This is a genomic window from Bovifimicola ammoniilytica, assembly GCF_025567085.1.
GTDB lineage: Bacteria > Bacillota > Clostridia > Lachnospirales > Lachnospiraceae > Bovifimicola > Bovifimicola ammoniilytica.
The window spans coordinates 288,358-369,310 of record NZ_JAOQJN010000001.1 but is presented as its reverse complement, the minus strand read 5'-3'; the positions used below and the strand labels follow the sequence as shown (position 1 = coordinate 369,310).

General features: G+C 33.7%; 65 protein-coding genes, 2 pseudogenes, 1 CRISPR repeat array and 1 riboswitch (1 of these 69 cut by a window edge). Of the genes and pseudogenes, 13 read left to right on the top strand and 54 right to left on the bottom strand.

Annotated features, from left to right (window positions below):
* The 3 genes from OCV48_RS01630 to OCV48_RS01620 all read left to right on the top strand — a co-directional run.
* Positions 1-1,263: ABC transporter permease (locus OCV48_RS01630; RefSeq protein WP_262558598.1), on the top strand; the 1,263-nt coding region annotated here is incomplete at its 5' end.
* A 10-nt stretch (positions 1,264-1,273) separates the two neighbouring features.
* On the top strand, positions 1,274-1,930 hold the full coding sequence (locus tag OCV48_RS01625; protein WP_147590956.1) for an ABC transporter ATP-binding protein: 657 nt from the start codon (positions 1,274-1,276) through the stop codon (positions 1,928-1,930).
* Complete coding sequence (locus OCV48_RS01620) at positions 1,930-3,306, top strand: ABC transporter permease (RefSeq protein ID WP_147590955.1); 1,377 nt, start codon at positions 1,930-1,932, stop codon at positions 3,304-3,306. The genes OCV48_RS01625 and OCV48_RS01620 overlap by 1 nt, the downstream gene beginning before the upstream one ends.
* Before the next feature lie 367 nt (positions 3,307-3,673).
* On the opposite strand, the gene OCV48_RS01615 is transcribed toward OCV48_RS01620, so the two are convergent.
* The 5 genes from OCV48_RS01615 to cas9 form a co-directional block, all read right to left on the bottom strand.
* Positions 3,674-4,003 (bottom strand): transposase, encoded by a 330-nt coding sequence (locus OCV48_RS01615; protein ID WP_262558627.1) that lies wholly within the window; start codon positions 4,001-4,003, stop codon positions 3,674-3,676.
* 13 nt (positions 4,004-4,016) lie between these two features.
* Positions 4,017-7,344: direct repeats of the CRISPR family, unit length 36 nt; unit sequence GTTTTACTCTTATCATAATTTACAAGGTTCTCAAAC.
* Positions 7,345-7,401: 57 nt separating this feature from the next.
* Positions 7,402-8,073 (bottom strand): type II-A CRISPR-associated protein Csn2, encoded by a 672-nt coding sequence (csn2, locus tag OCV48_RS01610; RefSeq protein ID WP_147590954.1) that lies wholly within the window; start codon positions 8,071-8,073, stop codon positions 7,402-7,404.
* Positions 8,070-8,375: a CRISPR-associated endonuclease Cas2 gene (gene cas2, locus OCV48_RS01605; protein ID WP_147590953.1), complete on the bottom strand. Its 306-nt coding sequence runs from the start codon at positions 8,373-8,375 to the stop codon at positions 8,070-8,072. Before cas2 ends, csn2 begins: the two co-directional genes overlap by 4 nt.
* A gap of 4 nt (positions 8,376-8,379) precedes the next feature.
* Positions 8,380-9,237 carry a type II CRISPR-associated endonuclease Cas1 gene (cas1, locus tag OCV48_RS01600; RefSeq protein ID WP_317246799.1) on the bottom strand — a complete coding sequence of 286 codons (858 nt, stop codon included), beginning with the start codon at positions 9,235-9,237 and terminating at the stop codon, positions 8,380-8,382.
* A 14-nt stretch (positions 9,238-9,251) separates the two neighbouring features.
* The gene (gene cas9, locus OCV48_RS01595; RefSeq protein WP_147590951.1) at positions 9,252-13,313 is read right to left on the bottom strand and encodes a type II CRISPR RNA-guided endonuclease Cas9; all 4,062 of its coding nucleotides are present in this window, start codon (positions 13,311-13,313) and stop codon (positions 9,252-9,254) included.
* A gap of 304 nt (positions 13,314-13,617) precedes the next feature.
* Between cas9 and OCV48_RS01590 the strand changes: the two genes are divergently transcribed.
* The gene (locus OCV48_RS01590; protein WP_147590950.1) at positions 13,618-14,229 is read left to right on the top strand and encodes a quinolinate synthase NadA; all 612 of its coding nucleotides are present in this window, start codon (positions 13,618-13,620) and stop codon (positions 14,227-14,229) included.
* 31 nt (positions 14,230-14,260) lie between these two features.
* Positions 14,261-14,551, top strand: coding sequence for a cysteine-rich small domain-containing protein (locus OCV48_RS01585; RefSeq protein ID WP_021983766.1), 291 nt, complete (start codon positions 14,261-14,263; stop codon positions 14,549-14,551).
* Between the two features lie 165 nt (positions 14,552-14,716).
* Here the strand turns inward: OCV48_RS01585 and OCV48_RS01580 are convergent, their stop codons facing one another.
* Positions 14,717-16,471 (bottom strand): 1-deoxy-D-xylulose-5-phosphate synthase, encoded by a 1,755-nt coding sequence (locus OCV48_RS01580; protein ID WP_147590949.1) that lies wholly within the window; start codon positions 16,469-16,471, stop codon positions 14,717-14,719.
* 149 nt (positions 16,472-16,620) lie between these two features.
* Between OCV48_RS01580 and OCV48_RS01575 the strand changes: the two genes are divergently transcribed.
* Positions 16,621-17,790 (top strand): FprA family A-type flavoprotein, encoded by a 1,170-nt coding sequence (locus tag OCV48_RS01575; protein WP_147590948.1) that lies wholly within the window; start codon positions 16,621-16,623, stop codon positions 17,788-17,790.
* A 71-nt stretch (positions 17,791-17,861) separates the two neighbouring features.
* Here OCV48_RS01575 and OCV48_RS01570 read toward each other — a convergent pair whose 3' ends face one another.
* The 4 genes from OCV48_RS01570 to OCV48_RS01555 form a co-directional block, all read right to left on the bottom strand.
* Positions 17,862-19,400: an HD domain-containing phosphohydrolase gene (locus tag OCV48_RS01570; RefSeq protein ID WP_262558590.1), complete on the bottom strand. Its 1,539-nt coding sequence runs from the start codon at positions 19,398-19,400 to the stop codon at positions 17,862-17,864.
* A 154-nt stretch (positions 19,401-19,554) separates the two neighbouring features.
* The gene (locus tag OCV48_RS01565; protein WP_147590946.1) at positions 19,555-21,465 is read right to left on the bottom strand and encodes a diguanylate cyclase domain-containing protein; all 1,911 of its coding nucleotides are present in this window, start codon (positions 21,463-21,465) and stop codon (positions 19,555-19,557) included.
* A gap of 147 nt (positions 21,466-21,612) precedes the next feature.
* Positions 21,613-22,941, bottom strand: coding sequence for an MATE family efflux transporter (locus tag OCV48_RS01560; protein ID WP_147590945.1), 1,329 nt, complete (start codon positions 22,939-22,941; stop codon positions 21,613-21,615).
* A gap of 90 nt (positions 22,942-23,031) precedes the next feature.
* Positions 23,032-23,550, bottom strand: coding sequence for a TetR/AcrR family transcriptional regulator (locus OCV48_RS01555; RefSeq protein WP_021983772.1), 519 nt, complete (start codon positions 23,548-23,550; stop codon positions 23,032-23,034).
* Positions 23,551-23,913: 363 nt separating this feature from the next.
* Here OCV48_RS01555 and OCV48_RS01550 point away from each other — a divergent pair, with 363 nt between their 5' ends.
* A complete protein-coding gene (locus OCV48_RS01550) occupies positions 23,914-24,777 on the top strand; it encodes a DegV family protein (RefSeq protein ID WP_021983773.1) in 864 nt (287 codons plus the stop codon).
* A 90-nt stretch (positions 24,778-24,867) separates the two neighbouring features.
* Here the strand turns inward: OCV48_RS01550 and OCV48_RS01545 are convergent, their stop codons facing one another.
* The 4 genes from OCV48_RS01545 to OCV48_RS01530 all read right to left on the bottom strand — a co-directional run bounded on the left by OCV48_RS01545 (position 24,868) and on the right by OCV48_RS01530 (position 28,331).
* The gene (locus OCV48_RS01545) at positions 24,868-25,440 is read right to left on the bottom strand and encodes a hypothetical protein (protein ID WP_021983774.1); all 573 of its coding nucleotides are present in this window, start codon (positions 25,438-25,440) and stop codon (positions 24,868-24,870) included.
* A gap of 57 nt (positions 25,441-25,497) precedes the next feature.
* Positions 25,498-26,652: a DNA/RNA non-specific endonuclease gene (locus tag OCV48_RS01540; RefSeq protein ID WP_147590943.1), complete on the bottom strand. Its 1,155-nt coding sequence runs from the start codon at positions 26,650-26,652 to the stop codon at positions 25,498-25,500.
* Positions 26,653-26,719: 67 nt separating this feature from the next.
* Positions 26,720-27,181, bottom strand: a complete 462-nt coding sequence (locus OCV48_RS01535; RefSeq protein ID WP_147590942.1) for a ribonuclease Z — start codon at positions 27,179-27,181, stop codon at positions 26,720-26,722.
* A gap of 136 nt (positions 27,182-27,317) precedes the next feature.
* Positions 27,318-28,331 carry a YecA/YgfB family protein gene (locus tag OCV48_RS01530; protein ID WP_262558586.1) on the bottom strand — a complete coding sequence of 338 codons (1,014 nt, stop codon included), beginning with the start codon at positions 28,329-28,331 and terminating at the stop codon, positions 27,318-27,320.
* A 448-nt stretch (positions 28,332-28,779) separates the two neighbouring features.
* Between OCV48_RS01530 and OCV48_RS01525 the strand changes: the two genes are divergently transcribed.
* Positions 28,780-30,132, top strand: coding sequence for an MATE family efflux transporter (locus OCV48_RS01525; protein ID WP_262558584.1), 1,353 nt, complete (start codon positions 28,780-28,782; stop codon positions 30,130-30,132).
* 66 nt (positions 30,133-30,198) lie between these two features.
* Here the strand turns inward: OCV48_RS01525 and OCV48_RS01520 are convergent, their stop codons facing one another.
* From OCV48_RS01520 to OCV48_RS01510, 3 genes are all read right to left on the bottom strand, one after another.
* Positions 30,199-30,432 carry a hypothetical protein gene (locus OCV48_RS01520; RefSeq protein WP_021983779.1) on the bottom strand — a complete coding sequence of 78 codons (234 nt, stop codon included), beginning with the start codon at positions 30,430-30,432 and terminating at the stop codon, positions 30,199-30,201.
* 486 nt (positions 30,433-30,918) lie between these two features.
* Positions 30,919-32,055 (bottom strand): SLC13 family permease, encoded by a 1,137-nt coding sequence (locus OCV48_RS01515; RefSeq protein WP_147590940.1) that lies wholly within the window; start codon positions 32,053-32,055, stop codon positions 30,919-30,921.
* A gap of 133 nt (positions 32,056-32,188) precedes the next feature.
* Positions 32,189-32,812, bottom strand: coding sequence for a methylated-DNA--[protein]-cysteine S-methyltransferase (locus OCV48_RS01510; protein WP_147590939.1), 624 nt, complete (start codon positions 32,810-32,812; stop codon positions 32,189-32,191).
* A 261-nt stretch (positions 32,813-33,073) separates the two neighbouring features.
* Positions 33,074-33,144: riboswitch (Fluoride riboswitch) on the top strand.
* A 133-nt stretch (positions 33,145-33,277) separates the two neighbouring features.
* Between OCV48_RS01510 and OCV48_RS01505 the strand changes: the two genes are divergently transcribed.
* Entirely contained in the window at positions 33,278-34,492 is a 1,215-nt protein-coding gene (locus OCV48_RS01505; protein ID WP_147590938.1) for a cation:proton antiporter, read from the top strand.
* Between the two features lie 273 nt (positions 34,493-34,765).
* On the opposite strand, the gene OCV48_RS01500 is transcribed toward OCV48_RS01505, so the two are convergent.
* The 10 genes from OCV48_RS01500 to OCV48_RS01455 form a co-directional block, all read right to left on the bottom strand.
* The gene (locus tag OCV48_RS01500) at positions 34,766-35,281 is read right to left on the bottom strand and encodes a DNA-deoxyinosine glycosylase (RefSeq protein WP_147590937.1); all 516 of its coding nucleotides are present in this window, start codon (positions 35,279-35,281) and stop codon (positions 34,766-34,768) included.
* 20 nt (positions 35,282-35,301) lie between these two features.
* Positions 35,302-35,580 carry a phosphorylase family protein gene (locus OCV48_RS01495; RefSeq protein ID WP_262558581.1) on the bottom strand — a complete coding sequence of 93 codons (279 nt, stop codon included), beginning with the start codon at positions 35,578-35,580 and terminating at the stop codon, positions 35,302-35,304.
* A 128-nt stretch (positions 35,581-35,708) separates the two neighbouring features.
* A complete protein-coding gene (locus OCV48_RS01490) occupies positions 35,709-37,202 on the bottom strand; it encodes a sodium:solute symporter family transporter (RefSeq protein WP_147590936.1) in 1,494 nt (497 codons plus the stop codon).
* Positions 37,203-37,559, bottom strand: a complete 357-nt coding sequence (locus tag OCV48_RS01485; protein WP_147590935.1) for a YhdT family protein — start codon at positions 37,557-37,559, stop codon at positions 37,203-37,205. It lies immediately after the preceding gene.
* Between the two features lie 26 nt (positions 37,560-37,585).
* Positions 37,586-38,575 (bottom strand): PLP-dependent cysteine synthase family protein, encoded by a 990-nt coding sequence (locus OCV48_RS01480; RefSeq protein WP_021983792.1) that lies wholly within the window; start codon positions 38,573-38,575, stop codon positions 37,586-37,588.
* A 12-nt stretch (positions 38,576-38,587) separates the two neighbouring features.
* Positions 38,588-39,991, bottom strand: coding sequence for a lanthionine synthetase LanC family protein (locus OCV48_RS01475; RefSeq protein ID WP_262558577.1), 1,404 nt, complete (start codon positions 39,989-39,991; stop codon positions 38,588-38,590).
* Positions 39,992-40,203: 212 nt separating this feature from the next.
* Positions 40,204-41,040, bottom strand: a complete 837-nt coding sequence (locus OCV48_RS01470; RefSeq protein ID WP_147590933.1) for an HAD family hydrolase — start codon at positions 41,038-41,040, stop codon at positions 40,204-40,206.
* A gap of 121 nt (positions 41,041-41,161) precedes the next feature.
* The gene (locus tag OCV48_RS01465; RefSeq protein WP_147590932.1) at positions 41,162-41,974 is read right to left on the bottom strand and encodes a Cof-type HAD-IIB family hydrolase; all 813 of its coding nucleotides are present in this window, start codon (positions 41,972-41,974) and stop codon (positions 41,162-41,164) included.
* 44 nt (positions 41,975-42,018) lie between these two features.
* Entirely contained in the window at positions 42,019-43,455 is a 1,437-nt protein-coding gene (locus OCV48_RS01460; protein ID WP_147590931.1) for a glycoside hydrolase family 1 protein, read from the bottom strand.
* Positions 43,456-43,585: 130 nt separating this feature from the next.
* The gene (locus OCV48_RS01455; protein WP_147590930.1) at positions 43,586-45,511 is read right to left on the bottom strand and encodes a beta-glucoside-specific PTS transporter subunit IIABC; all 1,926 of its coding nucleotides are present in this window, start codon (positions 45,509-45,511) and stop codon (positions 43,586-43,588) included.
* A gap of 418 nt (positions 45,512-45,929) precedes the next feature.
* Here OCV48_RS01455 and OCV48_RS01450 point away from each other — a divergent pair, with 418 nt between their 5' ends.
* The 3 genes and pseudogenes from OCV48_RS01450 to OCV48_RS14010 form a co-directional block, all read left to right on the top strand.
* The gene (locus OCV48_RS01450) at positions 45,930-46,652 is read left to right on the top strand and encodes a GntR family transcriptional regulator (RefSeq protein WP_262558576.1); all 723 of its coding nucleotides are present in this window, start codon (positions 45,930-45,932) and stop codon (positions 46,650-46,652) included.
* A 586-nt stretch (positions 46,653-47,238) separates the two neighbouring features.
* On the top strand, positions 47,239-48,159 hold the full coding sequence (locus OCV48_RS01445) for an aldo/keto reductase (protein ID WP_262558574.1): 921 nt from the start codon (positions 47,239-47,241) through the stop codon (positions 48,157-48,159).
* 143 nt (positions 48,160-48,302) lie between these two features.
* Positions 48,303-48,422, top strand: a pseudogene (locus OCV48_RS14010) (tyrosine-type recombinase/integrase); the annotation flags it as partial.
* A 689-nt stretch (positions 48,423-49,111) separates the two neighbouring features.
* On the opposite strand, the gene OCV48_RS01440 reads toward OCV48_RS14010, so the two are convergent.
* From OCV48_RS01440 to OCV48_RS01400, 9 genes are all read right to left on the bottom strand, one after another.
* Positions 49,112-49,696 (bottom strand): DUF6933 domain-containing protein, encoded by a 585-nt coding sequence (locus tag OCV48_RS01440; RefSeq protein WP_147590927.1) that lies wholly within the window; start codon positions 49,694-49,696, stop codon positions 49,112-49,114.
* A gap of 5 nt (positions 49,697-49,701) precedes the next feature.
* The gene (locus OCV48_RS01435) at positions 49,702-50,025 is read right to left on the bottom strand and encodes a hypothetical protein (protein ID WP_147590926.1); all 324 of its coding nucleotides are present in this window, start codon (positions 50,023-50,025) and stop codon (positions 49,702-49,704) included.
* A 233-nt stretch (positions 50,026-50,258) separates the two neighbouring features.
* Entirely contained in the window at positions 50,259-50,477 is a 219-nt protein-coding gene (locus tag OCV48_RS01430; protein WP_262558572.1) for a winged helix-turn-helix transcriptional regulator, read from the bottom strand.
* Positions 50,478-50,580: 103 nt separating this feature from the next.
* Positions 50,581-51,300 carry a hypothetical protein gene (locus tag OCV48_RS01425; protein WP_147590925.1) on the bottom strand — a complete coding sequence of 240 codons (720 nt, stop codon included), beginning with the start codon at positions 51,298-51,300 and terminating at the stop codon, positions 50,581-50,583.
* 12 nt (positions 51,301-51,312) lie between these two features.
* Complete coding sequence (locus tag OCV48_RS01420) at positions 51,313-51,801, bottom strand: hypothetical protein (RefSeq protein WP_147590924.1); 489 nt, start codon at positions 51,799-51,801, stop codon at positions 51,313-51,315.
* Positions 51,802-51,897: 96 nt separating this feature from the next.
* Entirely contained in the window at positions 51,898-53,121 is a 1,224-nt protein-coding gene (locus tag OCV48_RS01415; protein WP_147590923.1) for a hypothetical protein, read from the bottom strand.
* A gap of 120 nt (positions 53,122-53,241) precedes the next feature.
* Positions 53,242-53,631: a translation elongation factor EF1A family protein gene (locus tag OCV48_RS01410; protein WP_147590922.1), complete on the bottom strand. Its 390-nt coding sequence runs from the start codon at positions 53,629-53,631 to the stop codon at positions 53,242-53,244.
* 248 nt (positions 53,632-53,879) lie between these two features.
* Positions 53,880-56,312, bottom strand: a complete 2,433-nt coding sequence (locus tag OCV48_RS01405; protein WP_147590921.1) for an ABC transporter permease — start codon at positions 56,310-56,312, stop codon at positions 53,880-53,882.
* A 7-nt stretch (positions 56,313-56,319) separates the two neighbouring features.
* Positions 56,320-57,024 (bottom strand): ABC transporter ATP-binding protein, encoded by a 705-nt coding sequence (locus OCV48_RS01400; RefSeq protein ID WP_147590920.1) that lies wholly within the window; start codon positions 57,022-57,024, stop codon positions 56,320-56,322.
* A 232-nt stretch (positions 57,025-57,256) separates the two neighbouring features.
* Between OCV48_RS01400 and OCV48_RS01395 the strand changes: the two genes are divergently transcribed.
* Positions 57,257-57,802, top strand: a complete 546-nt coding sequence (locus OCV48_RS01395; protein ID WP_147590919.1) for a site-specific integrase — start codon at positions 57,257-57,259, stop codon at positions 57,800-57,802.
* 328 nt (positions 57,803-58,130) lie between these two features.
* On the opposite strand, the gene OCV48_RS01390 is transcribed toward OCV48_RS01395, so the two are convergent.
* The 18 genes and pseudogenes from OCV48_RS01390 to uvrB form a co-directional block, all read right to left on the bottom strand.
* A complete protein-coding gene (locus OCV48_RS01390; RefSeq protein WP_262558623.1) occupies positions 58,131-58,274 on the bottom strand; it encodes a cysteine-rich KTR domain-containing protein in 144 nt (47 codons plus the stop codon).
* Positions 58,275-58,432: 158 nt separating this feature from the next.
* Positions 58,433-59,788, bottom strand: coding sequence for an MATE family efflux transporter (locus OCV48_RS01385; protein WP_394803208.1), 1,356 nt, complete (start codon positions 59,786-59,788; stop codon positions 58,433-58,435).
* The gene (locus tag OCV48_RS01380; protein WP_147590917.1) at positions 59,781-60,230 is read right to left on the bottom strand and encodes a MarR family winged helix-turn-helix transcriptional regulator; all 450 of its coding nucleotides are present in this window, start codon (positions 60,228-60,230) and stop codon (positions 59,781-59,783) included. The genes OCV48_RS01385 and OCV48_RS01380 overlap by 8 nt, the downstream gene beginning before the upstream one ends.
* A 615-nt stretch (positions 60,231-60,845) precedes the next feature.
* Complete coding sequence (locus OCV48_RS01375) at positions 60,846-65,516, bottom strand: hypothetical protein (protein WP_147590916.1); 4,671 nt, start codon at positions 65,514-65,516, stop codon at positions 60,846-60,848.
* 76 nt (positions 65,517-65,592) lie between these two features.
* The gene (locus OCV48_RS01370; RefSeq protein WP_147590915.1) at positions 65,593-66,963 is read right to left on the bottom strand and encodes an ATP-binding protein; all 1,371 of its coding nucleotides are present in this window, start codon (positions 66,961-66,963) and stop codon (positions 65,593-65,595) included.
* Positions 66,964-66,996: 33 nt separating this feature from the next.
* A complete protein-coding gene (locus OCV48_RS01365; RefSeq protein WP_147590914.1) occupies positions 66,997-67,392 on the bottom strand; it encodes a hypothetical protein in 396 nt (131 codons plus the stop codon).
* Positions 67,393-67,926, bottom strand: coding sequence for an NUDIX hydrolase (locus OCV48_RS01360; RefSeq protein WP_394803214.1), 534 nt, complete (start codon positions 67,924-67,926; stop codon positions 67,393-67,395).
* Positions 67,909-68,109 (bottom strand): annotated as a pseudogene (locus OCV48_RS14005) (helix-turn-helix domain-containing protein); the annotation flags it as partial. The gene OCV48_RS01360 and the pseudogene OCV48_RS14005, both read right to left, overlap by 18 nt.
* A gap of 11 nt (positions 68,110-68,120) precedes the next feature.
* Positions 68,121-69,182: a S66 family peptidase gene (locus OCV48_RS01355; protein ID WP_147590912.1), complete on the bottom strand. Its 1,062-nt coding sequence runs from the start codon at positions 69,180-69,182 to the stop codon at positions 68,121-68,123.
* 38 nt (positions 69,183-69,220) lie between these two features.
* Positions 69,221-70,075: a hypothetical protein gene (locus OCV48_RS01350; protein ID WP_117841296.1), complete on the bottom strand. Its 855-nt coding sequence runs from the start codon at positions 70,073-70,075 to the stop codon at positions 69,221-69,223.
* Positions 70,076-70,142: 67 nt separating this feature from the next.
* Positions 70,143-71,261 (bottom strand): M24 family metallopeptidase, encoded by a 1,119-nt coding sequence (locus tag OCV48_RS01345; RefSeq protein ID WP_117841297.1) that lies wholly within the window; start codon positions 71,259-71,261, stop codon positions 70,143-70,145.
* A 1-nt stretch (position 71,262) separates the two neighbouring features.
* Positions 71,263-71,898, bottom strand: coding sequence for an HD domain-containing protein (locus OCV48_RS01340; protein ID WP_199535127.1), 636 nt, complete (start codon positions 71,896-71,898; stop codon positions 71,263-71,265).
* A gap of 105 nt (positions 71,899-72,003) precedes the next feature.
* Positions 72,004-72,546: a flavodoxin family protein gene (locus OCV48_RS01335; RefSeq protein WP_262558566.1), complete on the bottom strand. Its 543-nt coding sequence runs from the start codon at positions 72,544-72,546 to the stop codon at positions 72,004-72,006.
* 147 nt (positions 72,547-72,693) lie between these two features.
* On the bottom strand, positions 72,694-73,257 hold the full coding sequence (locus tag OCV48_RS01330) for a GNAT family N-acetyltransferase (RefSeq protein WP_262558565.1): 564 nt from the start codon (positions 73,255-73,257) through the stop codon (positions 72,694-72,696).
* 419 nt (positions 73,258-73,676) lie between these two features.
* Positions 73,677-75,239, bottom strand: coding sequence for a glutamine-hydrolyzing GMP synthase (guaA, locus tag OCV48_RS01325; RefSeq protein ID WP_394803213.1), 1,563 nt, complete (start codon positions 75,237-75,239; stop codon positions 73,677-73,679).
* A 227-nt stretch (positions 75,240-75,466) separates the two neighbouring features.
* The gene (locus tag OCV48_RS01320; protein ID WP_147590910.1) at positions 75,467-77,311 is read right to left on the bottom strand and encodes an alanine/glycine:cation symporter family protein; all 1,845 of its coding nucleotides are present in this window, start codon (positions 77,309-77,311) and stop codon (positions 75,467-75,469) included.
* 196 nt (positions 77,312-77,507) lie between these two features.
* Complete coding sequence (gene uvrA, locus OCV48_RS01315) at positions 77,508-80,366, bottom strand: excinuclease ABC subunit UvrA (protein ID WP_147590909.1); 2,859 nt, start codon at positions 80,364-80,366, stop codon at positions 77,508-77,510.
* Positions 80,367-80,380: 14 nt separating this feature from the next.
* A protein-coding gene (gene uvrB, locus OCV48_RS01310) for an excinuclease ABC subunit UvrB (RefSeq protein WP_147590908.1) crosses the window boundary here: on the bottom strand, positions 80,381-80,953 show its end. 1,413 nt of this gene lie beyond the right edge of the window; only the last 573 of its 1,986 coding nucleotides appear in the window; the start codon falls outside the window, past its right edge; it ends in the stop codon at positions 80,381-80,383.

Below are 80,953 nucleotides of genomic sequence, written 5' to 3'. Positions count from 1 at the left end.
ATAGCATATATTTTAAGAAAAAGAAATAGAACAGGTATAGTATTTATTATTTTAACATTAGTTCTCTCATGTTTGTATTCATGTTTGAACATATCAAAATCAACAAATAATTTAGGAAAAAACTTATACAAGATTTCAAATACATCATTATCAATAACTAAAAATAATGGTGATACTTTTGAAACTAATCAGTTTAAAGAATTAGATAATATTAAAGAAATAAAAGAAATTATCACTATGTATGATGGACTAGCTAGAACTACAAACATCAAAGTTGTAGATGGAACTCAATTAGTAGAACGAGATGATTTATCAGATGAGTTCAAAAATATGCTTTCAGTAGAAGCTACTAATAATAGTGAAAAGAATAATTTATTTAATAGTGGTATTTTCACTATTATAAAAGGCAGACATATTAATAATAATGATAGAGGAAAAATTCTTATTCATAAGGAACTTGCTGAAAAAAATAACCTAAAACTTAACGATAAAATCAAACTTCAATTAATTGATTTTAATAATAGTGAAAAGAAATTAGAATATGAGTTTGAGATAATTGGAATCTTTTCAGGTAAAAAACAAGAAAAATATACTGGTTTATCATCAGACTTTAGTGAAAATATGGTATTTATTGATTATGAATCAAGTCAAAAAGCATTAAATAAACCTGAAAATAACAAAATTGTTAATAAACTTGCAATATTTTCAGACAGTTCAGAAAATACAAAGGTAGCATTAAATAAAATTAAAAAAATTAAAATTGATTGGTCACAATTCAATGTTTCAAGTGATAACCATGTATTCGAAGAAACACTAGAGTCTATAGATGGAATAAAACATATTATTAAGATTATGACATATTCAATTATGATAGGTGGAATAACGGTATTGTCATTAATATTAATATTATGGTTAAGAGAAAGAATACATGAAATAGGAATATTGTTATCAATTGGTATAAGTAAAATAAAAATTGTAACTCAATTTATACTTGAATTATTATTTATATCACTACCCTCTTTGGTATTATCATTGTTTATAGGAAATGTAATATTAAATATTATAGTCGGTGGATTTATGAATTCTGATGATTCAACAATAATGGTTGATAGCTTACTTAAAAACAATAATTTAATTTCAAATCTCATAACATTTCTACAAAGTTACGGAATATTAATTGGAATTATTGTTCTATCAGTTATTATTTCAAGTTTAATGATATTAATTAAAAAACCAAAAGAAATATTATCAAAAATAAGTTAGGAGATTAAAAATGGATATATTAGAAATAAAAAATGTAACATATAATTATTCAAATTCAGGTGAGTTAGTATTATCTAATGTAAATCAAAAATTTGAAATCGGAAAATTCTATGCAATAATAGGAAAATCAGGGGCAGGAAAGTCAACATTACTTTCACTATTAGCAGGTTTAGATAAACCACAAAATGGTCAAATCTTATTTAAAGGAAATGATATAGAGAAAGACGGCTATAGTAATCATAGAAAAAATAACATATCATTAGTTTTTCAAAACTATAATTTAATTGATTATTTAACACCAATAGAAAATGTTAGATTAGTAAATAAAAATGCATCTGAAACAATCTTATTTGAATTAGGGCTTGATAAAAGTCAAATAAATAGAAATGTAATGAAGTTATCAGGAGGACAACAACAAAGAGTGGCAATTGCAAGAGCATTAGTTTCAGAAGCCCCAATAATTTTAGCAGATGAACCTACTGGAAATCTTGATGTTGATACTGCTGGTGAAATAATTGAAATACTTAAAAAGTTAGCAAAAGAAAGAAATAAGTGTGTAATCGTGGTAACACATAGCAAAGAAGTTGCAAATTCTGCTGACATTATTTTAGAATTAAGAGATAGAAAACTTAAAAAAATACACAAAATTACTCAGGAGGTCAAATAATGATTAAAAATGCATTTCATTATGTAACCAGAAAAAGTCTAAAATCAATAATTATATTGTTAGTTATAACAGCTATGTCAACACTTTGTCTTATTAGTTTATCAATTAAAGATGCTACGAACAGAGCATCAAAAGAAACTTTTGGAAATATAACAAATAGTTTCTCTATGGAAATAAACCGAAGAGTTAATTTTGGAACACCAAGAGGTGGTGGCAATATAAAAGGACAGGATATTAAAAAAATTGCTGAATCTAAAGATATTGATTCATACGTAAAAAGAATTAATAGTGTTGCCGATTTAGTAGATAATGATATAATAGAAACTCAAAAAACACTTTCAGGACAATCACCAGAAAGAGCAAAAAACTTTAAAAGAACTGTTATGTTAACGGGAGTTAATGATTCATCAAAAGAAAATAAGTTTATCTCAGGAGCTTACAAATTATCTAGTGGGGAACACTTAAATGAAAATGATAAAAACAAGATTTTAATGCATAAAGACTTAGCAGAAAAAAACAATTTAAAAATTGGAGATAAAATAAAAATAAAATCTAATTTATTTGATGCCGATAATGAAAAAGGAGCAAATGAAGAAGTTGAAGTTGAGATAAAAGGTCTTTTTGATGGTCATAATGAAGGTGGCGTTACTGCAGCTCAAGAACTTTACGAAAATACTTTGATAACTGATTTAGATACGGCTGCAAAAGTATATGGAAATACAGAGGATACTGCAGTATATCAAGATGCAACATTTTTTGTAAAAGGTGATAAAAATTTAGATAAAGTTATTAAAAATATTGAAAAACTCGATATAGATTGGCAACAATATAATTTGATTAAAAGTTCAAATAATTACCCAGCACTACAACAATCAATATCAGGTATATATAAAATAGCGAACAAATTATTTGCAGGTTCATTACTATTTGCAGGTGTTACAGTTTCATTACTATTGTTTTTATGGATGAATGCTAGAAAAAAAGAAATTGCAATTTTACTTTCATTAGGAATTTCAAAAGCCAAAATATTCGGACAATTTGTTATTGAACTAGTATTTGTATCAATCCCAGCATTTATAGGATCATACTTTCTGGCTGTTTATACAGCAGGTATGATTGGAAATAACATATTAAGTAAAGTCACTGGTACTATAGCAAAACAAATTGCTAAACAGTCAGCATCTAGCCAGCTTGGAGGTGGTGCTGAAGTAGATGGATTTAATAAAACACTAACAAGTTTAGAAATTAATATATCTCCAAAATTAATGATATATGTGATTTTATTTATGTCAATAGTTCTTATAATTTCTTTGCTAATATCTTCGTCAAGCAATTTAAAGAAAAGTCCAAAAGAATTATTAATTGATGCAAAATAGTAATAAATATTTATAATTTATTAAAAGTAAATCAGAGATGGTTTACTTTTTAAATAGTTAAAATTTAATTTTTGTATAGTGATCATATTTAAAACTTTGTAGAAAAAAGTTAAATGTTTCATAGCAAGTATCTAGTTTTATAAAAAAGGGGCTGTCGCACTAAGAATTAGTGCACAGCTTCTTTTTTTGCAATCAGTGGGGCTGTCGCTTTAACGAATGAAAATTCGTGAAGCGGCAGCTTCATTTATGCGGTTTTTATGATTATTTCTAAGTTGAAATTGCGATTTTTTCTGTCATTTCCTAAAAATGGTGCACTTTAACAAGCCGTCTTTATTGGCTTTGAAAATCTATTTGAAAAAGTTTAAAATCAGGCACTTTTCAGCGGAAATAAATGAGTTCCTGTCTTGCCTTTTTGAATCTTGTTATGTAGTTTATTTATATTCCTTGCCATTGCCAGCAATGTACTTTCTGCAAGAACATTTGTTGTTCCTTTGCTTAAGTATCTTCTAAACTGCATATCATGTTTTAAATCTCCAAAGGAACCTTCTGCCTGAATGCTTCGGTTTGTTCTGAAAAGAATTCCGTCATCTGAAAGTATTCGTTCCAAATCTTCCTGTCTGTATTTTAGAAATGTTTTGGCTACCTGAAGTGTTTTTGTTCTTTCTTTCAAAGGTGTTTTACAGTTATTGCCCTTGATATCAACAATATCTGTTTTACTCTTATCATAATTTACAAGGTTCTCAAACTAGAAGAAATCTCTGTCATATGAGAACGATGTTTTACTCTTATCATAATTTACAAGGTACTCAAACTGGGTTAATTTCGTATTTTGGCTTCTTAAAGTTTTACTCTTATCATAATTTACAAGGTACTCAAACAATTAGGTGCATCTAATGTTACTAAGATTTGTTTTACTCTTATCATAATTTACAAGGTACTCAAACTTATAGGTATCAAATGCGTTTCTGATTTCTGTTTTACTCTTATCATAATTTACAAGGTTCTCAAACTGACTTTGACATTCTCACGTGAAAAAGTCGTTTTACTCTTATCATAATTTACAAGGTTCTCAAACTGTATTAATGAAAATGCTAGCAAATATCCGTTTTACTCTTATCATAATTTACAAGGTTCTCAAACTAATCTGCTGAACACAGCAAATAATTATTGTTTTACTCTTATCATAATTTACAAGGTTCTCAAACCATATATTGCATCTTCGTACTCGTTATACAGTTTTACTCTTATCATAATTTACAAGGTTCTCAAACCGTCCTGCTATCGTATCAGGCACCAATGCCGTTTTACTCTTATCATAATTTACAAGGTTCTCAAACCATTCAATACAAATGCCCTGTGCAAAATCAGTTTTACTCTTATCATAATTTACAAGGTTCTCAAACACTTAGATAGATATGATATAGTTACTTGTGGTTTTACTCTTATCATAATTTACAAGGTTCTCAAACAAAAGGTTATGAAGTATTTAACTTGCCTCAGTTTTACTCTTATCATAATTTACAAGGTTCTCAAACCTGTATTATCTTCGTACAACTTTTTTAATGTTTTACTCTTATCATAATTTACAAGGTTCTCAAACTAGCCTTTATCTCACGTTGCTGTATTAATTGTTTTACTCTTATCATAATTTACAAGGTTCTCAAACATTTTCGCAGAGAACTGTATCTCCGAGAAAGTTTTACTCTTATCATAATTTACAAGGTTCTCAAACACCACCATCTGAATACTTACAACTGAAAAGGTTTTACTCTTATCATAATTTACAAGGTTCTCAAACTGTATTAATACAAATCAATTCTATTCAAAAGTTTTACTCTTATCATAATTTACAAGGTTCTCAAACTGTTGTTGCTGGTATTGTTTTGTTCGTGTTGTTTTACTCTTATCATAATTTACAAGGTTCTCAAACAATTACCACCACAATAACGCACCGATATATGTTTTACTCTTATCATAATTTACAAGGTTCTCAAACTAGACAGTTTAACAGTAGACCATTTTGGTGTTTTACTCTTATCATAATTTACAAGGTTCTCAAACTTTGTATATATTATCTTCGTATATATTTGTTTTACTCTTATCATAATTTACAAGGTTCTCAAACCTTATCCCTATCGCTATTATTAAATTAATCGTTTTACTCTTATCATAATTTACAAGGTTCTCAAACACTTATTTTATGGCAATTTGATAGAATGTAGTTTTACTCTTATCATAATTTACAAGGTTCTCAAACATTCATATCCATTTCTTGTTCAATTAATGAGTTTTACTCTTATCATAATTTACAAGGTTCTCAAACACTTTGGTGGTGGTACTTATGAGATATGTTGTTTTACTCTTATCATAATTTACAAGGTTCTCAAACCCCCTAAATCGATTATATTTTTTATTTCTTGTTTTACTCTTATCATAATTTACAAGGTTCTCAAACGCTATTGACAAGTATTTAAATGCAAAACAGGTTTTACTCTTATCATAATTTACAAGGTTCTCAAACTTAATCGATAAAGACTTTATACAGATTTAGTTTTACTCTTATCATAATTTACAAGGTTCTCAAACTATCACATTTACGCATAGACGTATTATTAAGTTTTACTCTTATCATAATTTACAAGGTTCTCAAACATATTAAAGTAACAAATTTTCTTTTTAAGTGTTTTACTCTTATCATAATTTACAAGGTTCTCAAACTATCATAATAATGCGGAGAAGTAGCAAGCGGTTTTACTCTTATCATAATTTACAAGGTTCTCAAACCAAATACGGCAATTCCAAGACCAAGGATAGGTTTTACTCTTATCATAATTTACAAGGTTCTCAAACATAACTATTACCGAACGTTTTATTATGAAGTTTTACTCTTATCATAATTTACAAGGTTCTCAAACTCAAATGTCCATATTAATGACGTTCCGTATAGTTTTACTCTTATCATAATTTACAAGGTTCTCAAACTAAGCATTTTCTATTGTTTCTCTGACTTCTGTTTTACTCTTATCATAATTTACAAGGTTCTCAAACAATATTGAATGTTCTAATTGTATTTTATTTGTTTTACTCTTATCATAATTTACAAGGTTCTCAAACAGACTTAATATTATCACAACCTTCAAGTAGGTTTTACTCTTATCATAATTTACAAGGTTCTCAAACAGACTTCCATATTTTTTTGTATTTACCTAAGTTTTACTCTTATCATAATTTACAAGGTTCTCAAACAAGTCTATATTAGTAAATGTTGCCGCCGAAGTTTTACTCTTATCATAATTTACAAGGTTCTCAAACTATGCGTTTCTGTTCGTCTGCTGGCGTGCTAGTTTTACTCTTATCATAATTTACAAGGTTCTCAAACTCTATCATACTTTCTTTTTGTTTCTTCATAGTTTTACTCTTATCATAATTTACAAGGTTCTCAAACAGTAAGGTTTAGTGATGTAGAGAGCAAATGGTTTTACTCTTATCATAATTTACAAGGTTCTCAAACATAATTTAGACGTACAGTCGGAAATTAACAGTTTTACTCTTATCATAATTTACAAGGTTCTCAAACCAAATGACTAGCCGATTCTTTACCATATTCGTTTTACTCTTATCATAATTTACAAGGTTCTCAAACAGTTAGTAAATTTCCAACTTGCGATATAGCGTTTTACTCTTATCATAATTTACAAGGTTCTCAAACATAAATACGTTGTTTTTCTTAATCGTGATAGTTTTACTCTTATCATAATTTACAAGGTTCTCAAACGACATCACAGAGCAGATATACACATCACAGTTTTACTCTTATCATAATTTACAAGGTTCTCAAACGGATTAGATATAATTTCGACGTTGTCAGAAGTTTTACTCTTATCATAATTTACAAGGTTCTCAAACAACCGCTGATGCATACCTACTGTTATTACAGTTTTACTCTTATCATAATTTACAAGGTTCTCAAACGACACAGGTGTTGCAATTGCTGTCACAACTGTTTTACTCTTATCATAATTTACAAGGTTCTCAAACCTCAAATGGTTATCTCCGAACCTATCCATCTGGTAAATGGTATAAATTATAATATATTCACTTTACTATTAAACACTGGTCTTTGTCAATAATATATTCCATTTCATCACCATTCCAATCTTTTTCTCTAGATTCAATAAGCAACAGTGATATCTTACAATAATTACTTATTTTGTATAATTCTTCTATTTCTTCATCTGATAAATACGTTTTTAAATTAACAAAAATAATTAACTTATATTTACATATAAATGAACAAATTTTTATATATTCAACTAATTTTTCAATAATCGTTTGATAATCAGAATCAATTTTTACACCATATAATTTAAACATATCTGTCCAATTAAAATCAAACTGATGTGTTATATTATTATATGGAACATTATCTGTTATTTTATCTATAACTAATTGTATATTTGTATTTAGGACCTCACTTTCTTCTATACAATCATTTGCAATGTCATTCATATATGAATAAAGACCATTAATAATATTTTTTCTATTCAAATCTAGCGAATATGGTTCTATAACCATATCCGCAATTTTATTTAATTTTAAAATTTTATCTTCTTCTGATAATACAAATTTTTCAATTAATCCACAATATTGATTATATAATTCTTGCATAAATTCTGCCATATTTTGTGGATTTTCTATTATTAATACACTGGGTTTACTCTCTGATAATTCAATTACTAAATTATATTTTGCATATGTTAGTTTCATAATATCACCAGCCTATCATCGTTATCTAAAACTTCATTTTTTCTTTCACCAACTATGTATTCTATTTTTCCAAATTGTTTTTCTGTTATTATCATTGATTGAACAAGGCCTGACATTGGTTTGTTATTTCTTATATTATTAACGATTAACTCCGCAGCTGAAGCATTTTGAGCTAATTTACAATATATACTTTCTTGCATCATTAAAAAACCATTTTTTATCAAATACTTATGAAACTTTGTATATTCCTTGCGATCCGCCGATGTTACAGTTGGCAAATCAAACATAATAATTACTCTCATAAATCTATAACTCATTTTCCACAAACCTTATTACTGATACATCTTTCTCATTTAATGCCTCAAATACGCTTTTACAATATATTTTTACAGCATTATTAAGAAATTCTATTTTGTTATTGATTCTTACTTCTTTATTAATTAATGAAATTATCTCATGTTTTTCATCTGTTTCAAATTTTTCTAATTTCATATCCATTATTTTCTTATCAACTAATGTTCTGAACGGTTCCATTAGATCTGAGCCTAAATTAAACTGATTGAACATATTATTATGAAATAGACCTATCTGTGTTATATATCCATTTGAAACTATTTCTCGATTAAATAATGATAAAATTATTGAATATCCATAATTAAGTCCAGCATTAATAGGACATTCCTTTGTTCTTGTAAAATCTTTTCCAAACAATGCATTAAAATACACTTTTGCTGCATGTCCTTCTCTATTAGTTACATCACCTAATTCTATTTCCATTATATATTCTTCAAGCATTTTAGATTCATTTATCTTACCATAATATTTCAAAACTATTGACTGCTGCTTTATCTTTTCCGAAACTATTTCTGTCCACACCATAGCTTTGTCAGAATCAGTCCACTCTATCTGCTTTCTTATTTTTATACTAGTATCATGACTTCCATAATATGCCAATAATTCAGAACTTGGATTTCTTTTCTCATCGCAGAAAATAACCTTTATTTTTCTCTTCATCAATTCACTTAGCAGGTATGTTGTAAGAGATACTGCTGTACTCTCTATAATCAACATACCTATTTCATTTAAATGAATTTTTGTAGTTTCCTTTCCTCTAACAACAAGAAAACCTATCTGATAATCTAATTTGGCATTTTGAGAAATCACAACTGTCCGCCAGCTCATACTCTTAACAGGTCTACTTTATTTTCGTATAGCCCTGTAATTGACTTATTAATAAGTTCAAATGACTCCTTATCTGTTATCTTTTTGCTAACTAAACTGACTCCTGTTTTCTTGCTAGCTCCAAGTTTTTCTAAATTAACACCACTATTTTGCTTTTGTCCCAATTGAATTAACTGTAGCAATACTTCTGTCTGATCTTTTATTGATAAATTTTGAAATGTATTTTTCCATTCTATCATTTTATTTCCCATAGAATTTGGTCTTTTCTTATATATTTCATTTGTATACTTCTTATTCAAAGTATCATATAACTTTTCATTTCTAAATTTATTAATACCTAAATTTTCTAATCTATTCTGATCAAATTCCTCTTGATTTATTTTTAACAAATCTTTTATATATTTTGCTTCATCATATGATAGGACGAGTTGTATTCCATTAGATACGATTAATTGATTACCAGTTCTTCCAGTTAAATACATTGGATATCCATTCACTTTAATTAATGAATACATTTTTATTTTTTCATACTTTACTACCGGACTATCATATTTCAAAATATTACAGCAATAATCTTCTATTTTTTCTTTGGTAGTTAATACCTTTGTCAAATAACAAGGCATAGGCTCTATTGTTCTAATTCTTACATTTTTTACGGTATGTTCTACAACAAAGAAATATGCACCTGACACCTTTGCATATCCACCATATTTCTCAGTATTGTTTAATCTGGAATCACTTGATTTAATAGGTAAATACCCTTTACCTTTTACTTTTTCAATATCCTTTGCCGAAATGATATTCTGGTCATACAAGCCGCCATGTTCCTCATAACTCATAAAAGTAACCAATGGTGTATTCTTCTTCAATGTACCTTTAACAACTTTCATGCTTTCGCCATTGCTTGCTGTCCAGGCAACTCTATCTCCACGCTGCACATTATAATCAAATAACTTATACATATGATATTCGTTCTTCTGAGGATTTTTTCTATATTCCTTTATAAAATTACGAGGATCACTTGTAAATTTAGTATCATATACATTACCAACCACTATGTTTAAATATGCATCATTTGCATGATGAAAATCGTTTATTTCACGACATTTTATGCATTCATATTTTTGTCTGAATAAGCTGACATTTCCTGCCTTAACATATACAATCTGAGTTTTATCAAATGATTTTTCTAATATATCTGTTATTACCTTTGTTCCCTGTCTTGTTTCTACAATCTGTCTCATAATGAAATTAGCTTTTTCTTCATCTGAAAATGGCTCTTTTCTTGTCAATCTTTGATATTTTACCTTAGTAATAAAGTTTTTCTCATACAACATTTTCCAAAATGCATATTGATTTTTTCTAATATCATCTTCAATCGGAAATGTATCGCTTTTATGTGCATTTTTTTCTTTTTTAACCAAAACAAGGTTATTTTCTATACTATCGTCCTTCACAAAATGTCTTGGATATATGTGATCAATGTCATATAAATTATCATTAGTCAAATCTAATGGATTTATTTGTTCGCCTGTATACATACATCTTCCCTTTTGAGTATAATACAAATACAATTTCTTTTTTCTAAATTCTGCTTCGCTTTTGTCGTCTATTTCTTTTATCCAGAAATCTCTCTCGTCTTTCTCACATTGTTTATATAAATCAAGAAACTTTTTCTTACGACTATCTGTTCTTTTCTTTTCAGTATTAACATCCTTTGCCATCTCGACAAATACTCTTGTTGGTTCGTAACCAATAACACTAACTAATTCCTTAATGATTAACAACGTCTGCCAAATCATTCGCTTAACCGGTGCTGATACATACAACTCGTCTAAATCATCATAATCTATTTCACTCAATGACTTATCTAAGCCGTTTTGCTTTTCTTTAATTACCTGTTTATATGTAAAATTATCAGTAGCAATTAGTTCCATTAAATTATAATTTTCGTCCCACATTCTGCCAATTACACTTTTTATCTCTCCAGTATTAACATCAGCGCCTTCCATATTCAAGAGTTCTTCAGATAGTCTACCCCAATCTCTAAATTTGATGCCTAAAATTCTTTTTATTTGCTGAGAATCCAACTTTTCACTATATTCATTTCTGATTTTCTCTTCCAAGAATTTTTTAGAATCTCCATATATTGTAGACCATTTAATAATTTTTTCTGCCATATTCCACTGCTCATATGTTAATTCATCAGTATTAAATATCCCCTTAAATTTTGCATAATTTGACAATCTGTTTGTAAAGTCCCCGTCTATCCCTGTTAGATTAATATCCTCATTTGGCTCACAGAGTCCATTTCTCTCTAAATAACTCTTTATACCTTTAGCTGTAACTTTTTTGCCTGTTTTGAACAAATTATTATAAAGACTTTGTTTTAACTCAACAGATATATTTTCATTATTTATTTTCAGATTGTTTAGTTCATTTAATACCATAAATTTTTCATATAATAATGAATTTTTTGGTAAAACCATCTCATTATTTAGATATGTGCAATGATTTACCATTCGTTCAATAAATTTTTCTGCCGATTCCTTTTCATCTATTTTATCTTTAAAATTCCATGGGTATATTCTTCCTTTTTCTTTTCTTACAGACCATGAATTTTTACTTTTTTCATCTGAGCCTATTTTACCCGAAATTGGACCTATATAATACGGTATCTGAAAAGAAAACATTTGTAATATTCTTTCACTTACCGATAATCCGCTATCGTCTTTTTCTGTTAGAAATGGTAAATATTTTTCAGCATTTTGTAATATTTTCTTCATTTCTATTTTATGAACCTGATTTGGAATAACTCCGTTAGAGCTAATAATCTGTTTTGGTAAAAATGTTCCTTTTTCTATTTCCTTTAAAATATACTCTTTTTCTTCACTATCATAACATTTATTAACTATTTTTTTTATTTCCTTAAAGAAAGTATCATTATCACATTTTGCTCCTCGTCTTGTACTTTCTTTATTAGAATTAACAGAATTAACATATGCACTATAATTATTATCTGCCATTACTCTAAAGAAATTATTATACTCCTCTATTGAATACTCTTTTATAACCTTTTTTAATATTTTTAAATCATCTTTATGCTTCTCATATTCTTCTACTCTTGCGACAGATAAATATTTTTTACCTCTCATAATATTAGCTAACATTGACCAATCATGTATTTCTTTTAGAACAGCTATTATCTCAAAATTCTCACTACCTATTATTTCCTCTACATTTATTGCTTCTTCATCATAATTGCTACTTCTAAATGAAATTGTCATCTTTTTTGTTTCAGAATCATCATCTAAATCTTTAAAAATCTTTGATAATGTTCCTGATAACCCACATATAAGCTTTAGCATTTCACATTTTTCTTTATCAGTTTTTTTCAAATTAAATGTTTCTAATAATCTTTCATTTCTCAATGAGTTCGAACAATTACATTCTTTCAATATTTCTTCAAATTTGTCTGGCTTATTTTCCCATTCAACGTTTAAATATTCACTACATAACTCTTTTAATCTGTCATACTGTTCATTTATATCTCCCATACCATTATCACTCAAATTAGCATTTAGGAAATGCCCTCTATGCTTATACATATTTAAAAGTGCTAGAAATACCATTCTTACATCATATTCATCATCAGACTCAATTAACTTCTTCCTTAAATGAAAAATTGTTGGATAATCATTATAATAATCCTCGTCTGTATAGTTTGTGTCTGAAAATAACGTGAATTTCTGATGTACTGTTTTATCATCACTTATAAATTTACTATCTTCCATTCTTTGATAAAAACCTGCATCTACTTTATTGATTTCATCCGCGAATAATTCTTTTAAATATCCAATTCTTGCCTTTTCTCTTTGTAGTCTTCTTCTTGAAGTTCTTTTTACTCTTCTTTCTGCTGAAGTTTTAGCTTCCTTAAATAATCTAACTCCCCATAAATCTTTACCTTTTTTTCTCATCAGATTATAGTTTTCATCTGTTACTGCCCAGCCTACAGATGATGTTCCCATATCCAATCCTAAATAATAATTTTTCTCCATACTTTGTTCCTCCTAGTATAATTATTTTTTTCTTGACAATGTAGAACTTCTATGATAAATTAATACTATAATTTACAAGGTGAGTTCAAATAAGGATTTATCCGACATTGCCGTAAGGTCCACATTGTGTGGTATTTAAAGACCGAAAGGTCTTTTTTTTATTGCTCTTTTACATTCTAACATATATTGAATAATAGTAAAAGAAGTTTTTGTGTATTCTGTCGAAATTTATGATGTCTTTTATCTAAATATCGGTGAATTTTAACAATCTAATCCTTCAACGTATCCACCCTATTTATATCATATTCGCTGTCCCATAATCAGTACTTTCATATCGAACTTCCGTTCCTTATTACCTTCATACCCTACCTCAAATGCTGTTACAATTGTTAAGAAGCTTCCTAACAGAAATATTTTCTTTATCCCCGATAACAACCTTGCACGTTTCGTGGCTAAACAGGTTCCTGATAAACACTTTATCTTTAATGATGGTTTCTGCCACGTTCACAAAAGTATTCACAGCGAAGATGTCGCTAAGGCGAAAGAACTTCACCCAGGAGCCTTAGTGCTTGCTCACCCTGAATGTACTGAAGATACTTTAGAGCTTGCTGATTTCATCGGAAGCACCTCGCAAATAATTGATTATGCCATCACTTCTCCTGAAAATGTATTTATTATCTGTACGGAAATGGGAGTATTCTTTGAACTTATGCAGAAAAATCCTGACAAGAAATTCTATTCTGTCGGTCACAGACAATTCTGCCCTAATATGAAGAAAGTGCGTATAGAAAAAGTTATCGAAGCCCTTGAAAATATAGACTCGGACAATTATAATATTGAATATATTAATCTTGATGAAGATTTGCGTAAAGCAGCCGAAAAACCTTTGTCAAGAATGTTAGAACTTGCAAAATAATATATCATAATTCAGAACGGAGATTATTCAGATGTCAAAGAATTATTCTTATTTTTCTCATAAAGAGTGTGAATATTTTCCATGTCATAAAGGTGCTGACGTTAATAACTTTAACTGTCTGTTCTGCTATTGTCCCCTTTATGCTCTTGGTGATAAATGCGGTGGGAATTTTTCCTATCTTCCAAATGGCTTTAAAGATTGCAGTAACTGTCTGTTTCCACATTTGCGTGAGAATTATGATGCGATTAATGAGAGATATCAGGATATTTTATCTCTTATCAAACAAAATGATAATTCATCAAAAATTACTGATGATAATTAATAAAATTTTGATGGATTAATCATATTAAATATAATTAATCAAATTATTATAACAATATTAAAAGTTTGTAAATATCCATAAACTAATTTTGCCTGACGTAAGCTTATATTTTCTAGATAAAGTTTACATCAGGCATTTATTTTAGTAATAATAATTCTTTAATAATTAAGAGATTTTCATAACATCTTCTACAATCTGCTCAGGTGTTAAATGATTCTTCAATAGTACTTCCTGTACATCATATCTGTCAAGAAATTCCTTTTTAAGTCCATAGTTTAAAACCTTCATATCAGATGTTCCATAGAAACGTGCTATCTTCTCACCGAAACCACCATCTAAGATTCCATCTTCTAATGTAATTACCACTGAATGGTTGTCTTTTAATTTCTCTAATAAATCTTCATCAATTCCTGTAATGTAATATGGGTTGATAATTGTAGGTTTTATACCCGTCTTTTTTTCAATTAATTTAGCTGCATTTTTACCCATTTCATAGAATGTTCCAAGACCTATTATTGCAACGTTATTTCCAGCTTCTGTTACTTCATATTTGTTTAATTCACTGAAATCTTTAGTAATTTTCTTACCATCTGAAATCATAGGTCCACCAGGTAACTTAATAGCTACAGGATATTTATCCTGGTCAATACTCCAGTCTAGAACTGCAAGATACTCTTCCTTAGTAGCTGGTGCAATGTATACAAGATTAGGTATATTCGATAACATTGGTATATCCTGTAATCCGAGGTGTGTAACATCATTCATTCCATAAACTGATCCTGCAAATGTAACGATTGTAGCAGGATTACTGTCAATACATAAGTCCTGTGAAATCTGGTCAAACGTTCTCTGCACAAATGTACTATATACACCAAATACAGGCTTTCCACCATTCTTAGCGATTCCCGAAGCTAATGCAACTGCTGTCTCTTCTGCAATTCCGACATCTACAAACTGTTTGCCTGCTTCTCTACGTTTGTCCTCTGTGAATCCCATTACTGTAGGCGTAGCTGCTGTAATTGCCACAACTCTGTTATCTTTCTTCATTTTATCTAACAGATAATCTACTGTCACATCTGAATAATCTATTAAATCATCTGTAAATTTGGCTTTTCCTGTCTCGATATCAAATGGAGCACAATAATGCCAGTTTTCCTTATGCTTTTCTGCTATTTCATAGCCTTTACCTTTTTGTGTATTAATATGCACTACAACAGGAACTTTGCTATCCTTTACTTTTGTAAATGCTGCAATTAATTTCTCGACATTATTTCCCTCGTTCACATAGACATAATCAAGTCCCATTGCCTTAAACAGATTACATTCTGCCTGTCCGTTTGTTTCTCTTAACAATTTTAAATTACTATAAAGTCCACCATGGTTTTCTGCTATGGACATATCATTGTCATTTACTACAATTATTAAATTGCTCTGTAATTCTTTAGCAAAATCAAGCCCCTCTAATGCTTCACCACCACTTAATGAGCCATCACCGATAACTGCAATTACATTGCCCTGTTCATTTTTCAAATCTCTTGCTTTAGCTAAACCGCAGGCAAGACTGATAGATGTTGATGTATGACCAATAGTAAAGAAATCGTGTTCACTTTCATAAGGACTACTGTAGCCCGATACATCTGTGTAATGGTCCTCATATAAGAATGCATCTTTTCTTCCTGTGAGCATTTTATGAGGATATGACTGGTGCGAAACATCATATACAATTTTATCCTTTGGTGACTCAAATACATAATGTATTGCAATAGTTGCCTCAACCATACCGAAGTTTGGTCCAAAATGTCCTCCACGTTTACTAAGCTTAACTAATAAAGCCTGCCTTATTTCTCCGGCTAATACTACTAGCTGTTCAGCATTTAACTTCTTAACGTCTGCAGGTCCATTAATATTTTCAATAAACATATCTTCGACTCCTTTTTTACTTAATATAATTTATAATATAATTCATTCTAATCCCTAAAGTCAACTTTAGGTCAAGATATTTTTTGACACTTTTTTTAATTATTATGATATAATTGCAGAAAAGTAATTTATTACATAACGGAGGATATATGAGTAACATGACAATTTCAGATTCTATAAAATATATAGGAGTAAACGATACAACCCTTGATTTATTCGAGGGACAATATATAATTCCAAACGGAGTATCTTACAATTCATACGTTATTCTTGACGAGAAAGTTGCCGTTATGGATACTGTCGATGTCAGAAAAGGTGATGAATGGTTTGATAATCTTCTGAATACACTTAATGGACGAAATGTTGACTATTTAATTATTTCCCATCTTGAGCCTGATCATTCAGCTAATATCAAACGCCTTGCTGATGCTTACCCTGACGCAAAGCTTGTATTAAGTAACAAGGCTAAGGCAATGTTTTCACAATTCTTTAATATTGAAAATGCCGATTCCAGATTTATAACTGTAAATGAGGGCGAGGAATTGTGTTTAGGCTCTCATACACTTAAATTCATCATGGCTCCAATGGTTCACTGGCCTGAGGTAATGGTCGAGTATGAGATTAGTGAAAAGGTACTGTTTTCTGCTGATGCCTTTGGTAAATTCGGCGCATTGGGTACTGACGAAGATTGGACTTGCGAAGCTAGAAGATATTATTTTAATATCGTAGGAAAATACGGCATACCTGTTCAGACTTTACTCAAGAAAGCTGCTACCCTTGATATTAAGACAATTTGTCCTCTGCATGGTCCTATTCTTAACGAAAATCTTGATTACTATATTGGTAAATATATGACATGGAGTAGCTATGAGTCTGAAGATGATGGTGTGCTTATCGCTTGTGCTTCTATTCACGGCAATACAAAATATGTTGCCGAAAAAATGTATGAGATTCTAAAAACTAAAGGTGCTAAGAAAGTGGCATTTACAGACCTTACAAGAGATGATATGGCCGAAGCCATAGAAGATGCTTTCAGATACAGCCGATTAGTTTTAGCCGCTGCCTCATATGATGGTGGTGTATTTCCTCCAATGGAAGATTTCTTAAATCGCCTTTCACATAAGGCATACCAGAAACGTACAGTCGCTCTCATTGAAAATGCTTCATGGGCACCATCTGCTAACAGAAGTATGAGAAATATTCTTGATACAATGAAAAATATTTCAATCTGCGAAAATACAGTTACCATTATGTCCACAATGAAGGATTCTGACATTATAGCATTAGAAAAACTTGCTGATGAGATATTATCCAGATAATTAACAATGTTGAGTTAAAAAAGACACTCAGACTTATTAGCTTATGATCTGATGAGATATTAGCCAGATATTTAACCCACTGGAATTATTCTTCCAACCACACCTAAATATCTTGCTTCGTCTTCTTCAGACCACAAGCTCATCATCTGCAATTTGTATATTGAAATTACACCCTCTTTTTTGACTTCAACATTCATATCCAGTCGTGGATTATCTGGTGACGTCTTATTTCTTATATCATTAATTATTTTAGCAATATTAACTTTACCTAGATAATCCTGATTTTTGCTATTAGGACTTACTATCTCTTCAGGTAATCCTAATACTTCTGATGCATAAGGAGATAATTTAACGATATCGTGGACTGCATCATAATCAAACTGAATCTCCTTAACTGTTGAAGAATAGAATTCTGCCTTCATTTTTACCAAATCTTTTCTCTTAGAATATGATTTCTTGTTATCTTCTGCGTTCTCTTTACCCATCTGTTTTTCAACAATTTCATCAGCAACTTTAGACAAGAGATTCATATCTACCTCTGGCGAATCTACATATTCTCTGTTTAATTCAATTATTAACTGTTCATGTATATCCTCAAGACATTCCAGCAATAAAGGATTAAATGCTCCACATTCACCATTCTCTATCATTTCCATTGCCTTTTCGTGCGAATATGCTTTCTTATAACACCTCTCGCTTGTAAGTGCATCATATACATCTGCAATTGATACGACCTGTGCAGAAATAGGTATCTCTTCACCCACTAAACCATCAGGATATCCTTTTCCATCATATCTCTCATGATGCCATCTGCATATCTCATATGCCGTTTTAATCAATTTATTATTATTATATATTTCCATATCTTTCAACATATCAGCACCTATTGCCGAATGTTTCTTGATTACTTCGAATTCTTCTGAATTAAGTCTGCCTGGTTTATTAAGTATCTTGTCATCAACTGAGATTTTACCAACATCATGAAGTGCTGAAGCTGTAGCTATTAATAATACATCATTATCTGTAAGATTATAGTTATTAGGTTTCTTCTGCAGACACTGTAACAACAGTTTAGTTATAGTCTGTATATGCATTACATGCATACCACTCTCGCCATTTCTAAATTCTACTATATGAGCAAGAATCGTAATCATTACATTGTTATTCTTCTCATTTTCATAGACCTGCTGCTCTAACATTTTTCTCATATCACGTTGCTTCTGATATAATGATAACAGATTCCTTATTCTTTGTCTTACAATCATTCTGTCATATGGTTTATTAATATAAGCCACTGCCCCCATATCATAGGCCTGTATAATATTGGCCTCATCAGAATTTTTACAAATTACAATTACAGGCATAAAATCTAACCATAAATGTTGATTCATTATGGCAAGAACTTCTAAACCATTAATCTTCGTATCATACAATTTAAGAAGAACCATGTCTATTTTCGTAATATTTCTGTTTAAGATGCTTATTGCCTCTTCACCACTACAGGCTTCCATAATATTATAATCATTACATAAACTGTCTTCTATCTGTTTCCTATTCTCTTTTGAATCATCTACTAATAATATTGTGGGTTTCAATGCTATATTTTTCATAAAATTCCTCATTTCCGAACGACTTTTCCTGATATATCCTCTGTAAAAATATTTAAGTATTTCTTAAATAATTCCCATCGGATATACATACTGATTACTCTCGTTCGGAAGCAATCAGCCATGCTGAGAATATTCACCTTAGGATTCTCTTACATTATTCCATTTGCTTTTTCTTTCGTTCTCTTTTATCGATATACATTCGTTTATCAGCAACTCTCATAAGTCTCTCACTTTCTACACCATCAACTATATAGAAAGCCTTACCCATAGAGAATTTAACATCTATGACAACATCATTTTCCATTTTCATAATATGATTCATTCTCAATTCTTCAAGCTTGTTCATATATTCATCTATTTCTTCTTTTGAACCCGCACCATAGAATAATATTGCGAATTCATCACCACCAAGTCGTGCTGTTAATTGCCCCGGTGCATTTACTTTTAATAATATATTTGCAATTTCACAAAGGTATCTGTCGCCATTATTATGACCATATGTATCATTTACTTTCTTTAAATCATCTGAATCTATCATAACAACTGCTGCACAGCCAAGTTTCTCAGGCAATGCAAAAAGCTCATCCATCTTACTATAGAATCCTCTTCTGCTACACAGTCCCGTTAATTCATCTTCACCAAGTTCTTTTTCTAACTTGTTCTTCGTACATATATCACTAGTCTTATCTACAACTATTCCAAATACACTATCATCACGTTTTATTATTTCTATCTTAACATACCGGTCCGGCGATGAACTTATTTTATAAATCTCATGCTCGCCTTCTATCGGATTACTCAATATTTCACTTATCCATGCATTAAATTCTTCTCTATTCTCACACAGCTTATAAGCTTCCTCCTCACTTAATCCCATCACTTCCGGTAATTTATGTGTAATTCTGACTCGTTCCATACTTCCGTTATATTCATACAGACCTATTGGCAACCCTACCGTATCAATTATAACCGAAATCTTATCAGTTGTCTCTAGTATACTTTCTACCATCTGATTAATGTAATGGCTTAACTCTTTGAATTCCGGTGTATTATTAACTTCAATCTTCGTATCCAGATTTCCGTTTGAAATATCCTGAAGTCCGTTGTTAATTGCAGATATGGATTTTATTATATTTTTATCAAGATAATGTGTAATAAAGTAGATTACAACACCTCCAATTAGTAAAATATATATAAAAAACATAAAATTATTTTCATTTATATTACTGTACAGAATTTTTGCTTCACAGATTCTTCCAACAATAATTGTGTCCTGCTTCTCAAATATACAAAAATACCACTTACCTTTTATCCTAAAATGATAGGCCTTATCCCAATTCTTCATCTTCTTGGTATTTATTCCAATATCTGAGATATTTTTATTTACTAATGCTTCCTTGGTTGAACCAACTATTTTGTTAGTTTCAGGCTCAATGGCAACAAGTGTATATCCATTAGTTTCAGCAAGTCTCGAAAATATGTAAGATACTTTATTTTTCTCAATTTTCTCTAATACACTTGATGGCTTCATTCCAATCTGAACTATTACGTCACCGTCTTCCGTCCATGTAGCAGCATATTGCATCATCTTATTCTCAGCAGTATTAGCCGTTATCTCCTGACACATTGACATAGATGTATCTTCTAACATCGGGCTAAAAAATGATATCTGCTCACCTGTTTTCATATTAAGTCCATAATACTTTGGTTCTGTACCTGCATATATAGTACCCTCTTTATTAAAAATATGTATCTCATCTACTTCAAGAAGATTTGCTATCTTCTTCATTTCTTCAAGATTATTAATCTTGCTCTTGTCCCGCTGTAATAAATATGCTGTAGCCCTTGCCCTCAGTATACATATATTGCGAATATCTTCTTTTCTCTTTTCAAGTTCTTCCTCATTCTGCTTGATAATCTGGTCTATCTGTCTAAATATCACCTTAGATGAATTAGTCATATCATTCTGCGATATTATAATTTGCGAAAAATAATTGATACAAAGGAACATTACTAAGATTCCCACTATAAGTATTCCCAGTAATTTTCTTACTTTTTTTTTCAATTAACATTCCCCCTCTCTAACGAACAATATTTTCTATTCTCAATAGTATAAAATAAGAATTGAGATAAATAATTTCGTAGATCTATAACGAACAATATTTTCTAATATTATATCACATTTTTAGACATAATACTATTCTTTTTGATATTACTTTAAAATCTGTTTCTTACATATCACTCCTGATATCACAGCCATAAATACTTCCGTTATCCAAAAGGCATGCCATACCCCTGTTGCCCCCACTATCCTGCTTATGAAAAATGCAAGTGAAATCATTATGACAATATATCTTAATATAGAAATTACCAATGATTCTTTACCTTTGCCAAGCCCCTCTAATGCACCTGATACCGCAACCGGAACTGATGATACTATAAATCCAAGGCTGATAATTCTTAATGCTGTCTTACCGATTTCTATAGTATTTGCCTTATTTGTAAATAAACCAATTAATTTATCAGGTATTATAAGACACAGAATTGTTCCAATAACCATAACCCCGACTATAAGTATTAATGCAGATTTGAAAATATCTCTTACACGTTTCTTCTCACCTGCTCCATAATTATAGCCAATTAATGGTCTCATTCCCTGAACCACACCATTTACCGTAAGATATAAAAATGTCTGTAATTTATAATATGAACCAAGTACAAGAACGTATCCTGCCGAATATGCTGACAATATCCCATTTAACGCAGATATCTGTATTGATGGAAGTGCAAGATTAAGTGTGGCAGGTATTCCAATAGCATACATTTTCTTACATAACGTGCTATCGAATTTCATATATTCTATTCTGATTTTCGCAGGTATCGGTCTTACAAAATAGGCTATAATGTATCCTGATAAGGTTACCAGCTGACCAATACAAGTTGCAATCGCTGCGCCTTTAATTCCAAGTTCAGGAATAAATCCAATGCCGAATATAAATAATGGATCTAGAATTATATTCGTAACACAGCCAAGAATCATACATATCATAGACACTTTCATATTTCCTACTGACTGAAATATCTTCTCAAAACTAATTGATATGGATATTGGAATCGTAAACATAAATACAATGTTTGAATAATCAAGACCCATCTTCAATATATTACTGTCCTTTGTAAATATCCTTAAAAACGCAGGCATTACAGCTATGCAGCCAATATTTAATAATATTCCATGTATTATATTAAAAAGCATCCCCATTGATGCTGCCTGATTTGCTGCCTCACTTTTCTTTGCTCCAAGATAAAATGCTATTATTGCATTTACACCAATCGCAAAGCCGACTGTTACCGCCGTTATAAGGTTTTGCATAGGATATACCAGAGAAAGTGCCGTCATTGAATCTTCACTTATTTTTGCCACAAAATAACTGTCCACAATGTTATACAATGCATTTACAAGCATTGATATAGTCATCGGTAAAGCCATTGATATTACTAATGGCATTACCGGTTTTTCTTTCATAAATGTCTGGTCCATAATTTCTCCGTTTCTTGTATTATGTTTTTCTTATGTTAATTTTTAATGAATCAATGTATCAAAAGTATGTTTCACTAATCTCATTTTTAATTAACTGTATATTTTCTCAATCTTTTTTGCCATCTTGTCTACATCTTCCTTGTATCCTGTAGAAATCCACAATATGAAGAGATTATATAACGAACCCGTAAATGCCGTCAATTCGTATTTATCTGCATACTTTTTCCACTTTTCACTGATGTAATAAGTCAGTTTATCCAGGAATAGCAGCCCCATTCCACATTGAATCAATCCTTCTAAGAACTCTTTATGCTGATAAATATATTCAAAACAACTCTTCATATGTTCAACATCATAATATATTCCATTCTCTTTATCTGCATTATCATTATTCCAGTAATGTTCAAATATTTCATCAAGATGTCCTGTGAATACCTCTTCCTTAGAATCATAATTTCTATAGAAAGTCATTCGTGATACCCCTGCCTTTTTCGTCAGTTCAGATATCGTTATCGTGGTTAATGGTTTCTCATATATTAATTTAAGCAATGCAGACACAATACATTCTTTAGCTATTATGTTTGCCTGACTTACTCTGTTCTTCTCCATTTTATTCTCCTTTTTATTCAGTTTTAACATTAATTCTCATTTATTTGTGACCTGTTGTAATCAGGCGACTTGAAATTCACATCTGCGATTTTGCATCTGAATAATTCTTTTTATACGATTATTTCTATTATCTCATATTTTTCATTTTTGTGATACAATTTTCTCTTTTATGTCACAGTTAGTCAATTATATCTTGCAAAATATATTTTTAAGTGTTACAATCTGTAACACTTGTGTTTTCTACATATTTATCTTAGAGATGAAAATATTTTTTATTCTATGCCAAACATGGTCAAACACGAGGGTTTTTAACCCCAACATCATATATATTTAAACTATTTAATTTAAGAAAGTGGTGATTAATTGAAGATAGCAATAGTAACTGACACAAATAGTGGTATCTCAAAACAGGAAGCAGAGAAATACGGTATCTATCTTATTCCTATGCCTGTAATTATTGATGACAAAATCTATTATGAGAACAAAAATATTTCTGCCGAGGAATTCTATCATTTTCTCAACTCTGATAAAAATGTTTCAACTTCCCAGCCATCTCCTGGTGATATTATGGACTTGTGGAATAAATTACTTTCAGAAGATAAATATGATTCAATTGTATATATTCCTATGTCCAGCGGCCTTAGTAAATCTTGTGAAGTCGCTATGTCATTAGCCAGAGATTATGAAAATAAGGTGTTTGTTGTAGACAACCACAGACTATCTGTTACTCTTAAGGAATCTGTTCTTCAAGCAAAGGAGTTAGCCGATAATGGTAAATCAGCCAGCGAAATCAAGGATATTCTAGATAAAGATGGTCTGAATTCTGTTATCTATGTAACTGTAAGCACTCTTGAATATCTTAAGAAAGGAGGAAGAATTACTCCAGCCGTTGCAATGATTGGCTCTGTTCTGAATATCAAACCAATTCTATCAATTAATGGGAATACCTTAGATTCATTTGCAAAAGCACGTAATATCAAGAAATGTAAATCTATTATGATTAATGCCATAAAAAGTGATATTGAAAATCGTTTTTCTGAAAATGATATGTCCAAATCTAAGATTGCTTTAGCCGGTTCAAATCTTAGCGTGGAGCAGATTAACGAATGGATGGCAACTGTTAAAGAGGCATTTCCTGATAAAGAAATATATTATGATAATCTTCCTGCAAGTCTTGCATGCCATACAGGTCCGGAAGCTTTTGGAATTGGCATATGCTTCCGTTAATAAGCTGCTTTAAAATATTATAAAACCGGAATTTAAACAATAATATTGCATAGAACTTAGGATTAAATCAATAACATAGAAATCGGAGACTTACATTAAGTCTCCGATTTCTGTTATCTCTGGTTTTTCAATTCCCAGCTCCATATTATCTGCTACTTCATCAGGATTAGCATTTTCAGGGGCTTTCTCATCTTCATCGTCCCACAGAGAATCATATTCTTTTCTATCTTTCCGGCTCCTTAGCATCGCTAAGTTCTTCGATGCCATATAGATTTCCATACTATATTCCATAAGTTTCTTCTCATCATTTGGTGGTACTTTATCGCCATGGGCAATTCTTCTGGCAACTTCTAATACTTTCGCCTCATCTTCAGCTATTTTCTTCGCCGTTTCGCCCTGTTGTCTGGAACTTTCAACATTAGAATAAGTCATATGCATTTCCATAAGCTGCTGCATAAATTCTCTATATTCATCATATTTATCAGATACTTTATTATATGATAATTCTAGTTTCGCAGCTTCATTTTCATAGACTTTCGCGCCATCCGGTGTAGCTTTTATTTTCTTAGCTAATTCTTTTCGCTCTTTATCAAGCTCTGCCTTCTTATCACCGTAAATATTTAATTGTGCCGAATATATTCCTCTTGCTTCACCAATCTTCATAACCATACCTCTTTTCTTCAGCTTTGGCTTTCATTTCTTATCACTCTAGACTACCTCTTATGGTCTACAATTTCCACAAGGAGCATATCCCTGTGCAATTACCTCATCTCTTGTACCAGTATATTCAAGCTTATTCTTGTCTGCCATCTGATTTACACTTCTGCAATTTGGATAATGAAACTTACCTGTATTTGTATTAATAATATATGTATTTACACTTACATTCTGTTGTGGTACCTCTGTCTGAATCTGTTGTTGTGTCTGTGGTTGTGTCTGTGGTTGTGTCTGTGGTTGTGTCTGTGGCTGTGTCGTTGGTGGTTCTGTCTGTGCCGGTGTCTGTGCAACTGATGTCTGAGTCTGTACAGCAGCTAAACTACTGTCTCCATTTGCATAATTAATATCAATTCCCGGCTGTACATTATAGCAATATACACAAAATGTAATTCCTGCACCACCATCTTCTACCGAATATGCTTCAATCAATACACCTGAAGCAAGCAAATTATTGCCTTCGAAAACCGGTGTAACTCTATATAAAACATGATTGTTTGTTTCTTTAACATAATCGCTTACCATATTTTCAAATGGCAGCATTCCTGTCACATTAAGATATCTTGTACCTGTAATAAGATTTTTATTATTGGCATTTTCACCGGCTAACTGAAATCCAATCAAATGACATCTGTTATACAGATATTTTCCATCTACTATATCATATTTGATGGTATGCCAGCCTGTCGGCTTAACTGAACCGATTTTACCTCTCTTCTCCGTAGGCATTATTTCCTTACAAATATTTGCATATGCCACACCACATCTGCCTGCCCCGTCAAGGTCGCTATATGTTTCAAATGCATCTGTTCTGCTTTTATCTTCATCAGTAAAATAAGGATTATTATTATTAACTGCTACATATGCATTACCTGTATATGCCGGAATATTAGATAAGCTGATATTTTCATTTGAACTTTGTACATTTACAGGAATCTGACTGACTGGTAATTCCTCATTATCTTCCTGGTTCTGAATCTCTTCAATCTCTGAATCCAACTCTGTAGTTATTTCATTTTCATTTGTCTCTTCTGATGTTTTTATACTAGTGGTTGTGAGCTTTGATACACTATCTTCAGTCTCTGCACAGCCACTTATACCAAGCAGCATAAAAACAGTTAGTAAAATTACTACTAATCTTGAAATATATTTCTTAATCATTTTCTTATCCATTCCGTCAAATCTATCTTTAACAAATTATAAAATTATATTTTTTATAAAATACTTTCTAGCAAATGTTATAAACCGTAAATAATTTACCTGACTTTACTTTTCTTACAGACTCCTTATAGTTGTCCTGACTTATCTTATCGTGGGAGCTTCCGGCAAATTCACATATTCCTTCTCTGTTAAAATCTTCTAATATCTCCTTTGGAAATCTGAAATCACTTGGATATATACGGTTCCATCTGAACAAAATAATTCTATGAATTTCTTGTAAATATGGTTTAATATCCACATTCTCCACAAAACAGAAATCTTCATCTCCTGCTTTGTTAAGAAAATCTTCATCAACAACTATATTATTGAACTCGTCCTCACTAAACTGCCCATATGAATATTCATTCATAAATAACTTTGAGCCTTTTGTTATTTCCTTAATCTTTTCCCTGAGAATCCTGTCCTTACTTACTCTTCTGTTATTAAATAATAAGCCATAATCATCATCTACAACTGTTATAATTATCATATTTTCCTCATTTCCTGCTTGCCATATGGACTGTTTGCTATCTATTTAATTTACATATAGCCATGTGAAAAATTAACATATCAAATAAATTTTTATATGGATTTTACATAGATTTTCACACTATCTACATCTCACGTTAAATGTCTTTGCCACAGCACTGTTTATATTTCTTTCCGCTTCCACAAGGGCAAAGGTCATTTCTTCCAACCTTTCTGCCATCCCTGTAATAGGTTGTCTTACCTGAATGTACAACTGTTGGCTTTGGTCTGCTGTTAATCATATATTCATATGCCTTATACATAGCTTCTCTTAATGCTTCCCTGTCAATGTCTTTAGCTGTATATTTCTCTAACTGCGTAAGAATATCTTCTTCGTATCTAGATTTATCTTCCTTTATAAGCTTGATATCATCTTCAATTGTCTTATAACTATATGGATATTCTTCCTTAATATATTCTGTTTCTTCGCTATGTTCATTTAGGTACTGACAGAGATTATAAAAGCTTGTATTTATCTCTATCTCCATCTTTCTCTTTTTATCTTCACTTTTAATTGAATCTACAACGTATCGTCTCTCATATCCTGATTTAAGAACATTTTTCATAATTATTCCTAAATGTCCATCCTCAAAATATTCTGTTGATTCATAAGAAGCATATGCAGAATCTAAAACATCTCTGTATTCTTCACTCAGGTATCCCTTACTATCAATTGTCTTTACAAATTCATTGAATAAAGGACAATACCATTCATTATCCATAAGATTACAGAATCTTGCCAACGTCTCAACTATATATTCCTGCATTAAATCATTCATTGTAATGTTGTCTAAGAATTCAAAATATTCACTTACATCTTCCTGGTATTTTCTATTGCTGTCCTGAATATCCATCTCTAGAACTTTCGGATACACTCTGGCTAACATAATCTTTACAGCCTCGATATCCTTACCCTCTTCATCATTAAGTATCCATTTACAAATATCTCTTGCTTTATCATATCTGCAATCATCTTCATAATCCATTGCTTTGCTGTAATTCCCAGCAAATTTCTCCGGAACTGCTTTCAGGTTCTCTTCTTTCTTCTTACTATTAAATCTGGCATTTCCCTCTTTTATAGCATTTAATACTTCTTTATTATTTTCTTCCATTTTATATTCTATCTCCATTCCGCTTATACTTGTTATATTTAAAATGTGTTATATAAATATATATAATTTTAACGTTGTATCAATTTTACGTCAATATATTATTAATTTTAATACAATCCACTTCAGTTTTTATACAATTCATTTCAATTTTAATACAATCCACTTCAATTTTTATACAATTCATTTCAATTTCCAATTGACATAAATATTTCTGCTTATTATTATATAATATTAGTTATAAAAATTAGTAGTCTTATACATTTTATCGGTATAAGATGATATTAATATTATACGAATGAGGATTAATGTGAAAATAATGCTAATACGATTATTTCACATGGCTATTTGTTTCTGAACAAAAGCAAATAGCTCTATGGCAGATGAGAAATCGCCTGTGCGAATTTCTCATCTCCTCTTCGCAGTAAGTTGCTCAGAAATGGAGATTATTATGGCAAACAATTCTAAAGAAATGGATATGCTAAATGGCAATCTTTCAGGTAAGCTTATTCTTTTTGCTTTACCTCTTGCTTTCAGCAGTATTTTACAGCAATTATTTAATTCAGCCGATGTAGCGGTTGTTGGAAGATTTGCAAATAGTAACGCGCTTCCAGCAGTTGGAAGCTGTGTCGCCATAGTCGGTATATTTGTAACCCTTATTGTTGGTCTTTCAGTCGGACCTAATGCTGCTTTAGCTAATCTTATAGGTCAGAACAAACGTGAAAAAATTCATGATATGGTACATACAATAATTACATTCGGATTGGTTCTTGGACTTGTATTAATGGTAATAGGTATGATTACTGCCAAAACTATTCTGATAGCTTCAGGTACTCCACATGAAATCTTAAACGATGCAATGCTCTATATCGAAATATATTTTATCAGCATACCATTTATGGTTATTTATAATTTTGGTTCGGCAATTCTAAGAAGTGTCGGTGATACAAGGCGGCCTATGTATTATCTTCTTATTTCCGGTGTCGTAAATGTTGCTCTTAACCTTTTATTAGTTATCGTATTTCATCTTGGTGTTTCAGGTGTGGCAATCGGAACTGTAGTATCTAATATAATTAGTGCATTTCTTGTTATGCGTTATTTATGCACAAGACAAAATGAATTCAAATTCATTTTCAAGGATATGGAAATAAATAAAGAACATCTAGGAAAAATTCTTGCAATCGGTATTCCAGCCGGTATTCAGGGTGCTTTATTCTCTATTTCGAATATTTTCATTCAATCAGGAATTAATTCGTTTGGTTCAGATGCAATTGCCGGTTCATCACTTGCATTAAATTTTGAATATTTTACATATGATATATCGTCTGCATTTGCACAGGCTGCGGTTACATTTATCAGCCAGAATTACGGTGCAGGAAATGTTAAGAGATGTAATAAGATTTTCGGTCTGTGCCTCTTATATGGCTTCACATTTACAGAAATATTAAGTGTTATCTTCTTAATATGGGATGGCTTCTTCGTTAGCATATATACAATAAGTCCTACGGTTGCCGCTTATGGACTTATCAGGCTTCATCATGTAGGTTCACTTGAAGGACTTACAGCTACTTATGAGGTTGGCAGCTCAGCACTGAGAGGTATGGGTAAATCTTTAGAACCTGCCATAATAACAGTCCTTGGTACTGTAGTATTCAGACTTATATGGTTATATACTATCTTCAATGCACACAAAACATTTGATATGCTTATGAATGTCTATGTAGTTTCGTGGATATTTACAGGTACATTGATTTTCATAGTATATGCAAGATTTATGAAAAAGCATTTGGCTAAGAATGCATAAGTTTAATACTTTTATAGCCAGGTTTTTAATTTCTTGAGCCAATCATATGGCTAAAAACACATAAATTTAGTATTCCATTCGGTAGACTGTCAGGATTCCACCAAGATATCCCGGAAAGAATGCTGAATATCCCACAAATACAACTAACCAGGTTATGGTTTTAAGTGCTATCTGACTGATAATTGTCCAGAATCCAAAGCCAATTATTCCGCAACACAGAATATTTAATAGCACAAAAGCCATAACCTTTTTATTTCTACTCCACTCTTTTTTTCTGTAATAATTCCATAGGAATTTCATCTGTACCGCCTCCTGATTTATGACACATATTTTAATTATGCGATATACTGTTCGCTTTCTTAATCTAAATATATGCACTATACTAGACATCTTTTATTTCATAATTAAAATATATGTTGTACAGGTAAAATTCACTATCTTATTCAGGTAAATTCTATGAATAATTTATGTAAAATCTTTCTTAATAACTTAAATTTTGTATTTATATATCAGGTAAAATATTAATGCAAGGAACTATGTCTATGAAATATCCTTGATTTATGACGTATCGTGCGTGTGAGTTATATGCCGCCATATGCAAAAGCCGGTGCAATAAATCACCGTTCAAGCGAAGCGCGTTTGATTTACTGCACCGTAATAAACTTTGCATAGGGCGGTATTTAATCACACCCGATTAAGGAATATGAAAGGATATTTCATAGACATAGTCTCTTGCATAATCATAAATCTGATAATTAAATACAAAATTTCGTTAATAAAAAGATTTTACTTGGTGATCACTCTTACCATAAGCATAATTATAAGAAAAACTATATTTGCAATGGTAAAAAGCTTAAAATATTCTCCCTTACGTCCCGGAAGTTCTCTGACAATTTGTCGATATGAAATAAGACTTGCCATTGAGGCAATTAATGTTCCTAATCCACCTATATTAGTTCCTATTACTAACAGCCTGATTTTATCGGTAAAACCTGATAATAACAGGGCTGTTGGAACGTTACTTACTATCTGGCTTGAAAGTACTGCAACCATAATTTCATTTCCATTGATAATTCCGTTAATCCAATTTGAAAATGCGGTAATACTTCTTATATTTCCCACAAATATAAAAAAACCTATGAACGTAAACAGCAATGAGTAATCAACATTTTTGAGTGTTTTTCTGTCAAAAATAATATTTGCAAGTAAGGTAATTACAAATATGTATTTATAATCAATTATTCTTAAAACCACTAAGAGACACAATATAAACATTAGAAAATGCATTACTATTATCTTTTTATCACCATTTACATTTTCAATTTTTATCCAGTCTTTTTCGATTTTTCTATCGACCTTACGGCTTATAAATGCTGTCCACAGAATAATTAAAGCAAGTGACACAACTGTATACGGCAGCATTATCAGGCAAAATCTTCCTAGTGACATACCACTTTTACCATACAGATACAGGTTTTGTGGATTACCTAACGGTGTCAGCATACTTCCCATATTAGCTGCAATTGTCTGTATGCATATCACAGGCAGAATTAATTTCTTTCTCTGTTCCTCTCTTAACATATTGAATACCACAAATGTAAATGGTACAAATGTAATTAATGCCACATCATTTGTAATTATCATTCCACTAAAAAAGCATAGCGTAATAAGAACTAAAATTAATTGAAACAGATTTCTGGTCTTTAATAACAGAAATTGTCCCATTTTCTCAAACACTTCTTGTCTCTTAAGGCCTGCTGTAACCGTCATCAGACAAAATAAAATTGCAAGTGTTCTGAAATCTATATAATCCATATATTTTTTAGAGGGTGGCACTATTATAGCTGATATAATTGCGAGACTTATGGCAATTACAAGCACTACTTCCTTTTTTATAAACTTAAATATCTCTTTATGTTTCATTTTTCTTTTCTGTCCTCGCTTATAAAATCGAAATATATGCCTTATAATTTAGCTTGACAATATTCCTTTATCCAATATATATCGTATTTTATATGACATATCATTTCATACTATAGTCATTTTATATGCTATATTACTTCATACCGTATTTATTCAAATCTACTTTATTATTCACAACTTCTATCCCATCTGCTTCTAAGAGTTTTGCCTGAACATCTCTTCCTCCAAACACAAATTCACTTGCTAATTCTCCCTTGGAATTTACTACTTTATAGCAGGAAATCTTATCAGGTTCGGGGTTTTTATGTAATGCATTTCCAACTGCTCTTGACATTCTTTCATTTCCTGCCATTTTAGCAATCTGACCATATGTTGCTACTTTGCCCTTAGGAATCTTTTTGACTGCCTCGTAGATTCTCTTAGTCGGACTGTCTGTTATTATTCTGTAGCTTTCCTCAATCATTTTCTTAATTTCACCATCAGGTATTGTTCCATCGATTATTATCGTATTCCAATGTTCCTTGTTAAGATGATAGCCCGGAATAACACTTTCATATGCATTTCTAAAAAAATCTCTCCACTCAGGGTCCACTTTCACATTCAGATTAAGATATCCATCTCTTTCATATGTCCATAAGAAAACCTTTTTATTGTCTGTAACACGTACAAGCTGCCAGTTCTGATCATGAAATGGAGCTTCTTTATATGTTCCCGGAAATGATAATCCATAATTTAATACATCTTCTCTTGTAAGCATAAATATTTCCGTATAATCCTATACATTTTCTGTCATAAGATTAACTTATCCTCCTTTAATTTCTTATATATTCTTTACATTTATCAGGTGTGATTTTTCAAAATACTTATCTTGTTATTATATGTAAAATTATACATTACATATATTATTTTCTCAATTATTTTATAGGCTTATATATTATAGACTTAAAAATTAAATTGCATTTTAGGAATTTCATAGACTTAAAGATATATCTTTACAAAATCTTAAGTCTAATATATAATACCACTTGGGAATGAAGTTCTCCCTTGGATAACCAGAACCGCTTATTAGCTGATGACTTCTGTAATTAATTTTATTATTAATTTACAGATATCATCAGCTTTTTTGATGTATAGTGAAAATGTCGCAAAGCAATATACTTTCTTATGTCATCAGGTTTGTATCCATATTATATTAAAATTAGTATTTAGAAAAGAGGTCTATATGTTAACATCGCTTGCATTTATTTTCTTAATCGGACTATCTATGGCAGCTATCTGTCAATGTCTGAAATTACCACGTATTATAGGAATGTTAGTCACAGGAATTGTATTAGGTCCATATGTCCTTGACCTGCTCGACCCGTCAATTCTCTCAATTTCTTCAGAATTACGCCAGATAGCTTTAATTATAATTCTACTTAAAGCCGGATTATCACTTAATCTAAGTGATTTAAAAAAAGTCGGCAGACCGGCAATTATGATGTCTTTCGTGCCTGCAAGCTTTGAAATTCTTGCATTTTTCATATTTGCACCATATATTCTGGGTGTAACAAGAATTGAGGCTGCTGTTATGGGTGCTGTTTTAGGTGCTGTCTCTCCTGCGGTCGTAATCCCAAGAATGGTCCAGCTTATTGATTCAAAATATGGAACGGATAAGAGTATACCTCAATTAATTATGGCAGGTGCATCTTGTGATGACATTTTCGTAATCGTTCTATTCTCAACATTTGTAAGTATGGCACAGGGCGGTCACGCACATATTAGTGACTTTCTTAATATTCCTGTTTCAATAATTCTCGGAATACTGCTCGGTGCAATTACAGGCTTCATCTTAAGTATATTCTTTGAAACAGCATATGCTTACAAACATTTTGTAAGAAACAGTATGAAAGTCATAATTATACTTGGTTTTTCATTTCTACTTATGTCAATAGAAACGTGGCTTAAAGGTACAATCTCCGTATCCGGACTTCTTGCTGTCGTAAGTATGGCCTGTGTTATCAAAATCAAAAGTATAGACGCAGTTTCAAAACGTCTCTCTGAAAAATTCGGTAAACTCTGGATTGCTGCCGAAGTAATCTTATTCGTTCTTGTCGGTGCTGCCGTAAATATCAGATATACACTCGATGCCGGAATTGCTGCAATTCTAATGATTTTTATTGCGTTGATTTTCCGTTCAATCGGTGTCTCTATATGCCTGCTAGGTACTGAACTTACACTAAAGGAACGATTATTCTGTGTAATCGCATATATGCCTAAAGCAACTGTTCAGGCTGCCATCGGTTCTGTGCCTCTGGCTCTTGGACTTCCTTGCGGACAGATTGTTTTATCCGTTGCTGTTTTGGCAATCCTTATTACTGCACCGCTTGGAGCAATTGGAATGGATATGACATATAAGAAGTTTTTGTCACAATCAGATGCAGGTGTATGTAAATAATTCACAGTTTGTTAGAAATTACAGTAAAAGGACAGTTATATAAAATCATAACTGTCCTTTTATCACTCTTATATGCATTACTTATAAGCTAATTGGGTTTCTGCTAATTTCTTAACTTCTTCAATTGAAAGTCCAGAACATATCGTGCACGTTTCTCACAGGCACCTTTATCTGCACGTTGTACCTCAATATTATCTTCAAAAACCCTACTCATAAAAGCATCGTCCATTAATCTAATTTCCTTAATTCTTTTTATAAATGCTTTATGACTTATCATAAGTGGTATTTGGTTTTCATAAGAAGTTCAGGTTTCCAGACAGACTCTAGTTTCTCCATAGTCCAAGCCGCATTTGCAGGACTTGTTGATGGCAATTTAACAGCGGAAGGCATATTTTTATCGCCAAAGAATCTTGTATATAATTCGTATGCTTTTCCACCATTTAAAATTATTTTATTAATATTTGATTTCTTGATAATTATATCTAAATTGTTCACTTCTATATTTCTTATCGAGCTGTCTGACGAGCCTTTTATATCACAGGACTTAATTACATCCCATAATGCAATATGATTTTCTAAAAGAAATTCTTTCTTCTCATCTATTGTCTCAAGTTTTATGTCCATTTTACCATAGATTCTTGGCAAAAGCTTCCAGAACCGGTTCTGTGGATGACCATAATAGAAATTCTGCTCTCTTGATTTCACAGATGGAAATGAACCTAATATTAAAATCTCTGAATCGGCATTAAATACCGGGGCAAATAGATGATTAACGTGTATGTATTCCATAGGGGGTCCTTTCGGTTATTTTAATAATGAATGTATTTATCAAGTACCTTAAATTCTCCTTGCATCTCAATGGCAATATATAATTTATCCATATTATGATTAGCATTTGCAAGACCTGAGATATCGTAAACTGCCTTATCAAGAACATCTCCGGTCACCAGAAAATCATACAAGTTCCAGCCATAGTAATCGCATACAGCCTGAACGCCTGCAAGCTCCATTTCGACCGCTATGCAGCCCTCTGATTTTCTTGCTTCAAACTTTGCCTTAGTTTCCCTGTAAATTGCATCTGTTATCATTTTATGTAAACCTCATTGAGTTTTTATCATAATACATAGGCTGGTGTGTTTTGTCAAGTTATTTTCTTTCCCATAACACAAAAAATAGAAGCCATATCCTGACTTCTATTTTCTTCATATAGTCTGCCTCAATCGTTATATTCAACTTTACCAAACCAGGTTTTAATAATTCCATACGGTGTCTTTGGTGTAACAAAGCTTACCACAACAGCAATTAAAGTAGCTAAAAGTGTTGCCATTATACATGCATTGAAACCAAGTGAGATTGGAAGAATTCCTTTATCTATCAATACATACAACGCTATACCACTGATTATTCCTGTAACAGCACCATATTCATTTGCACGTTTCCAGAATAATCCAAGTAATACTGTATGGAAAAATACTACTGTAAGTCCGCCTGTTGAATAAGTAATGAGTTTAGCAAGTAGCTGTGGTGGATTACATGCTAATAAGAAAATAACAATTGATACAACAATGATTGCCGCAACATTGAGTTTCTTAATCGTCTCTGTTTTCGCATCTTTATTAAATATGTTCTTATATATATCACTGACAACTGTTCCTGCAAGTGATACAACCATACCACCCATTGATGACTGAACAGCGCCACTTACACCTGCAAGTACAAGTCCTGCTGCCCACGCAGGCATTACTTTTACAGCTAATGCAGGGATTGCCAAATCGGCTGTTGCTAAAGTTCCGTCAGCAAATGTATATTTTGTAATAAAGCATAAGCCATTTAATCCTAATAACCAAATTGCCACAACAACTGTTCCAATCTTTATCGCTCTGTGAAGTGTCTTTGTATCTTTGTATGTAAGTGCTGTCATTGTTACATGTGGAAGTGTAAATGTTGTAATTCCCCAAAGGATTGCATATGAAATAGTTGTCTGCAATGCATTTGGACCTAGCAGGAACCATTTCGGATTGCTCTCCATAAGTGACTGAATAGTTTCTGTATATGACAGACCTGTACTATTTACACCAGCGATAAATAACACAAGAACCGAAATCGTCATTATGATACCCTGTATAACCATTGCACTGGCTATGCCTTTGATACCGCCTGTAAGTGCTGCAAGTATAACTAAAGTCGTAAATATCGCAAGACCAATTCTATAATCCTGTCCCGTAAGTATCTGGAATATTCTTCCACCACCTGTAATTGTAGAAACAGCAAAACCTCCAAGGAAAAATAATGTTGCTATTCCACAGATAAGACCTAAAATCTTGCTATAATTGTATCTATTCATAAATAATTCGATAAATGTTTTAGAATTTGTTCTTCTGGCTACGATACCGACTCTTTTACCAAGTAATCCAAGCACCATAAGATTGGAACCTATCGAAAAGAAACAGCAAACCATCCATGTAGCACCAAATGTATAGGTAAAGCCTGGAACTCCCATAAATACACCAGCACCTGCAACTCCTGCTGAAACCATCATTGCGGTTATGATTATTCCACCACTTCTGCCACCTGTGTAAAATTTCGAAAGATAATCTCCTTTTCCATTTTTCATAGACTTTCTTGTAACAATACTATAGATAAGTAAAGCTGCCGTATATATTGCAAATACCGAAATTATTATAAGTCTTTTTGTTGAACTGATATCCATTTACTTATCCTCCTTTTCTTCTGTCTTATAGATGACACCATTTGGTGTGATATCCATATCCTTATAAACATATGTAGCCAAAATAATTACTGCTGCTACAAATCCAATAATAATTATTATTTCGTTAAATATCCAAAGTGGAAAGCCAAGTACCAGACTCTTGTTTCCATTTAATAATAGAAGATTTCCAATCATAAGTGCTGCAAAAGCTATGTATACAACCATTGTTATAAAGAATTCCTTAGTTGTCTGTGTAAATCTTTCATCTGCCTCTATGTCTTTCAGATTATAATCTCTGCTATTATCATCTATGTTATATACTTTTACCACATTCTGTTTTTCTGTCAATTTACTCATATATCTTACCTCTGAAATACTTTTGATTACTTATATATATTTGTTGATAAATATTTGAATGCATTATCAGCACATATTGCAACTATTGTTTTTCCTTTTGCTTCTTCTCTGTTAGCAATAACTGATGCTGCGTTGATTGCAGCCGCTGCTGACTGTCCAAGAAAGATTCCATCTGACTTAACTAATTCTCTTCCTGTTTCATATGCATCATCTGCGTTGACTTCAAGACATTCATCATATGTTACATCAAATTCTTTAAAATATAATATTTCTTTTTCCTTAGGAACATTATGAAATGCTAAAACGCCATCAATTGTATTCTTTTCAGGATGTTTTGCATCTTTCAAAGATTCCTTTGCCGGCTGGACACCAATTATTTTCAGGTCCTTATTCTTTTCTTTAAGATATTTTCCAATACCAACAATAGAACCACCTGTTCCTGCAAGAACTACCAGATAATCTACTTTTCCGCCTGTTGCCTCCCATATCTCCGGACCTGTAGTTCTATAATGAGCTAATGGATTCTCAGGATTTCTTCCCTGATTTATGTAGTAATAACCATGCTCATCTGCATACTTCTGAATAAGTGCATAGAATTTTTCAAATACAAGTCCCTCACTCTGTATGAGTTCAACAACTCCCGGAATATCTTTAAATTCCAGAAAAATAGCACCATAAGCCTTAAGAATCTGTGTCCTTTCCTCAGACACTCCTGGCTGTAATACAACCGCAAATTTATATCCAAGTGCATTTGCATATGCTGCAAGTGCAATACCTGTGTTTCCGCTTGTAAAGTCAATAATTGTATCGCCTGGTTTAATTCTTCCCGCCTTTTCAGCTTCAAGAATCATTGCAATTGCTGCACGATCCTTAACTGAACCTGATGGATTGAAATATTCAAGTTTAGCAAGAATAGTCGCATTTGGATTATTCTTCTTATTGTAATTACCTATTTCAACTAATGGTGTGTTTCCAACAAGCTCTGCAATTGATTTATATACTATATTTTCACTCATTTTACATACCTCCTACGAATCAAAATGCGCATATTCAAATAACTGTGTCAATTTAATAGCTTTATCTACTGCATATAAGCTGAGTAAGGCTGATGCACATCCTGCTGAACCAACATATAGACCTGCATAGCTGACAACTTTATCAGGAATTGTTCTGGTCCATGCTCCATACCATTTTCTTTTATCAGGTTCTTCATCTGATACAGATGAATCTGATATCAGAACTCTTGCTGTTCTTCTGGCATAATCTAAGAATTCCTTTTCGCCCGTAAATTCATACATATGTACAAAATGCTCAAGAATACCGGCTGTTCCACAGCACTGGCACTGTGCATTCCAAAATCCCCATGAAAATCTTTCAGGTGCTCCTGCTCTTATCGTTCCTCTTGATATTCTAATCATCCAATCCTTATATTCTTCTTCTCCTGTTATTTCGTAGAGAATTCTGAATAATAATGTGTGTCCTGCCGGACCATGGCATGTACCTAGATAAAACTTATCATTTGTCGGACCCGTTACCGGATGATCCTGATACGGAATAAGTGCTGCCTCTTCATCACCAACTGCAATACCCTCAAGATATTTTGCACCCTCTCTTGCAAGCTCAAGATATCTTTCATCTTTTGTTGCCTTATATATTATTGCAAACATCCAAGCTGTTCCTGCTGTTCCATGCGAAAAGCCCGGAAATGTTGTTTCTTTTTCAAAGCCAATAAGTGAAAGGTCAAGTAATTTCCAATATTTTCCACCATTCTTTGCTGGTAAAGCATCTTTTGCGATGTAGTCTGCTGCTTTTCTGGCAGCATCAAGATATTTCTCATCACCAAAATGTTCGTATACCTGAACTAGGAAGAATACAAAACCACCATCTGCTACTACATCTTCCTCATTACTCCAATAAAGTCCCTCTTCTGTATATTTACCAGCCTCAAGTAAATCATCTGCAACCTTTATAACATAATTTTTATATTTTTCTTCACCTGTTACATGATAAATGTCATCTAAGAAAAGTGCCTGTCCCATTGGACCATTTGAATATCCGATTGCCCAGCCCGGTACAGGAATAACGCCACCAATATCAGAATTAAGTGTATCTTCATACCACTTAGCACTTGTCTCAATTGAAATTATATGATTTGCTGCTTCCTTTGCTTCTTCAAGATATTTTTCGTCCTTTGTTGCCTCATATAATCTTAAGAAGAAAATACCGATTCCTGCTGAACCGCTATATATATTTGTTGGTCCAAATAACATTATGTCTCTTCCGAAACCATTCTGTTCATCTGGAAAGTTTTTCCATATCTTACCATGTTCAGTTTTGATTTCTAGTGTCTTTAACCAATTTGCTGTTTCAATTGCACTGTTTAAATAATCCTCATCTGTTAATGTTCTAAAAACTTTTGGTATATATTTCATAGTAATCCTCTTTTCTGAGCGACTTGTTAAGAATAATCTGCCGGAGATATGTATAAATAATTTCCAACTTGCCATAAATACTATTTTCCGCTCTTTTTATATTATTCCTATCTGTTTAGTAGGATAATTTGATAAAAAAATATTACCACTAACATATACTTTTGTATAATTCAAAAAACTTATTACCATATATAGACAAAAGCTATAACCTCTTATCCTTTTATTAACTCCAACTTTATAAATGCATTCTTTAATCCATCTGCATCTACCTCATCAGTCACATAATCTGCAACTTTTTTAATTTCATCTCCACCATTTCCCATTGCGACACCGTATGAACAATATTCTAACATTGGAATATCGATTTTTGCATCGCCAAAAGCAATCGTCTGTTCTTTCGTTGCACCAATATGTTTAAGCAACACATCTATTGCATGTGCTTTTGTTATATCCCTGACACCAATGTCTCCGAATAATGCTGTCTCGCCTACTCCTCCCCAGGTTCCATTCTGTAAATCCTTAAACTGATTTCTAGTATCTATATAATCCTGATAAGAATTAAGTATATAGCTTACTTTATTCAAATCATTTCTGTATAGTTCTCCACCAAATATCATATCAGGAAATACATCCTTAACTGTCAGTTTCGAATATTCTCTGCCCTTTCGTTTTGAGTATTCCCTGATAACAGACTCTGCCTTTGTTTCGAACTCTTCACTTCCATATAAACCGCTATTACTTTCTAAATAGAATTCAAGTCCTTTTGTATGCAGCCAGTCAACAATTTTCACACAGTTCTCATAGGAAATAGTCTGATGCATTATTACTTCATTATGATACTCTACATAGCTTCCATTTCCGCCTATCATACCATCAAGTCCGATATCCCATATTTCAGGATATACTTCTGCCCTGCTTCTTCCAGTACAAATGAATACAAGATGTCCATTTGCTCTCGCCTGCCTGATTGCTTCGATAGCTGAAGCCGGAATCTGATTTTCGTAATTAACAAGTGTTCCGTCTACGTCTATAAATATAATCGTGTTCATAACTATGCCTTTCTAGTTTAAACCAAACTGCAGCATAAACTACATGTTGACTTGCATTTGCTATTTCTAATTCTAAATAAATCTGCTGCATACCATAATATTTTTATTATTTATTGCAATTTTATATCAGTCCAAAATGCTCCATAGCATATTTTATTCCATTATCTGAAATATCCTTAGTTACATAATCTGCAATATCTTTCAGTTCCTGTCGTGCATTTCCCATAGCTACACCTATTCCGGCATATTCAATCATATCTAAATCATTTGGTCCATCTCCAAAGGCAATTGTATCCTCGCGTGATAATCCATGTAATTCAAGATATTTTCTCATACCATATGATTTATTAATTCCTTTCATGGTTATCTCACCATCTGTAAGTGCTTTTTGCTCCAGGCTTGAACCTGTAATGTCACATATATCTGATAGTTCTTTTACTATATCATCAATATTCCAATTCGAACCATAGTATAAAACTTTTTGTATATCTGTATGTTCCTCTAAATGGTCAGAAATCTCATATTCTCCCATTATTCGTTTTATCATTTCCGTATTACGGCTGAAATTACTAAGCTGGTTTAATATATAGTCTTTGCATTCTTCATTTAATATCATATGATATCTAGTCATTGCTGCAATCTTAGCACCTGATAAATTCGATGTCTTAACTATTCTCTGCAACACTTCTCTTTGCATAAAATGTTCTGACAATACTTCATTATTCTCTTCAATATATGCTCCTGTTGCACCTATCACTCCATCAAATAACTTGAAAAGCTCCGGATACATCTGGTATTTTGCACGACCTGAACAGATTAATAATTTGTGTCCATTTGCGCGTGCCTGCCTTAATGTTTCAATGGTTGAAGCAGGCATGCGCCCTGAAAAATCATATAAAGTTCCATCAATGTCAAAAAATAGTATCTTTTTCATAGTGTCTACACTCTCAATAAAATATACGATTTCAGTATATTAACTTAGATTTCATCTCCATTGCTTTCAATAACTTTCTTGTACCAATAGAATGAATCCTTTCTTCTTCTGCTTAAGTCACCTGTTCCGTCATCATATTTATCTACATATACAAAGCCGTAACGCTTAGCCATTTCGCCTGTTGATGCTGATACCACATCAATCCAGCCCCATGGAGTGTAACCCATAAGGTCAACGCCATCTTTTACTGCTTCTTCCATCTCATGAATATGTTTACTAAGATAGTCAATTCGATAATCGTCGTGAACACTTCCGTCGTCTTCAAGCTTATCAAATGCTCCGAGACCATTTTCTACTACCATAAGTGGAATCTGATAACGTGAATATAATTCATTCAAACAGTAACGAAGTCCCTTTGGATCAATCTGCCAACCCCAGTCACTTGACTTAAGGTATGGATTTTTAACACCACCGACCAGATTGCCACCTGTTGAATCAGCATCATCAGCAGCAGTAACACAGGTTGACATATAATAGCTGAATGTATAGAAATCAACTTTGCCATTCGCAAGAATCTCATCATCGCCCGGTTCTTTATGGATAACAATATTATTTTCTTCAAAAAATCTCTTTGAATAATAAGGATATGCTCCTCTAACTTGAACATCTGATGTGAACCAGTTCATATTCTGCATTTCTTTCTGACATTTGATTACGTCATCAGGGTTACAGGTCATCGGATACATCGTTGCAAATACACACATATTACCCATTTTGAACTGAGGATAATTATCATGTGCATATTTTACAGCTAATGCACTTGCAATAAACTGATGGTGCAATGCCTGATAATTGGTCTGCTTATCCTCTGGTACTTCTGTAATCGGACCCTCATAGCCTTTGATTGTTCCAAGTGATAAAACTGAACCAAGTCTAGCTGTTCCCGCATTTATCTCATTAAATGTAAGCCAGTATTTGACTTTATCCTTATATCTTTCAAATATTGCCTTGCAATAATTCATATAATACTGTACGCATTTTCTCGATGCCCAGCCATTACATTCTTCAATTAATGCATATGGCATTTCGTAATGTGAAATTGTAACCAGCGGCTCTATACCATATCTATTCAGTTCATCAAAAACTTTATCATAAAATTCAAGTCCTGCCTCATTAGGCTTTTCTTCCATACCTGTTGGAAATATTCTTGTCCAGTTGATCGACATACGAAATACTTTGAATCCCATCTCATGTGCAAGCGCTATATCTTCTTTATAATGATGATAGAAATCTGTCGCCTCACGGCTTGGATATAATGTTCCATCCTCAAACTGTCTTGTGATTCGTTTTGGTGTTGTATGAGAACCATTTGTACAATGATCAGAAACCGAAGCTCCTTTTCCATCTACATCCCATGCGCCCTCATACTGGTTAGCTGCAGTAGCACCACCCCATAAAAAATCTTCTCTAAAAGCACTCATATCTTTATCTCCTTTCAAATATTCAACAAATACTTTATCTATAAACACTTCATCTGCAAATACTTTATCTACAAATACTTTATCTACAAATATATTATCTACAAATACTTTCTATATAACAAATATTTTTTTAAATAATCTGAATTAATTCATCACCACTATCAACCTTTGGCGCATTCGTTGGGATAACGTCTGCATAATCATCTGAATTAGTAATGATTACAGGTGTTGTAACAGGATGTCCAGCTGCCTTGATCTTATCAATATTGAATTTCAATAATAAATCGCCTTTTTTCACTTTATCACCCTGACTCTTCTGTGGCTCGAAGCCATCACCATTCATTTCGACGGTATCCATTCCTACGTGGATTAGAATTTCAGCACCCAAATCTGTTGTGATTCCAATGGCATGTCCCGTTGGAAAGAAAGTTGAAATCACGCCATCTGCCGGAGCATATACCTTGCCCTCTTCAGGTTCTATTGCAATTCCTTTGCCCATTGATTCTGATGAGAATGCCTCATCTTTTACATCTGCAAGAGCCACAACATTTCCTTTAATTGGAGCTGCTATTGAGACTTTAGTTTTTTTAGCTGCCTCTGTTTTTAAATTACTATCTGAATTGTTTTTTACTTCTTTTTTAGAACTATTCTTGTCTCCATCTTTATAGAAAATCATTTCAAGTATAAATGAAACAATAACGCATATAATTGAAACAATAATTCCTATAATCATAGGTTTAACATCTTTATTATCAGGGTTTAAGAACATTGTATAAGAGAACACTCCCATTCCTGCCATCTGATAATCACGAACACCTAACATACAGAGCACTGCACCTGCCACACCTGCTACTGCACAAGTTCTGAAAAATGGTGCTTTCTTTGGAAGTGTAATACCATAAATAGCTGGTTCTGTTACACCTGCAATACCTGAAATAATTGCTGGAGGACAAAGGCTCCTAAGCTTCTTATCCTTAGTCTTAAACATAATACCTAAACATGCACCTGTCTGTGCAAATGTAGTTCCGAGCATTGCTGTTAATATTACTTCACCGATAAGTAATCCATTTGAATCAAGTAATGTCATATTAGAAATAGCAATTGGAACAAGTGCCCAATGTAATCCAAACATAACTAATATCTGCCAGAAGAAACCAACTAAGAGTCCCATTAATATTGGACTAAAATGATTTACTGCCTCAAAGCCCATACCAAGATATTTAGATATCTGTGATGTAACAGGTCCTATAACAAATAATGTCAGACAAATGGATACTGTACAGGTAATAAGTGGTACTGTAAATGTCTTAATTGTGTCAGGAATATATTTCTTATAAAGTCTTTCAAACCATGCTGCAAAAGCAACCGCACAGATAACTGGAAGTACTGTACTTGTATAATTACCTGTAGATGGTGAAATAACCGGAATACCAAATAATTTAGAAATATCGTATGTTCCATTATTGAGCATATATGGTGAAACCAGTGCCAGACCAATTAACATACCCTCCATCTCTGGAAGTTTAAACTTCTTAGCAGCCGTGAAACCAAGAATAACTGGCATAAAATAAAATGCTGTATCTCCAATTCCATATAAAATGTTATATGTTCCACCTGCGCCATTTACTACCCCAAGTGTTGAAAGCAATGTCATAACGCCTTTCAAAATACCACATGCACACAATACACCGAGAAATGGTGAAAACACACCTGTTATAATCCCTACAAATGTATTGAATATTCCCTGTTTCTCTTTTGGAGAATCATCATCATCTGCGCTGTCTGATTTCAATGATTTGCTCTCTAAATGTCCTACAGATACAAGTGAATCAAACACATCCGAAACATGATTACCGATTACAACCATATATTGTCCACCTGATTTAACAACGGTTACAATTCCATCTGTTTCCTTTAATATGTCCGTATTTGCTTTAGATTCATCCTTTAATCTGAATCTGAGTCTTGTCACGCAATGTGTGACATTAATGATATTGTCCTTACCACCTACATTCTGGATAATAATTCTTGATAAACTATCATATTTACTAGCCATAACGTATCTCCTTTCTACTGTACACTTAATTTTACGTTTTTAACTTGTTCAAACAAGTTTTCTTGTTGTGATTATATTACCATCTTGTTTAAACAAATTCAATACCTATTTTAATTTTCGTCAACTTGCACAACACTTGTTTAAACAAATTGTGCATAGTGTCAAGAATTTGTTTAAACATCTTGCAAATTTGAAGATGCGGTTCTATAATATTTATGAAGATAATGAGTCAGAAATAAAGACAGCAAGAAAATTCGCTTAGAAACGAGGATAGTGAGAAAGAATTGCGATTATGCGCCAATTCTTTCTCATAGGTAATTGTGTCGCAGACGTCACAATTACCTATTATCGCAGAACAAAATTTCAGATTTTGTTTGTGATTTCTCCGACGCAATGCGTCTGCGGAAATGGAGTTAATATGCCAAAATCGATTTATGAACATATATATGAAGATCTAAAAAATAAAATTGAAAATCAGGAATATGCAACTCTTCTCCCCTCTGAAAATGAGTTGACTAAAATATATAATTGTTCCAGAAATACTTTACGAAGAGCCATTTCGAAGCTAACAAGTATAGGATATACCCAACCAATACACGGTCGTGGTGTACATATTATTTATACTCCTACCCAGCCTAAACAGCATTTTCCAAGTATGAGTTCCTTAGACGGGTTATGTCAGCTTGCTTCTGAACAGGGATTCGAAGTTTCTAATAATGTAATTACGTTCACTGAGTTAATTATTGATAAACACCTGTCAGAAAAAAGTGGTTTTGAAGAGGGAACGGAAGCATTCTTTATACAACGCTTACGTTCTGTTAACGGAATTGCCAAAATGATTGACAATACTTTACTCCGTAAATCTCTTGTACCTAATCTTAATGAAGATGCTCTGAAAGGATCACTTTTCAGATTTATCGAGGAGGAGGCAGGTATGACTATCCAGACCGTAAAACGATGTGTCACAATTGAGAGAGTCACACCTTTCGATGAGAAATATCTATGTCTTGATGGATACAATTGCCTCGCTGTAATTACCTCCCATGTCTATAATGCAGACGGTATACAGTTTGAGTTTACCATTTCACGAAACAGACCGGATATATTTGAGTTTAATACGGTGGTGTCGAGAAATTCGTAGGCAGGAATACTTTCCATATACATGTAATTATAAAAAAGAAATATGTTAATAGATAACACATATGCTACTTCTGAGCATACTCACCAATTTCTGTAGTACTATCAAAGCAGGTATCATATAGGTATCACAATAAAAGAAAAAGTCCCATAAATGGCTTGTTTACGCCATTTATGAAGCTCTGTTTTCTATTCAAACTCTTGGACAGAGAGATTTATCTGGCTGTTTCTCGGTACACATTTATGCATTTTATTCTTCATATTCATCTCATTTTGAATTTTTGTGTACCTCGTCTAAATTTTTTAGAGCCAAAATGGAGCCAGATATACTCTTAAAAATATACGTTATAACAATGAACTCACATATCAAAAATACTTAGTTGTGTTTCTTTTAATGACTCAACTTTTCTAATCGTTATTTTGTTACCTTCTTGAACTTGCCCACATAGAAGAGGTGACGAAGCCAATCTGCCGGGTACCATTCTTCATTATTCACAATTCTGTATAAATAAAGAACAACTCATGTGGGATTGGGGATATGCCTCACTCATTATTGGAATAAGAAAATAACTGCAAAGGAGATTTTTACTATGAAAGAAATAATTTTAGGAAATCACATACGAAAGGTTCCTTCAATTGCTGTTGGATGCATGCGCCTTTCTGAAAAATCGAAGGATGAGATGAATCGTTTTATTCATGCAGCTCTGGAACAAGGTGCATATCTCTTTGATCACGCGGATATCTACGGTGGTGGTATGAGCGAGAGCATATTCGGCGAAGCGTTCGCAGATGATTCATCCATAAAGCGTGAAGATATTTATCTTCAGTCAAAATGTGGCATCCGCCAAGGCTTCTATGATCTCTCAAAGGAGCACATTCTGAAATCTGTCGATGGCATTTTACAAAGGCTCCATACAGATTATCTTGATCTTTTGCTTCTTCACCGTCCGGATGCACTCGTAGAACCGGAAGATGTTGCTGCTGCATTTGATGTTCTTTATGAAAGCGGAAAGGTTCGCCATTTTGGAGTTTCAAACCATAAGCCGATGCAGATTGAACTGCTGCAGAAATATGTCCGCCAACCACTCGTTGTCAATCAGGTTCAGTTCAGCATCCCTGTTTCCAATCTTGTTGCAAATGGCATGGAAGTCAATATGGAAACCCCAGGTTCAATCGATCACGATGGAAGTCTGCTCGACTACTGCCGCCTCCACAATATCACTCTCCAGGCATGGTCTCCGTTTCAGATGCCGGCATGGAAAGGCTGCTTTCTCGGAAGCGACGAATACCCTGAACTGAATAAAAAACTTCATGTGATTGCCGAAAAATATAATGTCAGCGATACTACTATTGCGGCTGCGTGGATTTTACGTCATCCGGCAAATATGCAGATTGTTACCGGCACTGCAAGTGAAAGTCGCCTGAAAGAAATTATCGCGGCGTGCGATATTACTCTGACTCGTGAGGAATGGTATGAGCTGTACCTGGCGGCAGGTCATCTGCTTCCGTAGGGATTATCGATTACCAGCATTATTTTCAAAATGCTGGTAATCCTTAGAATTAGCAAGTTGTACAAAAGAATCTTCTCTTTTACGAAGTCTGGTCTCATAAACGAGATAAAGGTTCTGACAGATGCAGAGCTTGTGTTGAGCAGATCAGAGTACACGACCTCAGACGCAGTCACGCCAGCTTACTTATTAATCAGGGCTGTGATGCCTTGATGTTAGCAGACAGGCTCGGACATAAAAAGGTATCCACAACACTTAACACATACTCCCATCTGTTTCCACATAAACAGCAGGAGCTTGTGCATAGTATGGAATCATTGCAGGCAACAGATCCGCCAACACCTGAACCACCATGTGATAACCCTCTGCTTGAAGCCGCAGGTATCACATGTGAAGTGCCGCAGACTTAGAGCAACGGCTCAGATGTAACCGCCCGACCTCAGTTTGGACCTGCGTTAGTACCACCAAATACCGCATCAGGGAAAATCATCCAGATGCCACAAAGAAAGATCATATAAAAGAAATCCAGCAGTCATCAGGGTTTCTTGCTATTAAAGTTAAAGCCAACATATGAAAACGATAAAAAAAGAGTAGTTGCTATTAGTAGCTAATTAGTAGCAGAGTAAAAAAAAGTCTCGGAAGCCGCTTGTTTAGCGGGTTCCAAGACTTGTGGCTTCTATTCAAACTCGCAAGGTTTGATGTGATTTTAATTCGTTTTGGTTTATTTTCTATACCATATGGTTTCGAAAATAACGTTTTTTCCACACATTATTTTTCGTTTCACACACTTTTAGTACCAATCCAGTACCAGCTGTTATTTATCATTATTGTGTGTAGTTCCGGTGGCTTGCAGGTTGGTTTGCTATTCACAGAATAATATTCTGTCGGTTTGCTTGTCCACCTATGGAAATTATAATCTCCAAGCGATATTTCTGCAAGAAAAAGTTTTGTGGTACTAATCGTTAGTACCACGATTAATTTCTATGTACTGAGCAAAATCAATTAACTTTGCTGGCTCTCTCTTAGTAGCAATCCCTAATCGTTCCATGTCTAATTTAAAAAGTTCACTCGGATATCCATACGCATCAAATCCCTCTGGCTGGCAGATATCTCTGTTCAGATACTCACTAAGTTCCCATTGATACTTTGCTTCTTTATCCAACTTTTTATCAAAATACTGTGCATCCATTACCATTCTGTTAATGCCACCAACCGATTTCCTACCATGAGTTTTTGTTACAGTTGTATCGCCTGACATTATAAAATACTGCCCTATCTGATCCTCGGAGTATCCCATTTCCTGCATCACGCCATGAATCACACGGCTGATATACATTGCATAGTAATTCCAGTTTCTTGGTTCAATATCTGTCATTGCTATTGTATAACGATTACTGGCATTTATAATAAACAAGACATTTCTTCCTTTTATTTTCGTCAAATGTGTGTCCCTGCAGAACACACGCGAAACACCTTTGCTTTCTTCAATCTTTGTTGTTTTTAGTCGATCTTGAACTGCTTTTGTTGCGCCAATCTCCATATTTATCACCTGCTCATCTCAAGTATTCTCTTCACTTCCAGTTGTAATTCATCACTAAAGTCTGATAAATCATCATATGTAATTACTTTCAGTCTAATAAGCCGAACAATATCCCATAGCCCCTCTGACTTACTCATCTCCAGGATAACTCCAGGATGCCGCTTATCTTCTTTTATCCGTTTTTCAAGTTTCCAAAATTTATCTGATGCAGGCTTTTTATCATCATTCAAAAAATCTGCATACGCTTTAACAAGACCTTCCATATAATTTTCCTGCCAGCCTGATAATCTTTCTCGAAATAGTTTCCAATCCTTTTTGCTTATGTCCATGATTTTGAACCTCCTCAGTCTCATGTTAGTCTCAACAAATAATTTCAGAAATGAGACTGGCTTGAGACTACAACTTTATAATTCACCTGCAAATGCCGATTTTATCGCATTTTGCTATATCATAGAGTCTCACTCAGTCTCTAATCTCGTGAGACTTCGTTGAGACTAACTCTGGAATATCCTTGAGTGAATGTTTGGGTGTTACATTGAGTGCCAAATTTACTGTCATTTACTTACCTAATTTTCCATTTTCCACCATTATCCGGACCTTTTCTTTCTATGATACCTTTATCTTTTAATTCTGATATATATCTAGCAATTGTTCTATCTGTAACATCTAATGCTATTCTTAATTCATCAATAGAAATATTCGGGTTTTCCGAAATCATTTTCAGAATCTCATATGCTTTAACAAGCTTCTTCTTAGAATACTCTGGCATTAACTGCTTCATTTTTTCTTCCGAAATTTCTATGACATTTTCTATGACATTTTCTATGACATTTTCATTTGCCTGTGCTGCATAACTAGAACCATAATTCAGATTATACAAGGATTTATTTAATGTTTAAATATCTAAACCTGTTTGCATTTTTATCTATCATCCTTATTTTCATAAAAGGCTTTTTCACACCTTTCTTATAAATCACCCCACATTCACTATTGGGACTGCCTTCGAGAGTGATTTTGTCTATTTCTGAATAAGCGATTACTTTTTCTTTTCCAAACAGCCATTTATATCTGATTTTTCTGTTTTCTATAGTATATTTGTATGTGCATGTATGTATAGCTGATATGACAGAAAAAACTAGGCATACTACCCAAAACAGATATAAATCTGGTCTGTTATCTGCAACTACAATTGTCATGATTAGGAATCCTAAAAGCACCAATACTGTTACTATGGATAACCCTTTATAGAAGTTTGGTCGATAAATCACAAATTGTTCTGTATTATTTATATCTTCGGGTGGAGTTAAGTTATAGAGTTTCATCATATCCTTTTCAAACCAATCTTTGAATTTAATAGAATGTTTACTTAATAACGTAAGTCCTATTCCGTACGCTGCAAAAATGGATAGCACAATAATCATTATTACAAATCCAGTGAATGCTCTGGGCTCATTAATATTGGATGGTACAAAGAAAGCAATTAATAGCAAAATTGCAATCAAGCTTAAAGTACATCCATAAATAATACGCCTCATGAAAGTTCCTATTTCTGTTTCTTTCTTTTTCTTCTTTTTTGTATCTTCTTTATATAATTTATTACTCATCTTATACCCCTTTTAAAACAAGCTCATTATGCATACAATTCCTATTACCAGGAAAATTGAGCCAAATCCATAACCGAACAATTTTGCTTTCTTTTCCACAGAACCATTGGGGAACTCTTTATCATCAATGTGGATATAAATAGTTTTCTGGAAATTTAGATTATCAGCTATTTTGGTTACTATGGTTTCTTTTGGGGAATCATCGTATTTAAAGCAGACTTTTGACCCTTTTGGATATTTTGCAATTACCTGTTTTATAGTTTTTTCTGTGCCAATGCAGTTAGATTTTCCTTTTATCAACTCTCCATCTAACTCAAAGGATACAATGATGCGAGGTAAGCAAGGTCTGAGTTCACCGTCGTCCCACGTTTCTGTCCTGACTTTTTCTACAATACCTTCTGCATCTTTCCATGTTGAGTAGTCTGTTGGCTTAAATAATTTGAATATTCCAATAATTATGAATAAGCCTATGCTTATCATTACTAGACCACCTAATATCATTTTAAGTTACCTCCATGTTTCTATATGCTATATCTTCTTTATATGAGATACGAAATTTTTATGTAATATTTATCAAGCAGACATTTCACCCAAAAATCATTTATAAAGAATACCTGTATAATTATTCAACACATCATCTGGTTGTATGACATTCGATACCATCGAAATCTCCAGTTTGTAGATAGTATTTAAATCGCCAACTGCTCCTTCAACCGGAGTATATCTGTCAATATAAACATTGGTCTTCTTTTTTGTCGTAATAGCCAATGCCACATAGTCATCCGTAGTAACCAGTTTATAATAAACATCTTCATCCGGAAAACTCTCACGTGCTCTGCGCACTATATTAGCAAAATTATAACGCTCGGATTCCTCTCCTAATGGTTCTTCTCCACCATCAATTGCAGTCTGAAGTTCTTCAAGTACCTTCACTGTTCTGTCGTCATTTTTTCTGTTGTCAGCAATTGACTGAATAGTGGTTCCCAGACAGATTACTAGAATGATAGCAGCCATAATAGCTAGTGCTGAAACAGCTCCGATTACGATTTCTCGTTTCTTTTTCTTCTTTTCAATCTCCGTTAACTGTGTAGCTGCAAACTGCCGCGAAAAAGTATCAGCATGCTCATTTCCATAGGCAATAAATGCCTCTTCTGTATTATATCCTGGATACATCTGGTAGATCTGGTTTTCTGAACAAAACTTCTCCATCCGCCAATAAAATGGAATATACCATGAGGTATATTTTCTACGTCGAACAAAAAATATAAGCAGCCCTATTACAATTATAGAAAAATATCCTGTCATAAGAATTGCGTCTTCCAATCCTTGTATACGAGAGGCTTCTTTCTCCGGTATAACTGCGATGATACTGTAATCTCCACTATCTTCATCCTTAGACCAGTAAGTGTTAAGACGTCCTCCGTAAGACCATCCAGTGGGATCTACCCCAAGATCAGTCAATGAATAGACAACGTGCTTTCCTTTATTCGGATCCTTAACAGATAATGTAAGTCCATCCTCCTGAACTACACCTGTCACAGTCATAGTTCCTTTTAATTGCTGGCCTGTTGCAGCTTTAATCGCATCAAATCTAAGACCAAACCCAAAAAACCATACACATGTGAGAACAAAGTTAAGAACAATAAAATGAATCAAGCTTGCCCAAAGATTGTATCTCAAAGATTTTTCTAACTGTTCTCTTTCTGAAGAAGGGATGCCTGGCATGGTAATATACCAGGAAGCAATCATTTCTCGTCTTGTTTCATTTTCATTTGCGCGTTTGATATTAGCAGCATCTCGTACAGTTGTTGCCACCCCCATAAGCACACTCCTTTCAAATTCACATTTGCCGATTTTCAATCAGCGGAGGATTTTCAAAGATAACTTCTCGACAAACTAAACTTGAATTTAAAAAATTATCTTATTCCTATTTTCTAATAATTACATCTGAAATTTATTCCTATTTTTTATTTTTACAATATCTCCCTTTTTTATCTGGTCTTTTGAAATTCCTCTTAATCCCAGTCCAACATGTTCAGTAGCATATGCTGCATTATTGGGCTTTCTGTCTTTTGTATGAATATCAATTGCAGTTATAGTAGTTTCATATCTAGCCACAGTTGCAATTTCTCCTACTCTGCACATTCCTGTATTAATCATTCCATTAACAACAGTACCTACTCCAATAATTACAAAAGTATCATCAACTGTTAAAGTAAAATCTTCTTTCAGGCATTTTTGCACATTTATTTTTGACATATACTCCAACTCTTTTTCTTTAGGTTCCACAAATTCACTTTTACCTGTTACATAAGTTATACTTTCGTCCATTCTTGGTATGTAACCCTGTCATAAAGTCAGAAATTGTTCTTTCACTTATAGGAGAAATTCGAGGGGATAAACGGAACTGTTTTTTTCTAAACAATAGTATGTAAATGTTTACGACAAACTGGAAGTTTTCTCTTTTTATAATAACATGATTTTTTCTTTTATTAAAATTTTTAATATTTATATTCACATTTATATTCATTTTAATATTCGTCTTTAAAATCCATAATAAATACATTAAAATCTAAGTATTATTCAATTTCCTTCAATGCTTCCGCCATGTTGATTTTCTTTGTTTTAACAGTAAGCACACTATCCACTATGACCGTAAACAATAATGTAATAAGAATTGCCAATACGAAGCTTGACGGTGCCAGTCTGTAACCGAAATAGAATGTACTGATTTTTATCTGATTCATTACATACATCAATAAAACTATTCCAAGTGGAATTCCACATATTGAGCTAATTATGGTTAATATAATATTCTCTCTAAATACGTATGAATTCTGCTCTCTATTGTAAAAACCCAGAACCTTCAGCGTTGCAATCTCACGAATACGTTCCATAATAGTAATGTTTGTCAAATTGTATAAAACAATAAATGCAAGTGCACCAGCACATACAAGTACAATAAGTACAATATAATTCATACTTTCAAGCATACTTTCAACATTTTCTTTTAAGTCGTTTGTAATTGATACCGACGCTACTCCATCTATATTCATTATATCAGCCCCAGCCTTATGTTCATCCACTCCATTCTTAAAATTCACATATGCAGTATTAATACCAGGCTCATATCCCCAGCCTTCCTTACACGTTTCGCAGTTTACATAAATATAATCTCCCATATAGTTATCAAATATATCAGATACAATGAGACTCATACTATTGTACTCACTATCCTTGACCTCTATAACATCTCCAGCCTCAATGCCCATTTCCTCCGCAAGTCGGTAATTAATAACTGCCTCGCCTTTATCCGGCCATTCTATTTGCTTATTTTTCTTATGAAGATTAATAAATGCTGACATATCATCATTATAAGCTACCATTACCAAAGATGCTGTTTCATTATTTTTTGAAATTTCCACATTACTACTGTGAACTAAAACAATATCATCGGCAAAATCACTACACTGTTCTAAAAAATAATTCTTATTAGAATTATCCTGATTGGAAATAAACTTTACCGATGCATCATATAGGCTTATTTCCTCATACTGACGTTTAACAATAGGTTTGATGGTATCTCGTATACCAAAACCAGCCAGAAGAAGTGCTGTACACCCGCCAATACCAATTATCATCATAAACATTCTCTTTTTATATCGAAAAATATTTCTGATTGATACCTTATGTAAAAACTTTAGACGTTTCCATATAAATCCTATATATTCAAGAAAAATCCTTTTTCCTGCGGCCGGTGCCTTAGAACGCACAAGTTGTGCTGCACTTTCCTTTAAATCCTTGTGACATACTATCCAGGTTGCCCCTAGTGAACATAACAGGTACAATGCGAAGCATCCGAAAAACAACTTCCAGTCCAGAACAAATTCAATAGGTCGATCAATGTTATACATAATATGATATACCTTCCAAAGTACCATTGGCATAACCTTAGAACCCACTAAAAATCCTATAATGCTGCCTATTGCTGATGCACTTCCTGCATATACCATATACTGTGAAATAACTACGGTATCACTATATCCCATTGCTTTAAGAATACCATTGTGTGTACGTTGCTCACTAACCATTCTTGTCATAGTGGTAATGCACACAAGTGCAGCCACAAGGAAAAAGAATACAGGAAAAACCTTTGACACACCTGACACAATCGCCGTATCATTTTCAAAACTTGCATATCCAATATTGCTACTACGGTCAAAAACAAAAAATGCAGGAGTATACTGTGAAGCAGCCTCTCCATATAATTGTTTAGCACGTACTCCGATACATCTTTCCAATGTAGTATCAATACTCTTTTTCATTGATTCTATTCTGTCCTTGTATTCCTCAGAATAAATATCCCCTGAATCAGTTATTGTCAGGTAGATTTCAGAATAATAATCAGCTGTAAATGCCTCCGGCAGAACATACATAAATCCCGATACGCTTCCTCCTGCCAATGATGTAGTACCACGCTGAAAATTTATATACTCAGATGAATTGCAAATACCCACCACTGTATATTCATTACTTGAAAATGCACCTAATGTTTCCTCTGTATTGCTGTCAGAAAGTACTACCTTATCACCTATATTTTCTTTTGCATAATATCGTGCATCCAGCAGACATTCATGTTCATTTTCAGGTAACCTTCCATATATAACATCCAGTCCGTTAACACCATCAAGGATTGAATGTGCGTGATATACCCTGTCTGAACCATCCTCTCCTATGTATATTAAGTCAGCACTAACTGAACCAATACTTTTCTCAATTCCGTCAAGCTTTTGAAATTCTTCAACATCCGCGTCAGTAAATCCTAATGTACTAATCAGCTTAAAATCATACAGATTCATCTCATCCAAGTATTTATCAGCCGTTTTTATCATTGATTCTTCTGCAACACGAAGTCCTGCAAAAAAACCAACCCCCAATGCAATGATAGCTAATATTGCTATATAACGTCCCAACGAGTCTTTTATTGTACGAAAAATTGATTTTTTTATCATATATTATTTACCATTCTATCTCTTCTATTGATTTTCTGTTTTCATTTTTTCTCTGTTCGACAACTGTTCCGTTTTTAACACATATTACCCTGTCAGCCATTGCTGTCAATGCACTATTATGTGTAATAATCACAACTGTCATCCCCGTAGCCTGGCTTGTGTCCTGCAGCAATTTCAATACCTGTTTACCTGTAACATAATCTAATGCTCCCGTTGGCTCATCACAAAGTAAAAGTTTGGGATTTTTAGCAAGGGCTCGTGCTATTGACACACGTTGCTGCTCACCACCAGAAAGCTGTGCCGGAAAGTTCACCGCCCTATCCTTCAATCCAACCTGTTCAAGAGTCTCCATTGGGTCAAGAGGATTACGGCAAAGCTGTGTTGCCATTTCAACATTTTCAAGAGCTGTAAGATTCTGTATCAAATTGTAAAATTGAAATACAAAGCCAACATCATGGCGGCGGTAAGTTGTGAGTTCTCTTTTAGAGTAGCCTGATATATCCTTGCCATCTACAACTACACTTCCTGTAGTCAATGTATCCATCCCTCCAAGAATATTAAGAAGAGTTGTTTTACCGGCTCCGGATGGACCAACTATTACACATATTTCTCCCTTATCAATACAAAACGAAGCATCATGTAATGCTTTTATCTCTACCTCACCCATATTATATATTTTGTTTACATTATTAAATTCTACAAAATGTTCCATGCTTTGTCCTTCTATATATTTTTTATCTGCATTTGTCCTAAATAGTTTCTTTCATTTCAGGTCAGGCAAACCAAAATGCCAACTTATAGGCTTACTACTTATAAATTATATCATAGAAAAAACTATAGTTAAATATTTTTTTTTGGAATTTGAATTGATCCAATCTTTATTTTTGTTTTCAACCGGGGTGTGAAAGGCGCTGCGTCGGCAACTATTTCAGGTCAGATAATTAATGCAATCATATGGTGCAAAATCAATATACGGTTCAGATATTCCCCGAGAAGGAGAACTCCTGGCACTCATACCAGAAGATATTCTTCCATCTATGCAGCTGAACATCTGCAAGACATTTGCCGTTGTGGATGTGGAACAGGTAACACTTACTCCAAAGACAAACCGAAGTAAGCGCATCGTGACAATTCCGGAGTTCCTTTACAATGAAATAGAGGAACACATTTCCAAACTGTATGAGATAAAGAAGAATGACAGAATATTTATGTTCACGAAATCTTCGCTCATCGGAGAAATCAAAACGCTCGCCGCCAAAGCTGGTGTAAAGCAAATCCGTGTACATGACCTGCGACACTCTCATGCAAGTATGCTGATCAACATGGGATTTGATATTTTGGAAATCTCGAGAAGACTTGGACACGAATCAGCAAAAACCACAATGGATACCTACGGACATTTGTATCCGGACAAAGATGTGAAATTAGCATCACGGCTGAATGAAGCTTTTGGAAATGATGTTAATAATGGTCCCGTAACATCACCTTAACATCACAAAGAAAATTAAAACCGCCTAACCCCCAGTGTTTTCAAGGGATAAGGCGATTTTCTGCGTTATTCAAACTCGACTTTTCCTAACTAATTTTGTTTAGAAATTATTCTCTGCCGAGTATGTAAATCCTTTGATTATTTGATATATCCATATTATCCTGCCTATATAAGCTAATGTTATCATTTTGTTATCAGTATTGATAACACTTGCTCAGTAGCTGTGGATAATAGCTATATGCTATGGCTTAAATTATAAGCGAGTTTGCTTAGAAAATCAAGCCTTGTAAAATATTTAGCATACTGTATTTTTCTATTCAGATACCATCTTAATTTGCACTATCTATGCTAACCGAAACAACAAAGTGCTTGACATTCACAAGTGTTTGCTGTTTACACTTCGGACAGTAGAGTGGAAAGTTATTTAATTCGGTATCTTCTTGCATCATCGTTCGGGTTTTATTTCCACAGATAGGACATAGAACTCATTTTATAGTTTCCATATTTTTCTCAATCCTTACTTCTAAATATTATCCTACTAAATTTATAAAATTTATCGCAACGGTTTTTAAGTTTTTGCTTCTTGATTACTTAACGGCGGAAAAAGAATGTTTTCACATATGGCTGTTGTTTACATGTCATTTTTTTGTTTTTTTAATTCTATACCCACCAGTACAACAGATAGTACAAACGCTGAAAAATCAGCAACAGGCCCCGCAAGCAATACTCCCATAATTCCGAAACGAAGCGGGAGCAGCAGGGTAAGCGGAATCAACAAAAAGGTCTGCCTTGTTAATGCCAACAGAGCACCTCTTAACGATTTTCCTATTGCGGTAAAAAAACTGGAAGAAAGCAACTGCACACCATTTACCAACACCATGAAAAGATAGGTACGCATGAACAAAACAGCAAATTCAAAATACAGCTCGTCCCCATCTCCGAACAGCGAAATGATAGATTGTGGGAAAAATTGAAATGCGATGAAAGCAATAGTGGAAACTACAAGGTTCCATTTTACCGCAAGCAGGTAAGCCTCCCGTACACGATGGTATTGCCTTGCCCCATAGTTGAAGCCGATAATCGGCTGTGTTCCCTGCGAGATTCCTACAACAATCGCAAGGATTATGGCATTTGTTTTCATAACGATTCCGCAAGCAGCTAAGGGAATATCTGTTCCATATTTTGTTAATGCGCCGTAATAAGTCAACGAATTGTACTGAATGATTTGAATCACGGTAACTGCAATCTGATTTGAGCTGCTGCTGATTCCCATGCTGCAAATTTTCATGCTTTCTTTGATGTCCAATAAAAACGACTCTTTTTCAAAATGGATTGTTTGGAAACGCCATAGATAACGGAGTGCGAGTATGAAGGAAAAAATTTGCCCAATAACTGTTGCCCAAGCTGCGCCGGCAATTCCCCAATCGCAAGCAAAAATAAAAATAGGGTCAAGAATGGTATTGATAATAGCTCCCATAACCATGCAAACCATTGAATACTTTGGTTTTCCATCTGCTCGAATCAAATTGCTCATACCATTCGTTACAATAAGAAACGGCATTCCAATCAATGTTATGCTGGCATACTGCTTTGCATATGGAAATACATCTGTCGTTGCCCCAAATGCCTTTAGTAGCAAAGACAGAAAAGCTTCACCAACCAACAAATAAATAATTCCGAAAATTCCCATCAAAACAATACCATTTCCCGCTGCTTTAGCGGCAGCTTTCGGCTCTTTGCATCCAAGACAGAGGGAAACACGGGAAGCACTGCCGATTCCAACCAGCAGTGCAATAGCAAGGCAGATGGTAGAGAACGGATAGGCAACATTGGTTGCTGCATTTCCCAGATAACCGACCCCTTGACCAATAAAAATCTGATCCACAATATTGTAGATTGAGCCGACAAGAGACGCAATAATACTGGGAATGGCAAAATCTTTCAACAGTTTTGAAATTTTTTCATATCCTAGGGGATTCTCAGTCATTAAATTCATCCCCCTTTCTTTCTATACGGAGTTCCGCTGTAATATTTTCACCTGCCTGAATCAGCAAATCAATAAAGAGGTTTTTATCAGATTCCCTGAAGCCTTGCAATAAAAGATCTTCTGTCTTTTCACATACCGTCTGTACCTCATCAATTACAGACAGCGCACGTTCCGTAGGATACAGCTTACACGTCCGCTTATCCTTATCATTTGGGGAACGCATAATCATTCCCTGCTTTTCTAATGCCGCAACTGTCCGTACAATATTGCTCGGATGAACATAAAACATATCCATTAAAGAATCCTGTAAAATGCCAGGCGAATGACAGATTTTAATCAAAAACATATATTGACTGTTGTTGATTCCAAAGGGGGCAAGCTGTTTATCCAAATAGATTTTGTAAAATCGGTCTGTTACTGAAAGCCATTTTAATAGTTGCATAGATATATACCTCCAATCAGAACGTATTATACCTCAATATGCGTGCGCACGCAACTACTTTTAGCATTATATCTGCCGCTTTGTCCTCCTAAACACAAATCAATTTCTGCCTGCTTTGATGGAAACAGGCTGCAAAACTCACCACCGAAGAAATCAGCAAAAGACAAACTAAAAACCGATTGACAAGAACGCAAAAAACGCCCTTAGCCATGAGTTACTACCCACAGCTAAGGGCGTTTCTAATATGGATTTATCACAGTCACACAAACCACTTTAAAATCATTCCTCGACCTGCAAACCACTTATCCGTAAGAATAATCGCACTTGCGTAACCGTTATCAATTTGTTATCAAAAGACCTTTTGTAATGCCGCAAACCCGCATAAACGCTGGATTTGCTAAGCATTTTTGTTTATTCAAACTCTTCCCGAGGGAAGTATCATCAAATCGAAAATGCTGATTTTATGCGACATTCCACCACATCCGTTTCATCTAATGTTACTCTTTTCATATCGTTTTCAAAAACTTTAGTATCAAATTAGTTGCAATAATTCAATATTGCTTCTACAAAATCAATGGCAGATATAATCTACTTTTACTACTAAAAACGTTCAATTCAATGAATTCTAAATTCATCTAATAGTACAGCAGCCTTCTCGTCTCTTATTTCTGTCAATGCTAACAGTATGTTCTCATACGCATTAATCAGTTTCTCATCTTTTTTTATTTCATCGCTATAGAATATAAAAGATTTCAAGATAATCATATCAACTATCACCTGTGAATCTTTTATATCTTTTGCAAACTGTTCTTTATTATTTCTAATAGCTTTTGTAAAGCACGAACTAATAGAGATCAAAATTTCCGGTAACAGCTCACTAATATTAAGCAAATATAATGTATATAGAACATCCAACAAATGATTGTGGCCATACTTTTCAATTTGCGTATTCAAAAAGCACTTATCTCTATAACTATATTCTGTCTTAACCTTGTTTACATCCCATCTATTATATCTCCCTTTGCAAAGGAACAGCCTCTTTTCGAGTGTATTTCTTACATAGCCTTCTGGAATGTTATTTACATAGATTTCAAGAGTATGTAACTTCTTCTCAATATCAGCTCTCTTACCCTTCTCCCTAAATCCATCAACATATGACACCAAAAAGCCACTAAGAACATCTTCATAAAAGTCCAATGTATCTCTGGTAAATATCGAAAAGTCAGTTCCTTTAAACAGAATATCATAAACAGCTTCTGGATTTCGTCCTATAATATTCAATTCTCTTTGAAAATAAGAGGATACTTTATGTTCTTGAAATGTGTCAATTATTTCATGAGCCCGCATTTCTTTACAGTTTTTATGCCATATTTCAATCATACATTGCACAATCGAACTAATAACTATGGCAAATTCCTCATCTTCTGTATCCAATCCACAACATGCAATATTACAGAGAAGGTCTATATCATAATTACTGATATCAAACTCAGAAAGATCTCCCCCCTTACCATCATACAAATATTCTTGAATTATTTCAGACCTCTTATTTTGATATTCATTCCCCTTATTTTCTCTAATCCAATAATCCACGCCACGTAATTTAGGAACCATATTAGGAATGAATTCATACTCAGCATCATTATGATTTTTTATATATACAGCATTAAACTTCTGGTGATTCATTTCATCTTCTGCAAGCATAATAATTGTATTAAAAACCCTACTTGCATAATTCCTATTTTTTCCCAAAAAATAATATGTTAATTCTGCCAATTGACTAATCAATCCTGATTTTTCATCATTAACAATACTCTCTAATATCATTATCAAAATCTGCTTTTTAAGATCATTATTTATATTCTTATTTAATTGTTCCCACAATACAATTACCATATTAACTTCTGCAACATAAGATTGGTTTGAAAATATTTTCTTTACACGCTTAATCCATTCTTCGACTAGTTTATTTCGCTGTTCATCCGTAATATCGCACATTATCAATGCAGACGCGATAAATGTTACAAGTACTTTCTCGAACTGCATTTCAATACGATAATCATCTTTCATCTTTTCACAAAGAATATCAATCACTGTAATAACTTGACCAGCATTAGCCTTTTTATCATTAATATCCTCTAACAAATGATTTATAATTTTGTTCAACTGCAATATTGGTTCGTTTGCATTTTCATTATTCTTAACAATCTTTTGTGCTTCTCCCTTGATCTGCGGTTCAATCATTATTGTCTTTTCATCTATTTTTGTCACAGCAACATCACGAAAATCCATTTTTTGGATCTGCAAATTCTCATTAGAATACGTTTTTTCATCATATATAGAATATAAGTAATCTAAAATAACATGACATCTGTTTTTTATTCCATCATCTCCATAAAGATACGAATTAGCAAAGTATTGTTGCAAATTACATGCACACTTTTCATCTTTCTCATATCGCCTGGTTATTTCTGGAACTCCCATTGATAGCATCATGTGTTTTTCCAACAATTCTTTTGTCGGATTAGAAATAAATTCGCCACTACGATGAATATCAAAATATATTAATTCCATACTGGATGCTAATTCTAATGCATATCCCGGCATTTCTTTTTGATAATTCATCCCTATAGCCTCAATAATAGACAAAAGCAATACGTTGTTTGCCTTTTCATATATAGTATTCTTAACGTATTCTGCTAAGCCTTTAATATATGCACTTTCAGAAGAATTTCTCATAGAATTAATAACAGTCTTCTTTATTACAAAAACAATGTCCGTCAATACCACCGGAAGGTTATGTTCCATGATATCTGCCATCCACAACCATCCATTACCCAAATACACTCTTTTCTTGTTTTCCTTTGGAAAAAAAATTTCTATATTTGTTATCTCATCTGGCTTATTCTCTGCAAATGTCTGTACTGCATTATTAACAAATGATATTGCCCACTCAAGGCCTTTTACGAAGTCACATCTCATAACATACCAGAAAAAAGTGTTATTATACACACCGTTTTCATTATTGTCGAAGTGATTTGCATTGTCAGATAGACCATACGCTCTCACATTATTATGGTCATATCCATCATACCTAAAATGCTTTCTTGACACTCTTTGTCCCCATAATGTTTCCGCTGATTTACATGCCAATTCGGGTAATTCCATAGCAAATAAAAGTGGACATTTTTTCACAACCGCCTTTAGAATCTCTTCAGCAACACTGTCCCTTCTACTAGTTCCAGAGCAATATTCTACTATCATATTTTCAACAAATTCTTTCAGCCATGACTTAGATGACTTGGCCATTTTGGCAACAATAAGGAAAAGCTGCACAATCTCTTCATCATGTTGATAATATGATTTTTCTTCTTTACTCTTTTCTATTAGCTCGTCAATATATCTAATTATTATTTTGTATGCTTTTTCTTCAGTATCCGCAGTTTTATAAAAACAATTTGCATAATCATCACACAGCTTAATAATAGAAGTTCTATTTTTATCTAAACTTATGCGTTCTTCAAAAACCATACCAATTAAATTTTCACGTGCCGCTCCTATCGGTGTTACATTCATTATTAATGCTGGTGAATGATTAATTTTCGCCTCAAATGCATATAAGTTTGTTATATCTAACAATTCTTCAACCACTGTTTCATCGAGTAACTCCTGAAATTCCTTGAAAAACAATCCACAGTATTTTGATTTTACTATCCCAATTTCTGTTTGCTTTTTCCATTTTGCTTCAATATTATTATCCGTTAACAGTGTATATACAAATTTCTCGCGAGCCTCCTGTACAAACAGTTTGTTAGATATCCAAATCTGGTATCGCCTATATATGCAACGTCCGATTTTCTCTATTTCATCAAAAAAAACATTATACGACCCATGACATGCATCAAACGCCTTATCTATATATCGTTCAAAACAAATATCTTCGAAAATATCATATTTCAAACGAATCTTATTCCTGCTTTCGACAATAATTCCTTCTGATTTCAATGCTTCTAGAATATCGCTATCTACAATATCACTATCAACACCAACAACAAAACGACTAGCACGTTCAAAAACAATGCGCTCAACAGTTTTTCTAACATCACTTTGTAAGACACCATATTTTTTGCACTTGTCTTTTAAACAGATGATTCTTTCCCATATGAGATTTCTAAAATTATTCTCGTCGTTAATATTTTCTTCTACAAATCCTCCCGATACAATTAAATTGAGATAAAATGGCACACATAATAAATCCGAATATTTTTTATTCTGCTGTAAGGATAAAATAATGGGATAACTTTTAGCAACCTTATCAATCTCATTTTTCGCCAAATCCGGAATCTCGTATGTTTTGATTCTATATTTTGTATTAATCTTCATAAACGCAGAACTATCAGTAGTTCTACATGAAGTAATAATATATACATTGCTGTATTTATCTGCAAGCCTATATATCTCCTGCAACAACGTAAATGCATTGTCACCACAATCTGCAATAAATTCGATAGCATCAATAAATATATACAGCGGTTTATTTTCTAACCACAAGATTGCATCCTCTACATCACAATCCCACAATTCGTTTACTTTCTTTCCTGTGGACAAATTCTCTGCTCGCGTGACTAATACGTATTCTTTTCCCTTTAACAGTTTTTTGCATACAACTGATTTACCAGAACCAGCATTTCCCTGTATCGATACTAATTTTTCTCGTCCTGCCTGTATCGTTTCAATAATTTCTGACCTGTCAATTTCATATTCACCGTTAATAAGCTCTTCAATATTTTCAAGTTCAATTTCTTTACTTATTTCAATCGCACGCAAAAACTTTTTAATGTTTTCCTTATGAGGTTGTTCTTCTATCACCCCCAGCTTATCCATTATCTTGGAAAAATCCGATGATAGCGTGTTATGTAGTGTTCTTTCACCGCTTGACATAAGGGACTTCGTATGCTCATTATATGCGTATAAAATATCCTCAATAATCTGAGTCATTTGCTTCTTTTCCTCATTCCCTATACGCAGCTCTCTATTCTGCTCAAAAAAGCCCCGAATGATTTCTTGTATTTCTTCCTCTGAAAAAATATGATCCTTATATTTATCCCCCATATCAGTTTTAAATCTATCAAGGCAAGCCTGAACTAAAGGATCATCTGAATCCCAATTATTGATATCAATCTCTTTTCTTTTTAACTTGTCTTTTACAATTAATACCCAACTTCTTCCTGCCTCTTCTAAAGTAACAATAGAACTAAGCAATCCAATTGCCGCCATTAGATCCATTCGTCAATTACCTTCTCTCTTAATTCTTGTATTCTTATCCTAACCACATTGGTTAAGATGTGGTTAGGTTATTTTCTTACGAAAAATATTTCTGATTTTTACTTGATGGCTTTTCCGGTATAGTCATCTTTAACACACCATTTTTCAGCATAGGTGTTAAATACTTTCTTCTAAAACTTGTCCTGCTATCAAAATCAAATTCATCCATTATTTCTTGGACCGACTTCGGGTCTTTACAAAAATCAATAATCAGCTTATTCACATCCTGACCATTTTGGTTAGGATGATGGTCAGGATGTTGACCATCATCTCTTAACAACCCCAAATACCTATCACAAGCCTTGCAAAGAACCATAATTCCAGCCTCATTAATCTCGTATTCCGGCAATGGTCCATCATACAACGCACAAGCTTCCCTAATCCTCTCAAATCCTCTTCCCCACGCTTCAATCATACCGCTTTTGAAAAAGATATTAGCCAATTTCGGATTATAAGGCTTTGATGAATGCTTCATAAACAACTTGTCTGTAGAATCCAGATTTGGAGGCATCTCACCATCATTCCAAATATATATCTTATCCTCGTAAACGCTAATCTGAATTGGATTGCAACTGCTGTAATCCTTATGAACAATGGCATTCAACAAAATCTCACGGAATGCGTCCTTGTGGAACATAAATTGCTCAATTCTCTGGACTCCCTCATAATCAATCAAGGCCTTCATATATTTTGTATAAACTAAATCAACGGTCTTATCTACCTGCTCTATCAAAGGCCCGTGCACCTCATCCTGATACACCAAATCGGAATCCGATTTTCCAAAATATCCGATTTTGATATAAGAACCTGTTACCCATTTCTCTGGATCTTTATAAAATGCAAGCATTGCTGCTCTTATCAAATATCCATCTTCATCAATTAGGTGCAGGTTATCCATCAAGATAGTATCTTCCACACTGACTTCTTCCTTCGTAAGCCTTCCTCTTTTCACTGCCTTATCTTTAAATAACTGTATTGCATCCTGCTTTAAGTCAGATACTGACAGTTTTGGCAGAGGCACACCATCCCATGTTCTTCCCTGCGTTTTTAACAAAGCTCTTTCCAATTCCTTTCCGGTAATCTCACGCATGGTACTTCCGGAACGATAATAATATTTTCCACGAAAACTTATTAAAGATGGGTATTTATCAACAATTATCTGCAGATACTCAAGTTCGCCTTTATATAACAAATTCACATCTGCAATGATTCCCATTGTATCTGTAATCTTATTAGGAATTCGCTCTAATAAATCTCTTGCATTATCAATACCTACAACATTACCATCGTCATCCGTACCTATGTATATTGTTCCACCGTAGGCATTGGCATATCCACAAATCCATTTCAAATATTCATCCTGCCATGACTCCTTCCACTCTATGGATTGATGTTCTTTTTCCTTCATATATTCACCAACTTTCTTTATTTTTAAAGCATTTTACCGGTTATCATCATCTTCAACATTTACTGGCACTTTGACTAATTCATTTCGTTCTTTAATCCAAATTAATATTTTTACGGCTATAACAACCGACACAATACTACATATACCAATAGCGACCTGTATTTTATGTGCCATAACAAATTTGCCAATCCAAATCACTCCATATGTTATTGCCCATATTGCCACAAATACAACAGTACGAATTATCCAATGAAAAAATGAGCCTACAGATCTTCCAGATATAGAACCGCTTTGATACAAAACACCCACCTTATCATATGCCACACGATATGCTATTTCTCCAATAACTAATAGAATAATCCATTCATAGTACCATTCAATCGGTAACCCTAATGGCTCCGTTATTAAATCAAATATAAACTTAAACATTTATCTCCCTTCTTTCTCCACTTCCGTAAAGAAGTATTCCAATGTATCCACAAACATATTTGCATCAAACAATTCTTTTATCTGACTTCTGCCCATCCACGCAACCTGCGCCACTTCATCTGTTGTAGCATTGCTCAAATCGACCTTTCCATCATACTCGAACAACCAAACATCTACAATTTTATTAACTACTTTACCAAACTCTATTTTCTTTATATCAGACAAAATAACATGTCCTTTTTCCGGTAATAAATCTACCCCTACTTCTTCTCTTACTTCTCTAAGCGCACCTTGCAAACTATCTTCCCCTTTTACCACTGAACCATCCACACATTCCCACACCAAGGGAAATGTTGGTCTGTTTGCCGAGCGCTGTGCAATCAGATACTCTCCCTTTGAATTGCGAATCCATACATGCACCACCAGATGGTATCCGTCTATCGGTAACTGCTCACCTCTAACATGATTCTTCCCAAGAAGTTCCCTATTTTCATCATACAAATCCCAAATTTCCGCATCAGGTACATATTCCACAATATCGCCAAAATCTGCATTTAGAGTCTTACATATCTTACTTAGGATTGTAAGGCTTACTTCTTCATCACGACGTAATTTTGTCATCGTGTTAGGAGCAATTTCTGCCTTTTTACGCAAATCAGATTTGCTCATTTTTTTATCCACTAATAATTTCCATAATTTGTTATATGACACAGCCATAGTATTCGCTCCTATCTATTCACATAAATCTTTTTCTGCTTCATATCTACCTTTGCAACAGCACCATACTGTAACGCACATCGTGGCATAGAATGTCCGAAATTCACATTATAAACAATCGGAAGTTTCTCATTGTCTATCACTCTAATAAGAATATCTTTATATTCCTGATAATAAGCTTCATCCTGTGGTTTTCCAACTAATACACCATTTACCACGTCGAATACTCCCTTTTCTTTCAGTAATAACACTTCTCTTTCAAACAATTCAGGAGTCGGTTTTTCTTCGCAGGTTTCTATAAATAGAATTTTCCCAATCCACTCTTCCTTATTTGGAAACAGATCATATCTTTCACAAACTTCCTTTTCATCTTCATATCTGCTATTAGTCAATACACCATAAAGGCTTTCCAAACATCCACCTAATAATCCTCCTTGGAAAATTTCACTTCCCTGGAGAAGTTCAAACCCACGTTCTTCCTTATGAGTTTTTCTTTCTGTTCCTATTGCGGCTCTTGAAAAATCTTCTCTTTCTTCATACCAAGTATCACTGGATATAATTTCATCAGATTCATTACCTTCCAAATAACTCTCAAATGCCCTTTTGGTATATGGTAACATCTCATCTGCAATTTCTCCCAAATCACAAATAAAGTTTGGCCCGTAATAAGTAGACAAGCCCAATTTATAAAACATCAAATGATTGATAGTAGTGTCTGAGAATCCTGTAAATAATTTTGGATGCTCCTCTACCGCCTTTATAAACTCTTCATCTTCCATCAGATAAGGCAAAAGTCTGTATGTATCATCACCACCAATTGCACAAATAATCCCTGCAATAGAATTATCCAGAAATGCATCTTTTAGGTCTTTCGCCCTTGCTTGCGGGTGAGTTTGCAAATATTCAATACCCTTCAAAGCATTAGGCATAAATACCGGCTCCAAACCATATTCTTTTAATCTCTTTACGCCAATCTCAATATTATGACTGCAAAATTCTTCACCAAGCATTCCACTTGACAAGCTTACAATCGCTACTTTGTCACCTTTTCTTAATTTTCTTGCATATTGCATACAGACATCCTCTCTCTTTGCTAAAACACTGTCCGCTTTTATACTTCTTCAATTTCATAAATACGTACAATTTTATCAATTATTGACTTCATATCTTCTACAAGAGACTGGCTACTATATATAATCTCCTCCCTTAATTCATACTTCCTTTTTATCCTTTTATCATTATTATATCTATCAAAGAAATCATAATAATACGCCATATATTCCTCTGGTAACATATTTAATTCTATTACTGGCTGAGCATGCTTGCATGGCTTTCCATTTATAATGACATGGAGTGCTGATGCATAAATGCGCTTCAATTCTAGATAGATAGGCTCGTATAATCCATTTTCATAATCAACACAAACTTCACTTGAATACATACCTTCATTTCTTAATAAGTTCTCAATATCCTTAGTAAGATTTAATTCTCTTATAATTTGTACCGATTCTACTAGTACTTCCTCTTCCCATTCGTTACCTTCGCGGTCAGTATGATAAGCAATACCATCAATAATATTCCCATATATTTTTTCATAAGCTTCTGTAAAAATATCTACAATAATTTGATTAGCTACTGCAACAGGTTTTATATTATTATACTCTTGTATAACTTCATACAAATAATTACACTTATTTTGTATTTCTTCATTTAATCCAAATTTATACGATTCACAAACTACTTGTTTTAAAATGTCCGCTTTTATATTTATCAATATTGACCAGTCAAAAGTTGTATATGTTTTAATTTCATCAAGTAATGGCTGATATATTTGATTTTTGCGTTCAACAGCCATTGATGATTGTTTTTTTCCTTTAATCACACCACCAAACCATCCGCCTATACCACCTATAGCAAGCAGTATTGTTCCTGACACAATATCTTTTAAAACTTCATTCCAATCCATTGTTTTTGCCTCCTGAATTCAAAGCACACACTTTCTTTGTCACTAGACAATTAGCAAATATCCCCTTTTACAATTCTACCAACACATCTTCATCAAAATAATAAATATTCTCTTTCTTATACCCATATTTTGAATCAGGAAATGCTATATGTGGCTCAAAAGTAAAATAATTCATCGCTACAAGTTTCGCCTTATTTCCTTTTTCAATATAAATTCTGTCACTCTTAACTTTCGCAATGGAATGTCCTAGATTACCCATAAAATCAAGATTCACAAATCCGTTTTCAACTATGAACTCATTCATATGATAATATAGTTCTTCAAAAGTGGTTCCTTTTGTAACAAAACGAAATAATTCTGCATGTAGCTTATCTTCCATTTGCAAACCACTTTTCCACTCTTGGTTCTGAATTAACTCTATATCATCTACAACCTCACCATTTTCTACAATAATAGTTCTAGCATAATCTCCCCAGATATTACCTACCTGTGGACTTAAATCAATTGTTATAATATCATTATTTTCTATAATTTTATCCGAAGTTACATATTGCTTTCCAGATACGGAAACCGTTGTTTCATCTCCTGCGAATACAAATGCACCAACATCCCAATACCAGAAAGAGTCTGCACCTAACTCCATCAGTTTTTCCTCACATAGTTTTCGAATATCAAATAACTTCATACCCGGCTTAATAATCTTTTTTATATATGCTATAGTCTGTTTTGCAGTCTGCTGTATCTGACTATAAGATTGCTTTTGTATTTGCAGATATTTTTCAATCAACTTTGGTTGTATCAATGGATAAGTCCAATTTTCTGGTAATTCATCCATAAGTACCACCTTCTCCATCTCGCAATGAAGTTCACCTGAAAATTCTCTTATTTCTGCAAAACATAATAATCCAAATGATTCCTCTCCGTTTTCATTTATACTGTTCTTACCTGTGACAGAATATACACATAGCTGTTCTATATCAAACTTAACGGCACCTGTTTCTTCTTGAAGTTCTCTTTTAGCAGTCTCCAAAATATCTTCCCCTTCTTCACGATGTCCACCCGGAACTTCATATGTATCGCGTTCTTTATGTTTACACATTACCCACTTCCCATTACTCTGTGAAATAATCACTGCAAACTTCAATAAATCGTCATCAACTGTATCATAAAAATTCACTTCTAACATATCACCTTTCTCCTTCCCACTCTGCCATGAATTCCTCAAGATAGGATTCCATGATAAATTGTCTATGCCAAGCTTTCTCCTTTGCAGCATCCGTATTCATCATATCCTTTAGCAATAGTAACTTTTCGTAAAAATGATTAATGCTTGTAGAATTTTGATTTTGCTGATACTCTTTTTTACTCATATTAATCAAAGGTTTTATCTCCGGATCATAAATCTTTCTACCTTTACTACCACCATAAGCAAATGCTCTTGCAATTCCAATTGCTCCGATTGCATCCAGCCTGTCCGCATCCTGCACGCATTTACCTTCTATCGTACTTGGCACAACTGAATCGTTTCCTGCAAATGATACTTCCTCTATAATCTTACACACAGTTTCAATAATTTCATTATCCACACCGTTGCCTTTCATAAAATCAACTGCCTTTCTCTTCGAAGCATAAGTTTCCGGTGAAAGCTTGGCATCATCTACATCGTGTAATAATGCTGCTAACTGCACAATCTGCATATCCGCATTTTCCTGCTTTGCAATTTCTACCGCCAACCGATAAACCCTAATGGTATGATGGTAGTCATGCCCACTGGAATCAGCAGCAAATATTTGTTTCACATATGTTATAGCATTTTCTATCATAATACCTGTCTCCAATATCATCACAACCCTTCTTTGATATAAAAATCTTGTAATACCAACCAAAAACATTCCATCTATATGTGAATAATATCCATAATAAATCATTTAATCTATACTGTTACAGAATTCCTCGATTTCTTCTCTCCTGCATTCCAAATCTTCCTTATATTCCACCGAACACAAACCAAGTCTATCACAACATTCAATTTCCATATGTCCATAAAAATGTTCTATGGTTGCAATAATCCTCTCACATTCCTTCATTCCCGGTCCAGTTCTTAATGCAATAACATATCCCTTCTTACCACTACTTATCTTGGCATGCGGTTCATGTGTGTTACACCACGGAGTGCATCTATCAATAAAAGATTTAAATTCTCCTGGTACATCTGCCCAATACGACGGAGAGACAGATATAACAATATCAGCCCATTCATATTGCTCAATTATCCTATCAACATCGTCATTCTGAACACATTTTGCTGTATTATGACAAGTTCTACATCCTTTGCAAAATTTTATATCATAATCATCAATACATATGTTTTTAACATCATGTTTCTTTTCCAGACAAACTGTAACTATATTAACAATTTCTGCTGTTGCTCCATTTCTTACAGGACTACAATTCATTACCAATACTTTCATTTTGGCCTCCGTTTTCATGTACCATATTTTATATGATATCACAGAATCACTACATCATCAATAGCAATCGCAACTTCTTGCGATTGTTTCCTGATTTTCAATATATAAATTCAGGTACGTAAAATGAATCGGGGATATGCAGAGGAATCATCTTACTCTGCCCCTATCCCTCCTCTTATCTTCCACCTTTCCTTTATCAACATCTCTACCAACACTTTCATCATAAATTTTTACATACTTAACCAATGTCATCTTTTTATTTACAACTATTTCCTCTCCAGTCCTGACAAAGTCGCATTTCTCGTATAAATGACAATTGCCTGTTTCCTGCTTAATCGTATCTAAACGCCATTCTATTGTATTCGGATAAATGCCAAATAATTGTTCTATCACCGTGCTCGCAATCCCTTTATTTTGAAATTTTGGAATTATGAAAATAGGAGATATCCAATTAACATTTTCATACACCTTTTTGCCTTGATGCCATCTGACTCTCACACCTCCAACTTTTTCTCCATGAAACACAATGAAGTAAAAATCTGAATTTTCCTCAATAATCTTCTCTGTTACTCTTTTCAGGCTTTCTTTTGCCGGACTTGTATCATCATCTTGATATTTTTCATATAATGGCATAAACACTTCTACCTGTAGTCTGTGCAGACACTCTGCTTCATCTTCTGTTACCAATTTCAATTCAATTGAATCATTCATTCCATGCACCTCTTTCACGCAAAAAAATCGCACCAAACATTCATTGTCCAGTGCGATAATTCCAATTTACGATGTAATATATATTAACACATCACTTACATTCTGGTTTTATGCACTAGACTAATAGACCTACCGGCTATAAGTCAATGCATTAACCCTGCAAAGCTTATAACACAGTATGTCTATAATACATGTACATATAACGTCTTGAATGTAAGTTCTGATTCATTTGTATGCTCTCCTTGTAATTTTGGTGATAAGTATACTATCCATATTCTCTTGTGTCAATAAAATTTTTATTTCAAACCATAAAAAAAACTTTCCATTACTCAATTCACAAATGGAGCCAAACTAGAGCCATTGGATACAAACAAACGCCGGAAGCCCGCATAAATACAGGCTTTCGGCATTTTAATCCGTTATTCAAACTCAATCGTTCCAGGTGGTTTACTCGTCAAATCATAGAATACTCTATTTACCCCACGAACCTCATTAATAATTCTGCTCATTACTGTCTGTAATACCTCGAATGGTATTTCTGCTGCTTCCGCTGTCATAAAGTCAACTGTACGGACTGCTCTTACTGCAACAGCATAATCATAAGTTCTTTCATCGCCCATTACACCAACTGAACGCATATTTGTAAGCGCTGCAAAATACTGGTTAGGCATCCAAGGTGCCTCTTTGCCATTTGCTTCCTTATAAGATTTTGCTGCTTTGTCAACCTCTTCGCGGTAAATTGCATCAGCATCCTGTACAATTCGTACCTTTTCTGCTGTTACATCTCCAATGATTCTGATTCCAAGCCCCGGACCTGGGAATGGCTGACGATATACTAAATAATCAGGTAAGCCAAGTTCAAGACCTGCCTTACGTACTTCATCCTTGAAAAGATTTCTAAGTGGTTCAATAATGTCTTTGAAATCAACATGTTCAGGAAGTCCTCCAACGTTGTGGTGAGATTTAATTACTGCTGATTCTCCACCAAGTCCTGATTCCACAATATCAGGATAAATAGTTCCTTGTGCAAGGAAATCAACCTTACCTATCTTCTTTGCTTCCTCTTCAAATACTCTTATGAATTCTTCGCCGATAATTTTACGTTTCTGTTCAGGTTCTGTAACACCTGCAAGCTTCTCATAGTAACGCTCAGCTGCATTTACTCTGACGAAATTAATCTCAAAAGCTCCACCTTTACCAAATACACTTTCAACTTCATCTCCCTCGTTTTTACGAAGAAGTCCATGGTCTACGAATACGCAGGTAAGCTGTGGTCCTACGGCTTTAGCAAGTAATGCTGCAAGAACTGATGAATCAACACCACCTGATAATGCAAGTAATACTTTACCGTCACCAACTTTTCCCCTTACTTCCTTGATTGCATTTTCAACGAATGAATCCATTCTCCAAAGCCCCTGGCAGCCACATACATTTCTAACGAAATTGTACAGCATTTTGCTGCCTTCCTGTGTGTGAAGGACTTCAGGGTGGAACTGAATTGCATAAAGATTTTTGTCCAGATTTTCTGCTGCTGCAACAGGACAATCTGCTGTATGTGCCGAAATCTTAAAGCCTGAAGCTACATTTGAGATGTAATCAAAATGACTCATCCAGCAAATAGTTTTCTCTTCTACATTTGCAAATAATGGCGAACTCTTATCTACCATTACCTCTGTTTTACCATATTCACGTACAGGTGCTTTTTCAACTTTACCACCAAGGACATGCTGCATAAGCTGAGCGCCATAACACAATCCAAGTACAGGAATACCTAATTCAAATAATTCTTTCTTATATGTTGGTGAGTCTGCTTCATAACAACTATTTGGCCCACCTGTTAAAATGATTCCCTTAGGATTCATTTCTTTGATTTTCTCAAGTTCTGTTCTGTAAGAATAAATCTCACAATATACATTACATTCACGAACACGTCTTGCAACTAATTGGTTGTACTGTCCACCGAAGTCCAGAACAATTATCATCTCTTTTTCCAAGCCCGTTTCCTCCTAAAATATTTTCAAATCAAATTCGTTTTGATATTCTAAAATGTATTTCTAACACTTTATTAAGTATAAGAAAAAAGACAGGCAATGTCAAGCAACATCACCTGTCATAAATATTAAATCTGAATATATCATTTTCTGTATGAAACAGAAACTATATTTTCCGCTGTATAATTTCATACTGTATAATCTTATGTTTTATAATCTTATACTTCCTCAGCCCTCATCTTTTCTTCCTGTTCTTTCTGGATATCAGGGAATGCTGAAAGCATTGGTTCAAGATTCACGTCATCTTTCTTAATCTTACGTTTTGTATAGTTTCTAGTAATTTTAACAACTGTTCCTGACAATGCCAATACACCGATTAAGTTAGGAATGGCCATAAGACCGTTAAGTGTATCTGCTATGCTCCATGCAAGACTTAGGTTAAGTGTTGCGCCCACTACGATGAAGCATACGAATATGACTTTATAGAATACCATTGATTTTGTTCCAAATAAATATTCAATCGCCTTTGTTCCATAGAAAGACCAGCCAAGAACTGTTGAAAATGCAAACAATAAAATCGCAATTGCTAACAATTTTGCAGCCACATCACCAAACTTCTGTGAAAATGCATATGTAACAAGAGATACACCATTAATTTGTTCAACTTTAACAGAATCTAAGACTACGTTGCCATTTGAATCTTTAACTGTTTTACCATTTGAATCCTTTGCTGCATTTCCCTTAATTGACATTATATTTGTATATATGTAATCATCTTCAGTTCTGTCCTCTTTCTTAGAAGCCTTTACATAATAAGAATTTCCATAGGCCTTCAGTTCAAGATATTCACCATCTGCCGGTGCCTCTGTATACAATTTAGCATTTCCATCGCTATCAACATCTATAACTAATGTGCTGTACTCTTTATCTATAAGTGGAACTTCTTTGTCTTCATCAATATGTTCAGCTATGCTGAATGTCTGACTGTCTGTTGTAATATTTGCAAATACTTTTGCCTGTGATTTTGCATCTGAACTGCTTGATAATAATACAAATGCTGTTAATGTGCAGACAATTATTGTATCAAAAAATACTTCGAAAATACCCCACATCCCCTGGATAACAGGCTCTTTAACGTCTGATGATGAATGAACCATTACTGAAGAACCAAGACCTGCTTCATTCGAGAATACGCCTCGCTTAAAGCCCATTGTAGCAGCTCTCTTTATTACATAACCGCCGATACCACCGCCTACTGCTGACACATTAAATGCATCTTTGAAAATACTTCCAAATACATATGGTATCTGTCTATAATTTATGAAGAAAATAACAAGTGCACCAATAATGTAGGCTAATGCCATAAATGGTACAAGTTTCTCTGTAACTCTGCCTATACGTTTAATTCCACCTATTACAACGAGTGCTGCAATTACTGCAAGAATAATACCCATAACAATAGTAGGTATTCCGAAATTACTATGCATCGCATCTGCAATTGAATTGACCTGAGTCATATTACCAATACCAAATGATGCAAGTACACAGAAAATTGCAAATAATATTGCAAGGAATTTGGCAATTTTCTTCATTCCTTTTTTACTTCCAAGACCATTCTCCAGATAGTACATTGCACCACCTGACCATTCGCCATACATATTCTTTCTTCTATAATAGATACCCAGAACATTTTCAGAAAAATTAGTCATCATTCCGAAAAATGCTGACACCCACATCCAGAATATAGCTCCCGGTCCACCAATTGTAAGTGCAGTTGCAACACCGGCTATATTACCTGTACCTATCGTGGCAGCTAATGCTGTAGAAAGTGCCTGGAACTGTGAAATTGCTTTCTTATCCTTTGTTTTTGTTACGTGTCTCTTCTTAAATATTGCGAAAAATGTTTCATCGCCAACGATTTTCGCTCTTACTATCTGGAAAAATCCCGTTCTGATACTCATCCAGATACCGGTCGAAATAATCAGAATAAGCATAGGTATACCCCATACCCATTCGTTAATTACACCATTTATTCTGGCTACCTGATTAACAAATGTATGCATTTTCTTTTTCTCTCCTTAATTTTCATAGATTATATGTGAAATATATAAAACCACTTCTGACTAAAAACACAATATCCTAATTATACATAAAATATCATTAATTATGCAAGTAGTTTCTGACATTTTTCTACATAAATCATCAGCTTGCAGATTACGGATTTTGTTTCAATCTACATATATAATGCTTCAGGTACATTTACTTATCTTCTAAATATTTCTTCAGATATTTACCGGTATATGATTTCTTATTCTTCACAACCTCTTCTGGTGTGCCCTTTGCGATAACCGTTCCACCATTATCTCCACCCTCAGGTCCTATGTCGATAATATAATCGGCTACTTTAATTACATCTAAATTATGTTCGATAACCACGACTGTATTTCCGTCATCAGATAATTTTCTTAGAATTTCCACTAATTTATGAACGTCTGCAAAATGAAGTCCTGTTGTAGGTTCATCAAGAATATAGATTGTCTTGCCTGTTCCTCGTCTGCTAAGTTCTGTAGCTAACTTAACTCGCTGTGCTTCACCACCCGATAATGTAGTTGATGGCTGGCCTAATTTAATATATGAAAGTCCTACATCATATAATGCCTGAATTTTACGATAAATTGATGGAACATTTTCGAAGAATTTAAGTGCCTCTTCAACAGTCATATCAAGCACATCAAAGATACTCTTGCCTTTATACTTAACTTCTAAAGTTTCTCTGTTATAACGCTTTCCTCCACACACTTCGCAAGGCACATATACATCCGGTAAGAAATGCATTTCTATCTTAATTATACCATCACCTGAACAAGCCTCACACCTTCCGCCTTTGACATTGAAACTGAATCTGCCTTTCTTATAGCCTTTCATTTTAGCATCTGATGTGCTTGCAAATAAATCCCTAATCTGGTCAAATACACCTGTATATGTCGCAGGATTAGAACGTGGTGTTCTTCCTATTGGAGACTGGTCAATGTTGATTATCTTGTCTAGCTGCTCTGTACCCTCAATTGTATCATGATTACCAGGTATAGTTCTTGCTCTGTTAAGTTTCTTAGCTAATGCTTTATAAAGGATCTCATTTACAAGCGAACTCTTTCCGGAACCCGATACACCGGTTACGCATGTCATAATACCAAGTGGAAAATCCACATTGATATTCTTCAGATTATTCTGTCTTGCACCTTTTACCGTAATCCAGCCGGCAGGTTCTCTTCTGGTGTCTGGAACCGGTATCTTTATACGTCCGCTAAGATACGCTCCTGTAATTGAATTCTCATTCTGCATAATCTCCTCTGCCGTACCCTCTGCCACGACCTGTCCACCATATTCGCCTGCCCCCGGACCTATGTCTATGATATGGTCTGCTGCTAACATTGTATCTTCATCATGTTCTACAACTATTAATGTATTTCCCAAATCTCTCAGATGTGTAAGTGTATTAATGAGTTTATCGTTATCCCTCTGATGTAATCCGATACTAGGCTCGTCTAAGATATAAGCAACCCCCACAAGTCCTGAACCAATCTGTGTAGCAAGTCTTATTCTCTGCGCCTCACCACCAGACAATGATGCTGTACCACGCGACAATGTCAGATAATCAAGACCTACGTCCATTAAGAATTTAATTCTTGCTTTGATTTCTTTAAGAATCTCACCTCCTATGAACTTCTGTCTGTCAGTTAATTCCATATCCTCTAAGAATTTATGCAAATCTCTTATAGACATCGATGTTATCTCATGGATATTTTTATCAGAAACAGTTACTGCAAGTGAAGATTTCTTAAGTCGCTGGCCTTTACATTCCTTACAAGGCGTAATCGTCATAAATTCCTCATATTCCTGTTTCAATGTCTCAGAACCTGTTTCTCTGTATCTTCTCTCTTCATTTTTAATAAGTCCCTCAAATGCCACATCATATATACCCTCGCCTCTTTGACCACGATAATATACTTTCACACATCTGCCATTTGTTCCGTTAATGATTACATCTTTTGCTGTTTCGCTTAACTCCTCAAATGGTGTATCTAACGAAAAGCTATATTCCTTAGCAAGCGCTTCTAAGATTGCATGTGTATAGCTGCCATCTTTGCCACTTGACTGCCAGCCCATTGCCACGATTGCTCCATCATTTATACTGATTGATTTATCAGGAATCATAAGGTCTACGTTAAATTCCATCTTATAGCCTAGTCCATAACATGATGGGCATGCACCAAAAGGATTATTAAACGAAAAACTTCTTGGTTGTATCTCATCAATGCTAATCTCACAATCAGGGCACGAGAAACTCTGACTGAAATTCATAGGCTTACTGCCAACCACATCTACAACCATAAGTCCGTCAGCTATATCAAGTACAGTTTCTATGGAATCTGTGAGACGTTTCTCTATTCCCTCTTTGACAACCAGTCGGTCTACAACTATTTCAATATTATGCTTCTTATTCTTCTCAAGCTTTATTTCTTCACCTAAATCATACATATTGCCATCAATCTGTACTCTTACATATCCAGCCTTCTTAGCACGTTCTAATACCTTAACATGTTCACCCTTACGTCCTCTTACTACTGGTGCTAATAACTGAATCTTCGTTCTCTCCGGCAATGTCATAATCTGGTCTACCATCTGGTCTACCGTCTGCTTTGATATCTCTCTTCCACATTTAGGGCAATGTGGTATACCTATTCTTGCATATAATAATCTGAAATAATCATATATTTCCGTAACAGTTCCCACCGTAGAACGTGGATTTCGGTTAGTTGATTTCTGGTCTATCGAAATAGCAGGTGACAACCCCTCTATGCTTTCTACATTAGGCTTCTCCATCTGACCTAAGAATTGTCTTGCATATGATGACAGTGATTCCATATATCTTCTCTGTCCCTCAGCATATATCGTATCGAATGCAAGTGTAGATTTACCAGAGCCACTAAGTCCCGTAACTACCACAAATTCATTTCTAGGAATATTCAAATCAATATGCTTAAGATTGTGTTCTGCTGCCCCTTTAATCTTTATAAATTGTCTCCCTGACTTATTTTTATCATTGACTTCTTTCACAATTTACCTCATTTCTACATATCTCTTAACTGCTCTTTTAGTTTAATCATCTGGTCACGCAGGTCTGCTGCTGCCTCAAATTTAAGTTCCGAAGCGGCTTTCTGCATTTCCTTCATAATCTTATTAATAAGCTTCTCTATTTCTTTCCTACTCATTGATTCAGGATCTTTTTCTAACTTATCAACCGTCTCAACAGCTTCTTTCGTGATGCTTATTCTTTCTCTTACCGCTTTCTTAATGGTTGTCGGCGTAATTCCATGCTCCTCATTATATTTTTGCTGTATACTTCGTCTTCTATTCGTCTCGTCTATGGCTACTCTCATAGAATCAGTTATCTTATCAGCATACATTATAACATGTCCCTCTGAGTTTCTCGCTGCTCGTCCTATCGTCTGGATGAGTGAAGTCTCTGACCTTAAGAAGCCTTCTTTATCAGCATCTAATATTGCTACTAATGTAATCTCAGGTATATCTAATCCCTCCCTTAAAAGGTTGATACCGACTAATACGTCAAATACATCAAGCCGCATATCTCTTATAATCTCAGTTCTCTCTAGTGTGTCTATATCAGAATGTAGATATTTTAC

Excerpts from the sequence above, each read along its gene's own strand:
- OCV48_RS01625 (WP_147590956.1), top strand. The coding sequence starts at position 1,274 with ATGGATATATTAGAAATAAAAAATGTAACATATAATTATTCAAATTCA.
- OCV48_RS01620 (WP_147590955.1), top strand. The coding sequence starts at position 1,930 with ATGATTAAAAATGCATTTCATTATGTAACCAGAAAAAGTCTAAAATCA.
- csn2 (WP_147590954.1), bottom strand. The coding sequence starts at position 8,073 with ATGAAACTAACATATGCAAAATATAATTTAGTAATTGAATTATCAGAG.
- cas2 (WP_147590953.1), bottom strand. The coding sequence starts at position 8,375 with ATGAGAGTAATTATTATGTTTGATTTGCCAACTGTAACATCGGCGGAT.
- cas9 (WP_147590951.1), bottom strand. The coding sequence starts at position 13,313 with ATGGAGAAAAATTATTATTTAGGATTGGATATGGGAACATCATCTGTA.
- OCV48_RS01585 (WP_021983766.1), top strand. The coding sequence starts at position 14,261 with ATGTCAAAGAATTATTCTTATTTTTCTCATAAAGAGTGTGAATATTTT.
- OCV48_RS01580 (WP_147590949.1), bottom strand. The coding sequence starts at position 16,471 with ATGTTTATTGAAAATATTAATGGACCTGCAGACGTTAAGAAGTTAAAT.
- OCV48_RS01575 (WP_147590948.1), top strand. The coding sequence starts at position 16,621 with ATGAGTAACATGACAATTTCAGATTCTATAAAATATATAGGAGTAAAC.
- OCV48_RS01570 (WP_262558590.1), bottom strand. The coding sequence starts at position 19,400 with ATGAAAAATATAGCATTGAAACCCACAATATTATTAGTAGATGATTCA.
- OCV48_RS01560 (WP_147590945.1), bottom strand. The coding sequence starts at position 22,941 with ATGGACCAGACATTTATGAAAGAAAAACCGGTAATGCCATTAGTAATA.
- OCV48_RS01555 (WP_021983772.1), bottom strand. The coding sequence starts at position 23,550 with ATGGAGAAGAACAGAGTAAGTCAGGCAAACATAATAGCTAAAGAATGT.
- OCV48_RS01545 (WP_021983774.1), bottom strand. The coding sequence starts at position 25,440 with ATGAAGATTGGTGAAGCAAGAGGAATATATTCGGCACAATTAAATATT.
- OCV48_RS01540 (WP_147590943.1), bottom strand. The coding sequence starts at position 26,652 with ATGATTAAGAAATATATTTCAAGATTAGTAGTAATTTTACTAACTGTT.
- OCV48_RS01535 (WP_147590942.1), bottom strand. The coding sequence starts at position 27,181 with ATGATAATTATAACAGTTGTAGATGATGATTATGGCTTATTATTTAAT.
- OCV48_RS01530 (WP_262558586.1), bottom strand. The coding sequence starts at position 28,331 with ATGGAAGAAAATAATAAAGAAGTATTAAATGCTATAAAAGAGGGAAAT.
- OCV48_RS01525 (WP_262558584.1), top strand. The coding sequence starts at position 28,780 with ATGGCAAACAATTCTAAAGAAATGGATATGCTAAATGGCAATCTTTCA.
- OCV48_RS01520 (WP_021983779.1), bottom strand. The coding sequence starts at position 30,432 with ATGAAATTCCTATGGAATTATTACAGAAAAAAAGAGTGGAGTAGAAAT.
- OCV48_RS01515 (WP_147590940.1), bottom strand. The coding sequence starts at position 32,055 with ATGAAACATAAAGAGATATTTAAGTTTATAAAAAAGGAAGTAGTGCTT.
- OCV48_RS01510 (WP_147590939.1), bottom strand. The coding sequence starts at position 32,812 with ATGCTTACAAGAGAAGATGTATTAAATTATGGATTATCATTTCCGGGA.
- OCV48_RS01505 (WP_147590938.1), top strand. The coding sequence starts at position 33,278 with ATGTTAACATCGCTTGCATTTATTTTCTTAATCGGACTATCTATGGCA.
- OCV48_RS01500 (WP_147590937.1), bottom strand. The coding sequence starts at position 35,281 with ATGGAATACATACACGTTAATCATCTATTTGCCCCGGTATTTAATGCC.
- OCV48_RS01495 (WP_262558581.1), bottom strand. The coding sequence starts at position 35,580 with ATGATAACAGATGCAATTTACAGGGAAACTAAGGCAAAGTTTGAAGCA.
- OCV48_RS01490 (WP_147590936.1), bottom strand. The coding sequence starts at position 37,202 with ATGGATATCAGTTCAACAAAAAGACTTATAATAATTTCGGTATTTGCA.
- OCV48_RS01485 (WP_147590935.1), bottom strand. The coding sequence starts at position 37,559 with ATGAGTAAATTGACAGAAAAACAGAATGTGGTAAAAGTATATAACATA.
- OCV48_RS01480 (WP_021983792.1), bottom strand. The coding sequence starts at position 38,575 with ATGAGTGAAAATATAGTATATAAATCAATTGCAGAGCTTGTTGGAAAC.
- OCV48_RS01475 (WP_262558577.1), bottom strand. The coding sequence starts at position 39,991 with ATGAAATATATACCAAAAGTTTTTAGAACATTAACAGATGAGGATTAT.
- OCV48_RS01470 (WP_147590933.1), bottom strand. The coding sequence starts at position 41,040 with ATGAACACGATTATATTTATAGACGTAGACGGAACACTTGTTAATTAC.
- OCV48_RS01465 (WP_147590932.1), bottom strand. The coding sequence starts at position 41,974 with ATGAAAAAGATACTATTTTTTGACATTGATGGAACTTTATATGATTTT.
- OCV48_RS01460 (WP_147590931.1), bottom strand. The coding sequence starts at position 43,455 with ATGAGTGCTTTTAGAGAAGATTTTTTATGGGGTGGTGCTACTGCAGCT.
- OCV48_RS01455 (WP_147590930.1), bottom strand. The coding sequence starts at position 45,511 with ATGGCTAGTAAATATGATAGTTTATCAAGAATTATTATCCAGAATGTA.
- OCV48_RS01450 (WP_262558576.1), top strand. The coding sequence starts at position 45,930 with ATGCCAAAATCGATTTATGAACATATATATGAAGATCTAAAAAATAAA.
- OCV48_RS01445 (WP_262558574.1), top strand. The coding sequence starts at position 47,239 with ATGAAAGAAATAATTTTAGGAAATCACATACGAAAGGTTCCTTCAATT.
- OCV48_RS01440 (WP_147590927.1), bottom strand. The coding sequence starts at position 49,696 with ATGGAGATTGGCGCAACAAAAGCAGTTCAAGATCGACTAAAAACAACA.
- OCV48_RS01435 (WP_147590926.1), bottom strand. The coding sequence starts at position 50,025 with ATGGACATAAGCAAAAAGGATTGGAAACTATTTCGAGAAAGATTATCA.
- OCV48_RS01430 (WP_262558572.1), bottom strand. The coding sequence starts at position 50,477 with ATGAAGCAGTTAATGCCAGAGTATTCTAAGAAGAAGCTTGTTAAAGCA.
- OCV48_RS01425 (WP_147590925.1), bottom strand. The coding sequence starts at position 51,300 with ATGAGTAATAAATTATATAAAGAAGATACAAAAAAGAAGAAAAAGAAA.
- OCV48_RS01420 (WP_147590924.1), bottom strand. The coding sequence starts at position 51,801 with ATGATATTAGGTGGTCTAGTAATGATAAGCATAGGCTTATTCATAATT.
- OCV48_RS01415 (WP_147590923.1), bottom strand. The coding sequence starts at position 53,121 with ATGGGGGTGGCAACAACTGTACGAGATGCTGCTAATATCAAACGCGCA.
- OCV48_RS01410 (WP_147590922.1), bottom strand. The coding sequence starts at position 53,631 with ATGGACGAAAGTATAACTTATGTAACAGGTAAAAGTGAATTTGTGGAA.
- OCV48_RS01405 (WP_147590921.1), bottom strand. The coding sequence starts at position 56,312 with ATGATAAAAAAATCAATTTTTCGTACAATAAAAGACTCGTTGGGACGT.
- OCV48_RS01400 (WP_147590920.1), bottom strand. The coding sequence starts at position 57,024 with ATGGAACATTTTGTAGAATTTAATAATGTAAACAAAATATATAATATG.
- OCV48_RS01395 (WP_147590919.1), top strand. The coding sequence starts at position 57,257 with ATGCAATCATATGGTGCAAAATCAATATACGGTTCAGATATTCCCCGA.
- OCV48_RS01385 (WP_394803208.1), bottom strand. The coding sequence starts at position 59,788 with ATGACTGAGAATCCCCTAGGATATGAAAAAATTTCAAAACTGTTGAAA.
- OCV48_RS01380 (WP_147590917.1), bottom strand. The coding sequence starts at position 60,230 with ATGCAACTATTAAAATGGCTTTCAGTAACAGACCGATTTTACAAAATC.
- OCV48_RS01375 (WP_147590916.1), bottom strand. The coding sequence starts at position 65,516 with ATGGATCTAATGGCGGCAATTGGATTGCTTAGTTCTATTGTTACTTTA.
- OCV48_RS01370 (WP_147590915.1), bottom strand. The coding sequence starts at position 66,963 with ATGAAGGAAAAAGAACATCAATCCATAGAGTGGAAGGAGTCATGGCAG.
- OCV48_RS01365 (WP_147590914.1), bottom strand. The coding sequence starts at position 67,392 with ATGTTTAAGTTTATATTTGATTTAATAACGGAGCCATTAGGGTTACCG.
- OCV48_RS01355 (WP_147590912.1), bottom strand. The coding sequence starts at position 69,182 with ATGCAATATGCAAGAAAATTAAGAAAAGGTGACAAAGTAGCGATTGTA.
- OCV48_RS01350 (WP_117841296.1), bottom strand. The coding sequence starts at position 70,075 with ATGGATTGGAATGAAGTTTTAAAAGATATTGTGTCAGGAACAATACTG.
- OCV48_RS01345 (WP_117841297.1), bottom strand. The coding sequence starts at position 71,261 with ATGTTAGAAGTGAATTTTTATGATACAGTTGATGACGATTTATTGAAG.
- OCV48_RS01340 (WP_199535127.1), bottom strand. The coding sequence starts at position 71,898 with ATGATAGAAAATGCTATAACATATGTGAAACAAATATTTGCTGCTGAT.
- OCV48_RS01335 (WP_262558566.1), bottom strand. The coding sequence starts at position 72,546 with ATGAAAGTATTGGTAATGAATTGTAGTCCTGTAAGAAATGGAGCAACA.
- OCV48_RS01330 (WP_262558565.1), bottom strand. The coding sequence starts at position 73,257 with ATGAATGATTCAATTGAATTGAAATTGGTAACAGAAGATGAAGCAGAG.
- guaA (WP_394803213.1), bottom strand. The coding sequence starts at position 75,239 with ATGATAATTGTTCTGGACTTCGGTGGACAGTACAACCAATTAGTTGCA.
- OCV48_RS01320 (WP_147590910.1), bottom strand. The coding sequence starts at position 77,311 with ATGCATACATTTGTTAATCAGGTAGCCAGAATAAATGGTGTAATTAAC.